Annotated in this window: 113 protein-coding genes (2 of these 113 running past the window's edge); 55 read left to right on the top strand and 58 right to left on the bottom strand. The window is 40.2% G+C overall.

Annotated features, from left to right (window positions below; genetic code table 11):
* From B6F02_RS03465 to B6F02_RS11000, 7 genes are all read right to left on the bottom strand, one after another.
* Positions 1 to 372: the beginning of a glycine betaine ABC transporter substrate-binding protein gene (locus B6F02_RS03465; protein ID WP_080146011.1), read on the bottom strand. Its footprint begins 525 nt before the window's first position; only the first 372 of its 897 coding nucleotides appear in the window; its start codon is at positions 370 to 372; the stop codon falls past the left edge of the window.
* Positions 373 to 543: 171 nt separating this feature from the next.
* Positions 544 to 1,446: a glycine betaine ABC transporter substrate-binding protein gene (locus B6F02_RS03460; RefSeq protein WP_080146010.1), complete on the bottom strand. Its 903-nt coding sequence runs from the start codon at positions 1,444 to 1,446 to the stop codon at positions 544 to 546.
* Between the two features lie 733 nt (positions 1,447 to 2,179).
* Entirely contained in the window at positions 2,180 to 3,079 is a 900-nt protein-coding gene (locus B6F02_RS03455; protein ID WP_080146009.1) for a glycine betaine ABC transporter substrate-binding protein, read from the bottom strand.
* 404 nt (positions 3,080 to 3,483) lie between these two features.
* Positions 3,484 to 3,702, bottom strand: coding sequence for a helix-turn-helix domain-containing protein (locus B6F02_RS03450; protein ID WP_080146008.1), 219 nt, complete (start codon positions 3,700 to 3,702; stop codon positions 3,484 to 3,486).
* Positions 3,703 to 3,807: 105 nt separating this feature from the next.
* Positions 3,808 to 4,749, bottom strand: coding sequence for an NmrA family NAD(P)-binding protein (locus B6F02_RS03445; RefSeq protein WP_080146007.1), 942 nt, complete (start codon positions 4,747 to 4,749; stop codon positions 3,808 to 3,810).
* A 112-nt stretch (positions 4,750 to 4,861) separates the two neighbouring features.
* On the bottom strand, positions 4,862 to 5,764 hold the full coding sequence (locus tag B6F02_RS03440) for a LysR family transcriptional regulator (protein ID WP_080146006.1): 903 nt from the start codon (positions 5,762 to 5,764) through the stop codon (positions 4,862 to 4,864).
* Between the two features lie 234 nt (positions 5,765 to 5,998).
* Positions 5,999 to 6,175, bottom strand: a complete 177-nt coding sequence (locus tag B6F02_RS11000; RefSeq protein WP_179128516.1) for a hypothetical protein — start codon at positions 6,173 to 6,175, stop codon at positions 5,999 to 6,001.
* A 131-nt stretch (positions 6,176 to 6,306) separates the two neighbouring features.
* Between B6F02_RS11000 and B6F02_RS03435 the strand changes: the two genes are divergently transcribed.
* Positions 6,307 to 6,801, top strand: a complete 495-nt coding sequence (locus B6F02_RS03435; protein WP_080146005.1) for a kinase — start codon at positions 6,307 to 6,309, stop codon at positions 6,799 to 6,801.
* A 38-nt stretch (positions 6,802 to 6,839) separates the two neighbouring features.
* Here the strand turns inward: B6F02_RS03435 and B6F02_RS03430 are convergent, their stop codons facing one another.
* Genes B6F02_RS03430 through B6F02_RS03415 form a run of 4 tightly spaced genes read right to left on the bottom strand, consistent with a single transcriptional unit; the run spans position 6,840 to position 11,365 of the window.
* The gene (locus B6F02_RS03430) at positions 6,840 to 8,300 is read right to left on the bottom strand and encodes a M20 family peptidase (RefSeq protein WP_080146004.1); all 1,461 of its coding nucleotides are present in this window, start codon (positions 8,298 to 8,300) and stop codon (positions 6,840 to 6,842) included.
* A 42-nt stretch (positions 8,301 to 8,342) separates the two neighbouring features.
* Positions 8,343 to 9,011, bottom strand: a complete 669-nt coding sequence (locus B6F02_RS03425) for a DUF6320 domain-containing protein (protein ID WP_080146003.1) — start codon at positions 9,009 to 9,011, stop codon at positions 8,343 to 8,345.
* The gene (locus B6F02_RS03420) at positions 9,008 to 10,405 is read right to left on the bottom strand and encodes a hypothetical protein (RefSeq protein ID WP_080146002.1); all 1,398 of its coding nucleotides are present in this window, start codon (positions 10,403 to 10,405) and stop codon (positions 9,008 to 9,010) included. Before B6F02_RS03420 ends, B6F02_RS03425 begins: the two co-directional genes overlap by 4 nt.
* 36 nt (positions 10,406 to 10,441) lie before the next feature.
* Positions 10,442 to 11,365 carry an alpha/beta hydrolase gene (locus tag B6F02_RS03415; protein WP_080146001.1) on the bottom strand — a complete coding sequence of 308 codons (924 nt, stop codon included), beginning with the start codon at positions 11,363 to 11,365 and terminating at the stop codon, positions 10,442 to 10,444.
* Between the two features lie 170 nt (positions 11,366 to 11,535).
* Between B6F02_RS03415 and B6F02_RS03410 the strand changes: the two genes are divergently transcribed.
* From B6F02_RS03410 to B6F02_RS03400, 3 genes are all read left to right on the top strand, one after another.
* A complete protein-coding gene (locus B6F02_RS03410) occupies positions 11,536 to 11,964 on the top strand; it encodes a VOC family protein (RefSeq protein ID WP_080146000.1) in 429 nt (142 codons plus the stop codon).
* A 15-nt stretch (positions 11,965 to 11,979) separates the two neighbouring features.
* Positions 11,980 to 12,471: a cupin domain-containing protein gene (locus B6F02_RS03405; protein ID WP_080145999.1), complete on the top strand. Its 492-nt coding sequence runs from the start codon at positions 11,980 to 11,982 to the stop codon at positions 12,469 to 12,471.
* 158 nt (positions 12,472 to 12,629) lie between these two features.
* A complete protein-coding gene (locus tag B6F02_RS03400; RefSeq protein ID WP_080145998.1) occupies positions 12,630 to 13,229 on the top strand; it encodes an acetate uptake transporter in 600 nt (199 codons plus the stop codon).
* An 89-nt stretch (positions 13,230 to 13,318) separates the two neighbouring features.
* Here the strand turns inward: B6F02_RS03400 and B6F02_RS03395 are convergent, their stop codons facing one another.
* Positions 13,319 to 14,509: an NAD(P)-dependent oxidoreductase gene (locus B6F02_RS03395; protein WP_080145997.1), complete on the bottom strand. Its 1,191-nt coding sequence runs from the start codon at positions 14,507 to 14,509 to the stop codon at positions 13,319 to 13,321.
* 112 nt (positions 14,510 to 14,621) lie between these two features.
* Between B6F02_RS03395 and B6F02_RS03390 the strand changes: the two genes are divergently transcribed.
* Positions 14,622 to 15,242 (top strand): DapH/DapD/GlmU-related protein, encoded by a 621-nt coding sequence (locus B6F02_RS03390; protein ID WP_080145996.1) that lies wholly within the window; start codon positions 14,622 to 14,624, stop codon positions 15,240 to 15,242.
* 192 nt (positions 15,243 to 15,434) lie between these two features.
* On the opposite strand, the gene B6F02_RS03385 is transcribed toward B6F02_RS03390, so the two are convergent.
* The 3 genes from B6F02_RS03385 to trpB form a co-directional block, all read right to left on the bottom strand.
* Positions 15,435 to 16,091: a DUF998 domain-containing protein gene (locus tag B6F02_RS03385; protein WP_080145995.1), complete on the bottom strand. Its 657-nt coding sequence runs from the start codon at positions 16,089 to 16,091 to the stop codon at positions 15,435 to 15,437.
* 12 nt (positions 16,092 to 16,103) lie between these two features.
* Positions 16,104 to 16,964 (bottom strand): alpha/beta fold hydrolase, encoded by an 861-nt coding sequence (locus B6F02_RS03380; RefSeq protein WP_080145994.1) that lies wholly within the window; start codon positions 16,962 to 16,964, stop codon positions 16,104 to 16,106.
* A gap of 224 nt (positions 16,965 to 17,188) precedes the next feature.
* Positions 17,189 to 18,367 (bottom strand): tryptophan synthase subunit beta, encoded by a 1,179-nt coding sequence (trpB, locus tag B6F02_RS03375; protein ID WP_080145993.1) that lies wholly within the window; start codon positions 18,365 to 18,367, stop codon positions 17,189 to 17,191.
* Positions 18,368 to 19,176: 809 nt separating this feature from the next.
* Here trpB and B6F02_RS03370 point away from each other — a divergent pair.
* Positions 19,177 to 19,377, top strand: a complete 201-nt coding sequence (locus B6F02_RS03370) for a hypothetical protein (protein WP_080145992.1) — start codon at positions 19,177 to 19,179, stop codon at positions 19,375 to 19,377.
* A gap of 75 nt (positions 19,378 to 19,452) precedes the next feature.
* Here the strand turns inward: B6F02_RS03370 and B6F02_RS03365 are convergent, their stop codons facing one another.
* Positions 19,453 to 20,013, bottom strand: a complete 561-nt coding sequence (locus B6F02_RS03365; protein ID WP_179128515.1) for a TetR/AcrR family transcriptional regulator — start codon at positions 20,011 to 20,013, stop codon at positions 19,453 to 19,455.
* 151 nt (positions 20,014 to 20,164) lie between these two features.
* Between B6F02_RS03365 and B6F02_RS03360 the strand changes: the two genes are divergently transcribed.
* Together B6F02_RS03360 and B6F02_RS03355 are read left to right on the top strand one after the other, a co-directional pair.
* Entirely contained in the window at positions 20,165 to 22,231 is a 2,067-nt protein-coding gene (locus B6F02_RS03360; protein ID WP_179128514.1) for an efflux RND transporter permease subunit, read from the top strand.
* Positions 22,232 to 22,259: 28 nt separating this feature from the next.
* Positions 22,260 to 24,647, top strand: a complete 2,388-nt coding sequence (locus B6F02_RS03355) for a hypothetical protein (protein ID WP_080145989.1) — start codon at positions 22,260 to 22,262, stop codon at positions 24,645 to 24,647.
* Between the two features lie 181 nt (positions 24,648 to 24,828).
* Here the strand turns inward: B6F02_RS03355 and B6F02_RS03350 are convergent, their stop codons facing one another.
* The 4 genes from B6F02_RS03350 to B6F02_RS03335 are packed head-to-tail and all read right to left on the bottom strand — an operon-like array spanning position 24,829 to position 28,546.
* Positions 24,829 to 26,067: an NADPH-dependent oxidoreductase gene (locus B6F02_RS03350; RefSeq protein WP_080145988.1), complete on the bottom strand. Its 1,239-nt coding sequence runs from the start codon at positions 26,065 to 26,067 to the stop codon at positions 24,829 to 24,831.
* An 18-nt stretch (positions 26,068 to 26,085) separates the two neighbouring features.
* Entirely contained in the window at positions 26,086 to 26,694 is a 609-nt protein-coding gene (locus B6F02_RS03345) for an NADPH-dependent FMN reductase (protein WP_080145987.1), read from the bottom strand.
* Positions 26,695 to 26,712: 18 nt separating this feature from the next.
* On the bottom strand, positions 26,713 to 27,633 hold the full coding sequence (locus tag B6F02_RS03340) for an FAD:protein FMN transferase (RefSeq protein WP_080145986.1): 921 nt from the start codon (positions 27,631 to 27,633) through the stop codon (positions 26,713 to 26,715).
* A complete protein-coding gene (locus B6F02_RS03335; RefSeq protein ID WP_080145985.1) occupies positions 27,617 to 28,546 on the bottom strand; it encodes a helix-turn-helix domain-containing protein in 930 nt (309 codons plus the stop codon). The genes B6F02_RS03340 and B6F02_RS03335 overlap by 17 nt, the downstream gene beginning before the upstream one ends.
* A gap of 347 nt (positions 28,547 to 28,893) precedes the next feature.
* On the opposite strand from B6F02_RS03335, the gene B6F02_RS03330 reads away from it, so the two are divergent.
* Positions 28,894 to 29,691: an aldo/keto reductase gene (locus tag B6F02_RS03330; protein WP_179128513.1), complete on the top strand. Its 798-nt coding sequence runs from the start codon at positions 28,894 to 28,896 to the stop codon at positions 29,689 to 29,691.
* Between the two features lie 86 nt (positions 29,692 to 29,777).
* Here B6F02_RS03330 and B6F02_RS03325 read toward each other — a convergent pair whose 3' ends face one another.
* Complete coding sequence (locus tag B6F02_RS03325; protein WP_080145983.1) at positions 29,778 to 30,296, bottom strand: DUF1456 family protein; 519 nt, start codon at positions 30,294 to 30,296, stop codon at positions 29,778 to 29,780.
* A gap of 225 nt (positions 30,297 to 30,521) precedes the next feature.
* Between B6F02_RS03325 and B6F02_RS03320 the strand changes: the two genes are divergently transcribed.
* A complete protein-coding gene (locus tag B6F02_RS03320) occupies positions 30,522 to 30,908 on the top strand; it encodes a hypothetical protein (protein WP_080145982.1) in 387 nt (128 codons plus the stop codon).
* Positions 30,889 to 31,050, top strand: coding sequence for a hypothetical protein (locus B6F02_RS10995; protein WP_179128512.1), 162 nt, complete (start codon positions 30,889 to 30,891; stop codon positions 31,048 to 31,050). Before B6F02_RS03320 ends, B6F02_RS10995 begins: the two co-directional genes overlap by 20 nt.
* Positions 31,051 to 31,201: 151 nt before the next feature.
* On the opposite strand, the gene gloB is transcribed toward B6F02_RS10995, so the two are convergent.
* The gene (gene gloB, locus B6F02_RS03315) at positions 31,202 to 31,903 is read right to left on the bottom strand and encodes a hydroxyacylglutathione hydrolase (RefSeq protein ID WP_080145981.1); all 702 of its coding nucleotides are present in this window, start codon (positions 31,901 to 31,903) and stop codon (positions 31,202 to 31,204) included.
* A 176-nt stretch (positions 31,904 to 32,079) separates the two neighbouring features.
* Here gloB and fabV point away from each other — a divergent pair, with 176 nt between their 5' ends.
* Complete coding sequence (fabV, locus tag B6F02_RS03310; RefSeq protein WP_080145980.1) at positions 32,080 to 33,273, top strand: enoyl-ACP reductase FabV; 1,194 nt, start codon at positions 32,080 to 32,082, stop codon at positions 33,271 to 33,273.
* A gap of 66 nt (positions 33,274 to 33,339) precedes the next feature.
* On the opposite strand, the gene B6F02_RS03305 is transcribed toward fabV, so the two are convergent.
* Positions 33,340 to 33,648, bottom strand: a complete 309-nt coding sequence (locus B6F02_RS03305) for an MGMT family protein (protein WP_080146084.1) — start codon at positions 33,646 to 33,648, stop codon at positions 33,340 to 33,342.
* Between the two features lie 159 nt (positions 33,649 to 33,807).
* On the opposite strand from B6F02_RS03305, the gene B6F02_RS03300 reads away from it, so the two are divergent.
* Positions 33,808 to 35,139, top strand: coding sequence for a dihydrolipoyl dehydrogenase family protein (locus tag B6F02_RS03300; protein WP_080145979.1), 1,332 nt, complete (start codon positions 33,808 to 33,810; stop codon positions 35,137 to 35,139).
* Between the two features lie 117 nt (positions 35,140 to 35,256).
* Here the strand turns inward: B6F02_RS03300 and B6F02_RS11105 are convergent, their stop codons facing one another.
* Positions 35,257 to 35,418, bottom strand: coding sequence for a hypothetical protein (locus B6F02_RS11105; RefSeq protein WP_256864631.1), 162 nt, complete (start codon positions 35,416 to 35,418; stop codon positions 35,257 to 35,259).
* A 127-nt stretch (positions 35,419 to 35,545) separates the two neighbouring features.
* Positions 35,546 to 37,003 (bottom strand): DEAD/DEAH box helicase, encoded by a 1,458-nt coding sequence (locus B6F02_RS03290; protein ID WP_080145978.1) that lies wholly within the window; start codon positions 37,001 to 37,003, stop codon positions 35,546 to 35,548.
* A gap of 360 nt (positions 37,004 to 37,363) precedes the next feature.
* Here B6F02_RS03290 and gloA point away from each other — a divergent pair, with 360 nt between their 5' ends.
* Complete coding sequence (gloA, locus tag B6F02_RS03285) at positions 37,364 to 37,744, top strand: lactoylglutathione lyase (RefSeq protein ID WP_080145977.1); 381 nt, start codon at positions 37,364 to 37,366, stop codon at positions 37,742 to 37,744.
* A gap of 104 nt (positions 37,745 to 37,848) precedes the next feature.
* Here the strand turns inward: gloA and rlmH are convergent, their stop codons facing one another.
* Positions 37,849 to 38,328: a 23S rRNA (pseudouridine(1915)-N(3))-methyltransferase RlmH gene (gene rlmH, locus B6F02_RS03280; protein ID WP_080145976.1), complete on the bottom strand. Its 480-nt coding sequence runs from the start codon at positions 38,326 to 38,328 to the stop codon at positions 37,849 to 37,851.
* Between the two features lie 11 nt (positions 38,329 to 38,339).
* On the bottom strand, positions 38,340 to 38,771 hold the full coding sequence (locus B6F02_RS03275; RefSeq protein ID WP_080145975.1) for a MarR family winged helix-turn-helix transcriptional regulator: 432 nt from the start codon (positions 38,769 to 38,771) through the stop codon (positions 38,340 to 38,342).
* A gap of 121 nt (positions 38,772 to 38,892) precedes the next feature.
* Between B6F02_RS03275 and B6F02_RS03270 the strand changes: the two genes are divergently transcribed.
* On the top strand, positions 38,893 to 39,315 hold the full coding sequence (locus tag B6F02_RS03270) for an organic hydroperoxide resistance protein (RefSeq protein WP_080145974.1): 423 nt from the start codon (positions 38,893 to 38,895) through the stop codon (positions 39,313 to 39,315).
* Between the two features lie 441 nt (positions 39,316 to 39,756).
* Here B6F02_RS03270 and B6F02_RS03265 read toward each other — a convergent pair whose 3' ends face one another.
* The 8 genes from B6F02_RS03265 to B6F02_RS03230 form a co-directional block, all read right to left on the bottom strand.
* Positions 39,757 to 40,944, bottom strand: a complete 1,188-nt coding sequence (locus tag B6F02_RS03265; protein ID WP_080145973.1) for a S1C family serine protease — start codon at positions 40,942 to 40,944, stop codon at positions 39,757 to 39,759.
* Between the two features lie 265 nt (positions 40,945 to 41,209).
* Entirely contained in the window at positions 41,210 to 42,556 is a 1,347-nt protein-coding gene (gdhA, locus tag B6F02_RS03260; protein WP_080145972.1) for an NADP-specific glutamate dehydrogenase, read from the bottom strand.
* A gap of 125 nt (positions 42,557 to 42,681) precedes the next feature.
* On the bottom strand, positions 42,682 to 43,494 hold the full coding sequence (locus B6F02_RS03255; RefSeq protein ID WP_080145971.1) for an MBL fold metallo-hydrolase: 813 nt from the start codon (positions 43,492 to 43,494) through the stop codon (positions 42,682 to 42,684).
* 123 nt (positions 43,495 to 43,617) lie between these two features.
* Positions 43,618 to 44,532, bottom strand: a complete 915-nt coding sequence (locus B6F02_RS03250; protein WP_080145970.1) for a two-component system regulatory protein YycI — start codon at positions 44,530 to 44,532, stop codon at positions 43,618 to 43,620.
* Positions 44,522 to 45,838: a two-component system activity regulator YycH gene (gene yycH, locus B6F02_RS03245; protein WP_080145969.1), complete on the bottom strand. Its 1,317-nt coding sequence runs from the start codon at positions 45,836 to 45,838 to the stop codon at positions 44,522 to 44,524. The genes B6F02_RS03250 and yycH overlap by 11 nt, the downstream gene beginning before the upstream one ends.
* Positions 45,835 to 47,691 carry a cell wall metabolism sensor histidine kinase WalK gene (gene walK / locus B6F02_RS03240; RefSeq protein WP_080145968.1) on the bottom strand — a complete coding sequence of 619 codons (1,857 nt, stop codon included), beginning with the start codon at positions 47,689 to 47,691 and terminating at the stop codon, positions 45,835 to 45,837. The genes yycH and walK overlap by 4 nt, the downstream gene beginning before the upstream one ends.
* 6 nt (positions 47,692 to 47,697) lie before the next feature.
* Positions 47,698 to 48,411 carry a response regulator YycF gene (gene yycF, locus B6F02_RS03235; protein WP_080145967.1) on the bottom strand — a complete coding sequence of 238 codons (714 nt, stop codon included), beginning with the start codon at positions 48,409 to 48,411 and terminating at the stop codon, positions 47,698 to 47,700.
* Between the two features lie 132 nt (positions 48,412 to 48,543).
* Positions 48,544 to 49,065: a PTS sugar transporter subunit IIA gene (locus B6F02_RS03230; RefSeq protein WP_080145966.1), complete on the bottom strand. Its 522-nt coding sequence runs from the start codon at positions 49,063 to 49,065 to the stop codon at positions 48,544 to 48,546.
* 193 nt (positions 49,066 to 49,258) lie between these two features.
* Here B6F02_RS03230 and B6F02_RS03225 point away from each other — a divergent pair, with 193 nt between their 5' ends.
* Both B6F02_RS03225 and B6F02_RS03220 read left to right on the top strand, forming a co-directional pair.
* Positions 49,259 to 49,702 carry a DUF948 domain-containing protein gene (locus tag B6F02_RS03225; RefSeq protein WP_080145965.1) on the top strand — a complete coding sequence of 148 codons (444 nt, stop codon included), beginning with the start codon at positions 49,259 to 49,261 and terminating at the stop codon, positions 49,700 to 49,702.
* Between the two features lie 28 nt (positions 49,703 to 49,730).
* Positions 49,731 to 50,270 (top strand): YtxH domain-containing protein, encoded by a 540-nt coding sequence (locus B6F02_RS03220; protein WP_080145964.1) that lies wholly within the window; start codon positions 49,731 to 49,733, stop codon positions 50,268 to 50,270.
* A 59-nt stretch (positions 50,271 to 50,329) separates the two neighbouring features.
* Here B6F02_RS03220 and B6F02_RS03215 read toward each other — a convergent pair whose 3' ends face one another.
* The gene (locus tag B6F02_RS03215) at positions 50,330 to 51,787 is read right to left on the bottom strand and encodes an alpha-amylase (RefSeq protein ID WP_080145963.1); all 1,458 of its coding nucleotides are present in this window, start codon (positions 51,785 to 51,787) and stop codon (positions 50,330 to 50,332) included.
* Between the two features lie 275 nt (positions 51,788 to 52,062).
* Here B6F02_RS03215 and B6F02_RS03210 point away from each other — a divergent pair, with 275 nt between their 5' ends.
* Positions 52,063 to 53,451, top strand: coding sequence for a TrkH family potassium uptake protein (locus B6F02_RS03210; RefSeq protein ID WP_080145962.1), 1,389 nt, complete (start codon positions 52,063 to 52,065; stop codon positions 53,449 to 53,451).
* A gap of 12 nt (positions 53,452 to 53,463) precedes the next feature.
* Positions 53,464 to 54,132, top strand: a complete 669-nt coding sequence (locus tag B6F02_RS03205) for a potassium channel family protein (protein WP_080145961.1) — start codon at positions 53,464 to 53,466, stop codon at positions 54,130 to 54,132.
* A gap of 82 nt (positions 54,133 to 54,214) precedes the next feature.
* Here the strand turns inward: B6F02_RS03205 and B6F02_RS03200 are convergent, their stop codons facing one another.
* From B6F02_RS03200 to dnaA, 16 genes are all read right to left on the bottom strand, one after another.
* Positions 54,215 to 55,510, bottom strand: a complete 1,296-nt coding sequence (locus B6F02_RS03200; protein WP_080145960.1) for an adenylosuccinate synthase — start codon at positions 55,508 to 55,510, stop codon at positions 54,215 to 54,217.
* 250 nt (positions 55,511 to 55,760) lie between these two features.
* Positions 55,761 to 56,831, bottom strand: a complete 1,071-nt coding sequence (locus B6F02_RS03195) for a PTS fructose transporter subunit IIC (RefSeq protein ID WP_080145959.1) — start codon at positions 56,829 to 56,831, stop codon at positions 55,761 to 55,763.
* Between the two features lie 20 nt (positions 56,832 to 56,851).
* Positions 56,852 to 57,163, bottom strand: coding sequence for a PTS fructose transporter subunit IIB (locus B6F02_RS03190; RefSeq protein ID WP_080145958.1), 312 nt, complete (start codon positions 57,161 to 57,163; stop codon positions 56,852 to 56,854).
* 12 nt (positions 57,164 to 57,175) lie between these two features.
* Positions 57,176 to 57,658, bottom strand: coding sequence for a PTS sugar transporter subunit IIA (locus tag B6F02_RS03185; RefSeq protein WP_080145957.1), 483 nt, complete (start codon positions 57,656 to 57,658; stop codon positions 57,176 to 57,178).
* A gap of 161 nt (positions 57,659 to 57,819) precedes the next feature.
* A complete protein-coding gene (dnaB, locus tag B6F02_RS03180) occupies positions 57,820 to 59,193 on the bottom strand; it encodes a replicative DNA helicase (protein ID WP_080146083.1) in 1,374 nt (457 codons plus the stop codon).
* A gap of 175 nt (positions 59,194 to 59,368) precedes the next feature.
* The gene (gene rplI / locus B6F02_RS03175; protein WP_080145956.1) at positions 59,369 to 59,818 is read right to left on the bottom strand and encodes a 50S ribosomal protein L9; all 450 of its coding nucleotides are present in this window, start codon (positions 59,816 to 59,818) and stop codon (positions 59,369 to 59,371) included.
* A 24-nt stretch (positions 59,819 to 59,842) separates the two neighbouring features.
* Positions 59,843 to 61,840 (bottom strand): DHH family phosphoesterase, encoded by a 1,998-nt coding sequence (locus B6F02_RS03170; RefSeq protein ID WP_080145955.1) that lies wholly within the window; start codon positions 61,838 to 61,840, stop codon positions 59,843 to 59,845.
* Positions 61,841 to 62,033: 193 nt separating this feature from the next.
* Positions 62,034 to 62,267, bottom strand: coding sequence for a 30S ribosomal protein S18 (rpsR, locus tag B6F02_RS03165; RefSeq protein ID WP_080145954.1), 234 nt, complete (start codon positions 62,265 to 62,267; stop codon positions 62,034 to 62,036).
* Between the two features lie 28 nt (positions 62,268 to 62,295).
* The gene (gene ssb, locus B6F02_RS03160) at positions 62,296 to 62,838 is read right to left on the bottom strand and encodes a single-stranded DNA-binding protein (protein WP_080145953.1); all 543 of its coding nucleotides are present in this window, start codon (positions 62,836 to 62,838) and stop codon (positions 62,296 to 62,298) included.
* Positions 62,839 to 62,898: 60 nt separating this feature from the next.
* Positions 62,899 to 63,198: a 30S ribosomal protein S6 gene (gene rpsF, locus B6F02_RS03155; protein WP_080145952.1), complete on the bottom strand. Its 300-nt coding sequence runs from the start codon at positions 63,196 to 63,198 to the stop codon at positions 62,899 to 62,901.
* A gap of 220 nt (positions 63,199 to 63,418) precedes the next feature.
* Positions 63,419 to 65,932 (bottom strand): DNA gyrase subunit A, encoded by a 2,514-nt coding sequence (gene gyrA / locus B6F02_RS03150; RefSeq protein WP_080145951.1) that lies wholly within the window; start codon positions 65,930 to 65,932, stop codon positions 63,419 to 63,421.
* A gap of 107 nt (positions 65,933 to 66,039) precedes the next feature.
* The gene (gene gyrB, locus B6F02_RS03145) at positions 66,040 to 67,971 is read right to left on the bottom strand and encodes a DNA topoisomerase (ATP-hydrolyzing) subunit B (protein ID WP_256864641.1); all 1,932 of its coding nucleotides are present in this window, start codon (positions 67,969 to 67,971) and stop codon (positions 66,040 to 66,042) included.
* Between the two features lie 17 nt (positions 67,972 to 67,988).
* Positions 67,989 to 69,110 (bottom strand): DNA replication/repair protein RecF, encoded by a 1,122-nt coding sequence (gene recF, locus B6F02_RS03140; protein WP_080145949.1) that lies wholly within the window; start codon positions 69,108 to 69,110, stop codon positions 67,989 to 67,991.
* Positions 69,110 to 69,343, bottom strand: a complete 234-nt coding sequence (gene yaaA, locus B6F02_RS03135; protein WP_080145948.1) for a S4 domain-containing protein YaaA — start codon at positions 69,341 to 69,343, stop codon at positions 69,110 to 69,112. Before yaaA ends, recF begins: the two co-directional genes overlap by 1 nt.
* Before the next feature lie 308 nt (positions 69,344 to 69,651).
* Positions 69,652 to 70,788, bottom strand: coding sequence for a DNA polymerase III subunit beta (dnaN, locus tag B6F02_RS03130; RefSeq protein ID WP_080145947.1), 1,137 nt, complete (start codon positions 70,786 to 70,788; stop codon positions 69,652 to 69,654).
* Between the two features lie 248 nt (positions 70,789 to 71,036).
* Entirely contained in the window at positions 71,037 to 72,371 is a 1,335-nt protein-coding gene (gene dnaA / locus B6F02_RS03125; RefSeq protein ID WP_080145946.1) for a chromosomal replication initiator protein DnaA, read from the bottom strand.
* A 557-nt stretch (positions 72,372 to 72,928) separates the two neighbouring features.
* On the opposite strand from dnaA, the gene rpmH reads away from it, so the two are divergent.
* The 10 genes from rpmH to pcp all read left to right on the top strand — a co-directional run bounded on the left by rpmH (position 72,929) and on the right by pcp (position 83,138).
* Entirely contained in the window at positions 72,929 to 73,072 is a 144-nt protein-coding gene (gene rpmH / locus B6F02_RS03120) for a 50S ribosomal protein L34 (protein ID WP_072693642.1), read from the top strand.
* 138 nt (positions 73,073 to 73,210) lie between these two features.
* On the top strand, positions 73,211 to 73,552 hold the full coding sequence (rnpA, locus tag B6F02_RS03115; RefSeq protein ID WP_080145945.1) for a ribonuclease P protein component: 342 nt from the start codon (positions 73,211 to 73,213) through the stop codon (positions 73,550 to 73,552).
* 172 nt (positions 73,553 to 73,724) lie between these two features.
* Positions 73,725 to 74,573, top strand: a complete 849-nt coding sequence (locus tag B6F02_RS03110) for a YidC/Oxa1 family membrane protein insertase (RefSeq protein ID WP_256864630.1) — start codon at positions 73,725 to 73,727, stop codon at positions 74,571 to 74,573.
* Between the two features lie 80 nt (positions 74,574 to 74,653).
* The gene (gene jag, locus B6F02_RS03105; RefSeq protein WP_256864629.1) at positions 74,654 to 75,553 is read left to right on the top strand and encodes an RNA-binding cell elongation regulator Jag/EloR; all 900 of its coding nucleotides are present in this window, start codon (positions 74,654 to 74,656) and stop codon (positions 75,551 to 75,553) included.
* Positions 75,554 to 75,708: 155 nt separating this feature from the next.
* Entirely contained in the window at positions 75,709 to 76,992 is a 1,284-nt protein-coding gene (locus tag B6F02_RS03100; protein WP_080145944.1) for a bifunctional folylpolyglutamate synthase/dihydrofolate synthase, read from the top strand.
* A gap of 252 nt (positions 76,993 to 77,244) precedes the next feature.
* Positions 77,245 to 78,753 (top strand): PTS system trehalose-specific EIIBC component, encoded by a 1,509-nt coding sequence (gene treP, locus B6F02_RS03095; RefSeq protein WP_080145943.1) that lies wholly within the window; start codon positions 77,245 to 77,247, stop codon positions 78,751 to 78,753.
* Positions 78,754 to 78,948: 195 nt separating this feature from the next.
* Complete coding sequence (gene treC, locus B6F02_RS03090; RefSeq protein WP_080145942.1) at positions 78,949 to 80,604, top strand: alpha,alpha-phosphotrehalase; 1,656 nt, start codon at positions 78,949 to 78,951, stop codon at positions 80,602 to 80,604.
* A gap of 196 nt (positions 80,605 to 80,800) precedes the next feature.
* Complete coding sequence (locus B6F02_RS03085; protein ID WP_080145941.1) at positions 80,801 to 81,499, top strand: DUF969 domain-containing protein; 699 nt, start codon at positions 80,801 to 80,803, stop codon at positions 81,497 to 81,499.
* Between the two features lie 2 nt (positions 81,500 to 81,501).
* A complete protein-coding gene (locus B6F02_RS03080) occupies positions 81,502 to 82,425 on the top strand; it encodes a DUF979 domain-containing protein (protein WP_080145940.1) in 924 nt (307 codons plus the stop codon).
* Between the two features lie 65 nt (positions 82,426 to 82,490).
* Positions 82,491 to 83,138, top strand: a complete 648-nt coding sequence (gene pcp / locus B6F02_RS03075) for a pyroglutamyl-peptidase I (RefSeq protein ID WP_080145939.1) — start codon at positions 82,491 to 82,493, stop codon at positions 83,136 to 83,138.
* 467 nt (positions 83,139 to 83,605) lie between these two features.
* Here the strand turns inward: pcp and treR are convergent, their stop codons facing one another.
* Positions 83,606 to 84,328: a trehalose operon repressor gene (gene treR / locus B6F02_RS03070; RefSeq protein ID WP_080145938.1), complete on the bottom strand. Its 723-nt coding sequence runs from the start codon at positions 84,326 to 84,328 to the stop codon at positions 83,606 to 83,608.
* A 153-nt stretch (positions 84,329 to 84,481) separates the two neighbouring features.
* Here treR and B6F02_RS03065 point away from each other — a divergent pair, with 153 nt between their 5' ends.
* The 4 genes from B6F02_RS03065 to B6F02_RS03050 all read left to right on the top strand — a co-directional run bounded on the left by B6F02_RS03065 (position 84,482) and on the right by B6F02_RS03050 (position 89,647).
* Positions 84,482 to 85,606 carry a hypothetical protein gene (locus B6F02_RS03065; protein ID WP_080145937.1) on the top strand — a complete coding sequence of 375 codons (1,125 nt, stop codon included), beginning with the start codon at positions 84,482 to 84,484 and terminating at the stop codon, positions 85,604 to 85,606.
* A gap of 245 nt (positions 85,607 to 85,851) precedes the next feature.
* Positions 85,852 to 87,240 carry a tRNA uridine-5-carboxymethylaminomethyl(34) synthesis GTPase MnmE gene (mnmE, locus tag B6F02_RS03060; protein ID WP_080145936.1) on the top strand — a complete coding sequence of 463 codons (1,389 nt, stop codon included), beginning with the start codon at positions 85,852 to 85,854 and terminating at the stop codon, positions 87,238 to 87,240.
* A 52-nt stretch (positions 87,241 to 87,292) separates the two neighbouring features.
* A complete protein-coding gene (gene mnmG / locus B6F02_RS03055) occupies positions 87,293 to 89,179 on the top strand; it encodes a tRNA uridine-5-carboxymethylaminomethyl(34) synthesis enzyme MnmG (RefSeq protein WP_080145935.1) in 1,887 nt (628 codons plus the stop codon).
* Positions 89,180 to 89,317: 138 nt separating this feature from the next.
* Entirely contained in the window at positions 89,318 to 89,647 is a 330-nt protein-coding gene (locus B6F02_RS03050; protein ID WP_080145934.1) for a four-helix bundle copper-binding protein, read from the top strand.
* A gap of 119 nt (positions 89,648 to 89,766) precedes the next feature.
* On the opposite strand, the gene B6F02_RS03045 is transcribed toward B6F02_RS03050, so the two are convergent.
* Positions 89,767 to 90,147, bottom strand: a complete 381-nt coding sequence (locus B6F02_RS03045; RefSeq protein ID WP_080145933.1) for a hypothetical protein — start codon at positions 90,145 to 90,147, stop codon at positions 89,767 to 89,769.
* A 250-nt stretch (positions 90,148 to 90,397) separates the two neighbouring features.
* Between B6F02_RS03045 and B6F02_RS03040 the strand changes: the two genes are divergently transcribed.
* The gene (locus B6F02_RS03040; RefSeq protein ID WP_080145932.1) at positions 90,398 to 91,624 is read left to right on the top strand and encodes a hypothetical protein; all 1,227 of its coding nucleotides are present in this window, start codon (positions 90,398 to 90,400) and stop codon (positions 91,622 to 91,624) included.
* Between the two features lie 135 nt (positions 91,625 to 91,759).
* Here B6F02_RS03040 and B6F02_RS03035 read toward each other — a convergent pair whose 3' ends face one another.
* Positions 91,760 to 91,975: a hypothetical protein gene (locus B6F02_RS03035; protein ID WP_080145931.1), complete on the bottom strand. Its 216-nt coding sequence runs from the start codon at positions 91,973 to 91,975 to the stop codon at positions 91,760 to 91,762.
* Between the two features lie 241 nt (positions 91,976 to 92,216).
* Between B6F02_RS03035 and B6F02_RS03030 the strand changes: the two genes are divergently transcribed.
* From B6F02_RS03030 to B6F02_RS03005, 6 genes are all read left to right on the top strand, one after another.
* Positions 92,217 to 93,545, top strand: a complete 1,329-nt coding sequence (locus tag B6F02_RS03030; RefSeq protein WP_218672157.1) for an ABC transporter substrate-binding protein — start codon at positions 92,217 to 92,219, stop codon at positions 93,543 to 93,545.
* Positions 93,546 to 93,663: 118 nt separating this feature from the next.
* The gene (locus B6F02_RS03025) at positions 93,664 to 94,524 is read left to right on the top strand and encodes a carbohydrate ABC transporter permease (protein WP_080145930.1); all 861 of its coding nucleotides are present in this window, start codon (positions 93,664 to 93,666) and stop codon (positions 94,522 to 94,524) included.
* Entirely contained in the window at positions 94,524 to 95,342 is an 819-nt protein-coding gene (locus tag B6F02_RS03020) for a carbohydrate ABC transporter permease (protein WP_080145929.1), read from the top strand. The genes B6F02_RS03025 and B6F02_RS03020 overlap by 1 nt, the downstream gene beginning before the upstream one ends.
* A 27-nt stretch (positions 95,343 to 95,369) precedes the next feature.
* A complete protein-coding gene (locus B6F02_RS03015) occupies positions 95,370 to 96,071 on the top strand; it encodes a DUF624 domain-containing protein (RefSeq protein WP_179128511.1) in 702 nt (233 codons plus the stop codon).
* 130 nt (positions 96,072 to 96,201) lie between these two features.
* Positions 96,202 to 97,275 (top strand): mechanosensitive ion channel family protein, encoded by a 1,074-nt coding sequence (locus B6F02_RS03010; RefSeq protein WP_080145927.1) that lies wholly within the window; start codon positions 96,202 to 96,204, stop codon positions 97,273 to 97,275.
* 218 nt (positions 97,276 to 97,493) lie between these two features.
* Positions 97,494 to 98,354, top strand: coding sequence for a helix-turn-helix domain-containing protein (locus B6F02_RS03005; RefSeq protein ID WP_080145926.1), 861 nt, complete (start codon positions 97,494 to 97,496; stop codon positions 98,352 to 98,354).
* Between the two features lie 233 nt (positions 98,355 to 98,587).
* On the opposite strand, the gene B6F02_RS03000 is transcribed toward B6F02_RS03005, so the two are convergent.
* Entirely contained in the window at positions 98,588 to 99,508 is a 921-nt protein-coding gene (locus tag B6F02_RS03000) for a ring-cleaving dioxygenase (protein WP_218672156.1), read from the bottom strand.
* A 230-nt stretch (positions 99,509 to 99,738) separates the two neighbouring features.
* Here B6F02_RS03000 and B6F02_RS02995 point away from each other — a divergent pair, with 230 nt between their 5' ends.
* From B6F02_RS02995 to B6F02_RS02980, 4 genes are all read left to right on the top strand, one after another.
* Positions 99,739 to 100,806: a DUF871 domain-containing protein gene (locus B6F02_RS02995; RefSeq protein ID WP_080145925.1), complete on the top strand. Its 1,068-nt coding sequence runs from the start codon at positions 99,739 to 99,741 to the stop codon at positions 100,804 to 100,806.
* Positions 100,796 to 101,689, top strand: a complete 894-nt coding sequence (murQ, locus tag B6F02_RS02990; protein ID WP_080145924.1) for an N-acetylmuramic acid 6-phosphate etherase — start codon at positions 100,796 to 100,798, stop codon at positions 101,687 to 101,689. The genes B6F02_RS02995 and murQ overlap by 11 nt, the downstream gene beginning before the upstream one ends.
* Before the next feature lie 49 nt (positions 101,690 to 101,738).
* Positions 101,739 to 102,590, top strand: coding sequence for a MurR/RpiR family transcriptional regulator (locus B6F02_RS02985; RefSeq protein ID WP_080145923.1), 852 nt, complete (start codon positions 101,739 to 101,741; stop codon positions 102,588 to 102,590).
* A gap of 66 nt (positions 102,591 to 102,656) precedes the next feature.
* Positions 102,657 to 103,172, top strand: coding sequence for an RDD family protein (locus B6F02_RS02980; RefSeq protein ID WP_080145922.1), 516 nt, complete (start codon positions 102,657 to 102,659; stop codon positions 103,170 to 103,172).
* Between the two features lie 56 nt (positions 103,173 to 103,228).
* Here B6F02_RS02980 and B6F02_RS02975 read toward each other — a convergent pair whose 3' ends face one another.
* On the bottom strand, positions 103,229 to 103,654 hold the full coding sequence (locus tag B6F02_RS02975; protein WP_080145921.1) for a YtxH domain-containing protein: 426 nt from the start codon (positions 103,652 to 103,654) through the stop codon (positions 103,229 to 103,231).
* A 239-nt stretch (positions 103,655 to 103,893) separates the two neighbouring features.
* On the opposite strand from B6F02_RS02975, the gene B6F02_RS02970 reads away from it, so the two are divergent.
* The 5 genes from B6F02_RS02970 to B6F02_RS02950 all read left to right on the top strand — a co-directional run bounded on the left by B6F02_RS02970 (position 103,894) and on the right by B6F02_RS02950 (position 108,428).
* The gene (locus B6F02_RS02970; protein WP_080145920.1) at positions 103,894 to 104,082 is read left to right on the top strand and encodes a hypothetical protein; all 189 of its coding nucleotides are present in this window, start codon (positions 103,894 to 103,896) and stop codon (positions 104,080 to 104,082) included.
* Between the two features lie 113 nt (positions 104,083 to 104,195).
* A complete protein-coding gene (locus B6F02_RS02965) occupies positions 104,196 to 104,525 on the top strand; it encodes a hypothetical protein (RefSeq protein ID WP_080145919.1) in 330 nt (109 codons plus the stop codon).
* A gap of 347 nt (positions 104,526 to 104,872) precedes the next feature.
* Entirely contained in the window at positions 104,873 to 106,042 is a 1,170-nt protein-coding gene (locus B6F02_RS02960) for a hydroxymethylglutaryl-CoA synthase (protein ID WP_080145918.1), read from the top strand.
* A gap of 67 nt (positions 106,043 to 106,109) precedes the next feature.
* The gene (locus B6F02_RS02955; protein WP_080145917.1) at positions 106,110 to 107,327 is read left to right on the top strand and encodes an acetyl-CoA C-acetyltransferase; all 1,218 of its coding nucleotides are present in this window, start codon (positions 106,110 to 106,112) and stop codon (positions 107,325 to 107,327) included.
* Positions 107,328 to 108,128: 801 nt separating this feature from the next.
* The gene (locus tag B6F02_RS02950) at positions 108,129 to 108,428 is read left to right on the top strand and encodes a DUF3139 domain-containing protein (protein ID WP_080145916.1); all 300 of its coding nucleotides are present in this window, start codon (positions 108,129 to 108,131) and stop codon (positions 108,426 to 108,428) included.
* Between the two features lie 167 nt (positions 108,429 to 108,595).
* Here the strand turns inward: B6F02_RS02950 and mscL are convergent, their stop codons facing one another.
* A complete protein-coding gene (mscL, locus tag B6F02_RS02945) occupies positions 108,596 to 108,982 on the bottom strand; it encodes a large conductance mechanosensitive channel protein MscL (RefSeq protein ID WP_080145915.1) in 387 nt (128 codons plus the stop codon).
* A 367-nt stretch (positions 108,983 to 109,349) separates the two neighbouring features.
* Between mscL and B6F02_RS02940 the strand changes: the two genes are divergently transcribed.
* From B6F02_RS02940 to B6F02_RS02915, 6 genes are all read left to right on the top strand, one after another.
* Entirely contained in the window at positions 109,350 to 110,414 is a 1,065-nt protein-coding gene (locus B6F02_RS02940; RefSeq protein ID WP_256864628.1) for a phosphate/phosphite/phosphonate ABC transporter substrate-binding protein, read from the top strand.
* Between the two features lie 98 nt (positions 110,415 to 110,512).
* Positions 110,513 to 111,292 carry a phosphonate ABC transporter ATP-binding protein gene (phnC, locus tag B6F02_RS02935; RefSeq protein ID WP_080145914.1) on the top strand — a complete coding sequence of 260 codons (780 nt, stop codon included), beginning with the start codon at positions 110,513 to 110,515 and terminating at the stop codon, positions 111,290 to 111,292.
* Positions 111,293 to 111,304: 12 nt separating this feature from the next.
* Positions 111,305 to 112,132: a phosphonate ABC transporter, permease protein PhnE gene (gene phnE / locus B6F02_RS02930; protein WP_080145913.1), complete on the top strand. Its 828-nt coding sequence runs from the start codon at positions 111,305 to 111,307 to the stop codon at positions 112,130 to 112,132.
* Between the two features lie 15 nt (positions 112,133 to 112,147).
* Positions 112,148 to 112,963 carry a phosphonate ABC transporter, permease protein PhnE gene (phnE, locus tag B6F02_RS02925; RefSeq protein ID WP_080145912.1) on the top strand — a complete coding sequence of 272 codons (816 nt, stop codon included), beginning with the start codon at positions 112,148 to 112,150 and terminating at the stop codon, positions 112,961 to 112,963.
* A gap of 120 nt (positions 112,964 to 113,083) precedes the next feature.
* Positions 113,084 to 114,400: an MATE family efflux transporter gene (locus tag B6F02_RS02920; protein ID WP_080145911.1), complete on the top strand. Its 1,317-nt coding sequence runs from the start codon at positions 113,084 to 113,086 to the stop codon at positions 114,398 to 114,400.
* 224 nt (positions 114,401 to 114,624) lie between these two features.
* Positions 114,625 to 115,343 carry the 5' end (the start) of a glycosyl hydrolase family 95 catalytic domain-containing protein gene (locus B6F02_RS02915; protein ID WP_080145910.1) on the top strand. 1,555 nt of this gene lie beyond the right edge of the window, so 719 of the gene's 2,274 nt are visible here — the first part of the coding sequence; it begins with the start codon at positions 114,625 to 114,627; its stop codon lies beyond the right edge, outside the window.

Raw genomic sequence — 115,343 nt, 5'->3', positions numbered from 1 at the left:
ACTTTCTTCCTTACCAAATGTCAGCTCAGGATCTTCCAAAAATTTAATATCATACTCTTCAAACTTCCAATGAGGCGCCCATGCTGTTATCACGATCGGTTCTTCATTTTGAATAGCTTGATCCAGTTCAGTAAGCATCCCTGCTGCAGAACTTTCTAACAATGTCCAACCTTCTAAATTATCATAAGTTTCGATAGTATCTTTAGCCATTTGCGTCAATCCAGCACCAGGTTCTGTACCGGTAATCGTATAATTCAGCTGCTCTCCTAAATTACCCTCTCCCGAGTCCGCTTCCGCGCCTTCATCACTGCAACCTGCTAAGACCATTGCAACAGTTCCCGCCATTAAAATTCCAGACATTCTTTTATTCATATTATTTATATCCCCCTGATTTTTCCTCTGTCATTTTCTTAAAAATCAAATTTTCAATAAAAAACTGTGAAGGTTCTCTTTGTAAGCAAGAACTCTTCACAGCTATTTAATTTACCGTTAAGCATCAGGTATATCTATTCGCTAAGAATATTGTACCCTTATCTTATATTTTTACTCAGCTGCTGGCAGATCTTCAATTGACTCAACGTCCATATATTCTGGTACAACTAATGCATTCATCGTTCCTTCAGCATTTGGACCTAAGTCTACAATCGATTCTCCATATTCATCCATAAATGCTCCATGTGTATTTGGCAACCATGGCGCAACACTCGCATCTGCTTCACCGTTTCCAACTGCCTGGAATAAGATAGATGGATCAACATCCGTAATCGTTACATCATATCCAATTTGTTCTAGTGCCAAACTGATGACATTAGCAGAAGCACGTTCAGAATCCCAAGGAACAGAGATAATATCAATTGATACATCATCAACTGGTTCTACCCCTTCAAGCCAGCTGTCCACTTGGTCTTGATTTTCTTCTACCCAGTTAGCAGCAGCTTCTTCCATGTCAATATCTTGACCTTCTTCAATGACGACTTGCATTTCTTCTACTGACCAGTTAAATGCATCTAAAACAGCATTCGCTTCAGGCATGTCTTGCTCTAGTCCTTCACGAGTGATCGTATGGATATCGTCTCCTTCTCCAAAAGAAAGCTCCGGATCTTCTAACATTTTTAAGTCGTATCTTTCAAACATCCAGTGAGGCGTCCATCCAGTCACAATAATCGGTTCTTCATTCTGAATCGCTTGTTCTAATTCTGTCATCATACCTGCTGTAGAACTAGTCTCTAATTCCCATCCCGCAAGATTTTCATAGTCTTCTAACATATTCGTTGCTTGTCCAGTAATTCCAGCACCAGGTTCGATACCCGTAATCGTATACTCTACTGCTTCGCCAATGTTTGTTTCACCATTTGCTCCTTCGTTGGCAGTGTCATCGCTGCATCCCGCTAAAATCATTGCTGCTGATCCTGCCATTACTAGTCCTGTTGTTTTAAACTTCTTCATACTTTTATTTTTCCTCCTATTATTCTGAGCTGCTTACAAAGTATCTTGGGATATAAGCCGGTAATGATTTGCTTTCGAATGTTCACTTTCTATAATCTGTGTTTTTAACTTTAATCCGTCTATTCAGTGGTATATTTATCTAACGATTAAAATCAATCGCAATCATTATTCCTGTGTATTTATATCTCACGTTTACTGATTACATTTATAAATTTCCATCAGACCTAGAGCAAATCATTCTTAGTCTCCTATTGATACATGTGCATATCTCTGCATATTCCATTTTAAAAACGCATAAATTCAATTGCTTAAAAAATAAAGATCTAATTTATCGGTTTTGAAAGATTATTTTCTTTACGCAATGATTACATATATACATTTTTTATGAATAGCAGACCCACATATTAGGTTAACATAACCTCGAAATGGTTTCAAAGCTGATCCTCTTGAAATCGATATTTTCTCCTTATCAGCATGTTATAACTTGTTATTTTCGAAATTTTTAAAAACACATTTCGAACTCATTCTATTATATTGGTATACATATTTATTATGTTATAGATATTGTTTGTTACTGCTATTAAACCCTATGACCTTCTAGAGTTAAATACGAACATTATAAATTTATAAACAGTTCTCAATTAAAATTTTGCATCAAAAAAACAGCGAAGAACAATCTCTCTAGGAGAAACATTCTTCGCCATTGCATAAAAATTAGAATTTAATTAGAATTTTAATTTTCTGTATTTGGTGCCGGTTCTAAGTCAGCAATCGAGTCAATTTCTTCTATATAAGAAGGGACAACTAATCCTGTAACGGCTCCTTCTAGATTGACTCCTAGATTAACGAGCTGATCGCCAAATTCATCAACAAAATATCCATGGGTGACTGGCAACCAAGGAGCAACCGATCCGTCTGCTTCTCCGGCAGCTAACGCTTGATACATGATTGCCGGGTCAACTGTCGTCACATTCACATCATACCCTACTTGTTCTAGCGCAGTTCTGACAATCTCTGCAGATACACGTTCTGTATCGTAAGGCGTTGTAATCAATTCAAAGCTTTCATCATCGACCGGTTCTACACCTTCAGTCCATACATCCACTTGATCCTGATTACTGTCTATCCACTCTTGTACAGCTTCATCAATCGGTGTCGTTTGTATATCATTTACAATCGCCTGCATATCATCTATTTCCCAAGCAAAACGATCGAGAACTGTGTATGCACTGGGCTTATCTTCTTCTAGTCCCTGGCGGGCAAAAGAGTAAATATCATCGCCTTCACCAAAGGCATTTTGCGGGTCTTCTAAAATCTTCAAGTCATAGCGCTCAAAAATCCAGTTTGGTGTCCACCCTGTAATAATGATTGGCTCTTCTTGCTTGATGGCTTGATCCAACTCAGTCGTCATCCCAGCCGTTGAACTTTCCAGCAAAGTCCACCCTTCAAGATTCTCATAAGTCTCCAAGGCTTGTCTGGATTGCTCTGTGACCCCCGCTCCAGGTTCAATTCCTGTAATCGTGTAATTAACTTTTTGTCCAAAACTTGCATCCTCCGGCAACTCGTTTTCGCAGCCTGTTAACAATGCGACAATTGAACTGATTATAACGATTCCTGCTAATTTATGTTTCATTATTTTCCCTCCTGATTGTCCGAGATCCTCAAACTCTATTTACAGAATCTATAAACATTTATCTATTGAATCAGAGTTGGATAAATTCCTGACTAAGCAAGAATTTTTTATAGCAGATAAATTAAGCTCATTTAGGTGACACAAGTCTGCATTTTGGACTCATTTCAAATCTTAATGAAAAAGCGAAGTCAAATAGTTCCCTTAACAATACAGATGTATATAAATACAATAGAGCATCAAAACTATTTGTTGTCGAAAGTTCAACATAAAACCGACTTCTTGAAATAACAAGTTATACTATATAGATTTTCGATAACATTTCCGTTACTTAATGGTAACATACCGCGGTTTTTCGTTCAAAAAAATGCCCCCAAAAGTAGTCAGCTAGGGGGCATTTTCTTTAACTATTCTGATCCTTCATCGGGAACAAATTCTAATATATCTCCCGGCTGACATTCCAGCACCGTACAAAGCGCATTTAGTGTTGAAAATCTTACGGCACTGACTTTTCCCGTTTTGATTTTTGATAGATTAACGTTTGCGATGCCGACTCTTTCAGATAGTTCTTTTAGCGAAATTTTACGATCGGCCATAACCCGATCCAGTCTTAAGACAATGGCCATTTTCTTTCCTCCAACATTTTTTAAAGAAGGTTAACTAATGAAAAAACACTTTGCACAAAAGCCAATCTCTTTGTGCAAAGTGTTAGATTTTTAAAAATGAGTTAGTTAGTCATCTGTAGAATTTCTGCGACCTACTTGGTATTCGTCTGCATGTGCAAACATGTGCGCAACGGTTCTTGGTTTTTCACCAACTAGTTTTTCAAAATCATCTGTGAAAGTAGACAGTTTGCCTTCGCGAATCGCTTGGCCGAAAGTAACCATACCTTCACTTGAATATGGAGCTGGAGAATCGTCTTGGAAGTCGCCATCTGTTGTACGCGGAACACCTAATGCGTCAAAGACTTCGTAATTTTCTTCGTCTGTTGTTGCTTTATAAGTAACCTTTCGTCCAGTCTGCTCATTTCCGATTGCAACAAATTCGCTCATCGTCATAGATTCTGGACCATTGATATTTAAGATTGTATTTTTCAGTTCATCGTTGACTAGTGCATGCATAGCTGCTTTTGCGCAATCTCTTCTTGAGATAAACGGCATTTGGCCATCGCCGGCATTGTTCGCTAGCACTCCGTCGCTATCAGCAGAGGTAAAGTAAATCGTAATCATTGCTTCTGCATACTGTGAATTTCTTAAAAAGACATAATCTAGTCCAGATTGCTCGATATACTGTTCTGTTACAGCATGATCGACTTTTTCTACACTTGGGTTTTCAGGATCTTGAGCATTGACTAATGATGTATATAGGATTCTGCTGACGCCGGCTTTTTTTGCTGCATCTACAGCATTTTTATGTGCTTGTTGTCTTTTCTTTCCGACAAACGGTGCTGAAATAATCAGTAATGCGTCTCCGCCTTTAAAAGCTTCTTCCAGTGTTTCAGGGTGATTGAAGTTTGCTACGCGTGTGTCGAAACCTTCTGCTTTGAATTTCTCCAATCCAGCTTCAAACGGACAAGTAAAAATCAAGTTTTCCTTATCTGTTAAACTAGTAATATGTTCTGCAACATATCCTCCGAAGTTTCCATCTACACCTGTTACAATATATTTTGTCATACTGATCGGCTCCCTTTAGATTAGTTTGTGATTGTTTTATCAATATTACAAACTCAGTATACCACTTTCAATATGTAATAAAAGAGAGTAAATTCTAATACTCTCTTTTAGTTCAGCTAATAGTGTCCAGTGTCGCAAAGTAGTCTTTACATAATTCAATAAATCCTTTCACATCTTCTCTGAGGTTCCGTCTTCTTCTCCCTATAGCAAATGTAGCATGATGGTGAGAATCTACGATATCCAGTACATGCACTTTATCCGTCTCTTGGATGACTTCTTTGCTGATCCAGGCAACCCCTCGATTCAGTCGTACATTTAAGACCATTTCTTCCAAATTGTCAACATACTTCACAATGTTTGGTGTAAACCCATCCTCTTTGAATGAGCGCATAAAGTCTGCGTAAAAGTTCGGGCCCGCTTCTTTTGACAACGAAATAACCTTTTCTCCCTGCAGTTCTTTTGAAACGACGCTTTGTTTATGAGCAAGCGGGTGATTCGGCGAGCAGATTACACAAACTTTATGATCTATGAGCGGTGTTGCTGCAAGGGTAGAATGCACAGACAAATCATTCAATATCCCAAATGCTACATCCAACTCACCAGATAGCAATCGCTCAGCTCCTGAAGAAAAAGTACATTTACTGATTTTGATCACTTTTCGAGGGTACATTTCTTCATACAAAGAAATGATGCTTGGTAAATGTTTGGATTCCAAAGGTCCGGTAATTCCGATATGCAAGACAGCTTCTTCTGCATGAGAAACTTTGTACATCTCATTTAAGATTTCTACCTCTTTATACAAAACCTCTTTACAGAAGGCGTAATACTGTTCTCCTGCTTGTGTCAGTTTCGGTTTATAGAAAGTTCGATCAAACAAAGGGATCGACAGATCATTCTCTAAAGAAGCAACCTGTTGGCTGATAGCGGATTGAGTAATATAATGAGCTTTACCGGCTGCAGAAAATGAACCTTCTTCTACAACGGCCAAAAAATATAAAATTCTTTTATCTAACATCCTCTAACCTACCTTACTATTTTTTCACCAGTATGTAGATAGTGTCGCTTGGCACAGCATCCACTCTGTAGATTTTTCCATTCAGCTGATCAATCTTCTAATTAATCTTTCCCTTTTTTTCACTATGGTTTATTGATCTTATTATATATAAGTTTACTTTAAATAGTTACAAAATGAAATGCCAAAAAAGATTTTATCTTTGTTACGATAAAATCTTTTTTGGCATTATGCTATTTAACGAATTTCATTTGATAACCGCTTGAGCAATCCTCCATAATCCACTTTTTGAAAGTCTGTAACATCTATCTCGTACAGCTTCCCTAAACTGAATTGATTATATCCTCTCGCTTCTATTACCTCTTTAAATTCAGACTTTGAAATTAACTGATCTGCTTTTGATCGGTCTTCCAATTGATCCCCATAATGATAGTGTGTCTGGATAATTCGAATACTTCCTCTAGCAAATTCATTTAGCTCTATACAAAAGCTACCGTTACTGAGAAAATAGCATAAAAGGATTTATAGTAATTAGGAGGGTCAACATGGCACAGCTCATCATTTTAAGAGGAAATTCAGGGAGCGGGAAGACATCAACGGCTAAGGCGCTGCAAGAGAGGCTGGGACGGAATACATTGCTGATTTCTCAAGATGTGATCAGAAGGGAGATCATGCGTACACCTGATGGTCCGGAAACCTTGATTATTCCAATGATCATAGAGATGGTTCGCTACGGTCGAACGGTTTGTCCCTATATTATTGTAGAAGGTATTTTCAAACGCGAGTGGTATGCTGACATGTTTGAGCAAGTGATGCAACTATGTGAATCGCCTGTTTTGACCTATTACTTTGATATTCCTTTCGAAGAAACGGTGCGTCGTCATCAGCTTCGAGATAAGGTCAATGAGTTTGGTGAAGAGGCAATGCGGCGCTGGTGGAATGAGAAAGATTATATCCCATTATTGAATGAAAAGACGCTGACTGCAGAAGATGAGTTAAATTCTATTCTTGAAACCATCGTTCGAGACTTAAAAGAGTAAAATAAAAAAAGGCTGAGAAATCTCAGCACTTTGATTATTTATAAACGATTCATTAATTCCAGATAGAAGTAAACGACATTATGGTAATTTTCTACGCTGATTTGTTCATTTGTCCCATGTATGCGATTCAGATCTTTTGATGTGATATGAGCTGGCAGGAACCTGAAAGTGTAATCAGCGATTTGATCATAGTAACGCGCATCAGAACCTGCAAACATCAGATACGGGGTCACGATCGTTTCTGGATAGATATTTTTAGTTGCTTGTTGGATTGCTTCGAACTGCCACCCCGTTACGTCGGAGACCTTGGTTGCTTCACTGCCGGATATCGTGACTTGAATCTCTTCATCCTGAATTGTTTCTTCAATGAACTGTCGGACATATTCAAGTGAATCTCCTGGCATCAAACGTAAATTGATTGTCGCAGTAGCCGATTCTGGTAATACATTGATTTTTTCACCGGATAGAAACACAGTTGGCGCAATTGTAGTTCTAAGTAATGCTGCCATTGTTGGATTCTTGACTAATGTCTTTTCTAAAATCGGTTTAAACAGTTTTTGATTAGCCACAATGTACTTCATGATCCCTGTCATTTCAGGAGCTGCATATTCTAGTAATGATGTCGTCGGCTCTTGCAGACGTGCAGGAAACTGTCTTTTCTCTAGTGCAGCGATTGCTTTGCTGATTCTGCCAATGTTCGTCTGATTTTTCGGTTGCGATGCGTGCCCGCCGCTGCCTTCAAGCGATAATTCAACTGTTGCAATCCCTTTTTCAGATACTCCGATCACGCCTACTGGTTTATCTACTCCCGGCAGCATTCCATCGATGATCGCGCCACCTTCATCCAAGACAAAGTCAAACTGAATATTTCTTTTCTTTAGAATTTCTACAATAGATTTAGCGCCTAATTCTCCACCAATCTCTTCATCGAATCCAAACATAAGATAAAGGTCTCTAGTTGGTTGGAATCCTTTCTTCAACAGCGCTTCTGCTGCTTCCAGAATACCAATCACACCGATCTTATCATCCAGCGTTCCTCTTCCCCAGATAATATTTTCATGGACTGCACCGCTGAATGGATCTTTCGTCCAATTTTTAATGGTTTCCTCAGGTACCGGCACCACATCATAATGACTGATCAAGCCAATCGGCAGTGATTTGGAATCTGTTCCTTTCCATTTATAAACCAGCGCGTACTCATTGATTTTTTCTAATGAAAGGTTTTTGTGTACGTGTGGATAGGCTCTTTCTAAAAACCCTAGAAATCGATCAAACTCATGATATTGAATCTGTTCTTTCTGTTCATAGGAGACGGTTTTGATTTTCAAGGCTTCAGAAAAATGATCCAACCCTTTCTCTTCGTCCCAGTCTACTGTTTGTCTTGCTTGTGGCTTTGGCTGCTTTGACTTTAATTTTCCTGCTTTAAACAGGGTAGTTCCAAGAAAACTACTCACGGCAACCACACCCGCAATGCCTAATACGTTCATTATTTTATTCATCTCAAGACTCCCTTTATTTTTAAATGCTTTATTTTAAAATCATTATACATCTGATATTTTTCTCAACGCTCCCATAATCTTTTTTCCATGTAATAGGACTACAGACCAGAACATAATTGTACTTGTCGCAAAAGAGATCCAACTAGGTAAAGCAATCGTCGTCCAGTCGAGTAATAGAAAAATCAATGGAATAAATCCTAATAAGGCAGCAGCCTGCAGGTATAGTACATAGTCTTCTGCATCTAAACGAACGACTTGGATCGCTAGAAACATCGCAATCAGTGCCGAAGTACAAATGATGGGAATAGAATAGGTGATAGACCAGGCCGACCATCCATTCGAATAATCAAAGTACAAACTGATTCCAGACAAAAACAAAATGAGGTAGACGATTCCTTTTGTTATATTCCGTCTTTTACGGATGATGATCAATACGACCATCCACATACTCATAATGCCAAACAGAATATAATCCAGTCCAAATATCTGAAAGGACCAGAACCATTGAACAATAAAGTACAGTACAATAATCAAAACAGAGACCAGCGAAAGTAATGTCGTCACTCTTTCTCTATTAAACCGTAAGGGGACGACCGGAAAAGGACTCTGTTCAGTTTCCGCTTTTTCGGGTTCAGCTAAAACCGTCTGGCAAAGAGGACAATCAATCCAGTCGCCTTTGATTTTTGCCTGACACTTTCTGCACTGCTTCATTCTGTCCACCCCTCTAGCTCTTCTTTGGTCACTCTATTTGTTCCAACTACGACGTCTATAGACTGCTCTGTCAGTAATTCTATAAATCTTCTTTGAATAACTGTTTCTACAAAAGGCGTTGTAAAGCTCAGCGTCAAAGAATTTTCATGACTGATCATACAGAACTGCGGACGTATAGCAGATGTATGAAAATAGACTCCTTGGATATAAGGCTTTACTTCATTCGGAAAACTCGCTTTCCCTAAATTCGACATAGCCACCGTTACATTTCGATTGTTAGATAGATTGATTAGTTTTAAAATTAAATCTTTCAAAGGCCGAAACGTTACTCTAATAAAAGGATTCAACTCAAATGATATAAATCGATTGACCTTTTCTTCCAGGTATTCTGGATTTGTCTGCTCTTTTAATTGATTTGATAAATCTTTACAGATTTCTAAAAGATCTGGTTCTGCTCCCTCATTAAACGTTATTGCCAGATGTGTCGTCGTAAAAAAGTTCCGAGCAGACTGAGAAGGGAAAAACTGTCTGAGATTGACCGGAACCGAAATCGTAATCGTCGTTTGAGAAGAACTTTTTTCCTTTGTTTGATAGACAGCTAGAATATATAGAGCAATCAGATAAACCGTCAGAGATACTTGATGCAATTTTGCCAGACTCAGCACTTTTTTCAATGTCAGCTCCAGCTCGATTACTCGCATTCGGTTATCTGGGGTTCGATTCCCTCTGATACGATATACATGCGGCTTTTCATCTGTTTTCAGTTCACGTGTTCTCTCATTTTCTGATGCTTCCTGTATATTGACTTCTATGCTGCTGTCCTTTTCTCTATCTAAGTAAATTTTTTCCAGTGCTGACAGTGCCGCTTTAGCAAAGTTTTTCTGACGACTTTTTCTGAAATAGCGTGCGAAACTATCTTCGGACTGATCAGCACCTCTTTTTTGTTCTGACTCTTTTTCAGTCGTTTCGGGTTCAAGGTACTGCAGCGCGATATATTCTGAAATCAGGTCTTCAAAAAACCAGAGCGCTCCAGTTCCATCAGATAAGGCATGAAAAACTTCCAAGTGGACCCGATTCTCATGATACAAAACTCTGAAAAGCAATTCTTTCCGGTCAAAATGATAAATTGGTGAACAAGGTGGCCCGGTTTCCGGTCTGACTACTGGGCGCAGATCACTTTCCTCTAGATAATACCAGAACAAGCCTCTTCTGAGCACGCTGTGATAAAGGGCATACTGATCATAAACCAGATTCAAAGCACGCTGGAGAATCCTTGGATTAACGTTCTGATCCAGCTCGGCACTTAACCGGAAGACCTTTGTATCGATAGCGTTTTTCGCTGCAAGGAAGATGTTTGAAGCATTGTCGAGTCTGATCCATTTTTTTCTCTCCATCTACTTCACCCCTCTTTCTCTTTTCATCTATTCTTATTATGTCCGCGTTAAAAAATCATCTATGATTCGGTAAGCTTCATCCAGTGGTGTCGCAAATTTCGGGTACGTAATAAAGCCGTGTACGGCGTTATTGATTCGATGCAAGCGAACTTTATTGCCTGCTTTGAACAAAGCGCTGGCGTAAGCTTCTCCTTCATCTCTAAGGGGATCGAATTCCGCTGTGATGACCAGTGTTTCTGGCTGATTGCTTAAATCCTCTGCCATCAGAGGTGCTACATTCGCTTTTTTTCTTTCTGCTTCATCTGGCACGTAAAGTTCCATATAACTTTGAATCTTAGCAATCGTTAATCCATAGTCATATCCATTCTCTCGAATAGAGGCAAATGGCGACTCTTCAGAATGATCCCAATAAGTTACAGGATATAGTAAAACTTGTTTATAAGGCACGGTCAATCCTTTATCTCTTAATAAAAGAGATACTGCGGCTGCCAGATTCCCTCCTGCAGAATCGCCCATAATGATCCATTTCGAAAGATTATTCGGATCGATAAACTGCAGCCTTTCCAGCAATCCCTCAGCTGCACGGAAACAGTCATTCAGCCCTGCAGGATAAGGATGCTCCGGCGCTAATCGGTAGTCAATTGAATAAACTTCCCGACCAAGAGCATCTGCCAGATTCATGCAAGCTTTTGTATAAGAATCGATATCTCCAATGACCCAGCCACCGCCATGAATATATAGAATCGGTTCACTATGCAGCAGCTTTTTCGGCTGAAATATCCTTACGTCGATTTCATGTGATCCATCTTCTGAACAAATCTGATCATCCAGAACGCGATAAGAATTTCTTGGTGTACCGTAAAAGAAGCGTTGAAATTTTCTGATTCCCTGATAGTCTTCTTGAATATCGATTCTAGGAGACGACATCAGTTTGAGTATAAGCTTGAAAAATGGATTCATTATCTGGCCTCTTTGTTTTAAACTTTTCTCTAGTTTAGCATGAAAACAACCCTGTTACATGCTATTTTAAAACCTTAGCATCTTTCAATCATAAATTTTAACTCAACAGAAGTTGGCGAAGACAAATTCGTAAATTATGATATTGCTAAATATCTTTTTAGGAGGCTGCTATGTTTAAAATAGCCAGTATCTTTATTCCTGTTACGGATCTTGAGCAATCAGCTGATTGGTACAAAACTGTCCTGGGCGCGAAAAAAATTGGAAGCTGGGAAACGGGTATTGGTATGTATTTGGAATCAGGAACCACACAATTGACTTTGATCAAAACAGATTCCTCACAGACTACAGAGTTTCAGACGCAGGTCCCTCAGAGAAATGTTTATTACAACTTTGTAGTTGAAAATATCGAAGCTGCTCATCAGCATTTTGTACGTCATAATGTCAGTGTCACTGCAATCGAAAACTTCAACGGGATAAAATCTTTCAACTTTTTTGATTTAGAGAATCATTTATTCAGCGTTGTGGATGAAGATGTGGATTCTCCTTTCTATTCTGGAAGAATAACTGACTTGCAAAAAAAGCGTTCAGACTTGTTCTAAGGAGGAACAGAGATTATGAAAACAGCAAGACAATGGATCACTGAACTGAACTTGCAGCCTCATCCGGAAGGCGGCTTTTTTGTTCAGACGGATGTCAGTTCTCAGACTTATTCAAAAACCGAAAAAGACTTTCCACTTTATACCAATATTTATTTTTTATTGACTGAGGACAGTCCTTCCCATTTTCATCAACTGACTTCTGATGAACTATGGTTTTTCCATGATGGAAATCCGCTGACGGTCCACTCTCTTCACGGTGATGGTTCTTATAGCCAAACAAAATTAGGGTTGTCCAGAGTAAACGAAGAACAGCTGCATCACAACGTACCTGCTGGAACAATTTTCGGCTCTACTGTTGAAGAAGGCTATGCGTTAGTCAGTTGTACCGTTATACCAGGTTTTGATTTCTCAGATTTCAAGCTTTTTACTCAAGCAGAATTATTAGAAACCTACTCAGATCACCACAAAATCATTTCTAAATTAGCCTATGAAACACTTTCCGAATAATGCTTCGTTATTTTTTGAAAATAATTCAATGAAAGCTTATTGCTTTAACAGAAATTGTCTTTTTTTCTTCTCATTTTTTGATTGAATTGCCTTTGCTCTGCTGTATAATTGGAATCGCGTGTGCAAACATGACAATGATGAATAAAAGGAGAGCAAAAATGAGCAATCATAATTTAGACGGGAAGACAGTCATGATCAATCAATTAACTGCCAACCCTGCACCACTTGGTTTATTAGGGTTTGGGATGACGACAGTATTGTTGAATATCCATAACGCTGGATTTTTCCCAATTAATCCAATGATCATTGCAATGGGTATTTTCTACGGGGGTATTGCACAAGTTATTGCCGGTGTATTGGAATGGAAGAAAAATAATACGTTTGGTACAACTGCGTTCACATCATATGGATTGTTTTGGCTATCATTTGCAGCATTGAATTTATTACCGATGATGGGATTAGGCGAACCAACTTCTCCAGAAGCCATGGCAGCTTACTTGTTTATGTGGGGACTATTCACACTGGTCTTATTTATTGGAACATTTAGAATCAACCGTGCGCTTCAAGTCGTATTCGGTACATTAGCATTGTTATTCTTCTTGTTAGCTCTTGGAGACTTTACTGGATCAGAAATGATTATCACCATTGCAGGTTATGAAGGTATCTTCTGCGGATTCTCAGCGATCTACGCTGGACTTGCACAAGTCATCAACGAATTATACGGAAAATCCTTAATGCCGATTGGCGAAGTAAAATAGAATAAAGCAAAAAATACAAAACAGCAGCTTCGTCCAGTATAAAAAAGGGACCGACTTTCACATAGAAAGTCAGTCCCTTTTTGCATTAACTATGATGTTCTTGTTTTCTTAGCTCTCTTTCTTTTTTTATAATGCGGCCTTTTCAAGATACGTACTCGCTTAACTGTGGTCATTTTTCTAATTTCTTCAACGGCCGCCTCTATCTTGTCTATCGACTCTTCCAAATCAATCAGCATATAGGCAAATTCATTTTTACGATTGCTGGTCATATCTCCCATTTTCAAATCATAGTAATGAAGTACCTTCATAATGTCTGTGAAAGCATCCAACGTTTCCTCGTAGAATACGGTCATTCGGTACGGAGAATGAAACAGCTGTCTAGCAGGAGGGAAATTAACGGAGTCTCTAACCGTTCCGTATAGCAAGAAATCACTTAGTGCTTTTCTCGCCAGCCTTTCTCCGCCTTCCAAAGCTTCCTGAGTATTTCCGCCAATATGCGGCAGCATCATGACTTTTTCATGGCCCAAATAAGATTCTTCCGGGAAATCTGTGTAATACCCGTCAATAATTTCCTCATTTAAAGCAGCGAGCATACCTGTTGTATCTACAATAGGGCCTCTTCCAAAGTTGAACAGGTACGCCCCTTTTTTGACTTGGCGCAACCGGTCTTCTGAAAGCAGTCCTTTTGTTTCTTCTGTCAGCGGCAGAGCGATCACGATGAAATGAGATTGACGCAGCAGTTCATCCAGATCTACTTGTTCAACATAATCCAAGTCTAGATCTCTTCTGGCATAGCCCAAGACTTCCATCCCAAGATCATAGCAGCTTCTGGCAATCTGGGTTCCGATCGACCCTAATCCGATGACACCCAGGATTTTTCCTTGCAGCTCTCTTCCAATAAACTCATCTCGTCTTGCTTCTGCCTGAGCCAGAATATCTGGACCATTTAATGTCTGGACCATTTCAGCAGCTGGCATAATCGGTCGGACCGCTGAAAAAAGCGAGCTTAGGACAGCTTCTTTTACTGCATTGGCATTGACGCCAGGTGTGTTCAGTACCGCTACCCCCTGCTCTGTAGAGGACTGTACATTGATCGTGTTAACACCTACACCAGACCTTGAAATCACCAGCAGATCCTCCGTGATCAGTTCATCGGGCACTACAGAACTTCTTACCATAATGCCGTGCGGTCTGTCTGTCTCTCGTACAAAGGCTTTTGCATGTTTCAATCTGGAAAGCTGCTTTTTAGAAAAAGAATCGATCACTTTGATGTCGTACACTTTATCGCCTCCTATATAATGTAACGGTAATTTTGATTCCCGTTATTTTGCACTTTACATTTCATTCTATCATTGGTTACACTAAAGTAAAAGTTTTGAGAGGGTGTTTAGAATGCATATTGAAACGATAAAATTATATCCTGATCGTCCCGTGATCGGAAAGCAAAGCCAGATCAAAGATACGACTTTTGGAGAATATGTTGAGATCGGTGAACAAAACAGCATTGATAACTCAGCGATCGGCGGATACAGCTATACAGGAAGCTACTGCTATGTACAGAATTCCGTGATCGGCCGCTTTGCAAGTATCGCTGATATGGTGCGTATTGGACCCACCAATCACCCGTATGAACGCCCTTCTCAGCATCTCTTCGCCTATAATGGTGACGGCTACGGATTCCCCAACAAAGATACCCAGTTCCTAGAAAGGAGACGGCAGAAAGTCACAACTGTCGGCAACGATGTCTGGATCGGACATGGCGTGACCATTCAAGCCGGTGTAACAGTAGGAGATGGCGCCGTCATTGGTGCAGGTGCTGTTGTGACTAAAGATATTCCCCCTTATACGATTGTTGGCGGTATTCCGGCAAAACCTCTCAAAGAACGCTTCCCGAAAGATATCCAGGAAAAACTGTTAACTATCAAATGGTGGGACTGGAGCCGCGAAGAGTTGGAAGAACGCTATGAGGATCTCAAACTGCCGATTGAAGACTTTGTTGAGAAATATTATTAAGTCAAAATCACTCTTTTCCCATCTGTACAGGGAAAAGAGTGATTTTATTTGAGTATTAATTTTACACTTTTTTCCTAGATGTAAAACTGATGCTTTTTAATTTGCCAAAAAGAATTTTGTTTGATGAAACGAAGGCTAGAATGAACGTTAGAATTTTAAAAATAATATACCTTGATACAAAAAGCCGTTCCACTAGTGAACAGCTTTTTGATGATACTGCTTTACGATCCACCAAGTGCCGAAAATCAGATTCCATATTGTCATCGTATAAACAGATAGTCGTTCGAACACTGCCGGGTATCCAAAATCATTGGTCAGCATAATGACCAATGCGATCAACCCGATATTGCCTAAAGTCATTGCTATTCCTTTGATGATTGCAGAAATCTGGTGATTTCGAAGTGCAAATCCAAAAAGAATCAGCGTAACATTGCCGCCAATAATCGCCATACCGGCTCCTAAAATATGCATGCTGGCATAATCATAAGATTCGCCGGGAAAAAGACCGACGAGCATATTTCCTATTCCTTGATTAACCGCAAATAAAATCAGCAGCCATCTTACCCGCTTTTTTAAAAGGGGTAACATACAAACATAAGCACTCGCCGATAAAAATCCGTATAGTATAAATCCAGTATTCATCACAAATGCAAGCGGTGAATAGACTGATCGGTCATCTATTGTCATTCGTTCCGATACACCGAGGTCACTGATATAATGATAAGCGTAACCGTAGTCTGGATCGATCCAGGCACTTGCAGCGATTGCTTCTGCTGCCAAATAAACAAAAGACGCGGCAATAAAGAAAACCGCTCCTGCCAGTAGTCTTTTAGAGTGATCTTTACTCAATCTTTTTCTCCTTTACCTTGTAAAATGGGCTGCAATCAATTGACTGACCTGTTCGGGAGCTTCATGCTGCACCCAGTGCGTTGCTTCCCCGAGCAGTATGCCTCGACCATCAGCACAGTATTCCAGACTTTTAGCCGCAAGTTCTTTCCCTAAAAACTGATCTTTCATTCCCCAGATAATATAAGTCGGTACAACGACCCTTGAAGCACCGTCTAAATCCATCAAACTGGTCACGTTAGCCCGGTACCAGTTGATCATAGACTCCATAGCATTGGACTGCGACCAGGCCTTTTGGTACTGCTCTAAGTCTTCTTGACTGAATGTTCCTTCTCGACTGGTGCTTTTCAGTGCTTGAGCAGCATATTCCCAATCTGAATGACTGATTAGTTCTTCAGGAATTTCTCGCAGCTGGAAAAATAGAATGTACGAACTCTTCAGTAATTGTGAAGGATGCTTCATTACATGACTGCTCATAGCTGATTGATGCGGAGCATTTAAAATGACCAGCTTCTCAATCAACTCCGGATAGTCTCCTGCTGCTTTCCACGCTACAATGCCGCCCCAGTCGTGACCAACAAGATATACTTTTTCTCGTCCTGACTGACGGATCAGTCCAACAATATCTTTCACCAACAGGTTGATTTTATAATCTTTAACTTCTTCTGGCTTATCACTCAAATTATATCCGCGCTGATCCGGTGCCCATACTCGAAATCCTCTGCCTGCTAAATCTTTCATTTGTCGATGCCATCCATACCAGAATTCTGGAAATCCATGGAGTAAAATCACTAGTTTGCCATCTTTCGGACCTTGCTTGGCTACATGCAGTGTGATTCCATTTGTTTTCATATAATCATGTTCAATTGCATCCATTTCCATTCTCCTTTTCTGTGATCATGCAAAGGCTGGTTTATTTTATGATAATACGATCATCGTGTAAGCTAATTCTACACCAACTCACCCCTTACTGCCCAATAACAAGAATGATTTTTTTAACATTTGTCCAAATAAGCAAAAACCAGGATGAAAATCAGCCGATTCCTCATCCTGGTTCATATGATTCCTTCTATAGAAAAGGAGCTTTTTTTGTTATATGTTTAAACGTCATACCCTTGCAATTTTGCAATGACATTCATATCTTTATCTCCTCGTCCGGAAATATTGACAATGATTACATGGTCTTGCGATAAGGTTGGTGCTAATTTTAGTAAATGTGCTACTGCATGTGAACTCTCAATAGCAGGTATGATCCCTTCCATTTTCGATAATTCTAAAAAGGCTTGAATGGCTTCTTCATCTGTTGCGGACACGTATTCTGCTCGTTTGATATCTTTTAGATAAGCGTGTTCCGGTCCAACGCCCGGATAATCTAAGCCTGGTGAAATAGAGTAGACCGGCATAATTTGTTCTTGATCATCTTTCAGCACAATCGTCTTCATACCATGAACTACCCCTACTGAACCTTTTGTAATCGTTGCAGCATGTTCTGTAGTTTCTAATCCTTTCCCTGCTGCTTCTACACCAATCAACTTCACTTCTTGGTCTTCTACAAACGGGTAAAAGATCCCCATGGCATTACTTCCGCCGCCGACACAGGCTATTACATAATCCGGAAGACGGCCTTCTTTTTCTAAAATCTGTCTTCTGGCTTCATCTCCAATCACTCTTTGGAAATCTCTGACCATCGTCGGATAAGGATGCGGTCCTACCACTGAACCTACGACATAAAAAGTGTCCTCAAGTGTTTCAACCCAATTCTCAAATGCAGCATCTACTGCTTCACTGAGTGTCCGCTGACCATGAGTTGCTGCAGTTACTTTAGCACCCAGCACTCTCATACGGAAAACATTCAACGCTTGTCGTTCCATGTCTTCTTCACCCATAAAAATCTCGCATTCCATCTGGAACATTGCTGCCACTGTCGCTGTAGCCACACCATGCTGCCCTGCTCCTGTCTCAGCTATGATCCGTTTTTTCCCCATTCGTCTAGCTAATAGAATTTGGCCGATTACATTATTGAGTTTATGCGCACCCGTATGGTTCAAATCTTCTCTTTTTAAGTAAATTTTAGCTCCGCCCAGCTTTTCGGTCAGGCCTTTTGCATAAAACAACGGCGTTTCGCGCCCGCTGTAATCTTTCAGATAATGCTGATATTCTTTCATGAAGCTTTCGTCTTGTCTAGCTTCATCGTACGCTGTTTCCAATTCCTTTAATGCGGTCTGAATAGGTTCCGGAACGAACTGACCACCGAATGATCCAAAGTTTTCTTTTGTCATTTTACTGCATCCTTTCTTAATTTGATTGTGGTTTTCGCTGTTTGCCTTAACAACTTTCTAAGCTGTGTCCTTCCTTTAAAGTTGGCTTCGGAATATCTTTTGACGACAAAAAGAGCCACTTCATCCATTAACAATGGGACGAAGTGACTCGCGGTGCCACCCATATTAAATATACATACAGAACATATTGGGAAATTTTTAATTGCCTTAAAATCAAAAAAACACCCAGTCCTATTAGGACGAGTGTCTACCCGTTATGCCACTAAATGTAAATTTATCTCTTTTCAGATACGGGCATACACTGCCGATATCCTATCCCTTTTAACGGCGGGCCTCCGGAGTATGCTAATCTCGTCGCACCTCGTCTTACAGATCCATTCAATACATGCTTTATATCCGGCTTGCACTGCCCCGAACTCGCTTCAATAAAGTGGATGTACCTACTCTTTCTGCTCATAGACTTTTACAATACTATTCGTCTGTCTAAACGATATTCCGATTGAAAACATCATACTATCCAAGCCTAAAAAAAGCAAACAAAAACATAGTAAACATCCTAACAAGTCTCTTTTTAACAGAAAATATAAAATCAGAGATAATTTAAATTAAATTCAACAATTAAATTATTTAAACATGAACTGAATGCAACAGCTAAGCAAGTTGTCGGCAACATCAACTTGAATTTGCTTAAAAGAATCATAAAGTTCGGCAGAAGAAAATTATAGAGTCGAGTTCTCTTACTTGCATGATCCGACCATTTTTCATAAAGTGTAAACATACAAAAAACGCTGAGAAAGGATGGATAGACGATGAGTCAAAAATTTGATCAACTAAAACAACAGATTCAAAATGTAGACAAAGACAAAGTCGGACAGTTGGTAAACGAGGTTAAACAAGCTCATTCAGATGGAAAAATCGATAAGAATGAACGGGATGAACTGATCAATACAGCTAAACAATCCTTCAGCGGTATTGATTTAGGCGGGCTTGGCGGTTTCGGCAAGAAGTAAGAAGTTAATTTATATTATTAATCAGATAGCTGCACCCTGTCAAAATGGGGTGCAGCTGTTTTACGTTAAACAATATCAGCTATAAGGCTTGGGACCAATAATTTTTTCTATGATCTCGGCCAATTCTTTGTACGTTTGTTTCTGTCCAGTTTCATACCAAGTCTTAAATGTTCCGATCACGCCTCGGATCAGAAAAGCCGAAACTAACCGATGGTAATCTGCATCTACCTGCGGAAAGGCACTCTGCAGAATATTTCTTGAATGATAATCGATCCAGCCGTCAATTCGAGAAGAAAACGACCGGCTTCCGTTTGGTCCTAATAATATATAAATAATCTCTCTCTTTTCTGTCAGACCTTCAAACAGCACTTCTAATAATGATCCCTCTGTTGTACTATGCCCTTCCTTATCGAACTGATCAAATACACTTTCCAGTTCTTGAAAAACATCATCTTCAATCTCATACAGCAGATCATATATGTCTGAATAGTGAAAATAAAAAGTTCCTCTATTGACTTCTGCCCGTTCTGTCAGCTCCTTTACTTTGACTTGATGAATGGATTGATCTTTCAAAAGATCAATGAGAGTCTGCTTCAAAATTCTTTTAGTTTTTTGAACACTGCGGTTTTTTTTCATGATGGCGCTCCCACTTTCAACACTTCTATTCATTCTGTATAAATTCCAACAATCTGTCTCAATATGTGAATTGTACTTTTTTCTTTACTTATTATAATGAACAGTAGTTTAAATTTGAACAGTTGTCAAATGAATGGGAGAGAAACAGAACATGTTGAAAGAACGTATTTTTAGAACCATTGTCTATCACCGAAAAGTCATCGTCTTTGTATTTGCTTTTCTGGGAATTTTGGCCGCTTTTTCAGCCCCTTTTGTAGGAGTTAATCACGATATGGTAGATTACCTGCCCAGCTCTTCTCCTTCAACCCAAGCTATTCATACGATGGAAGAGGAATTTCCTCAGCAGCCTTCAACGATTCGTCTCATGACTGAAAAGATCGGCTTGAACGAAGCAGAAGAAATGAAAGCTGAACTAGCGGCACTAGATAACGTATCTTCTATTGAATGGCTCGACGACGTAGAAAACATAGAAAAACCACTAGAACAAATGGATCAGACCGCCGTAGCTGATTACTATTTAAACGGGAAAGCACTCTTTACTATTTCTGTTGATACGACCGACACAACAGATCAATATACCTTGATCGAAGAGATCCGAACGATTGCTGGAGACGAAGGTCAATTAGAAGGAACGCTGGTGCAGGATTACGAACTGGATCAACACACTTCCAAAGATTTATATACCACTATAGGATTTGCCGTTCTGATCGCTTTTCTGATTTTGCTGTTCTTTACATCTGCTTGGATCGAACCTGTTTTGATTCTCGGAACTATAGGATTGGCTATTTTGATTAATGCCGGTACCAATATTTTTTTAGGAGAAATTTCTTTTGTTACCAGTAATGCTTTTCCAATCTTACAGTTAGGGGTTTCCATTGATTATTCAATCTTTCTGCTGCATCGCTATGAAGAATATCGAAGGGAAGGAATCGTTCAAGAAGAAGCCATGGTCAAAGCTCTTACGCAGTCTTTAGGGTCTGTTTTATCCAGCGGTTTGACGACGGTTATTGGATTTGCTGCTTTGATTCTGATGAAATTCGGGATTGGAGCTGATATGGGAATCGTTTTAGCAAAAGGGGTTATTTTAAGTTTGCTAGCGGTATTCATCTTCCTGCCGGCGATTACCCTGATGAGCGCCAATGTTTTAGAGAAGACGACACATCGCTCCTTTATCCCTTCTTTGAAACCACTGGCAAACCTAGTTTATCGAGTCCGCTATATTACTTTTCCTTTGATCATTATTTCATCTGGAATATTTTTTATGGCACAGCATCAAAATAACTTTTATTACGGCAGTTCAATGTGGCTATCCGAAAATAATACAGTCATGCAGGAAAAAGCTGCCGTTGATGAAACTTTTGGTCATACCAATGTCATGGCGCTGATGATTCCGAATAAAGATGAAGCAAAAGAAAAAGCGCTGCTGAATGACTTGTCTGACTTTGATCACCTGACAAATGTGCAAGCATATTCCAACGAAGTGGGTTGGACTGTTCCGATTCAGTACGTTCCCGAAAAAACAAGAGAGCTGCTTCAATCACCTCATTACAGCAGGATTGCCATCGAATCTGACTTGCCAGCTGAAAGCAAAGAGACCTTTGCGTTGATTGATTCAATCAACCAAAAAGCTCAAGCTCAGTTCGGCGAGGATTATTTATTGGCTGGTGATAGTGTGTCAACATACGATCTGAAAGATGTGATTAATTCAGACCAGCAGATCGTTAATGCTGCTTCTATTATAGGGATTTTGATTGTTATCTTATTTGCTTTCAAGTCACTTACTTTACCGGCAATCCTCGTATTGAGTATCCAGTCTGCTATCTGGATCAATTTGGGCTTGCCTTACTTTAGAGGCAGCACACTCTTTTACATTGCTTACCTGATTCTCAGCTCGGTTCAATTAGGTGCCACTGTTGATTATGCGGTTTTATTAACTGACCGATATCTGGAGGAGCGCCGTTTATTAAATAAGAAAGCTGCTTTATTATCTGCTATTGAAAAGTCGGGGGAAAGTATTATCGTCTCTGGTACGATCATGACAGCTGCAGGATTTTTATTCGGTGCCTTTTCGACTAATCAAGTCCCTGCCCAAATCGGATTGCTTTTAGCGCAAGGAACCATTTTATCCATGATCGTAGTATTTTTTGGATTACCGATTTTTCTTTATATAGCTGATCGTTTAATTGAAAAAACATCTAAAGGACTTGAATTCAAATAGGATACTCATTAGAAAGGGAAAGTTTATAATGAAAAAACCAATTATTTACCTCAGTACTGCTGCTTTGATTGCCGGCGCACTCTCTACGCCTCTGCAAGCTTTTGCTGCAGAAGCAAATGAAGATAATTTTACAAAAGAAGAATTGATCTACACTACAATTGATCGATCTGGATCTGTTGAAGATATGTATACGACCAATGTTTTTGAAGGGTCCAATCTAGGTCTAATCAAAGACTTTGGAGATTACGAAGAGTTGCGTCTGTTGAACACAACACATGCAGATTTAACCTCTCCCTCAGCAGATGAGTCTGTGATTCAAACAGACGAAAATCGGGTGATTACACAAGGTAAGCTTCAAAACCGTAAATTGCCTTGGATATTTACTTTCCACTATCTGCTGGATGGAAAAGAAATAGACCCTGAAAAATCCGCTGGTCAGTCAGGCACATTGGAGGTAGAAGTCAACATTCAACCATCCGATGAGTCGGATGAGGCTTTGATGTCTTATGTTGACCATTATGCTTTACAAATCAGTACTTCAATGGACTTGGACACGCATTTTGATTTAAACAGCGAAAACGGTATTGTCAGCACAGCCGGTAATCAGCAGCAAGTTCAATGGACCGTTTTACCAGGTCAGTCAGAACCGCTTACTTTTATAGTAGACACTACCGAGTTTGCTGACTTTGACTGGTCTATTAACGGTGCTCCATTGACGCTTGGGATAGATAAAGACTTATTTGACCTTTCTTCTTTTACTGAGCCCTTAGCCGATTTAGAGACGGGTATCCAGGCTGTCAATGACGGATCACAATCACTATTTTCCGGCAGCACAGAGTTGAATAGCGGCTTAGAAAGATTACTTGGCGGAAGTCAGCAAGTAACAAATGGAGCCAGCGAACTCTACTCAGGCAGCCAGGCTTTTGTTTCGGGTACCGCTCAAGCATTTGCCAAAACAAAAGAACTGGAGAACGGTTTAGCAGATCTGACTGATGGCAGCAGACAGCTTCAATCAGCTGCTGGACAACTCAATCAAGGAAGTCGGCAATTAGCAAAACAATCAGAACCTTTCTTTGATGGACTATCTTCAGTTGATCAGGGTGTATCAGATTTGACTCAAGCATTATCAGACATTGAATCAGGTGCTCAACAATTAACCGACCGGTCTAAATCTCTGACTGATGGGTCTGCTCGTGTTTTAGATGCACTAAAAACACTACAGGAAAAAGTCAGTCTTCTGACAGCATCATTCAATAAAGCCGCTGAGTTGGCTGATGCTTCACAGAATATCCAATCCGGTATGATTAACCTGGACATGGGGATTGAAAATATAGATCAATCTATTGAAGAATATCAAACTAAGCTTAAAACAAGTGGTCTATCTCCTTCAGACTTAGCCGATCAGAATAGAGCCGCAAAAGAACGATTAGCTGCTTTAAATGAGCAATTGACAAAACTACAACCTTTAGTTGAAGAAGGACTATTAGATGAAGCAGTACTCACTGACCTTCAAACAGCTATCAATCAAACTGAGCAATTAACTGACGCAAATACCTATTATATTGAGGGCAGCCAACAAGTTATTGAAGGTATTAAAGGAGTAGTCCAACCCGAGGGGGACCTGAAAGCTGGCAGCAGCCAACTCGTTAAGCAATACCAATCGTTCAACGAGGCAGTAACGACATTAATAGAGAATTTGTCTTCAATCTCAGAAACTGTCGAACCATTGAAGCAAGCTATCGACTCCTTAGTTGACCAATATGAAACCCTTGATGAAGGGGTTAATCAATATACTGAAAGTACCAGCCAGTTATCGAAAGGAATTCAGCAAGCCACTGCAGCAACTCAAGCATTAAAAACAGGAGCAAGTACTCTGGCAGCAAACGGAAGCTCTGTACAGTCTGGATTACAGCGCCTGGCCGAAGGTACAGCCGGATTGTCCAGCGGATCCAAAGAATTGAACAATGGAGTGAATGCTGCACACGCCGGTTCCTTAGCTTTTATAGACGGCTTACAAACACTTCACAACAGCACACGAACACTTGAAACTGGATCCAGAAAATTACTCGTGGGTACAGAGGCATTAGAATCTGGCCTTCAAAATGCTGCCAACGGTTCTGATTCCTTAGTAAGCGGCGCTGATCAATTGGCTTCTGGTACATCCGAACTGGCTTCCCAAACTTCTGACCTGCCAGATCAAACAGAAGAAAAAATAGATAAAGCTGTCGCTGAATTCTCAAATGAAGATTATCAGGTTCAGTCTTTTATGGATGACCGTAATGACCAGACGGAAAATGTGCAGTTTGTCATTCAGTACCGCGCGTCAGATACAGATCAAGCATCCAATAAACAAACTGAAACAACCCCGCAAGAACCAAAAAGTCTATGGGAAAAATTCTTGGATCTATTCCGTTGATCACTGCTTGCAAAGCATAATATGCCGCTTTAAAAGGCTGAAACAAAACTAGATAGAAAGTGAAATCCCGTCAATTCAAGGAAATTCAATCCTTGGTTTGACGGGATTTTTGATTATTCTATACTTAAAGCTTGATAAATTTTGATCAATAGAGATTTTGGGCCAAACCTCTTTTTAGTGATTAGCCTTTAACAGAAGCTCCAGATACTGCATCCATTACTTCATCTTCTTCTCTTACTGAAGCTCCGGATACCGCATCGCTTTCTTCTGCATGGTCGCTCGCTGAGGCTCCAGAAACGCCGTCAGCACCACCTTCTAGTGTTTTACCAGTCTGTTTCAAGTACCAGTCGATAATGGGCTGGAAGTCCAAAATATATTCATTGATTCCTACATAGTTTCCTTCTTTGTCATGCATTGCTTGATAGTTATGAACGACAAATTTATCTGGACCATGCGTCGGAACGTTTACACGAACAGCATCCAATTCCCCTGAACGCAATTGCTGGATCACCCATTCTACGTTCTTGAATGAAGCTTGCGGGTGACATTTAGCCAGCGGATTACCGACTTGTCCCGGGTTTCTTGAAGCCAGCATCTCTTCTGCCGGCAATGTATGATTATAATATAAGAACTGATTATTGCTATCCGCAAAGGTCAATTCCATCGGCATAGAAGCCAAGAAGTAATTTAACTGATCAACCGTCAACAATCCACGATCTAATTTGACATACGTATCTCCTTCGACAGCATTGACGGCTTCTGCGGCTTGTTCCAGCCAATCGTCTGCATACATATCAACACCTTCGACCGTTGTCTCGATTTTTCCTGTTGCATATAGATCTTCAGGCTCAAGTGCAGGTTTTTTCGGCCCTTCAATGACAGAAACAACTTTGATGAACTGAACGAATTTATCCAGACAGCTGCTCAAGAATTCAATTGTTCCTTTATCTTTCAAATCCCCTTTGTTATCGAATGCTTCTTTTACCTTGCCTAACAGAAATTCGTTTCCAGGCATAACGATTGCATGAACACCTGGTGCATTTAAAATCTGCCGCAGATGCAGCTGTGCTCTTGAAGAACCCTGATCATAATAAGAAGCTCCGACAATCATAACTGGTTTATTTTCCAGAGGGTGGATATTAAAGGACAGCCATTCTAAAACGCTCTTCAATGCAGCAGGAATTGTATGATTATGTTCCGGCGTTGCGATAATCACACCGTCTGCCTGCATAATTTTTCGATTTATATTTTGAATGGGTACACTTTTTGTCTGATCATTACTTTGGTTGAACAATGGAATATCTTTGATTTCGATCAATTCCAGTTCAAATAAATAGTCAAACTGCTTTTTGATGTACTGCAATAATGTACGATTATAGGATACCTCTGCGTTTGATCCAACGATTCCAACAATTTTCATCTTCTTCATCTCCTTATTTTATACTCGTTCCCAAGAAAAGTTTTCAGCTTCCCTTTTATTCAAATCATGGGCATGGTTCAATTGGGCAGTAATATTGATAAATTTCAAAAAGTCTTCAAACAACCCTTCCAGCTTTTCAATCTGCTCGTTATCGATGAGCGTATTTTCATCTGTGAAAGCTTGAAGAGAGTGGCTCAACAGGAATTCAGAACTGGGCATAATGCGGGCTCTTAATTCTGGTGCATCTAAAATCTGACGCAAATGCAGTTGCGCTCTGGAGGACCCCAGTGTTCCATATGAAGCACCTGTAATCATGACCGGTTTATCGACAAAAGGATAGATGCCATAAGACAGCCAGTTTAATGCGTTGATCAATGATGCCGGTACAGAGTGATCGTATTCAGGTGTACTGATAATCACGCCGTCTGCTGCTTCGATTTTGTCTGCCAGCAGCTGAACGGCTTCAGGAATTGTCTTATCTTGCGGCTTGTTGAATAGTGGGAGATCTCTGATTTCTACAATCTCCATCTCTGATTTTTCTGTAAAATGCCGTTGTATGAATTGCAGCAATTTACGGTTTGTTGAGTAGTCTGAATTTGTACCGACGAGGCCAATTAATGTTGTCATGATATTCTTCCTTTCAAATTAACGTACAGTCGTTTGATTTTGTATAACGGTGTCTTTTAATCCATTTGAATAATGGGTTGTTCCTTCTATTGTGATGACTAATCCTTCAATGCCCGGTAGCTGATCGATCGTTTCTAAAATCTCCCAGGTCGGCTTTCCGAATAACCGTGTTGTCCAAATTTCTCCATCAACGGACTGATCCGAACAAATCGTTAAGCTGGCAATATTTGTGGTCATGGGGTAGCCGGTTTGAGGATCGAGGATATGATGATAATCCTGCCCTTCCTGCTTCAGGCTTCTTTCATAGATTCCTGAAGTCACCACAGATTGATCGACCACTTTCAAGGCAATATCGTACTGGTTTCTCTCCTGTGCAGGATTTTGAATGCCGATTTTCCAGTAATCTTTCTTGTGGTCGGCTGGCGGTCCCATTCCTATTAGATTTCCGCCAAGATTGATCAGCGCCGTTTTCACACCAACGCTATTCAGATAATCGATGATCCGATCACCGATATACCCTTTTGCCAGCGCCCCCAGATCGATCAGCATGCCCGGCTCTGACAGATAGACGGTTTGTTTCTCTTTGTTTAAAATGATATTTCGCGGATCAATCCGCTTTAAAAGCTGTTGGATTTCTTCGTCTGCAGGTACTCTCGCATCTTTGAATCCGATTCTCCATGTTTGAACAAGCGGTCCAATTGCAATATTCAAATGACTGTCTGGTGCCAGACTGTGCTGTCTGCCAAGCTCAATGAGCTCAAACAGTTCAGCATGTACAGAAACAGGCTGAATTCCAGCATTCTGATTTACAGCCATCAATTCAGAATGAGGATCATTGGCGCTGAATCGATGCTCATATTGTTTTAATCGTCTGACGACTTCACTTAAAATCCGATCAGCCGCATCATGTTCAATCATTAGATCAATGACCGTCCCCATTAAGTGAACGGTTCTCCTTTTCTGTTCCACTGAACTCAACACCTTTCGCTTCCTGTGTCAGAACATCCTGCTCCATAACGGCCAACTCCTTCAATGCGATTCTGTTCTGATTGATTTTTGAGTAGGCTCTGGCATCGTAAATCAATTCAAGAACATATGCTTTAGGCTGTTGCTGGCTTATAGCGTTCTTTGCTAGCTGAATGGCTGCACGAGCCAGATAATAGGTTACGTGATTATCTGAGCAAATTGAAACAGCATAATTCAATAAAGCATTGCTGATCTCCATCTCATTGGAACGTGCATAAAAAACGCCGCTTTCAAATACGATGTGCAGCACCCGCCAAGTATCCTCCATCTTCTTCGTTGGATACTGATAGATACGCTTCAATACTTTATTAAAATAAAACTCCGCTTTCTCCTGATCCTTTTCCTGTGCATATATCATGCCGATTCCCGTATAGGCCAGCAGATGAAAAATCTCAGAATCCGCGGATTCCTCTTCCAATAAAATCTGATCCAGAATAAAAAGGTTATCAATAACCGTTCCGCCTTGAAAAATCGAGATAAACCCTTTTATGTAATAGTAGCGCATCGATAAATTAATGTCTTCAATCTCCTCTATTGAGATGGTGTCCAGCAAATCATCCGCCTGTTCATACTCGCTTGTAATCAAAAAGAATTCTGCTTGATTCATCTTCTCTATCACGTCGGTATACTGCACACCTACCTTAGGAAAAAGCTCTCCTAACGGCAAATCTAATCTCTTACAAAGTTGATTTAAGATTTTTAAATTGGGAATCTGAGCATGACTTTCGAATCGGCTTAACGTTGCCTGCGTACAGATTCCCTTTGCTAAATCCAGCTGCGAAAGGCCTTTCTCTTTTCGCGCCTTGATAAAGTATTCAATATTCATCTTACCGTCATCCTCACTTAGATAGCCTGTGACTAACCACCGATTGTGAATTACAATCAAACAAAAATTTTAATATTGTGTTAACATTCACATTGTTACAAATAGAAGTATACGCTTTTTAAAAATAGCAGTCAATACAATATATAATTTTTTATATGAATTGTGATATTTTATTTTATTAAATGTGACTTAAAATACATATAGCTGTTCGATCAACAGCGACCACCCTTTTTATATAGCCTATTGAACAAACGTCCCGAAAAAAATCCGTTTTAAAAGCGGTTTCTTTTGAATTAATCTTTTTTGTTTTTTAAACTTAGGCTAGCAAATAAGAGAGGATGGTCAGCATGGTAAACAACTTAGCGAAACATCTTTCGTTGAACGACAATACGATGATTCCGTCACTGGGATTCGGCACAGCTGAACTAAAAGGGGGAAAAGCTGCAGACTCGGTTTCCTTTGCAATCAAGCATGGTTATCGATTAATTGATACTTCCCCTAACTATGGAAACGAGGAGGAAGTTGGAAAAGGAATTCAATCCGCTCTTGGAAATGATGCTGCACGAGAGGACTTGTTTATTTCAACAAAAGTTGAAGAGGATGATATGAGTTTTGAAGGTGTACAAAAGTCAGTAGAAGAAAGCTTAGGCAGATTAAAGCTCGACTACATTGATTTGCTTCTGATCCACTCTCCATCTGATAACGATGAAGTAAACATTGAAACTTGGAAAGGGTTTGAAGCCGTCCTTAAATCTGGTAAAGTCAAATCGATCGGTATCTCCAACTTTACCCGCAAAGAACTGAAGCCGTTACTGGATAACGCTACCGTAACGCCCTCTATTAACCAAGTCGAATTGGCGCCCGGCAATGTTGACTGGGATACAAAAGAATTCTGCGAAAGTCATGACATTGTCATCATGTCCTACTCTCCGCTCAAAAAAGGGCAATTAGACAATGAAACCATCAAGAAACTGGCCGATCAATATGGCAAGTCGCCTCAGCAGATTGCTTTACGCTGGACCGTTGACTTGAATACGATTCCGATTCCGCGCTCTGGAAATGAAGAGCACATTCAATCGAACGCAGAGATTGTCGATTTTTCCTTAACAGAGAATGAAGTTCAAGCGATTAAGGATTTAACGTAGAGATATCAATAAATTTTATTTTAAAAAAGAAAGCAGCAGTTCATAATCACTGTTGCTTTCTTTTTTATCTAAAACTACTTCTTTTTTCACTCTCTATAATGCAGTGCCAAACCTTTTAAAAAGTTCCTGGCATAACGGTCGCCGCATTCTTTATAGTTCCGCTGCCCTTCTCTTCTGAGCACCGCACTCAACTCACTGTTAGAAATAAATACACCTGCATCATCTAAAATATCCAGCATATCATCACTTGTCAAAGACAAAGCGATTTTCACTTTCTTTAAGAGCACGTTATTGACACTGCGATCATTTTTGATCATTCTATTAGGCTTTTTGGACTCCCCTGGTTTTGTCTCCTGTCTGCCGCGTTTAAAGATTATCAAACCATTCAGAAAGGACTCAAACATATAGTTGTCGCATGCTTTAGCGTAAACATTCTCGGTTTTACTATCGTCATCTGCTTCTGCTTGGCTGTTTTGTTTAGTCAGCATTTCCTGAACGTCTGCTTTAGTTACATCCGTTTCCCCCAGCTTGAATATTTCTACCATATCCGTGTCTTTTATATCCAAAGCATATCTTAGTCTTACCAATCGATCATTGTTATTCATGTTTTCCTCCAGTGTACGTTTTATCTGATTCTATTTTTCTGAATTAAGTTAAAAGTGGTCTCCCATTTAACAGTTTTGTACTCTTTTCATTCATAGTACGTCGTTTAATTGAAAGCTGCAACAATCTTCTGACTCTTTTTTTATAAAGCAGACTTGCGACTGATGGTTTACGTCACTGTCTATGTTAAAATAGAATTAACGTAAAAAAATATGGAGCCACTTACCTTGTTAGAATTCATTAAAGGATTTTTTGAGCGCGGAACAATTGATAGCAGTCTGGAAATTTTTTATGCTTTGCTTGGTACTCTCTCCTTTTCTTTACTTATACTGTGTTTGCTCCCTAAAAAGTACGCTGTCAAGTGGATAGGCGGTTACGGTCAACATGAACTGGACAGAGACAAGTTCGACTGGCAAAAGACTTTAAGAAACACTCAGCACTTTCTAGGGTTTTTCATCTTATTTTCCAGCTTTTTTATTTTACTAAATTACTTAATCGGTATGATTGCTACAGATATAGGTATCTGGCTGGCTGTGATATTACTCTTTGCAAAAGGCAGACAGCTGGATCCCGTGAAAAAGGAGGCATTCCGTGATGAAGAAGAACTTGAATGATGAAGAAAAAGAAGAACTTCAAAAAGGAAAGACCGGTTTATTATTCGGTCTTTTTACAATAACCGTTATATTAATAATTGCTTTGATTCTATTTTGCCTGTTTATTGCCATACATTCATTTGGATTCCCATTCAGCTTTTAGATGAGCATAAAATTGAAGGTCAAACAAGCTCCTGTAAACCAGCTTGTTTGACCTTTTTGATTGATTGTAAATTGTTTAGTTCTGACGATTTCTTATTCATTCTGGATAGTACATGACCTTTGACTATCTGAAAAACTTTTGCGACAAATCTTTAAAATTCATCCCGCGCTTTACGCAGCTCAATAAATCTTTCTAAGTTCTCAGCCTCCATCAGCAAATTGATGTTCTTTTCCTTTTCAATCGTTGACGGTAAAGTCGGTTGGTCGTTTTCTCTTTTTTCCTGAGCCTCTTTTAAGGCTTCAGCAATTTTTTCATTATCTGGTTCAACAGATTGAGCAAATCGGAGATTTGTCTCTGTATACTCATGACCAGCATAAACAGCTACAGTACCATTTAATTTAGCAAATTGCTGTAAAGCATCGTATTGCGCTTGATAGTCACCCGTGAACACTCTGCCGCATCCACCTGAAAATAAAGCATCGCCGCAGAATAAGCTATCACCTGACAGGAAGCTGATATGTTCTTTTGAATGGCCCGCTGTCTTTAGTACTTCAAAAGTCAGTCCCAACAGTTCAACAGTATCGCCTTTCTTCACGATGGTACTGGCATATTCAGCTGTTTCGCTCGGCCCATAGACTGGTGTGTCAGGGTAAGCTGCTAAAATATCCTCCACACCCCCGACATGATCAGTATGTTCATGCGTCAGAAGAATGCCCTGCAAGTTTTTCTGCTCTTTTTCCAGGTATTCCAGCACACCTTGTGACTCTCCGGGATCCACTACTGCTGCATCCTTTCCTTCTTCCATCACCCAAATATAATTATCAGATAACGCTTTGATCGGATGAATCTGCATCTCTAACCACTCCTCGCATTCATGTTCTATATACTCTTTCTTTCATTTTACAGAACATCTGATTAAATAACTATTTATTTAATCACGTTCAACAGATATTCTCAAACAAACCGTTCCTGTAAAAAAGCATTTCTGATATGATACTCTTAAGAAGAATAATTGGAGGAATAAGAATCATGGACTTTAAACAGAATATTCGAGGAAATGTAGCGATTGGGGTCAACCCGATCGGACTAAAACAGGAAGTTTTGAATCAAATCAATTATGTAAAAGACCAGGGAACTTACGAAGGACCTAAAAAAGTCTTGATTATTGGAGCCTCTTCAAGCTACGGATTGGCGACTAGAATCAGCTTGGCTTTTGGTACAGGCGCTGACACGATCGGTGTCTCTTTTGAAAAAGGACCGAAAAGCGAGCGGAACTTAGGAACAGCTGGCTGGTACAATAATATTGCTTTTAAAGAAGCGGCTGAAAAAGAAGGACTTGTGGCTAAAAACTTCGTACAAGATGCGTTCAGTCATGAAAGCAAGCAGGAAGTCATTGACTATATCAAGAATGAATTCGGCGGCAAAGTCGACCTTGTCGTATACAGCTTGGCAAGCGGCAGAAGAACGGATCCGGATACTGGAGAAACGTATAACTCTTCTATCAAAGCAATCGGCGAACCTGTAGTCGGTCCAAATATCAATATGCAAAACCAGGATTTCTACGAGGAAACACTGGATCCGGCAACAGATCAGGAAATTCATGATACTGTGAAAGTCATGGGCGGAGAAGACTGGGAACTTTGGATGAAAGCTCTGAAGGAAGCAGGCGTTTTAGCTGATAACGTACTGACGACTAATTATTCTTATCTAGGTACTGAATTGAATCGTCCTTACTATGGCGGCGGTACACTTGGACGCGCGAAAGCGGACTGTGATGAAAAAGCTGAAAACATTAATGAATTGCTGGCTGACATCAATGGGAAAGCATTGATTGTTGTAGCGACTGCTGTAACTACTAAAGCCAGCTCGGTTATTCCGTTCTTCCCTGTATACTGCATCGGTCTATATAAAGTCATGTCTGAAAAAGGCACACATGAAACGCCGATCATGCACCAGGACCGTATCTATCGTGAAATGATTTATGGAGATAAACCAGAATATGACGAAGTCGGTCGTCTAAGACCAGACAGCTGGGAACTGGACAGCGACACGCAAGCTAAGACAAAAGAACTGATCTTGAAACTGAACCAAGATAATTTCAATACTGACTTGACGGCTTATGACCTATTCTATAAAGAATTCTCCAACCTAAGTGGTTTCATGGTCGACAACTATGAAGAACAAGACGTTACCATAGATGAATTGAAAGCATTGGAATACTAATCGATATACATTCAAAAAGGTTATGGACACAGTTTCCATAACCTTTTCTATATTTCCGGAACAGTATTACTCGCTCCACTGACAGGTTTTAAGATCAACATGTGTCTCATTTTTCATTGTTACGTCTTCCGCTTCCAGCAGATCCTTCTGGTCTCTAAATCCCGGAGCCAACCTGCCGGCGTGATTCACCACTCTGTGACAGGGATATTTCCCATAAAACTCTGCCATACTTAACACTTTCCCCACTAGTCTGGCATTCTTGTCTCTACCGATCAGTCTGGCAATCTGACCATATGTAGCCACTTTGCCCTCGGGAATCTCTTCAACGACTGATAATATTTCGTAGATCAACTCTTCGCTTAGAACTCGTGCCACATTGTCTCTCCTTCTGAACCGATTTAACTGAACTACTCTTAAACCTTTGGTTAGATTATAGCTTGCAGGGTCTATCATTTTCAATCCCTCTTATTCTGTGTTAAAAAGAGTTTGCAGGTCATGTACTGAAAATCGTTCTATAAAAAGGAGATTATACTTATGGGAAAACATTATGATATGGTCATTATTGGTAGTGGCGTATCTGGAAAAGCTGCTGCATCCAGTTTAGCATCCTCAGGTAAACATGTGGCAATAATAGAAGACGATTTATGGGGCGGAACGTGTCCCAACCGTGGATGTGATCCTAAGAAGGTCTTAGTCTCAGCCGTTGAGGCAAAAGATCAGCTTCAGCAATTACAAGGAAAAGGATTCAACATAGTCCCTGACGTGAATTGGCCGGATTTGATGGCGTTCAAAGAAACATTCACTTCTCCTGTGCCAGAGCAAAGCAAGGAAAGTTTGGAATCCGCTGGAGTAGAAACGTTTTATGGTAAAGCAGCATTTATTGACCACCATAGCTTAAAAGTAAACGAAGAAGAACTAACAGCAGAACAGTTCGTCATTGCAGCAGGTGCTCGTCCTTCAATCCTGGATATCGAAGGAAAAGAACATTTCTTAACCAGCAGAGAGTTCTTGTCTCTTAAAGAAATGCCTGAGACGGTTACACTCGTTGGCGGCGGTTATATCGCTTTTGAATTTGCAGCCCTTGCAAATGCTGCAGGTGCAGACGTACATGTCATCCAGCACAATGATCGACCTCTCAAAGCATTCGATCAGGAACTCGTTGATCTATTAATGAAGCAGCTTGAAGCTAAAGGTGTCACGTTCCATTTGAATGTCAGTATTTCAAAAATTGAAGCTGCTGGAGATGGTTTTTCACTGACAGACGATTCAGACTTTCAATTAAATACCGACCTGGTTTTCTGTACCACCGGAAGAATTCCGAATACGGAAGCATTGAACCTCGAAAATGCTGGCGTTGACTATGACAAAAAAGGCATTACCGTTAATGAATATCTTCAGACCAGCAACCCAGCGATCTTTGCAATAGGTGATATTTTATCTAAAAGCCAGCCGAAATTGACGCCTGTCTGCAGTTTTGAATCTAGTTATGTAGTATCTTATCTAACGGGAAAAACGACTGATCCTATTGCTTATCCTAGTATTCCGACAATGGTCTTCTCAGGGCCTAAATTAGCTCAAATCGGAGTCCAAGCGACTACTGATGATGATCGCTATGAAGTATCTGCTATTGATGCTACTAAATGGTTCAGTTATCACAGAACCAATGAACCGATCTCGAAAATCAAAATCGTGACCGATAAAGATTCTGGTTTACTTGTCGGTGCCGCTTGTCTGAATAACGAAGCAGATGAACTGATCAATTACTTCAGTCAGCTGATCGAACAAAAAGTTTCAGCATCAGAAGTCGCTGACCATATTTTTGCTTATCCGACAATTGCCAGTGACTTGTCTTCTATTTATTCTTGATTTTAAAAACAAACAGCTTCTTGTTTTAATATAGATAAACACTATATAAATAGAGAGAACCCATTGAATAGGTTCTCTCTATTTGTTGTGGTTATGAATCACTCAAACGTTTTCCAGCTATCTTATATATTTCTTTATCTGATCTTTTCCAATCGTAATGATGTCGATAATTTCTACACCATTCTCCAACTCTTTAAATCTCACACGCAATCCTGCTCGTTTATGCTTTATCTTTTTACACCCTGATAAATGACCATGCAACCATTCTCCTGCTTGCATTCCTTGTACTTCAAGTTTTTTGAAAGACTTATCTACTGATTTTTTTCTGTGAGCCGTCTAAGTGATAAGTGATCATAGTCTTCTTTGGCCAACTTGTTTAATCGGCTTATTCAAATGACGCTTTTATTTACTTGCGTGCTTTACTGACTTTCAAGTTTTTTCCTTTAATCGTACGATTCTGCATTTCGGAAATAACGTAAGGTCCTTTGCCATTCATGATCTCTACGTAGGTGACATTTTCCTGAATTGTGATAATACCGATATCTTCGGCTGATATTCCTTTAATACTCGTCAGCGTCCCGACGAAATCAACTGCACGCAACTTTTTCTTTTTACCGCCATTAAAGTAAACCTTCGTGATGTCTTTATTCAATTCTTTATTGCGGGCTTTTTTTGGAGCCACTCGTGTGTTTATTTTCTTTTCGAAAGCTGCCTTTGCTCGGATAATTGCACGTTCATTAGGCGCAAATATTTCCGTAAGTTCTTGCTGACCATTAAAGGCATAGTCACGAATGTCATCCCATCGTCTTCGGTCAGTGTCACTCACCATCGTCAAAGCCAGTCCTGTTTTGCCTGCTCGACCTGTCCGCCCTGTGCGGTGTGTGTAATTCTCTTTTTCAAACGGGACATCATAGTTGACGACGTGTGTCAGATTATCAACGTCGATTCCACGAGCAGCGACATCCGTAGCGACCAGATAACGGAGTTTCCCGGAGCGGAATTCATCCATTACCTCCACTCGATCATCTTGATCCATACCGCCGTGCAGCTTATCGATTGGCAAACCAGCTTTGTCCAGATACTTCATTACAGAATCCACCACGTCTTTCGTGTTACAAAAAATGATACAAGCATCCGGATTCTCAATGGTCAATAAATCTAATAGTTGCTTTTTCTTACTTTCTTCTTCTACGTTGATATACGAGTGTAAAATCTTAGGCGTATTTTCCATGGATGCTTCCATCCTGACAGAAGCACGATCCGGACTCATATAAAAACTGACGATACGCTCTATTTGAGGCCGCATAGTCGCAGAAAACAGCATCGTCTGACGCTCTTTCGGCAAGTGATTGATAATCTCTTCTACTTGTTCGATGAACCCCATATTCAGCATTTCATCCGCTTCATCCAAGACTAGGCTGCTGACTTTATCTACTGCTAGTGTGCCTTCTTTTAAATGCTCCAATACCCGGCCCGGAGTACCGACAACAATATGGCTTTTTTGCTTCAATTCGGATTTCTGCGTTTTAAAGGAGGACTTGCCGAATACTGCAGTAGCCTTTATCCGCTTCAATCGGCCGATATTCATGATGTCGTCCTTGACTTGCAGTGCTAACTCCCGAGTTGGAACCAAAATCAAAGCTTGTGGTTTGTTTTCTTCCCACTCTGCTTGTTCACAAAGCGGAATACCAAAGGCAATCGTCTTGCCACTGCCTGTCTGAGACTCGACGAGGATATCCTGTTTCTCTAGCGCCAGCGGAATGACCGCTTCCTGAACCGCTGTCGGTTTAAAATAACGTAAGCTCGTTAATGCTTTTAATACTTCGGAATTAACTCCAAGTGTTTCAAATGAATGCTTATTCATACTCTCCTGCTTTCTTTTGCTTTACTGAATGATTGTATCAGAGTTCAAACGCTTTTATCACTCTTAATTCTGGTCGTTATTCAATCTTTAGTGTAACAGAAGCTTTACCTTTATTCTTCCTTAAAAACGTAACAGGATTCAACTATTTTGAGCAAAAAAGGAGATAAACCCATTAAAATATGGTTTCTGCCTATGCTTATTTCTACATATTGTTGATTCATACCGCACATCTCGTCAGGTATGAATCTAAGACACTGCTCTCATTAACTCACTTAGTCTACCAATAATTTCTTTAGGAAAATGTGTGTAGATGACCTATTCATGCTAGAATAAAGGTATAAACAATTGGAGGATGATATGATGAACCAAGTACTTGTTGAAATTTGCCTGCGTGTCAGAGACATTGAGGCTACTTTAGACTTTTACACTAACTTATTTGATTTTGAAGTGGCCAGCCGCAGAGAATTCCCAGATAAAAAGTTTGATTTAATTTATTTGAATTCTCCCGGTTCTTCTGTGCAAATCGAACTGACTTACAATTACGATGCTGAGCCATATACTATAGGAGACGGCTTCAGTCATTTAGGCGTGACGGTCAGCGACTTAGAAAAAATGCACGAAATCTGTAAAGACTCTGCTTACGAAACCGGTGAGCTAAAAGGACTTTCAGGCGGCACACCGTCTTACTTCTTTGTAACAGACCCTGATGGTTACCGAATTGAAGTAAAACGCGCAAAATAATTAGTTGAATAGTAAAAGTACGCATATTGGTTATTGCCAATTTGCGTACTTTTTTCTTATCACTGATTAAAATTTCTTGTTAACTTATGTTTTTGAAACCTCATCTACTTATGGTAAGGTTCCCCACGCATAATCCGAAATGCTCTATAGATCTGCTCGGTCAGAATCAGTCTCATCAGTTGATGCGGGTAGGTCATTTTTCCGAAAGAGATCGTCCCATCGCTGCGTTTCATCACATCTTCACTCAGTCCAAGTGAGCCTCCGATCACGAAGACGATGCTGCTTTTTCCATGAATCATGAGCTGCTCGATTTCTTTTGCGAATTTTTCTGATGTTCGTTCTTTGGACTCGATAGCCAAGGCAAATACGTATGCTTGGTCAGAAATCTTCGCCAGCAATCGCTGACCTTCTTTATCTTTGATCTGGATCATTTCCGCATCACTCAGATTTTCCGGAGCTTTTTCGTCTGGTACTTCTATAACGTTGAACTTTGTATAGGCACCGAGTCGCTTGGCGTATTCATCGATGCCTTTTTTCAAATACTTTTCTTTCAATTTACCGACTGAAAGGATCGTAATATCCATTTTCTTCCACCTTACTCGCCGAACTGGCTCATCATTTTACCTAGTATATTCTTCAACTGTATGAATTCTTCTTCGTTCAAATTCAAATGCTTAATGAAATTGACTGGGATATTTTCCGCTTTCGCTTCCGATCGTTCACCTTTTTCAGTCAAAGTGACTTCTACGACTCTTTCATCGCTTTTCGAACGGGTTCTAGTAATCAGTCCATTTTCTTCCATGCGCTTAAGCATAGGCGTCAGCGTTCCTGAATCAAGAAACAGGCGTTGGCCCAGTGTTTTTACTGAAATGGTTTGTACTTCCCATAAGACCAGCAGTACTAGATACTGCGGATAGGTAATATTCAATTCTTTTAATAAGGGACGGTAGATCTTTGTCATTTGTCTTGTCGTTGCATATAACGAAAAACAAAGCTGATTTTCTAATTTTAATATTTCATTAGCCATTTTATCACTCCTATATCCTATTATAACAAGTTCGAAAAAAAGATTATATAGTTTGACACGCTTAATTCAGTTGTGTACAATTAAATTGTGCTAAATAAACGAAAAGGAAAGGTGATTCAACATGTCAAACGCATTATATACTGCATCATCAACAGCTACTGGAGGACGTCAAGGACACGTAAAATCTTCTGACGGCGTTTTAGACTTAGAACTAACAGTTCCTAAAGGACTAGGCGGCCGCGGAGAAGCTGGAAAAACGAACCCTGAACAATTATTTTCTGCTGGATACTCAGCATGTTTCGACAGCGCACTTCAATTAGTGGCTGGTCAAGCTAAGAAAAAAATTACTTCAGCAGTTACTGCAGAAGTCAGTATTGCTAAACAAGGCGAAGGTTTCGGACTAGCAGTCGACTTGACTGTTGAAATCGAAGGCGTTTCTCAAGAAGAAGCACAAGAATTAGTCGATAAAGCAAATGAAGTATGTCCTTACTCAAGAGCTATTAAAGGAAACGTTGAAGTTACCAAAAAAGCTATCGCAAAATAATCATTAACCAAACCTCATCTATCTACCACTTGTGTATACACGCAAGTGGTTTTTTCCACTCTTATTAACATTTATCCACAACAGTTATCCACATATCCACAACGTTGTTCCCATAATTTTCGCTTTAATCTGCAATTTTCATTATTCATCTATCCTAAAAACGGGTACTTATTTATAAAGTTATCCCCACCCCTTTTATTTTTACCCACATGTCTAAAAATACTTTTAAACCCTTATTTAACAACATTTGTGTACAAAAACTTTATACATATATTGATCTTATACACATATCAGCTCACAGCTGTGGATAACTTATTTTCAATAAAAGATTGTTGTTTCGGACTTAAAAAATGAGTTATACACATATCTCGTACTTTTGCACAATTCTATCCACAAAAAAAGAAGCACACTGTTTATCAGCGCACTTCTTTCTTATTCGGTTTATAAGTTTTCGTCTGACGTTCTCATGGTAATGGTTGTGGATTCTAGCGTTCCATCTCGATAGTATTCAACTTCTACTTCATCCCCGATTTCTGTATCGTAGATTTGTTGTCTCAGTTGTACTCCGCTGGTAATGTCTGTTCCATTAAAGGATACAATCACATCATTCTCCTGCAAACCGGCCTCTGCTGCTGCACTGTCTGGTGTTACTTGCGCGATGACCACTCCACCGCTGACATCTTCTGGCAAGCCTAGTATACTGTCTTGTTGTGCTGCTGATACAGTTGCCAGGTCTACCATGCCAACTCCAAGGACTGGACGGACAACTTCACCATTCTGTTCCAATTCATTGATAATATCTACCGCATCGTTACTTGGAATTGCAAATCCCATACCTTCTACTGTAGAAGTAGAGATCTTCATTGAGTTGATTCCGACTACTTGTCCGGCCACATTGACTAGAGGTCCACCAGAGTTCCCAGGATTAATTGCTGCATCTGTCTGGATCGCCGTCATTTCCCAGTCGTATTCGCTGTCTCCGTTTGTATCTACTGGTACTGTTCTTCCTAGACCAGAAACGATTCCTGACGTTACAGAAGAAGCAAAATTTGTTCCTAGTGGTGAACCTAGAGCAATTGCCGGTTCTCCTACAACTAGACTTTCTGAATCTCCGAATTCAGCTACTTTCGTTATGTTTTCTGAGCTGATCGATAATACTGCTAGGTCCGTCCACACATCAGCACCCACGACTTGTGCTTCTATTCTGGTTCCATCTTTAAGCAGTACATCAATGGCATCTGATCCTTCAATAACATGGTTGTTTGTAAAGACATACGCAGTGTCCCCATCTACTTTATAGACAGCTCCACTCCCTGTACCGACTTGTTGCAATTGTTCTTCTTCTTCCAGCTCTGCTTCACCTTGTCCACCGTAAAGTCCCCATGGATCTTGTGTTGTTACTCGCTGTTTATTGATCACTGAAACGACGGCATCGTCTATTTCGCTAACGGCTTCTGTTACATCCGACGTTGTTTCGACTCTCATTTCAGAAACAGCCACATTGCCAGATTCATCTACATTTCCAGTCTCTGTTTCTGTTGCACTATCATTTGTAGCTGCATCGCACCCTACTAATACAGTAGAAGCTAATCCGATGGCTATAAATTTTTTTATATTCAATTTTTGCATATATAATTCCCCTTCCAGAAAATAAAAAATAAATCGCTTATGAATTGATTGTACAATCTTCATTTGAAGTTTATTTGAACTTATGTTGAATAAATCGCTCTATATCAACATAATTTTACCATATATTGTGAATAATCTATATTTTTTTGCTTATGAAGCGGGTTAAGGTTCTTTCTTTTTCAATAAAACAGAAAAAGACTGCCTATCCTTTTCATAAAAAATGATCTGGATAGACAGTCTTAAACAAGCTCAGTAAACGGACTTTTTAGACTAACCCTTGTGATAACATTGTCTGAACAACGCGGTCAAATCCGGCAATATTGGCACCAGACATCAAGTCATCTTTTTCAGCGTAAGTCTCAGCTGTTTTACTGCAGGTATAATAAATATTTTTCATAATATCTTTTAATTCATTGTCTACTCTTTCAAATGACCATGCCAGTCGTGCAGAGTTTTGTGCCATTTCTAGAGCAGAAACAGCTACTCCGCCGGCATTTGCTGCTTTTCCTGGGCAGTGCAGTACACCATGCTCTTTATAAAGGTCAATCGCTGCTTTATCTGAAGGCATATTGGCACCTTCAGCTACGATTTTTGCTCCTGATGCAATCACTTGCTGTGCCAGTTCTGCATCGATTTCATTTTGAGTAGCACAAGGCAGTGCTATGTCATATGCTTCTTTAAGCGACCAGACTGATTCTCCCTCGACGTATACAGCATTTGGATGCTGCTCAAGATACTCTTTGATGCGGCCGCGACGAATTTCTTTGATTTCTTTCACAAGAGCCAAGTCGATCCCTTCTGCATCATAAATATATCCTGAAGAGTCAGAACAGGTAACCACTTTTGCACCCAGCTCCTGTGCTTTCTCAATTGCATAGATGGATACATTCCCGCTTCCAGACACGACAACCGTTTTATCTTCAAATGTTTCATTTCTGTCTTCTAGTGCGTTCTCCACAAAATAAACTAGCCCGTATCCCGTAGCTTCTGTACGCGCTAAGCTGCCCCATGAACTCACCGGTTTACCCGTTAATACTCCAGCTGCAAAGCCATTGATCCGCTTATATTGACCAAACAAGTAGCCGATTTCTCTGCCGCCCACACCAATGTCTCCCGCCGGTACATCGATATCAGGTCCAATGTGCTTCTGAAACTCAGTCATGAAGCTTTGACAGAACCGCATAACTTCTGCATCAGATTTGCCTTTAGGATCAAAATCACTGCCGCCCTTTCCGCCGCCGATCGGCAATCCTGTCAGACTGTTTTTGAAGATTTGCTCGAATCCTAAGAAACGGACAATACTCTCATTGGTTGAAGGATGGAATCGCAATCCGCCTTTATAGGGTCCGATGGCTGAATTATATTGGACTCGGTAAGCACGATTGACTTGCCAGTGACCTTCATCATCTTGCCATGGTACGCGAAATTGGATTAATCGCTCTGGTTCAACGATCAAGGATAACAGATTATGTTCAATGATCTCTGTGTGATCTTCTAGATAAGCTTCAAGTGTTGGTAAAAACTCTTCTATAGCTTGGATGAATTCTGTTTTACCCGCATGTTTTTCTTTTACCTCGTTCAATACTGTTTCAATATACTGCTTGGCGGTCATTCTTTTCACGACTCCCTTTTATGTGTTGATGATAATTTTAATCATTTTATCATATATTGGTCTAATCTAGAAGTCTAACAAAAAAGCATGAATCCTCATAATAGGGATCCATGCTTTTCATCTGACTATAAATGAAATAAGGGTGCAGCTTCTATAGGGTCTGTATCATACAGGCGATACGTATGATTTACACCGGTATCTTTTTGCATCAGTATTTCTTCTACTGTAGAATATGCAATTTCTTTTACGTTATTTTCTTTACTTAAGTGTCCTAAATAAACTCTTTTCGTTCTGTCTCCTACGATTTCAGCTAATGCCAGTGCGCCGTCTTCATTAGACAGATGTCCTTTGTCTCCAATGATTCGCTGTTTCAGTGACCATGGATAACGGCCCATTCTCAGCATGCTCAAGTCATGATTGCTTTCAAACAGATAAGCATCAGCATTTTTAACATATTCACGCATTTTATCACTGACATATCCTGTATCGGTCAACATCACAAATCGCTTGTCATTTTTTTGAAAAGTATAAAACTGCGGATCCACAGCATCGTGTGAAACTCCAAAGCTGGACACATCGATATCGCCGATCGTCATTGTATGATCCAAATCAAAATGATGCTTTTGATCCAATTTCAGTTTTCCAAGTTTGGACTCCATGGCATTCCATGTATTCTGATTTGCGTAGACATCCAGTTCATATTTACGTGCCATAATACCGACGCCTTTGATATGATCGCTGTGTTCGTGTGTTACTAGAATGGCATTCAAGTCTTCTGGTCGACGGTCGATCTGCTGCAGAAGTTCCACTGCTTTTTTACCGCTGAATCCACAATCTACCAATAACTTTACTTTGTCTGATTCAATATAGGTGATATTGCCTGTGCTTCCGCTGGCCAGCACGCTGATCCTAAGCCCAGTCTGATCCACTTCTAACATTTCAATGTTCCTCTCCCGTCCATAATCACAGTCTATCTTACAACAAATACAGCATCTAAATCAAGAAGCCGTTCAACGAATGTTAAACGGCTTCTCTACTTCTAACTGCTATGATTAGAGGAACTACTCTGCAGCGGGTTCTTCTTCTGTTGTTGACTCTGTCTCTTCCGTTTCCTCTGTGTCTGATTGGTCTGTCGGCTCTTCTTCTGTTGGTTCGGTAGGATCGGCAGGAGCTTGCAGAATTATACCGCTCTCGTTGGTCGCATCTACTCTCAATACCTCTTCAGTGCCGCTTTCTATTACAGGTACGAGCCATACTGGTCCATATATACTCAACTCTTCTAAATTCAGTGTTCGCTGATACGTCAGAATCGGTGTCTTGACCTCTGCATTTGAAGAGATCTCTCTGTTCCGGAACAGGATCTCAACGGCTCTTTGTGCAGATATAATTTCCTGAGCCGCTCCTCGTTCTTCCATAGGACCTGCATAGGTCTGCTGATAAGAAATGATACCGCCGTTACTACCATAAATCAGAGAAATTTCTGAGGTTCCATCTGCAACGAGTACGCCATCTACTGACTGACTATAAATAAACACATTATTTGTACGATCAAATCTCAAAAATTCATACTGATCTCCGAATAAAACAGCAGAACTATTGATAAATTCATTTAGTTTCGTAAAATCAGCATCTGTGAATCCAGACTCTGGATCTCCTTCCAGCTCAATGGTGTCGGCCAATATACTTGTGTATAAAGTTCCATCAGGTCCAATGGAACCAACCTGATTTTCTAACGTATCCACATTCTCTTCTAACAATATATTGGTATTCGCTTGAACGTACGTAACTTCATCTCGTGCTTCCGGAAAATCTGGTAAATCAATACCGGCTTCCTGCATCTGACGGATATAGTTGACTTGGTCAGAAGTCGTTGAAGCATACTGTGTCTCAGAGCGGTTAATATATCCAACCAGCAGGTAAATATTCAGCAGTGTAAAGGCGATTAAAAAGATATTTTCAATTTTTTTAAAGTCCATTCAGCGAATCCTCCTGCAACTCTAGAAAACGTCCGATTTCGTATACACTTTCGTCTTCTTCTACACTGACATACCAATCTGGTTCAAAATGAATGACTCGCTCGTCTTCTTCACTTTCTTCCCATGTTAGGCCTACCTTCAACTCATCTACAGTAGAAAGGGCGACACCCGCAGCTTCTAACTGATCAGCAATTGCCAGTCCACTCGGTAATGTTTTTTGTTCGTAGCCCGGTAAAGAAATCGGTGTTTGGATAATTTGAAGCGGAATACGCAGGTTTCTTCTTCCATTAGCCCCTACTCTGACCCGTACGGTTGATTCCAGCTGTTGAGAACTGAAGACCGGTAATCCATCCAGATATCGCTGAAACACGACATAATTTGTAGCAGCATTATAAGACTGGTACTGGGACCGATCTGTCCAGTTTTCGACTTGTCTTAACTCTTGATAGCTGTTCAATAGTCGTTCACTTAATGTCAGTTGTCCTGAATTTGCTCTTTGGCGTTCATAAGTCAATACATTTGTAAGGTCGTTGACCTCGACTTTTGTTCTCAAGTCATTATATATACGGGTTTCTCCAGTCACTCTTCGCTCTACTTCCGGCGTTTCTTCAAATAACAGATCAATATAGAACACATCCGGCAACTGACGAACGACATAGTTTCGATAAGGAACAACCACTTCTTCTCTAGGAACATAAACAATTTGTGCAAGTTCCAGAGAAGCCGCTTCAGTATATTGAATGGTCTCTGATCCTCTAAACTCATCAATCACATTCTCTACATAATTGACTTGTCCTACTCTATAAATGACTTCATCAGATGAATTATAAAACAAGACTTGCTGCTCATTTTCAAGATTGAACAATATTTTGTTGAAAGTTCTATTTTCATAATCAGAAGGCAGATTTTCAAATCCGTTTTCGAATAATCCGAACGGAATCTGACCATCGTAGACAAATTCTACCCATGAATCTTCTGCCACAGCTTGCTGATATTCTTCTCGTGTAAACGTTTCCGGTTCTTGGACTTCTTCATAGGTAATGTTTTCGTATGTGCGTTCAATTAATGCTCTGCTGTCTTGTAAAGAAGCAATTAAAGGATTCTCGTAAGCTTCATGGATGACAATCTGCTGCGGAGAAAAGACTTCAGAAATCGTCCGATCAGCAACCAGAGAAGGTGTCGAATTGTTTCCCGTAGAGGCTTGTTCATCTCGCTGACTGCCCGCAGTCAAAAGACTGAAGCTTAAGAAAAGGCTCAAAACGATCAGAACACCCAGCAAGAAATGTTTTATATGCGTCCATGTCATGACCACTCATCCTCCTCAAACGGAATGTACGGAAGCGATAGATAGAAAGTCGTTCCTTCTCCTTCTTTACTGTCTGCCCATATGCGGCCGCCATGCTGCTCAACAACCTCTTTGGAGATTGCCAGCCCTAGTCCGCTACCGCCCATTGCGCGAGAACGAGCTCTATCCACCCGGTAAAATCTGGAAAAGATTTTGACTAGATCATTTTTAGGAATCCCCATTCCCTGGTCTGTGATACTAATGATGACAGACTGATCTGTCTGGCGCATTCTGCCTGTAATCGTTCCGCCGTCTGGAGAGTATTTTAAAGCGTTGTTCATAATATTATCCAGCACTTGCATCATACGGTCGGTATCCAATTCTACGAAAACCGGTGTATTGAGCAGATGTCGTTCAATATGGTAGTTCTTGCCGGCATAATCACTGGAATGAATCAGCATATCGAATCGATTCAATACATGATCCAGCAGTTCTGTTAAATCGACGAGTTCAACTTCCAACTCACTTTTCCCAGCATCAATTCTAGATAGATGCAGCAAGTCCTGAATCATCCGAATCATTCTATCTGTTTCATTTTGTGTAACTTCAAGGAATCTCGGTGCCAAATCGGGATCTTGCCAAGCACCATCGGCAAGAGCTTCAATATAACTTCTCATACTGGTCAGCGGCGTTCTCAACTCATGAGATACATTGGAAACAAACTGCTTCCGCTCTGCTTCGATTTTTTCCTGTTCTGTAACATCATGCAGCACGCAAACGATTCCGCTGATAAAGCCGGTTTCTCTTTGAATCAGTGAAAAAGAGGCTCTCAAAACAGTGGGTGCTTCTACACTTGTCCCATTGATCAGAATATCTTCCTGCTCTTCCAGCAGTTTGCGCAGAGTCAGATCTTCTTCTACATCCAACACTTTTAACAGATTTTTACCGATCACTTCTTCGTTGGTGACATCCAGCATCGTTTCCGCCATATTATTGACGATCACGATCTTCCCTCTGCGGTCTGTTGCAATGACACCATCTGTCATATGGGTCAAGACACTATCCAAGCGGCGGCGCTCTGAATCGATTGATTCTTGTGCTTCCGCAACTTCATCAGACAACTCATTGATCAAAAAAGCCAGCTGTCCTAATTCGTCTTCACCATAGACTTTTAAAGTGCCTGAATAGTCTCCTTCAGCAATCGCTCTAGTCTGTGTCTGCATCTCCTTGATTGGTTTCGTCAATGCTCTTGAAACCATATTGGCTAAGATCAGCGATAACACGATGGCGACTGCAGAAGACTGCAAGAAGATTACGGTAATATCAGAAATTTGTGTATAGACGGACTCAATATTGCTTTCCATCAGAATAATCCCTAAAAACTCTTCTCCTGAACTAGAATATACCGGTTCTACAATCTTCCACTTTCTGGCTCCAGAAGAGCTGTCTTCTACTTGGATAGCCAGCGTATTTCCTGACAAATGAACGTCTCTGACGTCTGTATCATCGGAGAGCTGCCCCAGTGTATCTTGCTGAGTGCTGTCGCTGTTGCCGAGTACGACCATATTTTGGTCGATCACCTGCAAATCTGTAATGCCGCTGCCGGAAAATTCAGACAACAAATCATTGATTTCTTCACGCGGGTCAATTTCCGATTCTTCATTATTTTCATATTCTTCCAAGTAAGGCTGGACAGTACTTTCCAGGAAATCGATCTGTGCTTGTCGGTCTTCTTGAAAACTCGTCACTAATCGCCGTTCAATCTGGGTAATAAAATTCGCCCCAATAATTTGCAGGGCGAACACCAGTAACATAACAATAATAAAAACGATTTTTGTATTGATCGATTGATAAAAACGAATCTTTTTTTTCATATAAAATTACTTCTCCTGTTGTTCAGGATTCCTCAAATAATACCCTACTCCGCGTCTTGTGACTAAAAAGTTCGGATGGCTGGGGTTATCTTCAATTTTTTCACGTAATCGTCTGACGGTTACATCGACTGTACGAACATCTCCAAAATAATCGTAGCCCCAGACAGTTTCTAGTAAATGTTCACGAGTCATGACTTGCCCAATATGTCTTGCCAGGTAGTGCAGCAATTCGAATTCGCGGTGAGTCAGCTCAATGGTACTGCCTCGTTTAGAAACGATATAGGCATCAGGGTGTACAACTAAGTCCCCAACTTCAATATCATTATTCTCAGGTTTTTCCGGTTCTGCCGTTTGTGCAGTCGTTTGACGTCTTAGATTGGCTTTTACCCGTGCAACAAGTTCGCGATTAGAGAAAGGTTTTGTTACATAGTCATCTGCCCCTAATTCTAACCCTAGTACTTTATCAATTTCCTGATCTTTAGCGGTGACCATTATAATCGGAATATCGTGGGTACGACGGACTTCCCGGCAGACTTCAAGTCCATCCATTTTGGGAAGCATCAGATCCAGTACAATCAAGTCAGGTGTATGTTCTTCTACTTTTGCGACGGCTTCTTCCCCGTCATAAGCCGTAACAACTTCAAATCCTTCTTTTTCGAGATTAAATTTAACGATATCTGAAATCGGCTTTTCATCATCAACTACTAATATTTTTTTCAAGTGATGTTCCTCCTCAGAAACATGTTTTTTTAATCATTATGTCTTGTTATATAGATTATGTTAATTATACCTTACCTATGAATCAGGTTCAATTTTTCACTTAAGGAACGTTAGGCTCTTATAGTCTACTGTTTAAAGCTCGATTTCTAAAGCGACCGTTTCACCTGCAACGGCTTGATCAGCAGAGAACAGTGTCTGCTTCATTTCAATTGCCTGATCATCCAGTACGATTACAGAAATAATAGGATTGTATCCTTTTCCGACGATGAAATCTTCATCGAATGTCACTAGACTGTCGCCTTTATCCACTTCATCATCTTTTTCCCGCTGAGTAGAAAATCCTTCTCCATTTAGTAAAAGCGTATCGATTCCAATATGAATCAATATTTTGATCCCTTCAGCTGTTTCAATATAATAGGCATGTTTGGCGTCGGCAACTTCTATCAATTTGCCTTTTATCGGTGCAACAACAGTTTGTGAAGTAGGTTTGATTGCAAATCCTTCTCCAATCATTTTTTGAGCAAAGATTTCATCTGGAACCTCTTCGATCGATAAGACTTCTCCGTCTGCAACAGCATACAGTGTTAACTTATGCTGAACATCCTCTTTATTCCCTATCTCGATTTCAGAATCCTTCGTTCTCTTTTCTTCCATTATTTTCTCCTTTGCCGTCCGCTGCTGTTTTAATATAGGCAGTCGTTGATGTTGCTACTATTCTAACAATTAAAGCCATTTCAAGCAATATCTTTTAAATCGAAGCTTCTGTTTGTTGCTAAGTTGGTGTTCATGGTATTCTATCATTATAGATCACGATGAACTAACAGTGAAAAGCAAAGGAGGGACTTCAATGTCATTAGCATATATTATTGCATTAGTGATCGTTGTTGCAGCACTGCTCGTATTAATTATCGGCGGAGTGGTAGCATTCATTAAAGTGAAGCCGACACTAAAGCACTTCAAGGAAACGCAAGCGACTGTTCAAGACCGGATCGATCATTTCTCTGGAGAAGCAGACGCAATCCAGAAAAAAGTCAATCATATCATGGAACGTGCACAAGATCTGCAGAAAGTATCTATGATCAAAATGCAGCGATTCAATGAGTTATCCGATCATGCTTCTAGTTTAGGTGATTCTTTGACTACTCTAAAAGAACACAGTGGTGAATATTCAAAAGGGATTGCTCAGAACGCTGCTGATGAATTGAAAACAGAAGGACCATTACTCGCTAAAACGTTCAAGCTGGCGTTTAAACGAACGGCTCAGAAACAAAAAGCAAGAGCACAACAATAAAGCAAAAATTTGAAGGGAGATCTACATTATGCCAAAAGTCAGTCTAACTAAAGCCGTATTACTGAGTGCTGCTTCAGCATTCGCAGCATTGTTATTTGCTCCAAAATCAGGAGATCAGTTCCGCAAAGATCTGAAAAGTGAAGCAACGAAATTAAAAGATTCAAGCGGGGAAAAAGCTCAGCAGCTGATTGATGATTTCAGAGAGTCTTACGTAGAAGCTGACCGCGAATTACAAGCTGAACAAGACGAAATGGATGCAAAACAAGCTCAATTGAACAAAACGATTGAAGAAATCGAAAGAGAATTGGCTCAGAAACAGTCTGCTGCTCATACAGAGACAGTTGTTGACCCAGCTGATGCTTCTCATTCTGTTTATGACGATGAGCAATTAGGTGATGTAAAAGGAACTCCGCTTGAGCCGAACGAAGACCAAGCCATTCCTAAAGATCAAGTAGACGAAGCACTGCATGATAACTATCTTTCAAATAATCAAGACTTTAAATTGAATGAAGACAATTTGCCTGATGAATCAGATGCTTCTTTAAAAGTAAATCCAAATGATCGATAATAGATTTCTAAATGAAAAGCTCCGAGAAGATGTAAAAGTCTTCTCGGAGCTTTTTTCTTTTATTTTTTAGGAATCCAAACAGAAATCGACTCTGCATTTACCGGGAATACGGCTTGACCGTTTTCATCAATCTCAATCTCTTCTTCTCGGTTGCCCATATAGTCAATATAGTGTTCGCCTGCATGCAGTGATCCGACATTCATTTCTTTGAATCCTTCTTCTCCACTGGAAATGACGACTGCACACCCTTCTGGATGTTCATCATCTCCTGTGCGAGTAAAGCCTATACAAGTAGCGTGATCCAAGTAATTATGCTGTTTTCCATAAGCATACTCTGTACGGATATGCATCAGCTTCTCAATCACTTCTGGACAGCCTTCATAATCGACATCTCCATTGAATCCATAATAGTCGCTGTAGAACAGACAAGGGTACCCGTACGAACTGAGCAATACAATACCGTATGCCAACGGCTTGAACCACGGCTCTACATAAGACTCCAGCGATTGACCTGGTTGAGAATCATGATTCTCTACAAACGTAACGGCTTGTTCAGCATTTTTCTTATACAAGGTTCCGTCAAACAGCTTTCTCAGATCATAATCTGTCTTCTGCTGTGAAGCTTCATGGAGTGCGTAATGGAATCTTACGTCCATCATCGAGATATTATATTCCTGATCTTCTAAATACTCTTCCAAGTATTTATACCGTTGATGCCAGTACTCTGCTACAAAGAAAAAATCCTCTCCAAATTCTGAGCGTACCTCTTCAATCAGGTCTTTCATGAACATACGGTCAATATGCTTCACAGCATCCAATCTGATTCCGTCAATACCTGTCTCTTTAACAAACCATTTGATCCATTTTTTTGTTTCTTCAATCACTTCTGGATGATTGTAATCGATATCTGCGAACATCAAGTAGTCAAAGTTGCCGAACTCAGTGGAAACATGCTCATCCGGAGCCCAGCCTTTTCCTTCTCCCTCTATTCGATAAATTCCTTGTACTCCCGTTAACTCATCATCTGAAACGCCTGAAAAATGGTACCAGTGCCATTCAAAGTCTGAATACTTGCCGTTCCTGCCTGGAAAATTAAAGTAAGTCCAGGATTCGATTTCTTTTGGATCTTCAATTTCTTCATGTCGATTCTCTTCATTGACAGCAACAGCCCAGAATTTTTCTTTACCATCTGCACCGCCTTTGTGGTTTAATACCACATCCGCATATACTTGGATGCCCTTATCCTGAAGGGTTTGAATCGCATCAAGCAGTTCTTCTTTGGTTCCGTATTTCGTTCGGACCGTGCCTTTCTGATCAAATTCACCAAGATCATACAGGTCATAAATCCCGTAACCAACGTCCTCTTGGCTCACTGATTTAAAGCAAGGTGGAATCCATACTGCTGTCACACCGATTTCTTGCAAGTGTTCAGCTTCTGCTTTTAGTTTCTTCCAATGCGTTCCATCATTCTCTAAATCCCATTCAAAATACTGCATCATAGTTCCATTATATGCCATACTTTTCTCCTCCTACATTCAATGCCCTAGACAAGACACTGTATCATAAATAGTTTATCGTTCCCGTCGAAAAGAAACAACTGGAACGCCTTACTGTGCCTATTTCGGTTCCTGTTTCAAGTCTGTCTATTTTTCTTGCAGCTAATTGTGAAAATCCTTATTCACATACGCGGATGAGCCATGGCGTTTTTGTCTAAATTCCTTGTATTTTCAGTATTCTAGATATACAATCTATGTATTGATTTTTTATAGTTTTAGAAAGGATTAATATTTGTATGAGACGGTTGTTAAATCGCTTTTCACTTTTACCTGTTCCACTTAAAATCCTGCTAAGTTTTGCTGTGGTTATTTTAAGCGGATCGCTTGTTCTGGCTTTACCTTTTAGCCAGCTTGAAAGTTCTAATGCAACATACTTTGATCATCTCTTTACAGCAGTATCTATGGTATGTGTTACGGGACTATTTACTGAACCATTAGCTGATACTTATAACCTGTTTGGACAAATCATCGGACTCGTTTTGATCAAATTAGGTGGTCTAGGGTTGATTACGATCGTTGCAACGATCGTCATGCAGCTCGGTCGACGTGTCAGTATGAAAGATGAAGTTACACTGCAGCAAGCACTCAATAGAGGAGATATGGTCAACTTCCGTAATTTCCTGCTCTCTGTGGTCAAATATACCTTTGTTATAGAAGGAATCGGTGCTTTTTTCCTGACCTTTTACTTCGTTCCTTTGTTTGGATGGGCTAAAGGGTTGTTTACTTCCATTTTCCTATCCATCTCCGCGTTCAATAATGCAGGCTTTGATAACTTAGGATCAACCAGTCTGCAAGCCTTTGTAGATTCTCCTATCGTCAATACAGTGATTCCCTTGTTGATTATTGTCGGAGGTATTGGATTCTCAGTCTGGTTCGATGTGGCTAAAAATTTCAAGTCGCTCATTTCTGTTCGCAACTGGGTGGAACTGAAGGGCCGCTACAGAAGATTGAAGCTGCATACTCGCTTGGTCATCAACTGGACAGCGGGTCTGATCATAGCTGCTATGGCATTATTTTATTTTTCTGAATGGAACAATTCGGCAACGCTGGGTGAAATGGGACTCTTCGACAAGCTTCAGGCGACCTTTTTCCAAGCTGTAACGCTGCGTACAGCAGGATTTGGTACTGTAGGTTATCCTGATCTTCACTTGTTTACTATTCTGTTTATGACAGTCTTCATGTTTATCGGCGGATCTCCCGGCGGTACAGCAGGTGGTGCCAAAACGTCTACAGTAGCCCTTGTGGTGAAACTGATCTGGGCCGAAATTACTGGCCAAAGATATGTTCACTATCAAAAGAGAACCATCGATACAGAAATTGTTCAAAGAGCCTTGGTTATCGTTGTAATGTTTATCAGTATTGTTTTTGTCGGTATGTCTTTAATGGCCATTTTCGATGAAAGTGTTCCGATGCAGTATCTATTCTTCGAATCTGTTTCTGCTTTAGGAACAGTTGGTCTATCTGCTGACTTGACACCTTTATTATCTAAAGGCAGCCAAACAGTCATTATGTGTTTGATGTTCATCGGACGACTTGGTCCAATCACCATCTTCACAGCCCTTGGGTTGTCTGACAGAACACACAAAAATAAAAGATATGCAACAGGAAACATTCTAATTGGTTAGGAGAGAACACTATTGAATAAAGTTGTGGGAGTACTAGGGCTGGGAGTATTCGGCTCTACGATCGCTAAAGAATTAGGCGAGCACTATTTTGATGTTATCGCCATTGACAGAGATTTAGTAGATGTCAATCGTGTTGAAGAATATGTTGTTCAAGGCGTCCAAGGAGATATTACGGATATTGATCTGCTGAGAAGTATCGGCTTCGAAAAATGCGATACCGCCGTTGTCGGAACCGGATCTAACTTGGAAGCCAGTGTCTTAGCCGTCTTGAACTGCAAAAAACTCGGCATTAAGCGCATCATTGCTAAAGCTAAAAATAAGGTGCATAAAGAAATCCTGCTTGAAGTCGGCGCTCATGAAATCATACGTCCCGAAAAAGAAATGGGAGACAGAGTTGCCCGTAATATCATGCGGAATAAAATCTTGGATGTCATTGAACTGGACGATGACAATGCCATCATTGAGTTCCTGACACCAAAAGAATGGGTCGGGAAATCACTTGTGGAATTAGACCTGCGAAATAAATACAGCATCAACGTCATCGGAATGAAAAATTCAGAGGGTGCAAAATTGCAAGTCAACATTGCTCCTGATGAGAAAATTGCTCCAAATAGTATGCTGGTAGCAATCGGCGAACCGCATACCTTCGAGCATTTAGATTACACCAATCAATTAAAGTAATTGTATCTACTAAAAAAGGCATTCTCTTCCCTGCTTTGGGAAAAGAATGCCTTTTTGCTTGATTTAAATAAATACGGACAGATTAATAAACTGGCGCCCATATGTTTTCTAAAACATTGGTCTGATCACGGTCAGGACCTACAGAGAACGTAGAGATGTGTACACCTGTCAGTTCAGAAACCCGGCGGATATAATTGCGCGCATTTTCCGGCAATTCTTCAAGGGTTCTGCACCCTGTAATATCTTCGCTCCAACCAGGAAGTTCTTCATAGACGGGGTTGCACTGAGCTAGTTCTTTTAAGCTGGCAGGGTAATGAAGGATTGTTTCTCCATTACGTTCATATGCCGTACAGATTTTGATGGTTTCAAGACCTGATAATACATCGATTGAATTCAGCGACAGATTGGTTACACCTGAAACACGTTTTGCATGACGCATGACGACACTGTCGAACCAACCTACTCGACGAGGACGTCCAGTTGTTGTTCCGTATTCATTCCCTGCATCACGGATATATTGTCCGATTTCGTTATCTAATTCAGTCGGGAACGGTCCATCTCCGACTCTTGATGTGTAGGCCTTACAGACACCGACTACTTTGTCGATTTTAGAAGGTCCTACGCCGCTTCCGATCGTTACGCCGCCAGCTACCGGATTAGAGGAAGTAACGAATGGGTAAGTCCCCTGATCGATATCCAGCATAACCCCTTGGGCACCTTCAAATAATACACGTTTTCCTGCATCAAGAGCATCATTCAACACAACAGATGTGTCGCATACATACTGTTTGAATTGCTGACCATATGCATAATACGGTTCAAAGACATCTTCAAATGCTATTGGTTCAGCATCGTAGATTTGAGTAAAGTAGCGGTTCTTTTCTTCTAGAACTGTTCTCAGACGTTCTTCAAAAATTTCTTTGTCCAACAAGTCAGCAATTCGAATTCCGATACGAGAAGCTTTATCCATATAAGCCGGACCAATTCCGCGAATCGTTGTCCCAATTTTTTTGTCACCCTTAGCATCTTCCTGAAGCTGATCCATTTTAATATGGTAAGGTAAAATAACATGTGCCCGATCAGAAATGCGCAAATTATCTGTAGTAACATTTCTTTCGTGCAGATATGCCAGCTCTTCTACAAGCGATTTAGGATTGATGACGACACCATTTCCAATGACACTGATTTTATCACTAGCGAAAATCCCTGAAGGAATCAAGTGCAGTTTATACGTGACACCATCAAATTTAATGGTATGCCCCGCATTATCTCCTCCTTGGTAACGAGCGATCACTTCTGCATTTTCACTTAAAAAATCAGTGATCTTTCCTTTACCTTCGTCTCCCCATTGTGTTCCAACAACTACGACCGACGACATTTGTCCACCTCATCTAAAAATTTTTAATGATGCTATTTAAAAAGGGAGTCCCCGCCATTCAAGTCACAAATGTTGATACAAAGACAGAATATCGACTATTCTATCTATTCAACCCATTTGTTTTAAATGGAGGCAACCCCCTACTCTATTCTCGCATCAATTTATTTGCTGATTTAACAAATTCTATTCTACCATATATCTATTACAATAAAAGACCTTATTACAGATTTCTCTTTCTTCCATCAGCAGATTACATTGTAATATCAAAGTCAAAATCTTCTTCCTGTGCTGCAGACTCCTCTTTTTGTGAATGCGGCTTTCTGACAATGACTTGCAGACCTACTGAAACGGCAACCCCGACAACAACAGCCAGCACAAATATATATAGATTACTAGCCATCGGCAAACCGAAGACACCTGAAACGCCGGCTGTAGAAACATTGAAAGCCATCATAATCGCCCCTCCGATACCAGCGCCGATCATATTTGGTCCAATAACCCGTAACGGATCCTGAAAGGCGTAAGGCAGCGCCGCTTCCGTGATGCCGACCAATCCGGATAGAATCGCTCCGGGTGCCATTTTGATTTCTGCTTCACTGAACTTGGATTTTGAGATCAGCGCAGCGATGCCAACAGATAATGCCGGCACCATTATCCCGGGAAAAACAGCCGCATTTACTTGAAATCCGATACCGCTCGGGTCATTCCATAATGCAAATACAAATGTAATAGCAATTTTATTTAGTGGTCCTCCCATATCAAATGCACACATGGCACTTAAGATTGCACCGAGTAAGAATGCATACTGAGGCGCTTCAGATAAATGAATCAGACTTTCAATAATCAGGTCATTTAAAGCTCCAATTGTAATGGCAACTGGATAAGCCATAATGACGTAAAGCAGCCAGCCCGTCAGCACTGGAATAAACAACGTTTTCTTGATGGATTCCATAAATTCCGGAACAGGAACTTTTCTGAACCAGCGTACGACATATCCGGCAATTGCTCCTGCAATAATCGCACCCAAGAATCCGCTGGCTGACGTATTTTCAATGGTAGGATGAGCTGCAATATACCCGCCAATGAATCCAGGCGCAATGGCTGCTTTATCGCCGATTGCATAAGCCATATAAGCCGCAAACACAGCTGGAATCATATCGATCATAACCCATGCAAATCCGTTCAGAGCGGTCATGCTGGCACTGTCTGCTTGTATGTATTGAAGGACCATTTCCGTCACTGCAATCGTCATTCCAGCAAACACAATAAACGGCAGCATATAAGAAACACCTGTCATCAAAGCCTGTTGAAATTTTCTCATTCTCTTTCTCCCCGCTTTCTTTACTGATGCAATTTTTCTTCAATTTTCTGAATCAATCCGTCTGCATTCTTAATGGCTGTGCTGATAGGAATCTCGACTTTCTTGATTTTTTCAAATCGTTCTTTTTTAGCAATCCCTACTTCAACAGCTAGAATCAGAATATCCGCTTCATTCACTTCTTTTTGTGTCAATTCGTCTTCTATCCCTGTTGCTCCCTGCGTTTCTACTTTAATCTGGTGCCCTCTTTTTTTAGCTGCTTCCTCTAGCGTTCGCTTAGCCATAAAGGTATGTGCGACCCCTGTTGCGCAAGCTGTTACTGCTATGATATTCATCCTGCATTCTCCTCACTTTTCTTCATTTTGAAAAACCGATTCGATCCATTTTGTCATTTCAGCTTCATTTTTTATCTGCCGGATCTGCTCTTGTACTTCTTGATTTACCAATTCATATGATAATTTAGATAATAGTTTTAAATGGGTCTGTTCTGCATCATTTTCCGGAACCAATATTATGAATAAGTGAGAAACCATCTGATCATCTAAGGCTTCCCAATCTATAGGATTTTTCAATCGGAACACTGCCAGCATCGGATACTGCAGCCCAGCAATTTTTCCATGAGGAATCGCAAACCCATTACCAAACCCCGTTGTACTTAAAGCCTCTCTTTCTTTCAGGCCACTGACTATTGCTGCGGCACTAACAGAGTCTTTTAGATGATCGGCTGCTGCTGCGGCAACTTCTTCGAATAAAGCCAACTTATTCCTTTTGGCATTTGGAAAAGATAATTGAACAAACATCTCTAATGGAACAATTTCTTTTTCCTTCATATTTCCCCTTCTTTCCTACTGCACTGAATTAAGTACCTTTAAGTATACCAGTACAAGAAACGTATATGAAAAGGTTTGCTTTTATAAAAAAAACGACGGTTCGCAGCCAGGATAAACCAAGCTTTGAATCGTCGCTTCTCGTATAACTCTTATGCTGTTTTTTAAGGTCCGGAGATTTGATCTTCCGGATAGTAGCTTAAAGACGAAAATTTATTGTATTCTTTGATAAACAACAGTTTTGCTGTTCCTCTAGCTCCAGAACGGTTTTTTTCCAGAATGACTTCAACCACATTGTCATTTGCATCTTCTGGCTCATCTTCGTCTTCTTCACTGCGGTAATAATCATCTCGATATAAGAAGGCAACAATATCCGCATCTTGCTCAATAGATCCTGACTCTCTTAAGTCGCTTAGAATCGGACGCTTGTCTTGACGCTGTTCTACCCCACGAGATAATTGAGAAAGCGCAATAACCGGTACAGAAAGTTCTTTGGCCAGTTTTTTCAGCTGTCTAGAAATCTCTGAAACTTCCTGCTGACGACTTTCACGACCAGTTCCTTCGATCAATTGCAAGTAATCGATCACAATCAACCCTAAACTGCCTCGTTCTTGTTTAAGACGACGGCATTTTGCTCGAATTTCAGCAGTCCTGATTCCGGGTGTATCATCAATAAAGATATTAGCCTTAGATAAACTGCCCATTGCCACAAACAGCTTGGTGAATTCTTCTTCCGTCAGCTGCCCTGTTCGAAGGTTGGAAGCATTAATGGTCCCTTCAGCACATAGCATCCGGTTAACCAACTGTTCTGCACCCATTTCTAAACTAAAAATAGCTACTGTCTCATCTGTTTTTGTTCCAATGTTCTGGGCAACATTCAGTGCGAATGCCGTTTTCCCCACACCTGGTCTAGCTGCTAATATAATCAGTTCATCTTCATGAAGTCCCGCTGTCATTTGGTCTAATGCTTTGTAGCCAGTGGAAATCCCTGTAATTTCTTCATCATTTTGAAAAAGTTCATCAATGTTATTGATTGTTTCTCTTAAAACGGTCTCGATATTTACGAAGCCGCTGCGGCTTCTTTTTTCAGAAACTTCTAGAATTCTTCGCTCTGCTTCATCTAGCAAATTCGGAAGATCTCCGGCTTCCTCGTATCCCCTTGAGGCAATCTCTGTAGCTGTCTGGATCAAACGACGCAGTATAGACCGTTCTTCCACGATCTTAGAGTAATACTCTACATTGGCCGCTGTCGGCACTGTCGTTGCAATATCAGCTAAATAAGGTGTACCGCCAATATCTTCTAACTGGTGCTTAGCTTCCAGCAAGTCTGCAATCGTGACAACGTCTATCGCTTCATTCTTTTCACTTAAATCTATCATTGCTTGAAAGATCAATTGATGCGAACGACGATAAAAGTCAGAGGCTTCAATAAATTCCATTGCCGACACAAGTGCATCTGGATTCAGTAAAACAGATCCAAGAACAGATTGTTCCGCTTCAATATTTTGTGGAGGTAAACGATCTCCTAATGGTTCCATCGCCAAAGTGGGTTCTTCCTTTCACTCCTGAGAGTACAAATTCATTATTTATTTTACAGGATTATGCTCTAAAAGTATATAAGGGAACACATGTTTAAAAACATGTTTCATGTGAAACACTGCATCTCAGGTAAAAAAAGAGAAGCTGCACTGAGCTTCTCCTCTGATATTCAATTTACTTTTGTTCTAAAACTCGAACCGTCAATTCTGCAGTGACTTGGTTGTGCAGTTTAACTTCCATTTTCTGGCTGCCTAATGCACGCATTGGAATATCTTGTGTGATTTTTCGCTTGTCCACTTTTATTCCTAACTGTTTCTCTAATTCCTTAGCAATCTGCTTTGTTGTTACAGATCCAAATAAGCGACCATCTTCTGCAGCCTTTTCATGAATTTCGATTGGATTTTCTTCAATTGTTTTTTTATCAGCTTCGGCAGCTTCTAAAATTTCGTTTTCTTCTCGTTTCACTGCGTTTTTCTTCGCGGATAATTCTTTTCTGGCAGCTGAAGTCGCTTCTTTTGCCAACCCTTTTTTTAATAAAAAGTTGTTTGCATATCCGTCTGATACATTTTTGATTTCGCCTTTTTTACCCGTTCCTTTTACATCTTTCAATAAGATAACTTCCATGTGAAACTCTCCTTCTATTTGTTATTAGTCAAGTTCTGTTTGGATCAGTTCAATCAATTCTTCTCTGACTTCTTGAACAGACTTACCATCAATTTGAGTGGCTGCATTAGATAAATGACCGCCGCCGCCCATTTTCTCCATAATAATCTGAACATTGATTTTCCCTAAACTTCGGGCACTGATACCGATCATGTCATCAGACCGTTTTGTAATCACAAACGCTGCTTCTACTCCTGACATACTCAACATAGTATCGGCTGTCTGAGCTGAAGTCACCGGTGGATAGATTTGCTCATCCTTACCGTGAGCAATCGCTACCCCTTCATGAACGAATTCTAGCGTCTCAATCAGTTTACTCCGTTTTAAATAGGTTTCAGGGTCTTCTTTTAAAAGTCTTTGAATCATCGTAGAATTGGCTCCTACAGACTGCAAGTAGCTTGCCGCATCAAATGTTCTAGATCCAGTTCGTAAGCTGAAATTATTCGTATCCACTATAATTCCGCCTAACATGGCTGTAGCTTCAATACGGTTAATTGGTTCTCCCTCAGAAGAAACATATTCAAACAATTCAGTAATCAATTCTGCAGTTGAAGATGCATATGGTTCAATATACACCAATAAAGGATTTTCTGTAAACTCTTCTCCACGTCTATGATGATCAATGACTATATTCTTCTTAGTCTTTTTCAGTAAATTAGGAGCGATTGACATAAATGGCTTATGATGATCCACTAAAATTACTAAGTCATTATCCGTGATTAGCTCTTCAGCTTCTTGCGGAGATATAATATTCTGATTAACTTGATTCTGGGTTTCAATCTCTTTCATCAACTTGCTGACATCACTGCTCAAATCATCCTGGTCAACGACTACATAGCATTTTTTCTTCAGCATCATTGAAATTCGGGCAATCCCTAGTGAAGACCCGATAGCATCCATATCAGGATTTTTATGACCCATAACGAACACTTGATCGCTTTCTTTGATCAGCTCTTGCATAGCTTGACTAATCATTCGAGAACGTACTCTTGTCCGTTTTTCCATTGGATTCGTTTTCCCGCCATAGTACCGGGGCTCTTTATCTACTTCTTTAACGATTGCTTGGTCTCCGCCGCGCCCTAGTGCTAAGTCTAGGTTGCTTTGTGCAACTTCAGCCAGTTTTTCGAAATCGTCATCCCCGTAAGCAATCCCGATACTGATGGTTAATGGTAGATTTCTTTTTGAGGTACGATCTCGGATATTATCGATGATATTGAATTTTTCATTTTCAATACGCTCCAGTTCACTGCGGTTAAGCAGTAAGAAGTACTTATCATCAGCAGTTTTTTTATAAAAGATACTATGCTGTTTACCCCAGTTGGACAAATAGGTTGTTAACAGACTATTAAATCCTGATACACCACGATCATCCAGACCTTGTACGACCTCATCATAATTATCCAAGAATAACCATCCTACTACAGGACGTGCTTCTTCATATTTCTCTCTAACTTCTGCATATTCGGTGATATCCATCAGATAGATTGCATGAATATCTTCTTGCAGGATAACTTGAAAGATCTTGTTATTCCACTGTAACAAGTTGGAGTCTGCGTTATCGATATTTTGTACCAGCTGATAAATCTCTTCATTTACTTCACTAATATGTTTCCCTAGAACACTTTCTTCATTTGAAAGCTGGGTCTGCATATAAGGATTGATCCAGTCGATTTCTTCATTCTGGTTGATCAGAATGATTCCTATGGGCATTTTGATCAGTGCTTCTTGTTCTCCACGTTTGATTCTATAAGATAAATTAAGAATGTAGTTGTTTAACTCGACTACATATTCCTTACCAAATCTCCAAGCTACAATAATCGTGATGACTACTAACAGCAACATGACCAGCCCGATCCATATACTGGCAATAAAACTTAATATGGTCAGCAAGATCAATGCCGCTACTGCAAACAAGATCATTGAGCGCATAAACGGACGATCCAAGAATTTTGGAATCGATTCTTCCTCATTGACTCTTTTCATAAGGTCTCCTCTGTTTCAATATTTAGACTACTATATTTTACCATTTTTTAATCATTTATTCTAGACACCTAAAAACAGGACATCAAGCTGATTGTTTCACGTGAAACAATCTATTCAATCATTATTAAAATAGTTTAAGCAGACAAATAAAAAATCGCAACAGATAAAATCTGCTACGATTTTGAACATAATATTAATCTTCTGCTACGAATGGAAGTAATCCCATGATTCGAGCACGTTTGATTGCTTTAGTTAATTTACGTTGGTTTTTTGCGTAAGTTCCAGTTACACGACGTGGTAAAATTTTTCCACGTTCAGAAATGAAACGTTTTAGCAAATCAGTATCTTTATAATCAATATATTCGATATGGTTTGCTGCAAAGAAATCAACTTTCCGGCGCTTCTTGCCGCCTCTGCGTCCTGCCATTTTATACTCCTCCTTCTTTAGTTATGAATCAAAACGGTAAATCGTCATCTGAAATATCAATTGGATCATCATTCTGTTCAAATGGATCCTCATCGAAGTTTGCAAAAGCATTTCTGTTCTGATTATTTCCAGGAGCTTGTTGATTATTCTGTTGAGAATAATTGTTTTGATTTGAATAATTCCCACTATTAGAGAATCCGCTATTGCTGTTACTGCTGCCATTATCATTCTGACTACGACGTTCAGTTACAGATTTCGGCTCTAACATTTGGAAGTTTTCACAAACAATTTCAGTAACGTAGATTTTACGTCCTTCATTATTTGTATAGTTACGGGTTTGGATACGTCCAGTAACACCGACTAGAGAACCTTTACGCGTGAAATTAGAAATAATTTCAGCAGTTTTTCTCCATGCCACACAGTTGATAAAGTCTGTTTCTCTTTCTCCTTGCGCATTCGTAAAAGTACGTTCTACGGCAATAGAAAACGAAGCTACAGCTGTACCGCTGCCTGTATAGCGTAATTCAGCATCACGTGTCATTCTTCCAACTAGTACTACATTATTAATCAATCGTTATGCTCCTTTCGTCATCATTACTTTGCAATCGCAATATGTTTCACGTGAAACATATTAGTCTTCCAAACGAACGATCATGTGACGAAGAATATCGTCATTGATACGTGCTAGACGTTCGAATTCGTTAATTGCTGCTGCATCGTTAGAAACAATATTTACCAGATGGTAAGTACCTTCACGGTAATTTTTGATTTCGTATGCAAAACGACGTTTCGCCCAGTCTTTTGATTCAGTAACTTCAGCTCCGTTATCTTTTAAGATGTTATCGAAACGCTCTACTAAAGCTTTCTTAGCATCTTCTTCAATATTCGGACGGATAATGTATAAGATTTCATATTTTGCTGATTGACTCATCGTTGACTGTCACCTCCTTATGGACTTTGGCCCTTTCAGTTGAAAGAGCAAGGAGAGTATTCTTAAAAGAGTACTCACTTCGAACAATTATAGCATAATCATTTATCTAAAGCAATCTTTTTTCGTAAATAGATATCATTGATCAATAAAGATGCACAGACAGCAAAACACTCTGCAGATTCGAGCCTGCAGAGTGTTTTCTTCTAGTACTTTAATGGATTTATTCTTCTGATGTTGATTCCGAATCAGATCCTGCAGTTTCTTCTGTTTCTACTGGTTCTGCAGCTTCTTCATCTTCTACCTGTTCTGGATCTACTTTAGCTAATGTCGATACTTTGCTGCCTTCTTCTAGACGCATTAATCTAACACCTTGCGTAGCTCGACCCGTTTGCGAAATATTTTCAGCATGGAAACGAATAATAACTCCGCTGTTCGTGATCAGCATAATATCTTCATGGCCATCAACTGTTTTCAGACCGATCAGTGGACCGTTCTTTTCAGTAACATTTGCCGTTTTAACTCCTTTGCCACCACGACCGCGAATCGCATATTCTTTTGCCGGTGTACGTTTTCCATAACCATTTTCGGTAATGATCAATACTTCCGAGTCTTCATCCAGCATGTCCATTCCAACCACTACATCTTCTTCACGTAAGTTGATACCACGGACACCCGCTGCTGCTCTCCCCATGCTTCTAACTTTCGTTTCGTGGAAGCTGACAGCGTAGCCGTCACGTGTACCGATAATCACATTTTGATCGCCATTTGTCAGCGATACCCCCATCAATTCATCACCATCTCTTAAGACGATCGCTTTTAAGCCGCTGGTACGAATATTAGAGAATTCACTGAAAGCTGTACGTTTAACTGTACCTCTGCGAGTTGTAAAGAACAAGTGTTCATTTTCTGAAGGTTCCCCGCGCATATTGATAATAGCTTGAATCTTTTCAGAATTATCGATTCCCAGGAAGTTGATTGCCGGAATCCCTTTTGCTGTACGCCCGTATTCAGGAATTTCATACCCTTTGGCTTTATAGACTTTTCCTGTATTCGTAAAGAACAGCAGCAAGTCATGGGTTGAACAGGTTAACAACATCTCTACAAAGTCATCTGTGTTGGTCCCCATCCCTTTGACACCACGGCCTCCGCGGTTTTGAGCTTTAAACTCAGAACTCGGCATCCGTTTCATGTATCCATTATGGGATAAGGTAATCGCGATTTCTTCTTCTTCGATCAGATCTTCATCCTCCAAGCTTAGCGACTCTCCAACCAGCAATTCAGTACGGCGGTCATCACCATGCTTTTCAGAAATTTCTTCTAGTTCAGTTGCAATGATTTCGTTGACTCGTTCAGGCCGAGCTAAGATATCATTCAGATCTTCTATTAATGCGACCAGATCCTGATATTCTCCTTCGATCTTGTCTCGTTCTAGACCAGTCAAACGAACCATACGCATATCAAGAATGGCTTGTGCCTGGCGTTCAGACAAATCAAATCGCTCAATTAAGGTTTCTTTAGCAATCTGCCCTGTTTGAGATCCTCTGATGATTGATATAATCTCATCGATATGATCCAAGGCAATCCGCAATCCTTCTAAGATATGCGCACGTGCTTCTGCTTTTTGCTTATCGTAAACCGTTCTTCTTCGAATAACTTCTCTTTGATGTTTCAAGTATTCTGTTAAGATTTCTACTAATCCGAGCGTTTTCGGAATACCATTGACGATTGCCAGCATATTGAAGCCGAACGATGTCTGCATCGGGGTTAATTTATACAAATTATTCAAAATAACACTGGCAGACACATCTCTGCGAACATCAATAACAATACGCATACCATCTCTGTCTGATTCATCGTTCAGATCAGTGATACCCTCGATTCGCTTATCTCTGGCTAATTCTGCGATACGTTCCACAAGCTTAGCTTTATTGACGAGATAGGGCAGTTCATCCACAATAATACGTTCACGACCGTTGGTTTGTACTTCAATATGTGCTTTCGCACGTACTTTGATGGATCCGCGTCCGGTTTCATAGGCTTTTCTGATTCCTGATTTTCCTAGGACCAATGCTCCTGTTGGAAAATCAGGACCAGGCAAGACTTCCATCAAGTCAGCAACCGTTGCTTCACTGTTTTCCATCAATAAGCGACAAGCTGCAATAACTTCTTTTAAGTTATGAGGCGGAATGTTGGTTGCCATCCCTACGGCAATTCCTGATGCCCCATTGACCAGCAAGTTTGGAAAACGCGCTGGCAAGACATCTGGTTCTCTTTCAGAACCATCGTAGTTATCGTGGTAATTGACTGTATCTTTATTGATATCGCGAAGCATTTCTAGAGCGATTTTGCTCATTTTTGCTTCGGTATACCGCATTGCAGCAGCACTGTCCCCATCAATTGATCCAAAGTTTCCGTGACCGTCAACTAACGGATTACGGTAACTAAAGTCCTGTGCCATCCGCACCATGGATTCGTAAATAGCAGAGTCACCATGCGGGTGATATTTCCCCATTACATCTCCTACGATACGGGCAGACTTTTTATACGCTTTGTCCGGCGTCATTCCTAATTCATTCATTCCATACAGGATACGGCGGTGAACAGGTTTCAATCCATCACGTACATCCGGTAAGGCACGAGAAACAATTACACTCATTGCATAGTCCAAGAATGAATTTCTCATCTCGCTGGACAGGTTGATTTGTTCCATTCGTGCTTCTCTATTTTCAGCCAAGTCTTTTGTCCTCCTTCAATCTCCTCAAATGGACTCCAACTTAAATACCGCATATGTGTTTCAGTACAATCAGCATACACGGTATGGAAGTTGCATTCATTTAGACATTAAATATCAATATTTTGAACATACTGTGCATTGTCTTCAATAAACTCACGACGCGGTTCTACTTTTTCACCCATCAGCATATCAAATACTACGTCGGCTTCAATCGCATCTTCAACCGTTACTTGCAGTAAACGGCGGTTTTCAGGGTTCATTGTCGTATCCCACAACTGTTCAGCGTCCATCTCTCCAAGTCCTTTGTATCGTTGGATATCCGGCTTAGGTGTTGGCGGAATTTCTTTCAGATATTCTTCTAGTTGCTTTTCGGTATCTAAATAAACTTCTTTTTTCCCTTGCTTCACTTGATATAAAGGAGGCTGTGCAATATAAACAAATCCAGCTTCAATTACCGGTCTCATATAGCGGAAAATCAATGTCAGCAGCAATGTACGGATATGTGCACCATCTACATCGGCATCTGTCATAATAATCAGTTTATGATAACGAGCCTTGTCGATCTCAAACTCTTCTCCAAATCCCGTTCCCATAGCAGTAAATAAAGAACGGATTTCTTCATTCGCTAAAATACGGTCAATTGAGGCTTTCTCTACGTTCAAAATTTTCCCTCTGATCGGTAGGATCGCCTGGAATAATCTGGAACGGCCTTGTTTAGCAGAACCGCCGGCAGAATCTCCCTCAACAATAAAAATCTCTGATTTTTCAGGATCTTTTGAAGAACAGTCTGCTAGTTTACCCGGTAAGTTGCTGATTTCCAGACCGTTTTTCTTACGCGTCACTTCTCGCGCTCGCTTAGCAGCAAGTCGTGCTCGGGCAGCCAGCATCGCTTTCTCAACGATTTGTTTGCCGACAGTCGGATTCTCCATCAAGAAACGATCAAAGTGTTCACTGAATAAGCGATCTGTGATGGTACGAACTTCAGAGTTTCCTAATTTTGTTTTTGTCTGTCCTTCAAATTGCGGATCTGGGTGTTTGATACTCAAGACAACCGTCAATCCTTCACGGACATCTTCACCAGTCAGGTTATCATCGTTGTCTTTTAGTATTTTATTGCGACGAGCATAGTCGTTGATGATTCTCGTTAAAGCGGTCTTGAAGCCTGACTCATGCATACCGCCTTCATAGGTATGGATATTGTTCGCAAAGCTCATAATGTTCATATGGAATCCATCTGTATGCTGTAAAGCAACCTCTACGACAATACCGTCTTGTTCTCCTTCAAGAAAAATCGGCTCTTCGTATAAACTTGTTTTCGTTTGATTCAAATAGCTGACGTAGCTCTTGATTCCGCCTTCGTAATGATACTCTAAGCGAACCGGTTCTTCTTCTCTGCGGTCCTCAATCGAAATGTTTAGTCCTTTATTCAAAAAGGCCAACTCACGTACTCTTGTGGCTAACTTATTAAAGTCGTAGACCGTTGTTTCCTGGAAAATCTGATCGTCCGCTTTGAAACGAACCACTGTCCCTTGCTGATCCGTTGTCCCGATCTCTTTCAAGTCATACATAACGGCTCCGCGTTCATACCGCTGGTTGTAGACTTTCCCGTTTTTATGCACATCTACTTCAAGATATTCAGATAAAGCATTTACGACAGATGATCCTACACCATGGAGTCCACCAGAAACTTTATATCCGCCGCCGCCAAATTTTCCGCCGGCATGCAGGATTGTAAAGACAGTCTCTACAGCAGGACGTCCCGTCTTCTGCTGGATATCGATCGGAATCCCACGGCCATCATCTGTTACAGTCACGATATCGCCTGGTTCAATCACAATATCGATATTATCCGCATGTCCAGCCATCGCTTCATCGATAGCGTTATCTACAATTTCCCAAACCAGGTGGTGCAAGCCTGCTGCACCGGTTGATCCAATATACATACCGGGACGTTTTCTTACAGCTTCCAGCCCTTCCAGTACTTGAATCTGACTGGCATTATATTCTTCACGTAATTCTGTTACTTCTTTTGGAGTCAATTGCTCATCTGCCAAATTTATTCACTCTCCCTAACAATCTTTCCATTCGATACTCTAAAAATCCGGGGATCATTCAATAATTCTTTCTTCACACCGTCTAAACTGGTCGTTGTCAAAAAAGTCTGGACTTTGTCCTGAATCGATTTCAGCAAATGGGTCTGCCGGTCGTCATCCAGTTCACTTAAAACATCATCCAATAATAAAACGGGGTATTCCCCCGTCATTTCATACATTAATTCTATTTCTGCCAGTTTGACACTCAGTGCGGTTGTTCGCTGCTGACCTTGCGAGCCATACGTCTGAACATTCTTGTCGTTGATATAAAAGCGGAGGTCATCTCTATGGGGGCCGCTGACGGTTGTTCCTTGATCCAGCTCTCGTTGCTGGTTTTTGTCGAATTGATTTAACAGATCTTGTCTAAGGCTTTCCTTATCCGTTTCTGAACGCACAGAAACAGAAGAAGCATATTCGATCTGCAACTGTTCTTTTTCTTGTGATATCGCCTGATGGATCGGCTGTGCCCATTCTTCCAGGCGTTTTGTGAATTTAAATCGTTCAAATAACACTTCTGCACCTTCAGCAGCCAGCTGCTCGTTTAAAACCTCTAAAAAGGTCTGATCGATTTTGTCTTTATAACGAGCTTGTTTCAAATACTGATTTCGCTGCTTTAAGATTTTCTGGTATTCCACAAGATGATGGAGATAAATAGGACTCATCTGCCCCATTTCCATATCCAGAAATTTTCTGCGTACAGAAGGTGCACCTTTAACAAGTGACAAATCCTCAGGTGCAAATAAAATCACATTCAAATGGCCGATATACGCACTCAGCTTTTTCTGTTCCAGATGATTCAGCTTGGCTTTTTTCCCTTTTTTCGACAGAACGATCTCTAAAGGAAAGCCGCCCTGATTCTTTGCAATGCGTCCGGTTACCTTGGCATAGTCCTGATCCCAGCCGACCAGCTCTTTATCATTCGCCGTCCGGTGACTGCGTGCCATAGCCAAAACATAGATACTTTCCATCATATTTGTTTTTCCTTGAGCGTTTTCCCCAAGAAAAACATTGATGTTCTTTGAGAAGTCTACTTCAGCTTTTTCATAATTGCGGTAGCCCGTTAGTTGAAGATCTTTCAAGTACATTAGGCATCCTCTTGCGTCAAGGACTCTACAACGAAGCTGCCGACCTCTGGAATGTCGATCACAGAACCGTTATACAGCTTTTTACCTCTTCTATTTTCCAGTTCTCCATCTACATAAACGTCAAACTGCTCTAAAAACGGCTTAGCCATACCGCCGCTTGAAATCACGTTCGCATGCTTCAGAAACTGTCCCAAAGTGATATAGGTTTCTTCGATTTGAATTGGGGTATGCACCACTATCGGCTCCTTAATAATAAAAAATTGTCTATATATTTTTTATTCTTTTTTCCATAATTTCCTTTCTCTATTATACCCTAAAAAACATCTCAATACAAATTTAGGCGGAAAATAATGGCCTCTGATAGATTTTCAGGTAAAAAAAAGAAAAACCTTTTTTTAAAAGAAATCCGCTCAGAATTCAAAATAAGGCAAATTTGAATTATCTAGAACTAAGTCTCTATAAAAAAATCCTATTCAAGGAGTCAGTAAGCTTCCTCGAATAGGATTTTAATCGTTCCGTTTAATCTGCTTTGTCAAAAGGATTATGAAGTACGAATCGGTGTGATCAGTTGAATGAATTCGCGATTATCTTCACTCGGCACTAATACAAAAGGTCTCAGAGTCGAAATCAGCTTCAAGGTAATTTCCACAGGACCAAATGTATTCAATGCTGCTTTCAAGTAATCTGGATTGAATGAGATATCCATTTCTTCCCCTTCAACCTGTTTGAAAGAAACATGCTCATTTACTCGACCGACTTCTGGTGAATTTCCGGTAATTTCTAATTCGTTTTGTTTCACACTTAATTTTACAACATTGTTTTTTCCTTCATGAGATAACAGTGAAGCACGCTCAACAGCGCCAAGCAGTACTTGAGCGTCTAAAGTGATCTGTGTAGAAGAAGTTTCTGGAATCAGGCGGTCTGTATCAGGATAGTTCCCTTCCAGCAGTCTAGAGTAGAAATAAGTATCTTCTGTTTTAAAGAGAATCTGGTTCTCTGCGATCGCTACCGTGATTTCGTCTAGTGAATCATCCAACAGTCTGGATAACTCCTGAAGACTTTTTCCAGGGATAACGATGTTGTATGAAAAATCCCCTGCTGTTTCCAGCGGAATCACTCGTTGACTCAGACGATGGCTATCTGTTGCCACTGCTTTTAAGCGGCCTTCACTTAATGACAAGTTTACACCTGTTAAGATCGGACGGCTTTCATGAGAAGAAACGGCGATAACAGTTTGTTTAACAACTGTTTTCAACAGCTGAACCGGTAAGGTAAAAGCTTGATCTGTGTCGATTTCCGGCAGATGTGGATAATTCGCTGCATCTAGTCCATTGATAATAAAAGAAGAAGATGCAGATTTGATGGCTGTCTGTACTCGGTCAAGTACTTCAACAGAAAAGGTCTCATCCGGCAGTTTATTGACGATATCACTGAAAAATCTAGCAGGCTGCAGTACGATACTGCCTTCTTCTTCAATTTGCAGTGCTGCTTTTTCGTCATGTACAGAGAGCAGTGTTTCAATCGAGATATCTGAGTTGCTTCCTGTCAGTTTGATTCCTTCAGCATCAGCAACTAGTTTAATCCCGGTCAATATTGGAATAGTTGTTCTAGAAGAAACCGCTAATTGAACATCCTTCAGCTTTTTTAAAAAGGCTGTTCGATTAATTGAAAATTTCATAAAATCCCTCCGTGCAGTTTGTTAAATTCAGTATAGCATAACGCTCTTTAAATAAGGTTTTAAGGCTCTTATTTTCTGAGCATCTGTCTATATATATTTATATAAATAATATAGTAATAGTAGTAGGGCCTGTGAATACTGTGGAAAAGTACAAAATGCCTATAGTATAAAAGTTTTCCACCTGTGGATAGCTTGTGGGTAACTTTGTGCAGAAACAAGTGAGTTATACACAAGTGGAAAAAGAAAGTTTATTGCAGATTCTTTTTGAGCTGCTCGATTTCGTATTTTAACTCATCATTTTTTTCGATCGCCTGCTCAATTTTTTCATACGCATGAATAACAGTTGTGTGATCTTTGCCGCCGAACTCCTTGCCAATCTTTGGCAGAGAGTTATTGGTCATCTGTCTAGAAAGATACATGGCAATCTGTCTCGGCAAAACAATTGAACGAACCCGTTTTTTTCCTTTTAGATCTGCTAATGAAATCTGATAGAACTTGCAGACCGTCTGCTGAATAGAAGCAATTGATACATCTTGTTTCTTATCGGATTTGATCATGCTCTTCAAAGCATCTGCTGCAAGGCTTGTTGTGATGTCATTACGCTGAATAGCAGAATAAGCTTGTACACGTACAAGAGCACCTTCTAATTCTCGAATGTTGGAATCAATCTGGCCGGCAATATAACTTAATGTATCATTAGGAATCTCCAATCCTTCTGCATTGGCTTTTTTCCTAAGAATAGCAATCCTAGTTTCAAGATCTGGCGGTGTAATATCAACGGACAGGCCCCAGGCAAATCTGGAAACCAGTCTCTCCTGCAGTTTAGGAATCTCATTAGGCAAACGATCGCTGGTCAATACAATTTGTTTGCGGTCGTCGTAAAGAGCATTGAATGTATGGAAAAATTCTTCCTGCGTACCTTCTTTATCCGCAAAAAATTGAATATCATCTACCAATAGCAGATCGACATTCCGATATTGTCTTCTAAATTTTTCTTGCGTTCTATTCTGAATCGAATTGATGAAATCATTCGCAAAATTTTCACTGGATACATATTTGATTTTAGCGTTCGGATTGATTTGAAGATACTGGTGACCGATCGCGTGCATCAAGTGAGTCTTTCCGAGCCCGACGCCGCCGTAAAAGAATAAAGGATTATAGATCGTACCCGGCTCTTCTGCAACTACTAGGGCTGCGGCATGGGCCATCTGATTTCCTTTTCCAATAACAAATGTATCAAAAGAATACTTGCTGTTTAACGTACTGGATACCATACTCCCCTGGTCGAAAGCATCTAGCTGTGCAGGTTCTTTATTTTCCTCGTGTGTAGCTTGTTCTTCTGAGGTAACAAAAAGCGGAGAAACTTCTCGTCCAAAATATTCGTATAAGTACTCGACCATTTTAGTAGTGAGGTTATTTTGCCAGTATTCTTTATGCAATGTTGATGGAACTTCTATTGTAACGGAACTATCTGTAACTCGGACGAGGTTTGCGCTGAGAATCCATGTATCATAACTAACTTTAGAAAGAGACTGCTTGAATTTATCTTGTAAATTTATCCACAGTGGATGCGTGTTATTCATTCTGTTCCTCCTCGTCTCCATAGAATGTTTTTTTATTTTATCATGGATGAGGCAAGTTTTCCACAGTGGGATGAAATTGTTAATAAAAAATCCAGAGCATGTTCATAGAGATATCCACAGGTTGAAAATTGTTGTGTATAATCATCAGGAGTAATTATAGTCTTAACAAGAAATGTGGATAACTTTCAGTTTATAAGAGCTGATTCTAAAGGGTTTAATAGAGTTATACACAATGCGAATAAATGTGTGGGTAAATTTGTAAACAGGATGTTGAGTTGTGGAAAACTGTTGAATAAAGTTGTGCACAGAATGAACGGGCAGTAAAGTTATCAGAAGCGTTGTGGATAAAAATGTGTGGTAAGTTCTAATCAGTAAAGCAGGATGTGTCTGAAATATTGAAAAAAAGATTGAAAAATAAACAGGAAGACTTGACAAATGGGGGTGATTTACTTAAGATAATATAGTCTGTCTATGTTAGGATGCAAATTTAGATAGCATTTTGTAACTTATTAAATTGTAAACAGAGAGATCGGAAAGATTCAGGAGGTGTATGATCAATGTCACAACAAGGATTAACCTATCAACCTAAAAAACGTAAACGTCAAAAAGTACACGGATTCCGTAAACGTATGAGTACTAAAAACGGACGCAGAGTATTAAAAGCCAGACGTCGTAAGGGAAGAAAAAGAATTTCAGCATAAGAAATAATAGGCGACGATAGCTTCTTATTGTAAAATAAGAGCTCGTCGCCTTTTTTATTTGCTGTTAAACCAGCATCCTGCCTTTTTAGTAGATAAAAAGAAGAAAAAAAGTCAGGCATAGAAAGGGAAAGACGAAAAATGAAAAAAGCTTACCGTGTCAAAAAAGAAGCAGAATTTCAAAAAGTCTTCCGTCAGGGCGAGTCGGTTGCGAATCGTCAGTTTGTGGTTTATGTACTGGAAAAACCGGAACAAGCACATTTTAGGGTAGGCCTGTCAGTTGGGAAAAAGATTGGAAATGCTCCGACGAGAAATGCTGTGAAAAGAAAGATCAGACAGGCACTAACTGAATTGGACCAAGAACAGGCAGTAAAACAGGATAGAGATTTTTTAGTGATCGCCAGAAAACCTACTGCTGATTTATCTTTCCATGAGTTGAAAAAAAATCTGATTCACGTATTGAAAATTGCTAAAATGATTTAAAGTTTTTTAATTGTTCTATAATTAGTAGAAGATCAGTAGAAAAAATCTGTTAAAATAATAGTGTTTCTGATGCAGCTTTCATTTATAATAGGGATAAAGTGCAGAAGTTTATGCAATAGAGGTATAAGCAGCAGAAAAAAAGCTCACAAGAATTTGGAAAAGAGGAAAAAGAGTGTTTAACTTAATAAAAAAACGTAAGCGATTGCTATTGATGGTCAGCATGCTGGCTATGGTCTTCGTATTAGCAGCCTGCGGAACCAGCGATGTAACAGCGGAGAGTGAAGGATTCTGGGATGGGATTATCATTTATAACTTTGCTCGATTGATTATCTGGTTCTCAGATTTGTTTGGAGGAAATTACGGAATCGGAATTATCATGGTTACTGTGCTGATTCGAGCATTAATGATCCCGATTACTCACTTCCAGCAAAAAAATATGCAGCAGATGAACGAGATCAATCCTCAGCTGACAGAACTTCGAGAAAGATACTCAGCTCGAGATGCAGAAACACAAGAAAAATTAAGAAACGAACAACAGAAATTATATAAAGAAGCAGGCGTCAATCCATTTTTAGGATTCTTACCGCTATTGATTCAAATGCCAGTCTTTATTGCTTTATACCAAGCAGTAAACAGAACACCGATCTTAGCAACTGGAGATTTTCTATGGGTCAACTTGGGCGCACCCGATCCATACTTCATTTTACCATTGTTAGCCGGTGCCTTTACGTTGGCAAACTCTCACTTGATGAGTCTAGGTCGTCCGCAGGCAGGCGGGAAGTTTATTACCTACATTATGCCGTTGTTTATTGTTTTGATTACGTTTAGACTTTCAAGTGCATTGGCCCTTTACTTTGTTGCTTCGAATGGATTTGCTGTACTGCAGACATTGCTGCTGCAAAATCCTTATAAAATTCGTCGCGAACGTGAAGAAAAAGAAGCAAGACAGCGTGAAATCGAATTGGAACGAAGAAAAGCTAGGAAAAGAGCTCAGAAACTGGGAAGAAATGTTCGAAAATAAAAGATAGTATGATTTGTTAAAGCGTGTTGATCAAATAGCAGAGAATAAAAATACCTAGCGTTGAACGGAGGGCATTATTCGTGATAGATAAGTATACAGCACAAGCAGCAACTGCAGAAGCAGCGATCGAAAAAGGATTAAAAGCATTAGGGTTAAAAAGAGAAGAAGCCAATATAGAAATCACCGAGCCTGGTAAAAAAGGATTTCTGGGAATCGGCCAAAAAGATGCGGTCGTGGTGGTCAAAAGAAAACAGGCAACCAGTATTATGGATGAAGTGTTTGCCAGACCAGCATTAGGATCTGAGCCTGAGACCTTAGAAGCAGAAGAGAGAACACTGGTCGCAGCAAGTGAAACCAGCGGAGCAAAGGAATCGTCTGAACCAATCGCCGAACCAGTTGCAGAAAGTCCTGAAGAAGTGGAAGCCACAGCGGCTGAAGCTTCTTCGGAAGCTGACTCGAGAGAAGAAGAGCACACAAAAGAACCTGCAGTACCAACTGAAGAAGAAATACAGGCAAAAGAGCAAAAAGATGCAGAAGGTATTCAATTTGTGGCAGACTACTTAATGGATGTTACAAGAAAAATGGGTGTTTCTGATGTCGTTGTCCATGTATCGAGAGAAGGAAAAAAAGTACAGTATAATATCGATACAGAAGATGCGGGCTTAGTGATCGGGCGACACGGAAAAGTGTTGAACAGCTTGCAGACATTGGCTCAGATTCAGCTGCATCAAGTAGCAGATACCAAGCTTTATGCAAAAGTGGATGCTGAAGAATACAGAGAGCGTCGTCAAAAAACAGTTGAACAACTTGCTAAAAGAACAGCGGATAAAGTCAAAAGGACTAGACAACCTGTCATTTTAGAGCCAATGCCGGCGCACGAAAGAAAGTTGATTCACCGCTATTTAAATCATCATAAAGGAATCGAAACGCATTCTGAAGGTAAAGAACCGCATCGCTACTTAGTAGTAGAACCAGAATAATAAATCGCAAACATAACAGAAAAAGAACTTGAGTGTAGGGTGAACAGCAGAGCAGCAACTGTTGAATAAACCGTTCCTCAAGTTCTTTTTTCATTTCGACAACCTGGATGCGAGATTGTATAATAAAGAAAAATTGAGAAATGTAGGGTAACGCTATGAATATGCAAGACGTCATTAATCTCGTTAATACTAATCGAGGCAACGGAAAAAAAGAAAATCTGAACCGCATGCAGGCACTAATGAATAAGCTGGGTAATCCGCAAGATCAGCTGAAATTTATACATATTGCCGGAACCAATGGGAAAGGGACGACCGCTGCTTTTATAGCGGCTGTTTTGCAGCAGTCAGAAGTTAAAACAGGACTATTCACTTCACCGCATCTCGAAGCAATTAATGAAAGAATCCAAGTTGATCAACAGCTCATAAGTGATGAATCGTTTATTCGCTGCACAGAGATCGTAGCTCCTTTTGTCGCGGAAGTAGAAGCAGAGTTATCAGAATCGCTTTATTCCTTTGAAATTTTAACGGCTGTAGCATTTGTTTATTTCGCAAATCAGAATTGTGAGCTGATCATTTTAGAAACCGGGATTGGCGGAAGACTGGATTCAACAAACGTGATCCAAACACCAGAAGTTGCGGTCATTACGTCTATCGGACTGGATCATATGGGAATGCTGGGGAATACAGTAGAAGAGATTGCAAAAGAAAAAGCAGGCATTATAAAACAAAATGGAACAGTGGTTGTTTATGACTGTCCACCAAGTATTCGAACGGTTATAGAACAGACAGCAGCTCAAAAGCAGGCGGCGCTGACAGTTACAGACCTGAAAGAGATCTCCGTTTCCGCTGCTTCTATACAAGGTCAGAAATTTGACTATAAGACTTATAAAAACCTGTCAATCAGGATGATTGGTGAGCATCAGTTATCCAATGCAGCGATAGCAATCGAAACAGTTTTGAAACTAAGAGAAAAGGGTTATCAGATATCGGATCAGTCAATTGTAAAAGGTCTAAAACAAGCCTTTTGGGCAGGAAGAATGGAAACTATGCTGGATAAACCGCTCGTTCTTATAGACGGCGCACATAATCAGCAGGGAGTAGAACGGCTGAGCCAGAACATCCGGTCTCTTTTCCCAAGACAGAAAGTCACCTATGTTATTGGAATGATGAAAGACAAAGATTATTTAGAGATGATTCATTTGGTTGAAGATACAGCAAAACAGTTTCTAACGGTTTCACCAGATCCTTGGAGAGGCTTTGATGCAGCAGAAGTTGCTGAAATGCTTGGACAGGATGGAAAGCAGGCAAAAGCAGTAAAGGATGCAGCAGAGGTTGTACAATATATCAAAAAGGCTGATCAAGAAGAAATCATCGTTGTCTTTGGATCTTTGTATCTTGTAGGCGATTTAAGGAAAGCCTTAAAGCAGTCAGATGTATAGTTAGAACCATCAATAATCTAGAAAGCTTTTTTCTATTCTTCTTATATAAGGAGTGGAAAAAAGCTTTTTGTTATCTTAAGAAACTGCACTAATGATAAAATTGATTTAGTGAGAGTGCATAGATGTTTTAAAAGAAAAGGGGGCAGAATTAAAGGATAACGAAGATGAAACGCTTGCATTAAAAAAGGTTTTCGAGTATAGTAAGCTTGTAAGAACTTGTATAGACAAGTTGGATTATAAGGAGGAAAAAACATGGCAGATTTTAAAAAAGATGCACAAGAGCTGCTGGATGCGATCGGCGGCAAGCAGAATGTTAATGCTGTAACCCATTGTGCCACTCGTATGCGGTTTGTTTTAGATGATCCGTCAGAAGCAGATGTGAAGAGAATTGAAGATATCCCATCTGTTAAAGGAACATTTACACAAGCTGGACAATTTCAAGTCATTATCGGAAATAGAGTAGCGGACTTTTATAATGAATTTTCAGACGTTTCCGGACTTGAAGGCGTTTCTAAAGATGATGTGAAAAAAGCTGGTTCTAAAAATATGAACTGGTTGCAAAGACTGATGGCTGCATTGGCAGAAATTTTTACACCGCTTATTCCTGCAATTATTATTGGTGGTTTGATTTTAGGATTCCGTAACGTTTTAGAGGGAATTCAGATTGAAGCACTGGGTCAATTAATTGTCGATGGACAGCCGCAAGTTACAGATGCAGGGGAACCGATTTATAATACGATTGTAAATACTTCTCAATTCTGGGCAGGGGTCAATGACTTCTTATGGCTGCCAGGTGAAGCGATTTTCCACTTCTTGCCTGTAGGGATCACTTGGAGTGTTACGAGAAAAATGGGTACAACTCAAATTCTCGGAATCGTACTAGGGATTACATTAGTTTCTCCGCAATTATTGAATGCTTATGGTGTTCAAGATATCGTTGCAGGAAATGTTGAAGTATGGGACTTTGGATTCTTCCAATTAGACAAGATCGGCTATCAAGCGCAAGTTATTCCGGCAATGATGGCAGGATTTTTACTGGCTTATCTTGAAAAATGGCTGCGTAGAATTATTCCAGAAGCCATTTCAATGATTTTTGTACCCTTATTTGCGTTAGTGCCAACTATCTTTGTAGCTCATGCGGTCATTGGACCAATTGGATGGCAGTTGGGAACATGGCTATCCCAAGTCGTTAACTGGGGCTTGACCGGAACATTCAACTGGGTCTTCGGATTTATTTTCGGTGGACTATATGCGCCGCTCGTTATTACAGGTCTGCATCATATGACGAATGCGATCGACTTGCAGCTGGTTGCAGATTACGGCGGTACAAATCTATGGCCAATGATTGCTTTATCAAATATTGCACAAGGTTCTGCAGTATTAGGCATGATCATTATGCACTGGGGCAATAAAAAAGAAGAACAAGTTTCCATCCCAGCGGCGATTTCATCTTATCTAGGGGTAACAGAACCCGCATTATTCGGTATCAATATTAAATATGTGTATCCATTCGTAGCCGGAATGATCGGTTCTGCATTTGCAGGAATGATTTCCGTAGCACTGAATGTTACAGCAAATTCAATCGGTGTTGGTGGTCTGCCGGGATTCTTGAGTATTCAAACGGATTCTATGATCAACTTCTTTATCGCGATGGCCGTAGCCTTCATTATACCGATTATCTTGACGATTATATTTGAGAAAAAAGGTATTTTAACGAAATACGAAAATGATCATCTGCCAATTCCTAAATTAGGGAGCTAAACCGAGTCAGTTCTTTGAAGTAAACAAGGAATCATGGTAGAGTGATTATAAGAATCGAATAAACCAAGTGATTTACTGCAAGAGAGGATTGGTTCAGAGAAAACGCAAAAGTCTAAACTCATTATGATGCGATAGACTCCAGCGTTTTACCTGAATCGGTCCTTTTTTAATAGATAAACAGAAAGGGCGGAAGACATGACAACATTTCACGATAAAGTGATCTATCAAGCCTATCCGAAATCCTTTAAAGATACGGATGGCGATGGAATCGGAGATTTGAAAGGAATCATTGAAAAACTGCCTTATTTGGAAGATTTGGGCATTGATATGATCTGGCTGAATCCTTTTTACAACTCTCCGCAGAATGATAATGGGTATGATGTAGCAGATTATACATCTATAGACCCGCTATTCGGTACGTGGGAGGACTTTGATAAGCTGGTTGAAGAAGCTGGCAAACGAGGTATTTCTTTGATGCTGGATATGGTATTGAACCATACATCTACAGAGCACGAATGGTTCCAAAAGGCATTGGCCGGTGATAAAAAGTATCAGGATTATTATATTTTAAGAGAAGGTAAGCCGGATGGAAGCTTGCCGACGAACTGGGAATCAAAATTTGGAGGTCCGGCATGGTCAAAATTTGCTGAGACAGATCAGTACTATCTGCATTTATATGACAAAACGCAGGCAGACTTGAACTGGCGCAATCCTGAAGTACGGCGTGAACTGTATAAAGCCGTTAATTTCTGGCTGGAAAAAGGGGTAAAAGGACTTCGTTTTGATGTGATCAACGTTATCGGAAAAGCTGAAGAATTAGAAGATGCAGCTGATGGTGTCGGAAAATCGCATTATACAGATACTCCAATCGTTCATGATTATATCCAAGAGTTAAATCAAGAAACGTTTGGCCGGTATGATGATGTGATTACCGTTGGAGAAATGAGCTCAACAACAGTGAAAAATGGTATTAAATATTCCAGTCCGAAACGACATGAACTATCAATGATTTTCAGCTTCCACCATCTGAAAGTAGACTATAAAGATGGAGAAAAGTGGACAACGATGCCGTTTGATTTCCTGGAGTTGAAGAAGTTGCTGGATGAGTGGCAAAGAGGTATGGACGTCGGCGATGGATGGAATGCGGTCTTCTGGAACAACCACGATCAGCCGCGTGCTAACAGTCGTTTTGGCGATACAGAAAACTATCCAGTCGAAACGGCAACCATGCTTGCACAGACCATTCATCTGCTGAGAGGAACACCGTTTATCTATCAAGGGGAAGAAATCGGGATGACGAATCCTAGATTTGACGATATTGATGATTATGTAGATGTTGAAACGCATAATGCCTATGAAGAAATGAAACGCAAAGGTCTTCCAGAACAGGAAATTATGGAAGCTATAAAAGAGAAATCAAGAGATAATCCAAGAACGCCAATGCAGTGGGACAGCAGTAAAAATGCCGGATTCACAACAGGAACACCTTGGCTGAAGGTCCCGGACAACTATACAACGATCAATACGCAAAATGAAACCATCAGCAAGCAGATCCGGGATTACTATAAACAACTGATTCAACTGAGAAAAGACCATAAGATTATTCAAGAAGGATCTTATGAACCATTTGAATTGGGTCACGAGAGTGTCTATGCGTATATTCGCGAGTTAGATGACCAAAAGCTGCTGGTCATGAATCACTTCTATTCAGAAGAAGCGTTGATGGATATTCCAAAAGCGTTGCTTGATATGAAAGCAGAATTCTTGATTGGAAATAAAGGAGAGCGCAAGCTGGAGTCGCTCTTTAAACTTGATCCGTACGAAACGGTCGCATTTTTATTAAAAAAATAAAGTACAAGTTTTCAGGGTCTGTTGACAGAAGAGTTCTATTCTGTCAATAGATCCTTTTTTTGTATGCAAACAATCTTAACGATTAGAAAAACAGGAAAATATTATTAGTTTTTTTACGTTTTGACTCACATATAGTTGAGTGCTATCATTGAAAACAGATTGAAAATTTTAATGATTAGAGAAAGAAGGATAGAAAGTGGATTTTTTACGTTTAATAGGTATTTTAATCATCGTTGTCGGCTTTATTTTTAAATTCGATACGATTGCAGTGGTCTTGATTGCTGCTTTAGTTACAGCATTAGTTTCTGGTATACCGTTTTTTGAATTTTTATCTTTAATGGGCGAAGCTTTTGTTAATAATCGCTTAGTTACGCTGTTTTTACTTACACTGCCAATGATTGGGATTGCAGAGAGAGCAGGGTTGCGTCAGCAGGCCGTTAATCTTCTGGAAAAAATCAATGGCATCACCGCGGGTCGTTTATTCTCTATTTATATGGTCTTCAGAGAGTTAGCGGGAACATTTTCCATCCGGATGCAGGGGCAGACGCAATTTGTTCGTCCGTTGATTGAACCGATGTCGCAAGCCGCTGCTACAACGAAATATGGAGAAATCAGCGAAGCAGATGCAGAGAAAATCAAAGCGCGTTCTGCTGCTACAGAAAACTTCGGAAACTTTTTCGCACAAAATACGTTTATTGCTGCTTCAGGGGTTCTATTGATTACAGGAACGCTGGAAAGCTTGGGTTATACAATTTCAGCAGTGGATATTGTACTGGCTACCGTGCCGGTTGCATTGTTTGCGTTAGTCGTCGTCGTCATTTCGAATATTTTATTTGACCGTAAAATGAATCGAAAATACGGTAGAGTGAATCAACAACAGAAAGAAGGTAAATAAGAATGGAAGCATTTATCGATAATTTATTGGAATTCTTTTTTATCTTGGTTGGTGTATTGCTTGCCTATGTAGCGTTTAATGTAGCAACGGACAAGGCCCATCCTGCACGATTAGGGACATCTTTGTTCTGGCTGATTATGGGCTTTATTTTCGCAGCTGGAAACTTTATTCCTTCTAACATCAGTGGTGCTTTACTACTTGTCGTCGGAGTATTGACCATTACGAAACAAGTGAAGATCGGACATGTGAAAGAAGTTAAAGAATCGGAAGCACAGGCTTCCAGTGAAAAATTAGGCAATCTGGTATTCTTACCTGTCATTACATTAGCTGTTGTAGCCGTTGGTGTCGCACAGTTTACACCATTAGGCGGACAGGCCGGAATCGGAATTGGTGCTGTAGCTTCTTTATTGATCGCTATGCTGGTGGCAAAAGCTTCACCTAAAGAAGCATTGGAGGATGGAGACCGTATGGTGCGTCAAGTTGGCGTCGTCGGATTCTTGCCGCAACTCTTGGCAGCACTGGGTGTCATTTTTACAGAAGCAGGCGTTGGTGACGTTATTGCAAATGCGATTTCAGCCGTTATTCCAGCAGGAAATCCGCTGATTGGTGTGATTGCTTATTCACTCGGAATGGTTGTTTTTACTATGATCATGGGAAATGCTTTTGCGGCGTTCACAGTCATTACAGCTGGTATTGGTATCCCTTTTGTCATCTCTCAAGGTGGAGATCCAGCAGTAGCCGGAGCGTTAGCAATGACTGTTGGCTTCTGCGGTACTTTGATGACACCGATGGCCGCAAACTTCAATGCGCTGCCGGTTGCCTTACTTGAAATGAAAGACGATAACGGGGTCATCAAAGAACAAATTCCGATGGCTTTGATTATGATCGTTTTCCATATCGTTTTAATGTATTTCTGGGCATTTTAGTTAGTTCGTTTATTTTTTTAAAAGCTGTTTGTGGTAAAATAGAGATAGAAAGGTCGAGATAATTGATGAAAATTCTAGTAACTGGATTCGATCCATTTGGTGGAGAAAGCCTGAACCCGGCATGGGAAGCTGTGAAGAAAATTCCTGATACCATCAATGGTGCAGAAATCAAAAAAGTGATGATCCCTACTGTTTTCGGCAAAAGCGCTGAAGTAACGGAACAAGCGATTGAAGAATTTCAGCCGGACTATGTGCTGAATATTGGACAAGCTGGCGGCAGATTCGAATTAACGCCTGAACGTGTAGCCATCAATGTAGATGATGCTCGCATCCCAGACAACGATCAAGCGCAGCCGATCGATGTAGCCATTAAAGAGGATGGCGCGGCAGCATACTTCACACAACTGCCAGTCAAAGCTATGGTTACAGCAATGAAAGAAGCCGGCGTTCCAGCGTCCGTATCCAATTCAGCCGGAACCTTTGTCTGCAATCACATTATGTATCAAGTACAATATATGATCGATCAAAAATATCCAGACTTAAAAGGCGGATTTATGCATGTTCCATTTATCCCTTCACAAGTACTGGATAAACCAGGAAAACCGGCAATGAATCTAGAAGATATTGCAAAAGGCATTACGAAAGCTCTTGAAGCCATCGTTGAGTTTGATGGAAAAGAAGACTTGAAAATGATCGGTGGAACAACGCACTAAAAGACGATACTGGCAAAAAAAACAATATATTAAAACGAGCAGATATGTACATTAATAGTACAAATCTGCTCGTTTTTTTCTGGCTTATTCTTTTATTTTGTTCTTTGCAGTAGTTTTGTATTCTACCGAATTTGAAATCAGTCATTTAGAATCACTTTAAAGCGGAGCGGTCGCCGGAAGTGGTTGCAATAAGGTTATTAGGACTACTTCAAAGCAGAGAGTGACCAGAACTGGTTGCAATATCCCTATTGGAACTAGTTTATAGCAGCACCGTCTTTCAACTGGTTACTAAATCAGGATAACGACTAGTTAAATAGGACATGCTCGGTGAACTCGTCACATAATCGGTATAGCAACCAGTTAAACAACATTCATCCTCTGAACTAGTCGCCAACAAACTTAAATTCTCCAATAAGCTGGAGAGTTACATACTCGAACAGGATTTTGAAATTAATGGAAACACACTTTCAATAAGTCTGTGGACCACGCCGTCTTGCAAAATCGACAAAGCGGAATTTATCCAGGCGGTGACGAGATTCTGTATACTGAAATAATCTTGTGTCTTCTAAATGGACGTCGCTGCGGGTAACGACGATATGATGATCGCCATGCAGATCCATCAGCCGCTTATCTTCTTCTGTCACAGGTTCGACAGTGAACTCTTTTCGCGCGTATCCAATCGTCAACCCCAGCTTTTGTTCAATGTAATGATACAAGGAATGCTCAGCTTCTTTATCTGGCAAAGTCTCAATCACAGAGGTCAGCAGATAATCTTTATCTAAAATGACCACTTCATCATTAACTTTCCTTGCTCGAACAACTTTATGCACTTCTGTGGATGCTGGAACTTTTAAAAATTCGGCAATATGCTGAGGAATTTCTGTCACCTTATTTTCTATCAGAATGGTTTGACTAGAAATGTGCTGGGCATCCTGCAGTTCTCTGTAGCTGGTTAATCCAGATATAGGAAAGTCAAACCGTTTTACATCTAAAACAATAGAACCTTTCCCTTGTTTTTTTTGGATATAACCACTCTCTAAGAGCATCGTCAATGCTTTGCGAATTGTTTCGCGTGAAACATTATACTGTTTTGTCAGTTCATTTTCGCTTGGCAGCAAGTCTCCTGACTTATACGTTTGGTTTAAAATCGCTGCTTCTATATCAATAAATATTTCATGAAATTTACTCACTTTATCCAATCCTTTGTTTCGTTCTCAAACAAATTTTACCATAGAAATCTTTTTTATGTACCCAATAGAATACTATAGCCTCTTAGCTCACGATTCTATATAATGAAACAGAATTAAAAAAAATATGATTTGACGATGATAAGAGGTGTATCAATGAAAAAACTACTATCTTTCCTTTACATAGCAGTGTGTGCCGGAATAGGGTTCTGGCTGGGTTATTTATCCCTTGAAGGAGGGCTGATTTTTGAATTTACAGTATTTCAGCTGGGGCTGCTGTTTATGAGCCTGCTCGTGTTTGGATGTCTGCATATTCTAATTCATGAGGCAGGACACTTAATTGCAGGGAAACTGTCAGGTTATCACATGATTTTTATCAGAATTTTTAGCTGGGCGCTCGTTAAGGAAGGGGAAAAGTTCAGGTTTGCTAAATTCAGCATTGCCGGAACTGGCGGCCAGTGTCTGATGGTTCCGCCAAAAATGACGGATGGTGCTCTTCCGCCTTATAAATTGTATTTGTGGGGAGGCGTTCTTGCCAATTTTGCGGCAAGCGGAATCAGCCTCTTAGCAGCTGTATTTTTAACCCATTCCGTTTACTTGTATAGTTTCGCAGCAATAGGTATTTTATTAGGATTGACCAATATTTTTCCGTATTTTATAACAGATGGCATGCAATTGAAGCAGCTGAAAAATGACACCATCAAGCAACAGCAGTTTTTCCAGCAGCTGCATTTGACGGAAGCTTTTACGTTAGGTAAAACATATGATTCACTTGATATGAACGCGTTGATTGTAAATCCTAATGAGCCGAATACCGAACAATATAATACTTATATTCAGTTGGTCAAAATCAACCATGAACTGGAAGCGAGTAATTTTGGACATGCCCTAGACATCCTTAAACCACTCTGGCAGCAACGAGTAGATCTGATTCAGCCTTATCAGATGGAAGTAATGAGAGAATACCTATTCTGTCATCTGACATTGGAACTGCAGGAAACAACGATCCAGGAAGATATTTTGGGAGATAAATTATTCAAAGAATACATGAAACTGAAACAGCTGGAATCTTACCGACTGCAAGCAGCGGTTGCTTTCTACGTTGAAAGAGATATAGAAAAAGCTGAGGAATGGCTGCAAAAAGCCAGAGAAGCCTTGGACAAAGCACCGACTTATGCGGACAAAGTGTTAAATACAACCTTATTGAACGGGCTTAGCCAGAAAATCAAAAAAGATAAAGCAGAAAAGATTACCGCAAGCAGCTTAAAACAAGGACTTTGAGGATGCAAACGTGTTTTTTAGTAGTGAAATAAACTGTTCACAAAATACTATTAAAAAATAAGTAATAGTGTTGACTTTTAGACCCGTTCCTTATATGATTACCTATGTTGAGCAAGACAGAATACATTGATTTAAATAAGGGTAAAGTAGTGAAAGTGCTTTTCCGCCGCAAGCCTATTTAGGTATGATTCATTGTGGTGGACCAGGCACTTTTTTTGTGAAGAAAAATAGGAGGGCTTAAAAACATGGCTATTGAATTTGATACGATCGCAGCGATTTCGACGCCTCCTGGAGAAGGCGGAATCGGCATCGTGCGCATCAGCGGAGACGAAGCACTGGATATTGCGGACCGCGTTTACCAATTAGGAAATAAAGCATTGAAAAATCAACCAACCCATACGATTCATTACGGACACATCGTGAATCCGAAAACGGAAGAACAGATTGACGAGGTAATGGTTTCGATCATGAAAGCACCTAAGACGTACACACGTGAAGATGTTGTCGAGATCAATACGCACGGCGGGGTACTGGCCGTCAACAAAGTGCTGCAGACCGTTCTGCATAATGGAGCGCGTTTAGCGGAGCCGGGTGAATTCACGAAACGGGCTTTCTTGAATGGACGAATCGACTTATCTCAAGCAGAAGCTGTCATGGATGTCATTCGCGCCAAAACGGATAAAGCGATGCATATGGCTGTCACACAGCTGGATGGCAATTTGTCTCGTCTGATCAGAAATCTTCGTCAGGAAATCTTGAACACATTAGCGCAGGTCGAAGTCAATATCGACTATCCTGAGTATGATGATGTTGAGGAAATGACGTCAAAATTACTAGTAGAAAAAGCCAGACAAGTCAAAGAACAAGTGCTGGAACTGCTGGAAACAGCGAGCCAGGGAAAAATCCTGCGTGAAGGATTGGCAACTGCCATTATCGGCCGTCCGAATGTAGGGAAATCCAGCCTATTGAATACGCTGATTCGAGAAGAAAAAGCCATCGTAACAGAAATTGCCGGAACCACCCGTGATGTGGTCGAAGAGTATGTCAGTGTAAAAGGTGTTCCTTTAAGATTGATCGATACAGCCGGAATACGCGAAACGGAAGATATCGTCGAGCGGATCGGTGTCGAACGCAGCCGCAAAGCATTGACCGAAGCGGACCTAATTTTGCTTGTGTTCAATCAGAGCGAGCCTTTGACAGAAGAAGATAAATTACTGATTAAAGCTACGGATGAACACCACCGGATTATTATTTTGAATAAAATGGACTTGGAAAATCAACTAGACTTAGAAGAACTGAAGCAACTGGTTGATCCGGATAGTATCGTACCGACATCTATCATCAGTCAAGAAGGACTGAACGATCTGGAAGCGAAAATTGCCGATTTATTCTTCTCCGGCAGAACCGGGGAACGAGATGCCACCTATGTTTCTAACATTCGTCATATTGCACTGCTGAACGAAACCGTTGATGCTTTTGATGACGTGATCGAAGGAATCGAAATGGACATGCCAGTAGACTTGGTTCAGATCGATATGACCAGAGCCTGGGATCTATTAGGTGAAATTACTGGAGACAGCGTGCAGGACGAACTGATCACGCAGCTGTTCAGCCAGTTCTGTTTAGGAAAATAATCAAAAATAACCGTTAAATCTTGAAAAGTTTAAACTAGAAAGGAATCATTCGATGCAAACTTATGAAGCTGGATATTATGATGTGATCGTTGTAGGGGCTGGACACGCTGGATCAGAAGCGGCACTTGCTGCAGCCAGAATGGGTTCTAAAACCCTGCTGGTCACCATCAACTTGGATATGGTCGCACACATGCCATGTAATCCATCGATCGGCGGGCCCGCAAAAGGAATCGTTGTCCGTGAAATCGATGCACTGGGCGGAGAAATGGGCCGCAATATTGATAAAACTTACATTCAAATGCGGATGCTGAATACCGCTAAAGGTCCTGCTGTCCGTGCCTTGCGTGCACAAGCAGATAAGCACCTTTACTCAAATGAAATGAAACGTACGATTGAAAGAACCGAAAATCTGGATATGAAACAAGGTATCGTGGATGAACTGATTGTGGAAGACAATGTCATCCAAGGGGTGATCACCAACACTGGAGCGGTTTACCGTGCGAAAGCCGTTGTCTTAACAGCTGGAACTTCTTCTCGAGGAGAAATCGTCATCGGAGAATTGAAGTATTCTTCAGGTCCGAATAACACTCAACCTTCAGTTAAATTATCTGAAAATCTATTGGAACTTGGATTTGATCTTGATCGATTCAAGACAGGAACACCTCCGCGTATCCATAAAGATTCAATCAACTATGCGGTAACAGAAGAACAACCGGGAGATTTAGAGCCGCATCACTTCAGCTTTGAAACACCGGATGAAAACTATCTGACAGATCAGACTTCTTGCTGGTTAACGTATACAAGTACAACTTCTCACGATATTATCCGTGAGAACCTGCATCGTGCACCTATGTTTACAGGAATCGTTGAAGGTGTCGGCGCACGTTACTGCCCGTCTATTGAAGATAAAGTCGTTCGTTTCTCTGATAAACCGCGTCACCAATTGTTCCTGGAACCTGAAGGCGAAACGACAGATGAGATCTATGTACAAGGATTGTCTTCTTCCTTACCGGAAGATGTGCAACTAGCTGTCCTTCATTCTGTAGAAGGTCTGGAAAATGCCAAAATGATGCGTACGGGTTATGCCATTGAGTACGATGTGGTTAAACCGTATCAACTGCGTCCTTCTCTTGAAACCAAAATGATCAGCGGACTCTTTACAGCCGGTCAAATGAACGGAACTTCCGGGTATGAAGAAGCTGGCGGACAAGGACTGATCGCTGGAATCAACGCAGCTCGTCTTGTACAAGGCGAAGAACCATTTGTCATGAAACGAAACGAAGGCTATATCGGTGTGATGATCGATGACTTGGTCACCAAAGGAACCAATGAACCGTATCGTTTACTGACTTCCCGTGCTGAATATCGTCTGCTTTTACGTCACGACAATGCAGACTTCAGATTGAGCAAAATCGGTTACGACCTTGGTTTGCTTTCAGAAGAAAGATACCAGGCATTCTTGACGAAAAAAGAGCAAGTCGAAACAGAATTGGCTCGTCTGAAAACGATTCGTTTGAAACCAAGCGATGTAAAAGCATACTTGGAAGAAAAAGGCGAACCGCAACTAAAAGACGGCATCTTGGTCTATGACTTTATCCGTCGTCCTTATGTGAAATACGCGGACATCGTACAATTTGCACCAACAGACTTGCCGCTTTCAAAAGAAGTGACAGAGCAAGTTGAAATCTTCATCAAATATGAAGGTTATATTGAAAAAGCCTTCCGTAAAGCTGAAAAAGTGAAGCGTATGGAAAACAAACGCATTCCTGAAGGGATCGACTATTCAGCCATCAATGGTATCGCAACGGAAGCCATTGAAAAACTGACCAAAATCCAACCAGAAACGATTGCCCAAGCCAGCCGTATCAGCGGTGTCAACCCGTCTGATATCTCTATTCTGATGGTTTATGTAGAGCAAGGCAGTGTGGCGAAAGTTTAAACATTCTATTATTAAATTTAAGGAGCCGCGGACTTGATTCCGGGCTCTTTTTTTATGCTCTAAGCGTCTTTTTTGCTATAAGGTCAAGCGGAAAGTAAACTTAAGGTATTAAAAATACAGGAAGTAAGGAGTGATACTATGAACGAGGCCGTTGAAACGTTGGTCAGCCAAGTAGCTGCGTGTGCGAAAGCTTGTAATCAGTGCTTTTATGCTTGTCTGAAAGAAGAAGATGTCAAGATGATGACGAACTGTATCCGCACGGACCGTGAGTGTGCTGATATGTGTGGAATCGTGGCAGATTTTGCTTATCGGGAAAGCGAAGTATTCCCTGATCTGGTTGCTGCATGTGCTAAAATGTGCGGAGTCTGCGCAGCTGAATGTGAACAGCATGATATGCAGCACTGCAAGGATTGTGCCGAAGCTTGCCGAGCATGCGAAAAGGCATGTAATGACTATCTTGGTCAATAAGAATCAGATAATGAAATGATTGCTGAAAAAACGGTTATTAAATCATCTTAAATAAGAAAAACAGGTACGCCTTCAACACCATGGCGTACCTGTTTTTAAATAAAAGTTGGTTTTAATGTTTACTTTCTAAGAGCTTTTATGAACACTAAGATCACCTTTGAGCTGAGAAAACCTAATAGTAAAGAAACAACAAATAAAATCAATGAAGGAATGGTCTCGTACATCAATGAGTTGTCTAAGTAGTGTTCAAATATCCATAAGCCGAAAAAACTGTAAGCGACCGAAAGTCCTATAGCTAAAATATAAAATAAAACTGTATGCATAAAAGAGTAGGAATCTAGTGTTTGTTCATCTGGATTGTTCAGGCTTCCAAAAGCTGCACCGCCTGTAATGTCTGATCTGCCATCAAAATCTGAATCTCCAGAATGCACTCGGTCATGCATAGAACTGCTCATATTGTTTGTTCGATCATGTTGTCTCTGTCTGTCTCTATCACTCATTTTTTCAAAATGCCTCCTGCTTGCTGTATGAATTTTATAAAAAACTTAACTTAATGGATTAGTTTCAGTATACTGTTCAAGAAGGTCTTTGTCTATGCGACTTTGTACCTATAAAGAGATAGTATAGTATTTTGTTGTTAATCATCATCCTGTTTAAAACAAATTGCACTAGAGCGTAAAATAAGATATGGAAATCATTAGAAATGTACTATTACTGTTTTAAAAGTACATATGAAAGATAGGAGAAAAGATGAAAAAAGGGATTAGTTTACTAGTATTTATGGCGGTCATTTTAAGCGGCTGTCAGTGGATAAGAGGCCCACAAGGATTTGGTGCAACGGAACTTGGAGAAACATTTCAAGCAGAGGACAGAGTGCCTTATTTTCCCAGCAATGGATATATTGATATGGAAAATATGTCCAGTGCAATTGTTGTCGCTAAAACTGGCGAAAGAAGAAATGCAGCCGAACAATATGAAGAAGTGACACCAATCAACGTAATGATTGAAGAACTCCTGTCTGAGCAGACGCAAGAATCGATAGAAATTGGAGAAGAAGTCACGGTTTATGAACCATACTGGATTGATGAAGAGAATGGAAACTATCAGACGACTGATGCTTATATTCCGCTTGAGGAAGGTAAAAGATATATTCTGTTTCTGCAAAAAGCATCAGAAGACAGCTATGCGATTGCCGGAAACCGCTTTGGTGTCTATCAAGAAGGAAAAAGCTTTGCCGTGATGGGAACGGAATATGCTACAGTTGAAGATTTGTGGGCATACTCATTTGTCCCAAGCACAAACAATATAGATTTATCCTCTATTGAAACGCAGATATATACTGACATTGAAGAAGAACTTCAAGAACGATTTTTCAGGGATGCTGAAGATGCTGCTGCTGGAAAGAGTCTGTCAGACTTGGAAGGGGTAGAAATCTTTGGAAATGGTGTCAGCAAAGAAGAACAGCCGGTACCCGATTCTCTCAGCAGCCTGGAGGAACGGTCTAGTCAGATTGTTTCGGCTCGAGTACTGGAAATCGAACAGCTGGGAACCTATGTCGGACGTACGATGGGTGCAGATCCGGCACAAGTACGCGTAGAAATAACAGAAGTTTATAAAGGAAACAGTCAAAAAGAAGAGAGAATAACGGTGGTGGATAATTGGTGGATGCATTGGGTGCATGAGGATGTTGAGCACTTGAATATTAAACGCGGATCCGTCCCTTTAGAACCGAGGGAAGAATATATTCTCTTTCTAGATTCGGTAGAAGACTTTCCTTCAAATAATCCATACACTGTAGATAATGGGTTTGGAGTCTATCATTCATCAATGGAGGGTGTCTTGGCAAGCCAGCTGGACCTGAATACGTATGAAGACATCAAAGGGTATACGTTTTTAGCGGCGGATGAAGCAACGCTGGAACGCTATCAGTCTATTCGTGAAGCAGTCTTAGCTAAATACGGAAATGGACCTGGTTAGTCTTACTAGAAGATAGATAGAAGAAAAATAAGAAGAATCCGCTGAGGAAATCAACTCCAGACCTCATCAGCGGATTCTTTATGTATTATGTATCAGTAATTTACTTTCAATAAACATAGCAACTAAAGTAAGTCATCAACTATTGTATCCGAATAATAATACGTAAATCATATAAAAGAGACTGCCTGATGCCAGAACCAGCCCGCTGATCGTCAGCATAGCGGTAAGCCATTTAGGATTCTCGCGTTTCTTTTTCCAAGCACCTATAAGCAAAATCAGTGCGAGGATAAGGACCACCAAACCAAGTAACGTCAAGTCCAACCTAAAACCTATTAGATTTTCTGTTAACATTTTTTTAACCTCCTTTCGTTTGATACTACCAGATTATCTCTGTTCACTCTATACAAATGACTGTAAGCCAAGCGCTCTTTGTCGTAACACAAAAAAACGGATATAATTGGAACCGTTTTAATTGAATAAGAGAAAGCTATTATATTACAATTAGTTTAGTAAATAAACAGCTGATTGTGATTAGATAAAACAACAGTTACTGTTAAATTGTTCAACAAGATAAAAAGAAGGGGAGATCAAGATGTACAATATTCGGTATAAAAAAATGAAAGCGGGCGCAATATTAACAGGTGCTAGTGTGGTTTTACTGGCAGCTTGCGGGAATGAGAGCGGTGCTGGACCAGGCGGTATGGGCGGAACGAATAATGGCGGCGGAGACGGCGAGACGATCCAGTTGAATATCATGCAAGGGAAAGTAGAATTTAATGAACAGTTTAATGAACTTGCGGATCAGTACATGTCAGAGAATGAAAATATCCAAATTGAAATTACCTCTGTCGGCGGCGGGACCGATTATTTTACACAGTTGACCACTAGGTTTTCTTCTGGTGATGAACCAACGATTTTCAGTGTGGCGGGACCGAACGAGATTGAGCAATTCCAGGATACGATGGCTGATATGTCGGACACGGAAGCCGCTCAAGCTGCTCTTGAAGGGACGATTGAAAATGTAACACATGAGGATGGACGAGTGGATGCCATTCCATATAATTTAGAAGGCTACGGATTTATTTATAATAGAGAAATATTTGAACAAGCTGGTATTGATCCTGAGTCACTTTCCACATATGAAGACTTAGAAGCAGCGGTTGAAACAATTGACAGTCAGAAAGAAGATCTGGGGATAGAAGCGGTCTTTGCTCTGCCAGGTGCAGAAAGCTGGGTAATGGGCGACCATTTGGCGAATGTTTATCTATCACCAGAATTAAATGGAAACCCGGTTGATGCGTATAACGCAGAGTCTCTAGAATTTGAACGGTCAGATGAATTTAAGCGGATGTTAGATCTGCAGATGAATCATTCTGTAGAACCAGTACTAAGTTTAGACTACTCTCAACAAGTAGAAGAGTATTTCTCACTGGGCCAAGTAGCGATGATCCAACAAGGTAACTGGATCTATCCGACATTGGAACAAATGGATCCGGAGCTGGCAGAAAATGTTGGAATGATCCCAATTCCACTAGAGGGACATGAAGATCAATTGCCGGTTGGGGTACCCAATTATTGGGCTGTAAACAGCAATAACGACGAGGCTACCGTTCAAGCTGCGAAAGACTTTTTAGACTGGATGTATTTATCTGATGAAGGAAAAGAATTTGTCGTCAACGAATTTAACTTTGTACCAGCGTACGAAGGGTATGAAGATATGGAAATCAGCGACCCGCTTTCCCAAACCGTTTATGATTATTCTCAAAGCGGAGACACTATTGGATGGGTCTTTACAGGTTTCCCTACAGGGTATCAGTTAAATGAATTTGGTCCGAATCTTCAAGCGTACATTGCTGGAGAGATGACTTGGGAAGAAGCAATCGAAGCTTCCAAAGAAGCATGGGAATCAATGAGAGAATAAAGTGATTGAAAAGAGCCCGTCAGCTTGATCGATCGCGGCTCTTTTCTTTTTGATTCAAATAAAAGCATGATTGCTAGCAAGGTTTAAAGCACATGCTTGCAGAAAGGAAGCTGAAAAGATGAGAAATAAAGAGTTAACCTTCTGGTTGTTTATTACACCGGTCTTATTAAGTTTGTCTCTAGTGGTCATTGTTCCCGTTATTATGGGTCTTTTTTACTCTTTTACAAACTGGGATGGTCTGACAATTACAGAGTTTGTAGGTTTCAGCCACTATCAACGCTTACTGGGAGATGAACAGTTCATTCAGTCTTTATGGTTTACAGTGAGATTCTCTATCGCTAGTATTATTTTACTAAATGTGATTGGTTTAGGTCTGGCTATGCTGGTAACCAGCAAGCTGAAAAGTAAAAATATTCTGCGGACAGTCTTCTTCATGCCGAATCTGATCGGCGGGCTGATTCTTGGATTTATCTGGCAGTTTATTTTTATCCGAGTATTTGCTGCAGTAGGTGAATTTATTGGAGTGGAAGCCCTGCAAGTCTGGCTGGCAACGCCGACGACTGGATTCTGGGGAATTGTGATTTTAACTGTCTGGCAGATGGCAGGATATATTATGATTATTTATATTGCTTACTTACAAGGAGTTCCAAAAGAATTGCTGGAATCTGCTGAGATTGATGGCGCAACACCCTTCCAGAAATTCAGACATGTGATTTTCCCATTGATTGCACCGGCATTCACAGTCACGATGTTTCTGACATTATCCAATTCTTTCAAGATATATGATCAAAACTTATCACTGACCGGCGGGGGTCCGTTTAATTCTACTCAAATGGTTGCGATGAATATTGTAGATACTGCCTTTTCGGGAAACCAGATGGCTTATGGACAATCTAAGGCAATCGTTTTCTTCATTATCGTCGCGTTGATTTCGTTGACTCAAGTGTACTATAACAAGAAAAGAGAGGTGGACTTGTAATGAAAAAGAAGCAGCGCTCACTAATCGTGCTGGAAATTTTCGGCATTTTGTTAGGACTTGTCTGGCTCTCTCCGTTTTATCTGATGATCGTTAACAGCTTCAAGGACCCAAGAGGGATTTTTTCTAATGTGCTGACGCCCCCCTCAGAGCTGAATGTGTCCAATTACCAGCAGGCGTTTGAAGACCTGGAATTTGTCCGTTCGTTCTTTAACTCCTTGTTGATTACTGGAGCAAGTGTCATCATTATCATCCTATTTTCTTCAATGGCTGGATACGCATTGGCTAGAAATAAAAGTAAACTCAGCAATGCCTTGCTGCTTTTATTCGTAGCAGCGATGCTGATTCCATTCCAGTCCGTTATGATACCGCTGACGTCTAATTTCGGTCAGATCGGTATGCTGAACCGGCTCGGATTGATCTTGATGTATTTGGGATTCGGCTGCAGTCTTTCGATTTTTCTCTATCACGGAGCCATGACCGGAATATCTGTAACCTTAGATGAAGCAGCACGAATGGATGGAGCAACGAAATTCCAGATTTTCTGGCGCATTATTTTTCCGTTATTAAAACCCATATCGGTTACAGTCGCCATCTTGAATGTCATCTGGATCTGGAATGACTACTTGCTGCCGTCATTGGTCTTAGGAAACAACAGTCAAACGATTCCCATTCGAATGTTTTACTTTTTTGGACAATATACGAAACAGTGGCACTTGGCGTTAGCTGGATTGACGATTGCGATCATTCCAGTCATCATTTTTTACTTTACTTCTCAAAAGCAAATTGTCGAAGGGGTCGCAGAAGGCGCACTGAAATAATCGGCAACTATGGAAAGGAAAAAGATTATGTGGAAAGAAAAAGCGTATATGGTGGCGTATGAATTGTCGGATATGTTAATCCAGTTGTTTATCGCCAATCTTTTATGGATCTTGTGCAATAGTCCGTTAATCATCTTAGGCATTCAGCTGCGACTTGCAACTAGTATAGAAAGTTATTTCGTATTGCTGCCCTTATTAACCTTGGGACTTCCACTGTTCTTCTTCCCCACGACGCAAGCACTGTTTTGTGTGATGCGGGACAGTGTACTGCAGAGACCCAGCGCGACGATCAAAGACTTTTTCAGCTATTTAAAGAAAAACTATAAAGAAACCTTGCAGCTGGGAATCCTGGTCACCGGTACACTAGTCGGTCTGTGCGCAGCAGCTTATTACAGCTGGTTCAACAGCCTGATTCTATTTACCATTGTATTGATTGCTTTGTTCTTTTTGATGGTCATGACTTTGCAGCTGTTTTCTTTTCAAGCGCATTTTGATATGCCGCTGCTCTGGAAGCTGAATCGCTGCCGACAGCTGGTTTTTGCAAGACCCATCTATTCTATCGGTGCTTTTTTACTGATCGCTGTCTTGAACTATGCAGGAACAGAAATCAGTATTGCGCTCTTTATCTGCATCATTCCGGCTGCCAGTATATTTGCTGCAACACTGCTGTTTTATTATCAATATAAAAGAATTACGACGAAATCCAAGGTTATGGATTACCATCAGTAATGTTTAAATAAATGAGTAGCTGATCTGTGATAGATCAGCTGCTTTTCTATGTTCAGATGCTGTCCGTTTAGAGATTCATGACCAGTTTTGTTATAATACGAAGACAAAGAAGTTCAAAGGAGCGAAAACAGTGTCATTTTTAACAGACTGGATCAATTATTTAGAAGAAGCGGGGCTGTCTTACTGGATCGGTGGAATCCTTGGCGTCGTATTACTGCTGGCTTTGGGGTATATTTTAAAACAACTTGGGGATCGGTTTATCCAAACAGATAAGTGGTCAGCTCTATGGCGGACGTTTGTCAACTGGAGTATGTTGTTTGCACTAGTCATTTTCTTGGTGACTTACTTATCCAATACACCCTGGTTATATGATACGCTGTTTACTTTTGGAGAAACCCGGATAACCATTTTCCTGATTGCGGCTATTATATTTGTGTTGATTGTGGCGATCAGATTTTCCAACGCTGTCAAAAAACATGTTTTGCCGACGGTTTATTCTCGGTACGAATTGGATAGAGGAATGCAGGCGACTTTCAATACATTGTTTCAGTATGTGGTAGTAGCGATTGCTGTACTGGTTGCCCTATCTTCACTCGGATTCAACTTGACCAGTTTAACCGTTTTTGCCAGCGTTTTAGGTGTCGGGATCGGGTTTGGACTCCAGAATATTATGTCTAATTTCATTTCTGGTCTGATCATCTTGTTTGAACGTCCAGTAAAAGTGGGTGACCGAATCATTATTGATGACACGATTGCGGATGTAGAAGAGATCAAAATGCGGGCGACAATTGTCAAAACTAGAGCGAATGAACAGATGATCATTCCGAATTCATTTTTCCTGGAAGAAAAATTCATCAATCGGTCTTATGCCGATACGCGGCTGCGTATCACAGTCAGTGTAGGGGTATCTTATGATAGTGATGTCACATTGGTCAAACGCTTGCTGGAAGAGTCCGTTAAGGAATTGAAAAATGAAAAGTGGTCAAATATTTTAGAAGATCCTGAACCGAGAATCTTTTTTGAAAACTTTGGCGATTCCTCTCTTGATTTCACTGTCTGGTTCTGGATCAATCAGCAGACAGAAGAAAGAGAATTCAGAATACCCAGTGACTTGAGGTTCAAGATTTTTGAGAAATTCAATGCAAATAATGTCGAGATTCCATTCCCGCAGAGAGATTTGCATATAATAAACACTTCGGAATAAGCATGAGTAAGCTCTGATTCAGTGATGGAATCGGAGCTTTTTAACGAGCAGATTTTTAAAGAAGTAAGAAAAAACAGCTAAATAAAAGGATGCTGCAGGTTTATATATAAGGGAAAGTGAAGAATTTTAGAGATGAGTATAGAAAAGTCCGATTTGCTTAGGTATAATAAAACTATTATAATTATACTTATATTTTAATAAGGAACGAGGCGTTATAAATGCGATTAGGGGAGAAAATCAAGAGAAGACGAAAAGAAATCGGCATGACGCAGATAGATCTCGCAGACGGTATTTGTACTCAAGCAATGGTCAGCAGACTTGAAAAACAAAAAGTCAGACCCAGTCGAGACTTGATGGAAAAACTGGCAGACCGGATGGAAACACCGATGAGTTATTTTTATGGGGAAGACTCTATGGAAACCAGACATTCGCAAGTCAGCCAGCTGAGCAAAATGATCAGACAGCATCTGGACCGCAGAGAGTATGACTCTGTCGCTTACTTAGTAGAGACCAATCAAGAACTAGTGGCACGATCTATTGGGGAAGATCGTCTGTTTTTCGAGTGGATCAAGGGGCTATTATACTCACATAGAGATGGCGACCATGATAAGGCATTAAAACATCTCAGTGACATTGAAGAAGGCACCAAAAAAGGGGAATTGCGTGTCGAAATCATCGATAGCATAGGTAATCAGTACCAGCGAATCAAAGATTACGAAAAAGCTGAAGAGTATTATGAAAAAGGCTTTGAATCTTTTTCGGAATGGATGGGGCATGAGAAAAAAGCAAAATTATTGCTGAATTACTCTATTTGTCTGTTCAGAGAAGAGAAGTATAGAGAATCACTGGAAAAAGTACTGCAGGGTCTAGAATTATTGGTGGAGAACAATACATTATTTTTACTTGGGGACTTCTTTTACCATAAGGGCCGCTGCTTGGAACAATTAGATCAGGACAGACAGGCTAGCGAAGCTTACAAGAAAGCTGCCTTCATTTTTGAAATCCAGCAAAACGAACGCTTCCTGACCATGGCCAACCTGGCACTGGATCAGTTAGAGGAAGCGGAAGTACAGAATTAGAAAATCAAAAAAACGAGTTCATGACAACTTAAAAGTTGGTGTGAACTCGTTTTTTGTAATGGAGTTAATTGAAATAAAAGAAAATTCTTCTTATGCTAAACTAGTGAAAATGTGGGTCAGAAGTATAATAGTCAAGTCCAGACTTTTGTATAAAATGTACGATACTTTGTTTTAGTTTAATGCAAACGGGATATATTTTCTAATTGTCAAAAGATTGAGTCAAAGATTGATTTTTAAGATAGACGTGGTAAATGAGCTTCAATCAACGGTCTTTTGGATTCAAGCCATTCTGGCAGAAGCAAAGTTTCTCCAAGATGTTCCAATGGTTCATCCACTGTGAATCCTGGTGTATTTGTGGCAATCTCCATTATAATATCGCCATGTTCTTTGAAGTAGATAGCCTTGAAATACTGGCGGTCTTTCACCTCAGTTGTTGGGTATCCATTATCCATTAAATAATTTTGCCATTCTAGATGGTCCGAAAAATCTTTTGCACGAAAAGCAATGTGATGAACCGTACCTACTCCAAAGGTCCCTGAAAGGCTTTCTGATTTTTTCAAATCAATTGTGTTACCGATCGTTCCTTCTGTTTTGAAACGAATATAGTTTTCAGTTTCCTCTATCCTCTCAAATCCCATATGATTTTCTAAAAGCTCTGCTGTTTTATCCGGCTGCGCAGATAAAAGAGCAGCGCCGGCAAACCCTTTTATAGATTTTTCTTCAGGAATTCCTTCAGACAACCAAGTATTTTCACCGGAAACAGGTCTAGCTGCAATAGCTAGGTTAAGTCCATGAGAATCTTGAAAGAATAGAGTTTCTTCTCCAAACAGTGATTTTTGTTCTACTTTTATATTGAAAGAACGTAGTCTCTCACTCCAGAAGTCTAAGGCATCTTCTGCAACGACAAACATGGTTCTGTCTACTTGACCAGTTCCGACGGTTCCTTTGTAAGCTTTTGGCCATGGGAAAAAAGTCATGATGGTTCCTGGAGCGCCTTCTTCATTACCAAAGTATAAATGATAAGTTCCTGGATCATCAAAGTTTACAGTTTTTTTAATCAGTCTAAGACCTAGAACCTCTGAATAAAATGCTACGGTTTCTTTAGGGTTTCCTACAATAGCAGAAATATGATGAATTCCAGCTGTTTTTTTCATTATCCAACGCATCCTTAAATTTATTTAGTATAAACATAATTATCTCTAATTCGTACTATATTCCATGAATGTATATTAGTCCTCTTATGGTGGAATGTCAAACACTCATACTTATTTTTAATAAGTGAAATAATTTTATAAAAATCGACTTATAAATTGAAATAATATTTCATTTCATTCATAATGAACAAGAAATTAAAATCTAAATTAGTAGAGAGGGCCGTTCAATTATGCTGGGAGCATCGCTTTACTTATCGCAGTCTGAAGAAACGAACGTACAGAACTTAAAGACATTAGATCAGTTAGGAGTCAAAACGATTTTTACGTCTCTTCATATTCCCGAAGAAGACCCTGAACAAACTTTAAAAGGATTAAGAAGAATAACGAGTCAAACAAAAGAGTATGATATGAAGCTGATGGCAGATGTATCCTCCAGTACGTTAGAACAGTATTCAATCGAAAAAGAAGAAGCATCAGATTTTTTTAGTGAATTAGGCATAACAAGTTTACGGATAGATTATGGATTTTCATTTGAAGAAATCAAAACATTTTCTGAACAGTTTCAGATCGTTTTGAATGCAAGTACCATCACAGAAGAAACCTGTGCATCATTAATAGATGTTGGAATAGATCTAGCAGAGATTACTGTCTGTCATAACTATTATCCAAGAGAAAATACAGGACTGGATGCTGAATTTTTCTTAAATAGAAATCAGTATCTGAAAGAAAAAGGATTTATGATCCAAGCTTTTATTCCAGGCGACTTGAAAAAAAGAGGACCGATATACGCTGGGTTGCCTACACTAGAAGAGCATCGCAATATAGATCCGCTTGCTGCTTATATGGATTTAAAAGAAAATTATCTGATAGATGAAGTGCTGATTGGTGATGTTTTGATGAAAGAAAATACAATCTTCAGAATCAAAAAATGGATAGACGAGAAAGTGCTCCTACTACAGGTCACTAATGTGAGTGGGAAGCTGCCAGAAAACTTTTATGATATTCATCAGAATCGACAAGATGTAGCAAGAGATGTTGTCCGTTCAGAATCTTCAAGAGTTGTTTTGAAAGGTCGGTCTTTTGAACCTTCGAAAGCAAAAGAGCGAACAGCGGGTTCAGTGACTTTAGATAACGATCTATATGGAAGATATGTGGGAGAACTGCAGATTACGAAGAAGAACTTACCAATGGATGACCGTGTAAATGTATTGGCTCAAGTGAACCAATCTTCATTAGACTTACTTGATCACATTACTGCAGGAGTAAAATTTCAATTTATGGAGGCCGATGATGAGTAAAATGAGTACAGAACAAAGAAACCCTAATTCAATGAATTTAGATACATTATCCGTTCAGGAAATGACTAAATTGATGAATGAAGAAGATGCAACAGTGACTACAGCTATTCAACAAAGTATGAGACCTATCAATCAGTTGATTGAAGCAGTGATCGAACGTATGGAAAAAGGCGGGCGGCTGTTCTATATTGGTGCAGGGACTAGTGGACGTTTAGGAGTATTGGATGCGGCAGAATGTGTTCCTACTTTTGGAACGTCCCCTGAATGGGTCCAGGGTGTGATTGCCGGTGGTAAGAAAGCCTTTGTAGAAGCGGTAGAGGGAGCAGAAGATTCGGAAGAATTAGCTGTTAAAGATTTAAAAGAGAAAAACTTGAACGAGAAAGACGTCGTCATCGGTATTGCGGCAAGTGGTCGTACACCCTACGTTAAAGGCGGGTTAAAATATGCAAAAGAAGTCGGAGCGCAGACAGGATCGATTTCCAATAACTCTAATGCTGCAATCAGTGAACTTGCAAACTACTCTGTAGAAGTCGTCACAGGTCCAGAAGTCCTAACAGGGTCTACACGCTTAAAAGCTGGAACGGCTCAAAAATTAGTCTTGAATATGATCTCTACAATCACTATGGTAAAATTAGGGAAAGCTTACGAGAATCTAATGGTAGATGTACAGGCGACCAATGAAAAACTCGTTGATCGTTCTAAGCGGATCATCATGGAAGCAACAGGCTGCACGTATGAGGATGCGGAACAACACTATCAGCAGTCTGGATCGGTCAAAGCAGCGATCGTGCAGATTCTGGCGGGTGTATCTGTAGAAGAAGCGGAAGCACTACTAAACAAACAAGAGGGTCGAGTAAGAGAAGCGATTCGTTCGCAAAGCTAAATAAAGTAAAGTAAAGCAGACCCTGCAGATGAACTAAAGGACTGAACCAATGACTGAACAAAATATATTAGGAAGAATCCAGAGTATTTCGGATCAGCTTCCTAAAGCAGAGAAAAAGATCGCTGAATACATCCTGGATCATCCGGATGCTGTCGTCCACATGACCGCCTCAAAAATCGGAAAGCAGTCTGGAACAAGTGCTGCCACAGTGATTCGGCTGTGCAAACGAGTTGAAGTGGCCAGTTTCACACAGCTTAAAGTCTTGATTTCCAGGGAAATTTCACAGCCAAGCCCAGCTGGCTATTCGGACATTACTCCGGATGAACCGCTTGAAGACATTATGGATAAATTGCTTGGAAATGCTTTTCAGACGATGCAGGATACAGTTTCTGTCATCAAAGAGCAGCCTTTGCTGGAAGCCGTTGAAGTCCTTAAATCTTCTTCGATCGTTTATCTATATGGAATTGGGGCTTCTCATTTAGTTGCTGAGAATATAGCGCATAAATGGAGCCGAATCGGAAAAACCTGTATCAGTTTGTCTGACCCGCACGCCTTATTGTCAGCGATGTCTGCTCCGAAAGAAGGTCAAGTCTTCTTCGGCATCTCCAATTCAGGAGAAACCAAAGAAGTCGTAAGGATCTTAGAACTGGCAAAGCAAAATGGCTATAAAACCATTGCGCTGACGCAATTTGGGAAAAACAGTTTAACCAAAAAAGCAGACATCTCTCTCCAGCATGTCAGAGCACAGGAAGAAGCCTTGAGAAGCGCTGCGACCAGTTCCCTGCATGCCCAGTTTATTTTGGTGGACATCTTATTTTATGTCTATGCATCAAAAAATTACGATAAAATAACAGACTTGATACGCCGCTCCAGAGAACAGATTGATCAGTACAGCCAGTAATCATCTAGCCATTATAGACTGTTGTCAGAACGTATAGTGCTTGAAAAGTGCGAAAGGACAGAACTGATGAAAAAACAGAATCCAATCAAACTTGCTGCGCGCATAAAAGAATTGGCGATCGATTACGTCGTGATTCTGATTTACTTGCTCTGTTTACTAGGTGTCAACGTATTGATTTATGGACTAGTTTTAAGAGGCATTCCTGAATTTACAATGGTACAATCTCAGCTAGTCGCTCTTTTAGAGTCGGTTATTCCAGTCATATTGTTCTTTTCATATCTCGACTATAAAAAACCATACGGAACCATTGGAAAGCGAAAGGCAGAGTTAAAAGTGTACTACAAAACGCCTTCTTTTTTCAGAAGTTTAGCAAGAAATACCATCAAGTTTTTGCCTTGGCATCTAGGTCATATGGGTGTTATAGAAGGGATATACACGGAGTTTGAGAGTGTGGGATCACTGGTTTATACAAATGCCGGAACTGTTCTGGGACTGATTCTGCTGGGAATGGGATTATTCAGAAAAGATAAACGCCACTTAGGCGATCTGATTGCAGGAACGCAAGTGGTGATGAAAAAGTAAAAATGAACAAAAAAAGCGCCGTTATATCACTAAGATATAGCGGCGCTTTCAGATTATTATGCGTTTGGTGTAGTGCTGTTTGGTTTATTGATGTTGTTTGAGTTACCTGTATTGTTAGATTCGCTTGAACCTTCAGAATTACCGTTGTCGCTAGATGCGTCGTCAGCAGCTTCTTTAACAGATTGAGCCATGTCTGCTTCTGCATTCATTGTTTCATTTTTGATATCTTCTGATGCAGACTTGATTTGGCCTTTAATATTTTTAGCAGTATTTGCTAAAGTAATCTTGATATTTTCAGTTGCTTCGCTTGCTGCATGAGACATTTCTTCAGATTTTGCTTTCGCTTTATCTGCATATCCACCAGCCATTTCTTTGTGGTCGTTGAATTTACCCATAATGTCGTTGCGTGTTTCTTTACCGCTTTTAGGAGCAAATAGTAATCCTAATGCTGCTCCAAGTAGTGCACCTTTAATAAATTTCATTGTTCATTCCTCCAATTATATTTAATGTCAATCATTCTTTCCTATAAGTATAACGATAACATAGAAAATTTTAAACGAAAAACACTTACAAAATGAAAATGATAAAAAACAATAACAGAATAGGATTCAATTCTTATTAGGCACAGGTATTAATGATAAAATAGTATCAGACTGCTGCGAAAGTTCATTACATTCTCATAAGTATAGTAGTCAGTAATGAACAGACAGGAGGGGAGTTTTTGAAAACGAAGACAGATAGACATAGTCATCTACTAAACGGTTTCTTCATGCTGAATATTCTTCACTTAGTGATTAGAATTGCTTTAGCCGTATTCACAGATGAACCATTTTACAGTAACGTTCTGATGCTGTCTTTAGGATCGTATATGCTAGTTCAGGGAAATAGAAGTAAAAATAATTCAGTATAGGTGTTGCAGGGAGTATTGCCGTTATCAGAAGTGAATACTTTCAAAATAGAAAATCTAAGCTTAAGGCTGAAAATACATTATTTTTTATAACATTCTTAATTCCTGTAACGCTGATGAGTTTTCTATTAGAATGGACAGCTGACTTTTGGCTTGTTCAACTAACTAAAGACACTGCACTGGTAATCGTTATAATTGCCACACTAGGGATTACTTTGAATGGCTTTATATTAGAGCATAATACAAGAAAAGTGATCATTGGTATTTTACCAGCTGTCTGGTTTGGACTGCTATTATCTCTAATGTACTACTTCCCTAAAAGCGCTAGCTGGATGGAGAGTCATGATGGAAGAACATTTCTGATTGTGGGATTGATTTTAAGTTACCTTCTCTATATTATCACCAGATTATTACTTGTTAAAAAGGATAAAAAGATAAGCGAATGATCACTGCTTTTTATCATATTAATGATACATAGTTTATTTAAAAGTTCCTTTCTTAACACAGCAGTACACTGAGTGTTAATCATTGAAATAGTAAAAAGGATAAATATTGTATTACTGGCCATGCACCTGTATACAATTTAGACTTCTATTAAAATTAGTGAGCATATGAGACTTATTTCAAGTGTGTCATATGATACGATTAGTATGAGTAAACGTGTCTATTTAGGGATATTGACGTTCTGTAAAGTTAAAAAGGATTCTTAAGTCTTTTTTTAGGAAGGTCATTTATAATGAATTCAAGATAATGAGTTTTACTAATTAAACGTAAACTTTAGGGGGACGATCAATTGGAAATCGGGATAGATAAGATTGGGTTTTATACACCGGATGTCTTTATAGATATGGAAAAATTGGCTGAGGTCAGAGGTGTGGATCCGGCTAAATATACAATTGGGATCGGCCAAGAGAAGCAAGCCGTTGCGCCGCTTTCACAAGATGCCGTTTCTATGGCAGCTAATGCAGCGCTTGAAGTATTAGATGAAGAGGATCGTGAAGCGATTGATTTTGTTTTATTTGGAACAGAATCAGGTGTCGATCATTCAAAATCAGGTGCCGTTTGGGTTCACCATTTAACGGACATTCAAAAATATGCACGCTCTGTAGAATTGAAACAAGCTTGCTACAGCGCAACAGCTGCGATCAAGATGGCTATGGGCCATATTTCCTTACATCCAGAAAGCAAAGTGCTGGTACTTGGAACAGATATTGCGAAGTATGGACTGAATACAGGCGGAGAACCGACACAAGGTGCAGGTGCTGTCGCAATGATCTTGTCAGCTAATCCGCGTATTCTGGCAATCGATACAGACAGTGTTTCGATGACAGAAGATATTTCTGATTTCTGGCGTCCATTGCACTCTGACTATGCGTACGTAGATGGTAAATTCTCTAATCAAGCTTACTTGAACTTTTTGACTGAGGTCTGGAATCGGTACAAAGAAAAGAGCCAGCGTGATTTAAGCGACTTTGAAGCATTATGCTTCCATGTTCCTTACACTAAAATGGGTAAAAAAGCTTTGAAAGCTTTAACGGAAAATGCTTCTGAAGAAGATGCTGCTCGTCTGATGGGATATTATGAGCCGAGCGTCTTTTACAACAAGCAAGTCGGCAATATTTATACAGGGTCTCTTTATTTAAGCTTGCTTTCACTGCTTGAACAAGGACCGGAGCTTGCAGAAAATGCGAGAATCGGATTGTTCAGCTACGGATCAGGAGCGGTTGGAGAATTCTTCAGCGGAACGGTAAAACCTGGATATAGAGAACATATGCTGAAAGAAGAACATGAAGCATTGCTGAGTAACCGACGTGAATTAACCATTGAAGAATACGAAAACATTCTGCAGCAAGCATTACCGAAAGATGAAACAGATGTTGAATTGGACACACAAGAAGCAGCAGCTGGAACTGTTGTGTTAAGCGGTGTTCACTCGAATGTTCGAAACTATACTAAAAAATAATGAGAAGGTGAATGATCAGGGAGTGCCTTGGTCATTCCTTTTTCTCAATAAAGGAGATCATTCTTCTATGCAAAAAGTGTATATCGCAGGAGCTAAACGGACACCGATCGGGTCTTTTTTAGGCGCGCTGAAAGATGTATCCGCTTCTGATTTGGGAAAAACAGCGATTCAAGGCGTTATTGCACAAAGTGGTATTGACCCGACGGAGGTAAATGAAGTTTCTTTAGGGAATGTACTGCCTGCTGGACAAGGACAAGGCGTTGCCAGACAAGCTTCCATCAAGGCTGGCATTCCCGAAACAGTACCAGCTTACAGCACTAACATGGTCTGCGGAAGCGGGCTTAAAACAGTGATGAATGCCTTCTTAGGGATTCGAGCAGGAGAATACAATGCAGTAATTGCTGGCGGAACGGAATCAATGAGTCAGGCACCTTACTTAATTCCCAATCGAGCACGAAACGGGATCAAAATGGGCGGTTTTCAGACACTGGATCACATGGTCCATGACGGATTGACAGATGCCTTTGAAGGGTATCATATGGGGATTACTGCTGAAAATATCGCGGAGCAGTACGGCATTTCACGTGAAGATCAAGATGCGTTTGCGTTCGACTCTCAGAAAAAAGCCATTGAAGCACTGGATGAAGGGTTATTCAAAGAGGAAGTGGTTCCGGTAAAATGGACATCTAGACGAAAAGAAGAAATGGTAGTGGATACGGATGAGTATCCTAACCGTAAAGCGAACCTTGAAAAAATGCAGTCACTGAGACCGGCTTTCAAAAAAGAGGGAACGGTAACAGCTGCCAATGCTTCTGGATTGAACGATGGCGCAAGTGCAACATTGATTGTTGGAGAAGACTATTTGAATGAAAAAGGATTCCAGCCGCTGGCAGAAATCGTAGCGATTGGTCAAGGCGGTGTAGATCCTTCCATTATGGGAATGGGACCTGTTCCGGCTGTGAAACAAGCTTTAAAAAAATCTGGTTTATCGTTTGAAGATATTGATGCCTTTGAATTGAATGAAGCATTTGCTTCTCAAAGCTTGGCTGTCGTGCATGAATTAGCAGATGCATTTGATGCAGATGAAGAAGGATTAAAAGAGAAGACCAATATTCACGGCGGCGCTATTTCACTGGGACATCCCATTGGAGCCAGCGGAAATCGTATCCTCGTTTCTTTACTGTATACATTAAAACGCAAAGGCTTGAAATACGGCATTGCTTCACTGTGTATAGGCGGCGGTATGGGAGCAGCAGTCGTAATCAGAAATACAGATGTAGAATAAAAATAAACTTCGGCCGAACAACCGTATCAACTTGGCGAATGGAACGCTTAACCGAGCAGACTTGTACAACAGTATGAGTCTGCTCGGTTTTTTTTTAGCTTATCTTTTGCAGCTTATTCTGAATCCGATTTTCAAAGGCTTTAGTTTACTTGCTGAGGACCAGAAAATCTGAAAAATCTCAAAAAAGCTGCTGCCAATGGGGGAAAGGAACGAATTTATCGCCTATCTGATTGCAGAAGAGGTGCCAAAAGCAAGATAAGAGCCAGTTGACCTTGAATAAGTCATAAGAACGATCTCTAACAATAATATTGGTACACTTTCAATACAACGTCGTCATCAGAACTAGTCGCAATATCCGAATTGGAACCAATTCATTGCAATACTCCCTTTTAACTCGTCACTAAAGCAAGATAGCGACTAGTTAAATCAGTTTCCCCCGGTGAACTCGTCACAAAACCGTTATTGCAACCAGTTAAACAAACATCGTCATCAGAACTATTCGCAATATCCGTATTGGAACCAGTTCATTGCAATACTCCTTTTTAACTCGTCACTAAATCAGGATAGCGACTAGTTAATTCAATTTCCTTCGGCGAACTCGTCACAAAACCGTTATTGAGACCAGTTAAGCAAGCATCATCGTCAGAACTAGTCGCTAACCAGCTGAATCCACCAGAAGAATGAAAAGCCAATCACTCAAGTAAAAGATTTAAAAAACCTGCAGAGATCAAAAGGGCTGTCCCCCTAGATTAATCGAAATTCAGGCATATGTTTGTTAACCTGGTGACAGGAGGCGAGGCTTTGAAAAACACAATCATCAAAATAGTAATTATTGTAGTAATGATTGGCATGGGGATTTATTTCTATCAAAGTTATGCAGCGAAAACACAGCTAGAAGAAGACACAATCTCTTATTTGGAAAATGAGGGTTATAACAGAGAAGCGGAGACTGCAGAGATAACGATTGTCAATATGGGGCAAGAACAGGCGAAGTATGCAGCTGTTGTCACGTTTGAAGATGAACCTGAGATAGACTACTTTTACACTTATAGAGAAGGTACAGAAGAACTCTATCAAATCAATAAAGTAACTGAAGAATAGAATGATACCGCTGAGTCAGTAGAACGGTGATCGTTTTGCGAAGACATTTATAAAACCGCAGCTCTAACCAGGAAAGGGAAAGCAGCAGAAGCATTCGACATAGAAATAAAAAAGCAGATACCCTTCAACTTGTATCGAAGGATTTCTGCTTTTAATGATTGAGCTGTTTATTTAACGTCTTTCTCAGCCAGCAAGTCGCGAATTTCAGCTAAGTATTCTTCAACAGTCGGCGCTTCAACAGGGGTTTCTTCAGGCTCCGGCTTGTTTTTTGTTGTTAGTGTGTTGATTGTTTTGACAATCAGAAACAAAGCGATCGCAATTAAGAAAAAGCTGATGATGGACTGAAGAAAAAGCCCATACTTGATAGGGGTATTTCCAATGGTAAACGTTAAATAGCTGACGTCTGCTTTTCCAGTCATGGAAGTAATCAGCGGCATTAAAATGTTATCGACCAGTGAACGCACAATCGCATTAAAAGCTGTCCCCATTGCCAAACCTACAGCCAATTCAATAACATTTCCTCGTGCAATAAATGCTTTAAATTCTTTGAACATGGTATAAAGTCCTTTCCAGAAACATTTGATGACTCTTCATCGCTATCAATTTTACTGAAGTAAGATAGGATTTGCAAATATTCGAGCGGTTAAGGGTTTACACTAAATTTACATAAAATTGATAGAAGAAAGGAGCGGATTGGGAATATAATAAAGCTCCTGTGGTAATAATAGTGTACGAATAAAGAATATTGTTTATAAATAAAGTGATAATGTTCGCTTTTGACGTACAAAATGATAAAAAAAGTTCACCATTTTATCTAGACAATTTGATTGTCGAATGTTACTATTCTATAGGATACAAAATATGCATATATTTGAAACAAATTGTAAAAATACTTAGGAACATCATTTAGGAGGAAAAATCTTGTCTACAAAATGGTTAAAAGGTTTAGGGATCACTTTCGCAACAACTTTAGTATTAGCAGCATGTGGTAATGGCGATGAAGGATCAGAAAGCACGGGTACTGACGAAGCAACTGGAGAAAACGTACAAGTTGATGAACTTTCTGTTCAATTCGTACCTTCACGTGACCCAGAAGAAATTACAACAGCTACTGAACCTCTAAAAGACATGTTGATCGAAGAAATGGCAAATCAAGGATTTGACATTGGAAATGTTGACATCACTGTTGGTACTGACTATGCAGCAGTTGGTGAAGCTATGGCTTCTGGATCAGCTGACGTTGGATTCCTGCCAGGTGGAACATATGTATTATATGACGATGGCGCTGAAGTTATCCTGACTGCAACTCGTGCAGGATTAAGCAACGATTCTGACGATGCGGCAGACTGGAACGAAAATAAACCGACTGAACCTACTGAAGAACAAGTAACTTACTACCGTTCAATCTTAGTTGCAGGACCGACTGAAAAAGGTCAGGAACTTGCAGATAAAGTTAATAATGGTGAAGAATTAACTTGGGAAGATTTGAATTCTGCAAACTGGAGCGTTATGGGAACAACTTCATCAGCTGGTTACATCTACCCAACAATCTGGTTACAAGAGAACTTTGACAAATCACTTACTGATCTAGCACAAGTATCTCAAGCAGATTCTTATGGAACTTCTGTTGCTCGTTTAGCTCAAGAGCAAGCTGATGTAATCGTTATGTACGCTGATGCTCGTCGTGACTACGAAGAGCAATGGACTTCTGAATTCGGAAGAGAAGCAAGCATCTGGGACGAAACGAACGTTATCGGTGTAACACCTGGTATCTATAACGATACAATTTCTGTCAGCAAGAACTCAGACAACATGTCAGAGGACATGAAAACTGCTTTACAAGAAGCATTCATGAATATTGCTGAAACTGAAGAAGGTCAAGAAGTAATCGCAATCTACTCTCACGAAGGATATGAGCCAGCTACAAGTGAAGACTATGATACTGAGCGTGAAGCACAAGAACTTCTAAAAACACTTTCTGAATAAACACACTAACAAACTTCATAACGAGTCAAAAGAGTAAGCTGGGAGAGTTCTCTCCTAGCTTTCTTTTTGAGCATGTCTTAGAAAGGACAATTTGAACTATGATCGAATTTATCAATGTCAATAAAACTTATCCAAACGGAGTTACAGCTTTAAATAATATCAACTTGAAAATCGACCAGGGAGAATTTGTAGCGATTATCGGACTTTCTGGAGCAGGTAAGTCTACTTTGATTCGCTGTATTAATCGTATGCACGATATCAATGAAGGTACGTTGAATGTAGACGATGTAGATGTCAGCAAATTGAAAGGGAAACAAGTAAGAGACTACCGCCGTAAAATCGGGATGATCTTCCAGTCTTTCAATTTGGTCACGCGTACAAGCGTTATTAATAACGTACTAGTATCTGTTGTCCCTGAACTTTCCTGGTGGAGAAAAATTTTAGGCTTATTCCCTAAAGATAAAAAAGTGATTGCACTGGAAGCACTGGATAAAGTAGGGATTCTGGATAAAGCTTATAACCGTGTAGATCAGCTGTCAGGTGGACAACAGCAACGAGTAGCTTTAGCGCGTACACTTGCACAAAATCCTTCAATCATTCTGGCAGATGAACCAGTTGCTTCGCTGGATCCTGTGACGGCTAAAGTGGTTATGGATGACTTCAAGCGGATCAACAAAGATCTTAACATGTCTATCCTGATCAATATCCATCACGTTGAGCTTGCTTTAGAGTATGCTGATCGTGTAATTGGTATTCGTAAAGGTGAAGTGGTCTATGACGGAAAATCTTCTGATGTAACGCAGGATGTATTGGATGAAATTTACGGCAGCATAACAGAAGTGCCGCATATGGATGACTTAGAAGAAGCTAAAGTGTAAGGAGGGTAAAAAATGAAAGAGACATTTTACGATAAAATTTTCAAACCGAAAACTTACACATTAGAAAACGGCAAAGAAGTTAAACAGCGAGCTTCCAGAGTACCACTGATTATTGTACTGCTGGTCATTGCTATGTATTTGTCATTTCAGGCAACGGATTCAGATCTTTCATTGATCTTCACGCGCGGGTACCAGTTCTTTGTTATTTTAATCGCTATGTTCCCGCCGAATTTTAACTACATCTCTAATATTTGGGAACCGTTATTTGATACGATCCAAATGTCCTTGCTGGGATCAGTGGCAGGTGCAATTCTTGCAATTCCGCTGGCGTTACTCTCTTCTGGTAACGTTATTCGTAATAGATTCGTCAACGGTCTGTTTAAATTCGTATTAAGTATTATGAGAACTTTGCCGACGCTGATCATGGCGTTGATTGCTACTTTTGTATTTGGACTTGGCACGATGGCTGGGACAACAGCGATTTTCCTGTTTACCATGTCTTATATTGGGAAACTGATGTATGAACATATTGAAAACGTGGATATGGGTGCTTTTGAAGCACACGAATCTATGGGACTGACAAAAATTCAAGCCTTCAGATATGCGATTGTACCGGATGTTTTGCCGACGTATTTGTCTGTGTCCTTATATGCGTTTGAAGGGAATATCCGTTACGCAGCTATTCTAGGTTATGTTGGTGCTGGAGGTATCGGACTGGTGCTCGATGAACGCTTGGGCTGGAGAGATTACCCGAGTGTCGCAATGGTCTTGCTTGTTTTAATGATCGTTGTTTTCATTATCGAACGAATTAGTGAATACTTCAGACGTAAACTGACATAGAAAGGAAGAGGGTAAATGAACAGTTCTATTCAAAAACAATTAAACGAAGCACCGAATCATATGCTTTACTTCTCAACAATTGCTGCTATTCTGCTGGCTCTTCTGATCTGGTCGATTGCTGGTGTGAATTATACTGGTGTAGAAGATAGAGGATTAGAATTTGCTGGAAATATCATCAAAGGGATTTTGACGCCGGATTTAGAATTTTTATTTGATTTTACAAAACAAGGTGTTCCCTATTTATTATTTGAAACAATCGCAATTGCTTTTTTAGGAACGATTTTTGGTTCCCTGCTGGCTATTCCGATTTCTTTCTTAATGGCACCGAGTGTTGTAGGAGAACCGATTTCTTTTATTACACGCTTGTTTGTTATATTTGTTCGTACAATTCCTTCATTAGTATATGGAATCATGCTGATTCGTGTGACAGGACCTGGTGCCTATGCTGGAGTGCTGACCATGTCGATCACCTCTATCGGGATGATTTCCAAGTTATATGTAGACGTTATTGAAAACTTGGATCGCGGCGTTTTAGAAGCCATGACTTCAATGGGATGTACAACTTATGAAAAGATTCGCTACGGTATTTTGCCGCAGTTATTCTCCAGTTTCTTATCTACTACGATTTATCGTTTTGACATGAACTTGCGAGACGCAACGATTTTAGGATTAGTAGGCGCAGGCGGAATTGGTGCACCACTGATTTTTGCAATGAACGCTTACCGCTGGAATGAAGTGGGTTCGATCTTAATTGGACTTGTTGTGTTGATCTTACTGGTAGAAGTCCTATCAAATAAACTAAGAGCTAGACTGGTTAGCGGAGAAAGATAATTGTGCTGGTTGCTGAAAGTTGCATCTTATTCAGGTGCAGCTTTTTTCTATAATCTCATTAAATTACATCAAAAAGGCGTGATCAATCAGCAGTAATAAGGGATGTTTGGAGGAAAGAAGATGGAACAAACTAAACGATTTTTTAATTATGTGAGTCTAAACATGCTTGGTATGATGGGTGTCTCTTTATATATTCTGGCAGATACTTATTTTATTGCGCAAGCCCTAGGATCAAATGGCATCGCCTCTTTGAATCTCAGTATTCCGGCTTATGGAATTATAAATGGAACGGGACTGATGCTCGGACTGGGCGGAGCTTCAAGATTTAGTATTTTGAAGTCTCAAGATAGAATAGAGGATGCTCGGAAGGTCTATGCTCAGTCTTTGATGTTTGGCTTGCTGGCAGGACTGCTCTTTCTTCTGATTGGGCTCCTCGGTGCAGATGTGTTAGCGAAAGGCTTAGGAGCTGACAATGAAACATTTGAGAATACGGCTGTTTATTTGCGAACTTTATTATTTTTTTCTCCCTTTTTTATTCTTAATAATACGATGCAGTCCTTTGTCCGAAACGATGGAGATCCTTCTTTGGCAATGGCAGGTATGCTGATTGGGAGCTTGATCAACATTGTACTGGATTATATTTTTATTTTCCCACTTGAAATGGGCATGTTTGGAGCAGCTCTGGCCACCAGTGTAGCCCCGATCGTCAGTTTGTTGATATTGGCTGTTCATTTCAAGCGACCAATCAATCAGCTTAAGTTCAAACTTCAGAAACTGGAGTTTATCATCGTGAGAGACATCTGCTACTTGGGGGCGGCCGGGTTTATCAATGAGATTGCTGCAGCAGTCGTAATGTTTACGTTTAATCAGATTATCTTTACTCTTGAAGGTAATCTGGGTTTGGCTGCTTATGGTATTGTAGCTAATATCTCTTTTGTTGTATTGTCTTTATTCACGGGAGTTGCCCAAGGCTCTCAGCCTTTGTTGAGCCAAAGCTATGGAAGCAAGGACTACCAGCAAATGAAGCATGTGTTGAAGCTGGCTGTAATGACCTCATTGCTGTTAAGTACGCTGATTTACTTAACTACGTATCTATATCAGGAAGGAATCATTTCGGCTTTCAATAGTGAACTGAGTCAGCATGTAGCAGAAATGGCGTCAGCTGGCTTGCTGATCTATTTTATCGGTTTCTTTTTCGCAGGGATTAATACGATTCTGACGACTTATTTCAGTGCAACCGACCAGCCGCGCATGGCTTTAATGTTTTCTCTGCTTCGAGGCGGCTTTATTATTGTTCCTGTCGTTCTAGTGCTCAGTTATTTCTTAGGAATGAACGGTGTATGGTTGTCTTATGTGGTGTCAGAAGCCATCGTGGCAGCCTGGATAATGATACGCGCGAATCCGAAGCGCAGAATCAGAAGAACAGCAAGGCATTGAGATAAATCCAAACCTTTCAAAGTGGGAGTAAACTCCTGCTTTTGAGAGGTTTTTTTATGCTCTTCTTTTGATTAAAAAAGGAACTTTATTTTGATAAACCCATCTTTTATATAAAAATTATAACAAAATTTACATATTACAGAAAATCCTGTCTATAAAGTTCATGATTAGTGTGGTATACTTTTATAAAAATTAAGCGTTTGCAAATACAAGGAGTGTACAGGATGTTTCAGTTTCCAGAAAAAGGGATATGGAGTACTCAGTCAGCAGAAAAATGGCAAGAAGGATATTTTGTTGGGAATGGCGAATCAGGCGGTATTTTGTTTGGAGATCCTCATTCTTTTCACCTAATAGCGAATCATCATCATTTATTTTTAAAGAAAAAAGTCAAAGATCAGATTCCCAATTTAGCGCATCAGTTACCAGAGCTTAGAAAAATCATCAAAGAGGAAGGCTACCAAGCGGGCATCGAGTACTATTTCAAAGAAGCACAAATGAAAGGGTATACAGATTTGACCATGAGTGATCCTGTTCATCCCGCTAGTGAATTGCTGTTTGTTTTGAATCATAATGAACCGTTAAATCCGACGGAGTATATTAGATGGTTAAATTACGAAAAAGGAACAGCTTCTGAAGTCTTTACGACCGAAACAGGCCAGAAATTTGAGAAAACCGTCTTTTCTTCTAAAGCTGAACGAGGGTTGTTTTTTGAGATTCAGTCAAATCAACCATTCCAGTTATCCGTCTCATTTAAGGATTATCAGGAGCACGGCATCGTTCAAACATATCAGACTGTAACTGGACAAACCATTCTGCAAAAGAACCGCTATGTGGACGATACATACTATGATGTCTATTTGAACTGGACGACTGATAAAGGAACGGTTCAAGCAGAAAATGACTCAATCAGCTTTGAAGAAGTATATAAAGTCCAGTTAAAAAT

It is taken from the genome of Marinilactibacillus piezotolerans (assembly GCF_900169305.1).
GTDB classification, from domain to species: domain Bacteria; phylum Bacillota; class Bacilli; order Lactobacillales; family Carnobacteriaceae_A; genus Marinilactibacillus; species Marinilactibacillus piezotolerans_A.
The sequence above is the reverse complement of the archived record's forward strand: the minus strand, read 5'-3'. Positions and strand labels throughout refer to the sequence as shown.

Bases quoted from the DNA above. Each gene is read 5' to 3' on its own strand.
- B6F02_RS03460 (WP_080146010.1), bottom strand. From the start codon at position 1,446: ATGAAGAAGTTTAAAACAACAGGACTAGTAATGGCAGGATCAGCAGCA.
- B6F02_RS03455 (WP_080146009.1), bottom strand. From the start codon at position 3,079: ATGAAACATAAATTAGCAGGAATCGTTATAATCAGTTCAATTGTCGCA.
- B6F02_RS03450 (WP_080146008.1), bottom strand. From the start codon at position 3,702: ATGGCCATTGTCTTAAGACTGGATCGGGTTATGGCCGATCGTAAAATT.
- B6F02_RS03445 (WP_080146007.1), bottom strand. From the start codon at position 4,749: ATGACAAAATATATTGTAACAGGTGTAGATGGAAACTTCGGAGGATAT.
- B6F02_RS03440 (WP_080146006.1), bottom strand. From the start codon at position 5,764: ATGTTAGATAAAAGAATTTTATATTTTTTGGCCGTTGTAGAAGAAGGT.
- B6F02_RS03435 (WP_080146005.1), top strand. From the start codon at position 6,307: ATGGCACAGCTCATCATTTTAAGAGGAAATTCAGGGAGCGGGAAGACA.
- B6F02_RS03430 (WP_080146004.1), bottom strand. From the start codon at position 8,300: ATGAATAAAATAATGAACGTATTAGGCATTGCGGGTGTGGTTGCCGTG.
- B6F02_RS03425 (WP_080146003.1), bottom strand. From the start codon at position 9,011: ATGAAGCAGTGCAGAAAGTGTCAGGCAAAAATCAAAGGCGACTGGATT.
- B6F02_RS03420 (WP_080146002.1), bottom strand. From the start codon at position 10,405: ATGGAGAGAAAAAAATGGATCAGACTCGACAATGCTTCAAACATCTTC.
- B6F02_RS03415 (WP_080146001.1), bottom strand. From the start codon at position 11,365: ATGAATCCATTTTTCAAGCTTATACTCAAACTGATGTCGTCTCCTAGA.
- B6F02_RS03410 (WP_080146000.1), top strand. From the start codon at position 11,536: ATGTTTAAAATAGCCAGTATCTTTATTCCTGTTACGGATCTTGAGCAA.
- B6F02_RS03405 (WP_080145999.1), top strand. From the start codon at position 11,980: ATGAAAACAGCAAGACAATGGATCACTGAACTGAACTTGCAGCCTCAT.
- B6F02_RS03400 (WP_080145998.1), top strand. From the start codon at position 12,630: ATGAGCAATCATAATTTAGACGGGAAGACAGTCATGATCAATCAATTA.
- B6F02_RS03390 (WP_080145996.1), top strand. From the start codon at position 14,622: ATGCATATTGAAACGATAAAATTATATCCTGATCGTCCCGTGATCGGA.
- B6F02_RS03380 (WP_080145994.1), bottom strand. From the start codon at position 16,964: ATGGATGCAATTGAACATGATTATATGAAAACAAATGGAATCACACTG.
- trpB (WP_080145993.1), bottom strand. From the start codon at position 18,367: ATGACAAAAGAAAACTTTGGATCATTCGGTGGTCAGTTCGTTCCGGAA.
- B6F02_RS03370 (WP_080145992.1), top strand. From the start codon at position 19,177: ATGAGTCAAAAATTTGATCAACTAAAACAACAGATTCAAAATGTAGAC.
- B6F02_RS03365 (WP_179128515.1), bottom strand. From the start codon at position 20,013: ATGAAAAAAAACCGCAGTGTTCAAAAAACTAAAAGAATTTTGAAGCAG.
- B6F02_RS03360 (WP_179128514.1), top strand. From the start codon at position 20,165: ATGTTGAAAGAACGTATTTTTAGAACCATTGTCTATCACCGAAAAGTC.
- B6F02_RS03355 (WP_080145989.1), top strand. From the start codon at position 22,260: ATGAAAAAACCAATTATTTACCTCAGTACTGCTGCTTTGATTGCCGGC.
- B6F02_RS03350 (WP_080145988.1), bottom strand. From the start codon at position 26,067: ATGAAAATTGTTGGAATCGTTGGATCAAACGCAGAGGTATCCTATAAT.
- B6F02_RS03345 (WP_080145987.1), bottom strand. From the start codon at position 26,694: ATGACAACATTAATTGGCCTCGTCGGTACAAATTCAGACTACTCAACA.
- B6F02_RS03340 (WP_080145986.1), bottom strand. From the start codon at position 27,633: ATGGGGACGGTCATTGATCTAATGATTGAACATGATGCGGCTGATCGG.
- B6F02_RS03335 (WP_080145985.1), bottom strand. From the start codon at position 28,546: ATGAATATTGAATACTTTATCAAGGCGCGAAAAGAGAAAGGCCTTTCG.
- B6F02_RS03330 (WP_179128513.1), top strand. From the start codon at position 28,894: ATGGTAAACAACTTAGCGAAACATCTTTCGTTGAACGACAATACGATG.
- B6F02_RS03325 (WP_080145983.1), bottom strand. From the start codon at position 30,296: ATGAATAACAATGATCGATTGGTAAGACTAAGATATGCTTTGGATATA.
- B6F02_RS10995 (WP_179128512.1), top strand. From the start codon at position 30,889: ATGAAGAAGAACTTGAATGATGAAGAAAAAGAAGAACTTCAAAAAGGA.
- gloB (WP_080145981.1), bottom strand. From the start codon at position 31,903: ATGCAGATTCATCCGATCAAAGCGTTATCTGATAATTATATTTGGGTG.
- fabV (WP_080145980.1), top strand. From the start codon at position 32,080: ATGGACTTTAAACAGAATATTCGAGGAAATGTAGCGATTGGGGTCAAC.
- B6F02_RS03300 (WP_080145979.1), top strand. From the start codon at position 33,808: ATGGGAAAACATTATGATATGGTCATTATTGGTAGTGGCGTATCTGGA.
- B6F02_RS11105 (WP_256864631.1), bottom strand. From the start codon at position 35,418: ATGCAAGCAGGAGAATGGTTGCATGGTCATTTATCAGGGTGTAAAAAG.
- B6F02_RS03290 (WP_080145978.1), bottom strand. From the start codon at position 37,003: ATGAATAAGCATTCATTTGAAACACTTGGAGTTAATTCCGAAGTATTA.
- gloA (WP_080145977.1), top strand. From the start codon at position 37,364: ATGAACCAAGTACTTGTTGAAATTTGCCTGCGTGTCAGAGACATTGAG.
- rlmH (WP_080145976.1), bottom strand. From the start codon at position 38,328: ATGGATATTACGATCCTTTCAGTCGGTAAATTGAAAGAAAAGTATTTG.
- B6F02_RS03275 (WP_080145975.1), bottom strand. From the start codon at position 38,771: ATGGCTAATGAAATATTAAAATTAGAAAATCAGCTTTGTTTTTCGTTA.
- B6F02_RS03270 (WP_080145974.1), top strand. From the start codon at position 38,893: ATGTCAAACGCATTATATACTGCATCATCAACAGCTACTGGAGGACGT.
- B6F02_RS03265 (WP_080145973.1), bottom strand. From the start codon at position 40,944: ATGCAAAAATTGAATATAAAAAAATTTATAGCCATCGGATTAGCTTCT.
- gdhA (WP_080145972.1), bottom strand. From the start codon at position 42,556: ATGACCGCCAAGCAGTATATTGAAACAGTATTGAACGAGGTAAAAGAA.
- B6F02_RS03255 (WP_080145971.1), bottom strand. From the start codon at position 43,494: ATGTTAGAAGTGGATCAGACTGGGCTTAGGATCAGCGTGCTGGCCAGC.
- B6F02_RS03250 (WP_080145970.1), bottom strand. From the start codon at position 44,532: ATGGACTTTAAAAAAATTGAAAATATCTTTTTAATCGCCTTTACACTG.
- yycH (WP_080145969.1), bottom strand. From the start codon at position 45,838: ATGACATGGACGCATATAAAACATTTCTTGCTGGGTGTTCTGATCGTT.
- walK (WP_080145968.1), bottom strand. From the start codon at position 47,691: ATGAAAAAAAAGATTCGTTTTTATCAATCGATCAATACAAAAATCGTT.
- B6F02_RS03230 (WP_080145966.1), bottom strand. From the start codon at position 49,065: ATGGAAGAAAAGAGAACGAAGGATTCTGAAATCGAGATAGGGAATAAA.
- B6F02_RS03225 (WP_080145965.1), top strand. From the start codon at position 49,259: ATGTCATTAGCATATATTATTGCATTAGTGATCGTTGTTGCAGCACTG.
- B6F02_RS03220 (WP_080145964.1), top strand. From the start codon at position 49,731: ATGCCAAAAGTCAGTCTAACTAAAGCCGTATTACTGAGTGCTGCTTCA.
- B6F02_RS03215 (WP_080145963.1), bottom strand. From the start codon at position 51,787: ATGGCATATAATGGAACTATGATGCAGTATTTTGAATGGGATTTAGAG.
- B6F02_RS03210 (WP_080145962.1), top strand. From the start codon at position 52,063: ATGAGACGGTTGTTAAATCGCTTTTCACTTTTACCTGTTCCACTTAAA.
- B6F02_RS03200 (WP_080145960.1), bottom strand. From the start codon at position 55,510: ATGTCGTCGGTCGTAGTTGTTGGAACACAATGGGGAGACGAAGGTAAA.
- B6F02_RS03195 (WP_080145959.1), bottom strand. From the start codon at position 56,831: ATGAGAAAATTTCAACAGGCTTTGATGACAGGTGTTTCTTATATGCTG.
- B6F02_RS03190 (WP_080145958.1), bottom strand. From the start codon at position 57,163: ATGAATATCATAGCAGTAACAGCTTGCGCAACAGGGGTCGCACATACC.
- B6F02_RS03185 (WP_080145957.1), bottom strand. From the start codon at position 57,658: ATGAAGGAAAAAGAAATTGTTCCATTAGAGATGTTTGTTCAATTATCT.
- dnaB (WP_080146083.1), bottom strand. From the start codon at position 59,193: ATGGAACCATTAGGAGATCGTTTACCTCCACAAAATATTGAAGCGGAA.
- rplI (WP_080145956.1), bottom strand. From the start codon at position 59,818: ATGGAAGTTATCTTATTGAAAGATGTAAAAGGAACGGGTAAAAAAGGC.
- B6F02_RS03170 (WP_080145955.1), bottom strand. From the start codon at position 61,840: ATGAAAAGAGTCAATGAGGAAGAATCGATTCCAAAATTCTTGGATCGT.
- rpsR (WP_080145954.1), bottom strand. From the start codon at position 62,267: ATGGCAGGACGCAGAGGCGGCAAGAAGCGCCGGAAAGTTGATTTCTTT.
- rpsF (WP_080145952.1), bottom strand. From the start codon at position 63,198: ATGAGTCAATCAGCAAAATATGAAATCTTATACATTATCCGTCCGAAT.
- recF (WP_080145949.1), bottom strand. From the start codon at position 69,110: ATGTACTTGAAAGATCTTCAACTAACGGGCTACCGCAATTATGAAAAA.
- dnaN (WP_080145947.1), bottom strand. From the start codon at position 70,788: ATGAAATTTTCAATTAATCGAACAGCCTTTTTAAAAAAGCTGAAGGAT.
- dnaA (WP_080145946.1), bottom strand. From the start codon at position 72,371: ATGAATAACACGCATCCACTGTGGATAAATTTACAAGATAAATTCAAG.
- rpmH (WP_072693642.1), top strand. From the start codon at position 72,929: ATGTCACAACAAGGATTAACCTATCAACCTAAAAAACGTAAACGTCAA.
- rnpA (WP_080145945.1), top strand. From the start codon at position 73,211: ATGAAAAAAGCTTACCGTGTCAAAAAAGAAGCAGAATTTCAAAAAGTC.
- B6F02_RS03100 (WP_080145944.1), top strand. From the start codon at position 75,709: ATGAATATGCAAGACGTCATTAATCTCGTTAATACTAATCGAGGCAAC.
- treP (WP_080145943.1), top strand. From the start codon at position 77,245: ATGGCAGATTTTAAAAAAGATGCACAAGAGCTGCTGGATGCGATCGGC.
- treC (WP_080145942.1), top strand. From the start codon at position 78,949: ATGACAACATTTCACGATAAAGTGATCTATCAAGCCTATCCGAAATCC.
- B6F02_RS03080 (WP_080145940.1), top strand. From the start codon at position 81,502: ATGGAAGCATTTATCGATAATTTATTGGAATTCTTTTTTATCTTGGTT.
- pcp (WP_080145939.1), top strand. From the start codon at position 82,491: ATGAAAATTCTAGTAACTGGATTCGATCCATTTGGTGGAGAAAGCCTG.
- B6F02_RS03065 (WP_080145937.1), top strand. From the start codon at position 84,482: ATGAAAAAACTACTATCTTTCCTTTACATAGCAGTGTGTGCCGGAATA.
- mnmE (WP_080145936.1), top strand. From the start codon at position 85,852: ATGGCTATTGAATTTGATACGATCGCAGCGATTTCGACGCCTCCTGGA.
- mnmG (WP_080145935.1), top strand. From the start codon at position 87,293: ATGCAAACTTATGAAGCTGGATATTATGATGTGATCGTTGTAGGGGCT.
- B6F02_RS03050 (WP_080145934.1), top strand. From the start codon at position 89,318: ATGAACGAGGCCGTTGAAACGTTGGTCAGCCAAGTAGCTGCGTGTGCG.
- B6F02_RS03045 (WP_080145933.1), bottom strand. From the start codon at position 90,147: ATGAGTGATAGAGACAGACAGAGACAACATGATCGAACAAACAATATG.
- B6F02_RS03040 (WP_080145932.1), top strand. From the start codon at position 90,398: ATGAAAAAAGGGATTAGTTTACTAGTATTTATGGCGGTCATTTTAAGC.
- B6F02_RS03035 (WP_080145931.1), bottom strand. From the start codon at position 91,975: ATGTTAACAGAAAATCTAATAGGTTTTAGGTTGGACTTGACGTTACTT.
- B6F02_RS03030 (WP_218672157.1), top strand. From the start codon at position 92,217: ATGTACAATATTCGGTATAAAAAAATGAAAGCGGGCGCAATATTAACA.
- B6F02_RS03025 (WP_080145930.1), top strand. From the start codon at position 93,664: ATGAGAAATAAAGAGTTAACCTTCTGGTTGTTTATTACACCGGTCTTA.
- B6F02_RS03020 (WP_080145929.1), top strand. From the start codon at position 94,524: ATGAAAAAGAAGCAGCGCTCACTAATCGTGCTGGAAATTTTCGGCATT.
- B6F02_RS03015 (WP_179128511.1), top strand. From the start codon at position 95,370: ATGTGGAAAGAAAAAGCGTATATGGTGGCGTATGAATTGTCGGATATG.
- B6F02_RS03005 (WP_080145926.1), top strand. From the start codon at position 97,494: ATGCGATTAGGGGAGAAAATCAAGAGAAGACGAAAAGAAATCGGCATG.
- B6F02_RS03000 (WP_218672156.1), bottom strand. From the start codon at position 99,508: ATGAAAAAAACAGCTGGAATTCATCATATTTCTGCTATTGTAGGAAAC.
- B6F02_RS02995 (WP_080145925.1), top strand. From the start codon at position 99,739: ATGCTGGGAGCATCGCTTTACTTATCGCAGTCTGAAGAAACGAACGTA.
- murQ (WP_080145924.1), top strand. From the start codon at position 100,796: ATGATGAGTAAAATGAGTACAGAACAAAGAAACCCTAATTCAATGAAT.
- B6F02_RS02985 (WP_080145923.1), top strand. From the start codon at position 101,739: ATGACTGAACAAAATATATTAGGAAGAATCCAGAGTATTTCGGATCAG.
- B6F02_RS02980 (WP_080145922.1), top strand. From the start codon at position 102,657: ATGAAAAAACAGAATCCAATCAAACTTGCTGCGCGCATAAAAGAATTG.
- B6F02_RS02975 (WP_080145921.1), bottom strand. From the start codon at position 103,654: ATGAAATTTATTAAAGGTGCACTACTTGGAGCAGCATTAGGATTACTA.
- B6F02_RS02965 (WP_080145919.1), top strand. From the start codon at position 104,196: ATGAGTTTTCTATTAGAATGGACAGCTGACTTTTGGCTTGTTCAACTA.
- B6F02_RS02955 (WP_080145917.1), top strand. From the start codon at position 106,110: ATGCAAAAAGTGTATATCGCAGGAGCTAAACGGACACCGATCGGGTCT.
- mscL (WP_080145915.1), bottom strand. From the start codon at position 108,982: ATGTTCAAAGAATTTAAAGCATTTATTGCACGAGGAAATGTTATTGAA.
- phnC (WP_080145914.1), top strand. From the start codon at position 110,513: ATGATCGAATTTATCAATGTCAATAAAACTTATCCAAACGGAGTTACA.
- phnE (WP_080145913.1), top strand. From the start codon at position 111,305: ATGAAAGAGACATTTTACGATAAAATTTTCAAACCGAAAACTTACACA.
- phnE (WP_080145912.1), top strand. From the start codon at position 112,148: ATGAACAGTTCTATTCAAAAACAATTAAACGAAGCACCGAATCATATG.
- B6F02_RS02920 (WP_080145911.1), top strand. From the start codon at position 113,084: ATGGAACAAACTAAACGATTTTTTAATTATGTGAGTCTAAACATGCTT.